This window comes from Ruegeria sp. CK2, from assembly GCF_056536585.1.
Genome location: NZ_JBQFPW010000018.1, coordinates 1 through 82575 on the forward strand (window position 1 = coordinate 1; position 82575 = coordinate 82575).

An 82575-nucleotide genomic window follows, 5' to 3' on the forward strand; every position below is an offset into this window, starting at 1 on the left:
CCAAGAAGGAAAGGCAAATGAAGCACGCGAACGCCATAGACAACACCGGCTTCATGCCAAAGAAGTGCTGTGTGGAATACTTGAAAAACACAGGCTGAACAGTCTGTGAGTTCTCGCTTGTCTCGGCCGTGACGAGGCCTGCAACGCCTCGATCGATGGCGACCGGCAGTCTGTTCCGACCACATCTCAGAACCCCAAAATAGACTAAGGCCCCGGATGTTAACCGGGGCCCCAAGAGTTTCAGCGATGCTTATTCTGCTGGCATCGTCGAGGTTTCGGGATCAATGGTCGAGGCAACACCTGCGGCCTCGCGCCGACCGTCGTTCCAGATGGCCTTGATCAAAGCGATGCACATCAGCGCCATCACAATCGAGAACGGCAACGCCCCGATCACCATCGCGGTTTGAATGGCACCAGTGCCGCCGGAAATCAGCAACCCACCGACAACCAAAGCCAACGCAGCGCCCCAGAACACGATGTGCGGACGCGCCTTGGGACCTTCGTCGCCTGCAGCGTTGATCGTGTTGACGATCAAAACGGCCGAGTCAGCTGACGTTACCAGGAAGGTCATAAGCAAAACGACGATGACCACCGCCATTGCCCAGGCTAGGAACTGTGCAATCGGAGCCAGCATGAATTCTGTCATAGCAAAGATCTTGTCGCCATTTGCCGCATCCAGGATCACGCCATTCGCTTCGCCGTTCAGTTCCAAATCAATCGCTGTACCTCCTGCCCAAGCGAACCAGACAAAGCACATCAGCGAGGGAACAATCATCGCACCCAACACAAACTCGCGTATTGTACGACCCCGAGAGATGCGCGCCAGGAACAGTCCCACAAATGGTGCAAATGCGATCCACCAGGCCCAATAGAACACTGGCCACCAGCCCTGCCATTGAGCAAGCAGGAAGGATTCAGATCCTTCGACGCCATCAGATGCGTAGACGTTGAAGCTCAGCCACGGCAGAGCGACCAGGTAGTCCCAGATCCCTACAAAGAAGGCACTTGCTCCGAAGAACGTCGCACCAAAAATGATGAAGAAGCCTAACAGGAAGATCGACAACACCATGTTGATATTCGACAGCCATTTGATGCCTTTGCCAACGCCGGACAACGCCGACAATGTCGAGGCCCCCATGATGACTAAAAGCGCAACAATGATCCCAAGCGTCGTCGCTGAGCCATCAGCATGTGCCAATCCCCCAATCCCGATTCGCGTTAGACCCGCAACGAACTGCTCGACTCCGAACCCCAGCGTTTGAGCAACGCCTAGGATAGTAGCAACAACGGCCACAATGTCGATCACGTGACCGAGGTTACCGGACAGCGCTTTGCCAAACAGCGGCGTCAGCGACGACCGGATCGTCAATGGCAGCCCGCGCCGATAGCTGAAGAACGCCAGCGAAAGACCAGCAATTGCATAACACGCCCATGCGCCAAGACCCCAATGCAGATAGGACCACACATAGGCAGTTCTAACGTTGTCCGCATCGAGCGCCGTTGTGATACCTTGAATCACCGAGGGGTTGTTCTTGAAGTGCGCGACAGGTTCCGCAACGGCCCACGTCAGCATCCCGACACCGATCCCGGCGCCAAACATCATCGAAAACCAAGAGAAGTTGGAAAATTCTGGTTTTTCCCCTTCCACACCAAGCTTCAGACGCCCTCCGGTCGGCCAGATTGCCAGCCCGATACAAACGATAACAAACGCGGTTACGACCCAGATATACCAAGCGGCAAACTGGGCCAGAATGGCCGCGTTCCAATCGCCTAAGATTCTGCCGGCTTGAGTGGGCCACACAATACACCAGACCACCAGCAAACTGATAATGATCTTACTGATTACCGTCACGTTAACGCTGAACCCCCGATAGAAACCGTTTTCAGCGGTTTTTATCGGAAGTTCCGATAGTGGAGGCTTAACTGCCATATTCTTTTTCTCCCTGTTGCTGATCAAGCGAGTTGCAAGATCAAGTTGCTTCGACTTCAGCACCAAGCCGTGTTTGGATTAGCGGCAAACCATGTTGCCTAACTGAGGCAATAAAAAGCGGCAGACTGAACTGTGCATGCACGATCTGTTGAATGGGGATCGGCCCGCCAATTAAGGAAATCACTACGTCCAACGATGCAGTCAGCCGCCTTGCCTATTTGCATTGCTTTTGCAGTCTGGATTGTCTGATTGCGCCAGCACCCGGTCATGACTCGATCCCGTCTCTTTTTTGTCCGGGCGGCTACAAACACCCTGTGAAAGAGTTTTTGGTACATATTCGTGTAGTTTTGCAGTAGTTCAGTAATTATGGATGACATTAATAAAAATAATACCAACCTCAGCCGCAACCTTGTCGCCCTCTATGCGTTTGAATTGGTCGCGAAGCATGGAAACTTCACAAGCGCCGGAGAAGCGCTTGGCTTGACGCAATCTTCGATATCTCAACGGATCAAGGGTTTGGAGATCGATCTGGGCGTGGTACTTTTTAAACGAGAACACCGTGGCGTTTCACTAACCTATGAAGGGCTAAGGCTTCTCAACGTGGTCAAACCTGCAATGACTCAAATGGGCTATGCAGTTGGTTCATTGCTGGAACGTAAATCCAAACCGAGGGTCCGGATTTCTGCCGACTTCGCCTTCTCTACGTTTTGGCTGCTACCGCGTCTGGCCTATTTACGTGAAGAACTTGGGGACGAGATTGAAATTCAAATTCTGGCATCTACTGTGCCACCGGGCCTGGACGATACGGATTGTGATATACAGATCCATGTAGCACCTATAAGTCAGATTAAGCCTGGTGAAATTCTACTGTTGGAAGAGATCGTCGCAGCAATTTGCAGCCCCCAGCTATTAGAAAAGATAACACCAATTCGATCTTCAACAGACCTACTGGATGTTCAGCTTTTAAGCTTGTCAAAACCAGCCACCGCCGAGTGGCAAACCTGGCAGGGATGGTTTGATAGCCTGGGCATTACAGGTGAAAGAAAGAAAAATTATATCAGCTTCAACAACTACGACATGGTCACACAGGCTGCCTTGGCAGGAGATGGGGTCGCCTTGGGTTGGATCGGCCTAATTGATGGCTTGCTCAGCAATGGTTCGCTTGTGAAAGTCACAAATGACGTAGTCATGAGCGACGCTGGCTACGTCATGTCGCGGGACCCGGCCAATTTAGGTCGCGGTCCTCGTATGGTTTTCGACTGGATCGCGGACCAGGTTTTCTCAACACCTTCGGCATAGTGCTCCGCGTCGATGACGAACTCGCATCTAACCTATTGTTGCCGCCCAATACCCTATAGTGGACTACCAGTTGCTTTTCCCGAGTACTAGCAAGTTCTTCGTAAGTTTCGTGGAATCTCTTGCCAAGTCGGTCTTACAACTAGAGTAAGACCAAGCGGAGGCCCAAACTTGAACTTGAGGAATTTCTAACAGCCACCTTTGAAACGTCACAGACTTTTGACTCAATCGGCGACCAAAACCGCAAGAATCGAATAAATCGCGTCGTTGAATTCTGACCTAAACGTCAAGCATTTCTGACACGAAACGAGGAGCTGCCTGTCATCGAAGCTTCAGATAATCCCCCAAAGGTGCTGTAGGACATCTTCGAACCAGTCTCCGTTATCCGCCCTCAAGCCAAGCTCTTATGAAAAAGCTTAGAAAGACTTTAATACAGACCTGCGACCTTCGCCCTCAGTTTGATCAGTGATGCGACGGTGTCGACTATGGGCGTTGAGGTCCCTGTAAGTTGCCCCAGTTCTTGCACCGAAGAGACCAAGGCATCAATTTCCATCGGTCGGCGCAACTCCAAATCCTGCCACATAGAGGTTTTGTGCGCACCGACCGCCGCTCCCCCGTCGAGGCGTTTTTCAACATCTATCGGGAACTTAACACCAAGTTTTTCACCGACTTCCTGAGCCTCGAGCATCATTCCGCGTGCCACGGAGCGTGTGCCTTCGTCGGCACACAGGACATCAAGTGTTGAGTGGGTAAGAGCGGAAATTGGGTTAAACGACAGATTACCCCATAGCTTCAGCCAAATTTCGTCCCGAATTCTCGGCCTTACCGGCGCACGCAGTCCAGCGGCGGATAGTGCAGCCGAAAGCTTGGCAGCACGGTCTGATTTAGTACCATCGGGCTCGCCCAACGAAAAACGATTGCCTTCGATATGCTTGATTGATCCCGGAGCAATGACCTCGGCGGCAGGATAAACAACACATCCGAGGACACGATCTGGCCCAAAACCGTCCCATTGTACATTATCCGGGTCGACTGAGGCCAACCTCGTCCCCTCGTACGGGCTGCCCAGTTTGTGGAAGTACCACCAGGGCACCCCGTTCACTCCACTAACTACGGTTGTCTCGTCTGCAATCAACGGCTGCATTGAGTCTACGACTGCTGGGACGGAATGCGCTTTCAATGTGATGAAGACATAATCTTGTGGGCCGAGATCGGCAGCATTGTCTGAAGCGCGTATTGGAACGCTAACTGGATCCTGCCCTTCCTCAAACAGGGTCAGTCCTTTTTCCTGCATTGCCGCCAAGTGGGGACCACGCGCGACGACACTGACTTCTGTATCAGTTTGTGCAAGTTTCCCGGCAACGTAACCTCCGATAGCTCCGGCACCAAAGATACAAACTTTCATGTGTCTAAGCCTTTGCCAGTCCCAATTTAGCAGCTAGTCCGATCCTTTGTATCTTGCCAGTCGCGCCTTTTGGAATTTCTTCAAGAACAACCACCGAAGTCGGCACCTTGAATTTTGCGAGACGTGCGCCGACAAAAGCCCTGACCTCCTGACCTTGGATCGTCGCGCCTTCTGAAAGCACCACAGCTGCCGCTATGTCTTCACCCAGTTTTTCGTGGGGAACGGCAAAACAAACTGCCTGAGCAACGTCTGGGTGGCTTAAGAGTACAGCGTCAACCTCAAGTGGACTGATTTTCTCTCCACCGCGATTGATAAGCTCCTTTAGACGACCAGTCAGTCGCAGATAATTCTCTTCGTCGAATGAACCCTGGTCACCAGTGCGAAACCAAGTTTTTCCGTCCACTTCAAAGAAATTGTCGACATTTGCCTGCGGGTTGTTTTCGTATCCCGGCGTCACGTTCGGACCGCTGATAACGATTTCTCCGACGTCCCGCGAAGAGATCAGAACATTTTCGTTCTCGTCAGCAATTCTGACTTTGGGGCCTGCTGCTATTCCAACAGATCCGGGTTTTTGCGTGTGGGGAGTAAGAGGGTTGCAACACATTTGATGTGTCGCCTCAGTCATACCGTAGGCTTCGATGACGGGCGCATCAAAAGTTGCCACCAACTCTTCCATTACCGGGCCCGGCAACGAAGCAGAAGAAGACCGAAGAAAGCGCAACCGCGATTGCTCAATGATCGATTGGTTTCGTGCAGCTCGGGCAAGAATAGCTTGATGCATTGTCGGAACTGCGGTGTACCAGGTCGGATCAACTTCAGCGACCTGTGAGAAAAAACTAAGAGCGTTGAACCCGGGGGCGCAGCTAATTTGAGATCCAGCACCTAAAGACGCGGCAACAGCCGCAATCAACCCGTGGATATGAAACAGCGGCATAATACTCAGACAGCGATCGTCGATTGTCAGTTTCAAAGACGAAGCCACATTTCGCGCGGATGCGTAGATATTAGCCTGCGTCAGAGGGACGATTTTGGGGCGCGACGTTGTTCCCGACGTGTGCAGTATCAGGGCGACATCATCTTCACCCGGTGCGGATGTGTCAGCCGTGCCAATTGGGTCACAGGACAATATGGAGAACTGTCCGGCCGAATGTAAGCTATCGTGAGAGGCCCTCAAGATTGCGATGCCAAGGTCCCCAGCAGCCTTTACGGCAGGTCCATCGTCGTTTTCGTTTACAAATAGGGCCTTGGCCTTCAGATCCTTGAGGTAGAAAACGTATTCTTCGTAAGTGTACGCCGGGTTCAAAGGTGCCGTCGTCGCCACTTGGGCAACGGATATGAAGGCCGTCGCCATTTCCGGGCCATTGGGCAATACAATTGCCACTCGGTCGCCGCGACCTACTCCGATCTGATGGAGATCTTTTTTGACCTTTGCGCAAAGCTCACGCAGCCCGAGGTAGTTCAACCAAGATCGACCTGGGGCACCGATAGCATTTGCAGTGCCCGAATGGGGTGCGATCAATTCGGCGACTAAGTGGGGCATCTGGGATCCGTTTACACAAGCATTGGCCAATTTCGCGGAGAGGGTTCGGTCTGGTTGCTAAGTTACCTTGATAGTTAGGCTACCCAATTTGTCGACCGACAGCACCAATACATCGCCGCGGTTTACTGGACCGACTCCAGAGGGCGTGCCAGACAGGATAACATCGCCGGCAGCAAGTTCGAAGTAATCGCTCAGGTAAGATATCATTTCAGGGACTTTCCAGATCATCTGGTTCAAATCACCTTCCTGCCGAATTTCTCCGTTCACCGATAGGCGAATTGCGCCTTCGTCGAGTGGCCCAACATCTTCTACTTTGTGAACCGTTCCGCATGGAGCAGAGCGCTCAAATGCCTTCCCGATTTCCCAAGGACGACCCATTTTCTTCATTTCGCCCTGTAGATCTCGACGGGTCATATCCAGTGAAAGCCCGTAGCCGTAGACATGATCCAGAGCATCTTCCACAGAAATTTTCGTGCCACCGGATTTAAGCGCCACATACATTTCAGCTTCATGATGTACGTCCGAGCTGTGAGCAGGATATGGGAATTCTCCGGATGGATCGAGATTGTCAGGATTCTTTTGAAAGAAAAATGGGGGTTCACGATTTGGGTCGTGGCCCATTTCTATAGCGTGCGCCGCGTAGTTTCGACCAATGCAATAAACCCGACGTACCGGAAACCGGCCACCGCCTTCTACCGGTATTTCGTGAACCTTCGCCGCGGGAATTACATGATCGTGCATCGCTTTCCTCCTGAACGTTTCGTTGCCAAAGATCGGTTTGCCAATCTGTGGCCTTGTTCCGATCGATGCTGTGCCACGCCCGAAAAGACGTAGCTCTTGTCTCAGTCATCGCCAATGTGACCGTCGATTTGCAAGAGGTTCAGCCGCAGCTTAGCCCAACCATTTCCCAAATTGGTCGGGCTCTAGTTTAGTGGTCGGCCTCAAGACTAGCTGGCAACACACGGGAGTAAACGGATCTCAGATGAGCCAACATGGCCTGCGCCGCCTCTTCTCCGTCTCCACTCGATATCGCCGCCAGGATCAAGTCATGCTCTCGAAAGCTGGAGTAATCGTCGGGCGGCTTATAGGTTTTACGAGGTTGTCCCCACACAATGGACCTTCGAACGGAATTCAGAGTCTCGAAGAAATACAGGAAAAGCTGGTTACGCGTTGCCCGGGCTATCGCGTGATGCAAATTATTGTCCCATGCTTCATATGTGCGCCAGTCTTCTGCGGCTCGGCACCTCTCAACGCAGAGCCTCATTTGCTCGCGATCCGAACGCGTAGAATGAAGCGCGGCAAGGCGGCTAAGCTGCGGCTCGATGGTAAACCGAACACCCACAACCTGTTCTGGCTTGATCTGGTCACCCAGATAGGTCACGTCCGTCAGATTGAGAACCGGTCGGGCACCAACGAAAGTGCCCCGACCCACATGCCGCCAGATAAGCCCCTGCGCCTCAAGTTCAGCTAATACGCGCCTCAGCTGATTTCTGGTTGTGCCCAGCCATTGGCACAGTTCCCTTTCAGGCGGAAGCCTATCGTTGTGCCGGTATCCCGCATTGTCGATCAGGTCCCGGACACGTTGCGAAAGTTCTGTAGGCTCACTCACCTTGCCACCCAATTTGCTGATTGGTTGATTGATTGAAACGCCAAGTCGGCAAAAACTCAAGGGCAAAGGACAACCAAATCTGAGTCGCCTACCAAGATCGGTGACCTAAGTTGGCGCCAGCATGTAGGAGGAGAGCCAAGTGCGTTTAGCGACCGTTTCAGTAGATGGCAACGCCGTTTGTGTCGCAATACTTGCTAACGGAAGCAGGTTGGATGTTTCGCGTGCGATTAAGATGCTCATGCCGGATACGGTTCTTGATGTAAGCACGATGCAGCTGATTATCGAAGGCGGTCAGACCGCGCTTGAGGCGTTGAACGCCGTTGTTGTCGCGGGTGAGGCAGGCGAACTCAAGGACTTGCTCGTCCCCGAAGACGCGCCTCTTCTGTCGCCCATTCCCACGCCACGTAAGAACGTTTTCTGCGTGGGGCGAAACTACGCTGAGCACATCGCAGAAGGCGAACGGGCGCAAAAAGAGAAAATCGGCGTCACCGAACATCCGGTTTTCTTTACCAAGCCGCCGACCTCGGTCGTTGCACCAGACGCCGACATCCTACTTTTCCCTTCGGTGTCGCAGTCCATCGACTACGAAGTCGAGTTGGCAGTCGTGATAGGGAAGCGCGGGCGTAACATCACCAAGGCAGATGCGTTTAATCATGTCTTTGGGTATTCTATTCTGAACGACATAACTGCCCGTGATATACAGCGCCGCCATGGCGGCCAGTACTTCAAAGGCAAAGGGCTTGACGGATCTTGCCCAATTGGTCCCTACATCGTGACCGCCGATGCCATCAGCGATCCGCAAGCTCTGTCGATCGGACTGACCGTTAACGGTGAGCAGCGCCAAAACGGGATGACGTCGGACATGATATTCGACATTCCAACGTTGATCGCATCCTTGTCAGAAGGCCTGACACTGGAACCGGGAGACATCATTGCGACAGGTACGCCATCAGGCGTCGGATACGCAATGGAACCGCCGCAGTTTTTGAAAAACGGGGACGTCGTAGTTTGCGAGGTTTCCGAAATCGGCACGCTAAGGAACACAGTGCGCGCCGTATAATGGCTCCTACGCAGCAATCGCTGTGAGGCGTCAACATTCAAGGGAGGAAGACTACAATGATGAACAGAAGGACTTTCACAGCGTCCCTGCTTACTGCTGTTCCGGTAGCAGGAGCACTAGGAACAATGGGTTTTGCGCAAGACTTGCGTGAAATCACTTTCGTGCAACCCAGCCCTTCGGCAATCAACTCATTTCCTGTGTTTGTCGCCATTGGAGAAGGGTACTTCGCAGATGAAGGATTGAACGTGACAGTCGAGGCAATCAACGGCTCAGGCGCCGTGCTTCAGGCGTTGTCTGCTGGGCAAGCGCATTTCGGTCGCCCTGGACCCGGACCTCTGATTGCAGCGCGGTCGCGCGATGTGGATGCCGTACATATCTACAACGTGGCAGCGCGCAGCAACTTTGGCATCGCAGTGCCAGAAGATTCTGCAGTCCAAAGCGTTGAGGAACTGCGTGGAAAGGTTATCGGAACCGGCACCGCAGACGGTGCCGAAGTGGGTTTTGCACGCAACGTCTTGACCGGTGCAGGTATGAAAGAAGGTGAGGATTTCACATTTCTTACCGTTGGCGACGGCGGTCCTGCGACTGCAGCTTTCCTGAACGGTGAAATCGACGCTTATTCTGCTTCGACGGCAGATACAGCAATCCTGAACCAGCGCGGAATGAAAGTGCGCGACATCACGCCTGCGGAATTCGGGCGTTTCTTCGGAAACGGTATCGCCACAATGGCTGACACAATCGCCAACGATCGCGAATTGGTCGAGGCCTGGAGCCGCGCGTTCGCACGTGGCCATGCCTTTGCTCTCGATGATGCTAACCGTGAAGCTGTGCTGAAGCATCTGGCGGACGGCAATCCGCAGGAAGGCGAAGACAAAGAATTCCAGGCCGCGCTGTTCGATGCCGTACGCTCGAAGACCATAGCAGCGGATCCAAGCAATGGTCTGGGATGGTACCCCGCCGAGGTTTGGCAAGAATGGCAAGACGCACTTGTCGCAGGCGGCGAAATTCCGGGACCGCTTGATGACTTGAGCGCGGCCTGGACCAATGAATTTGCCGCCATTGGCAACGAGGCCGCCAGTAAATGAACGCTGCAGCCGCACAAGAGTTTTCCGGCGCGCCTTTGGGCACGCCGGTCTACGAATTGACCCATTTAAGCAAGACCTATGCCCGCAATCTTGTTGTTGCGCTTGAGGACATAAATCTGACGCTGCGGAAAGGAAGCTTCACCTCTGTCATCGGGTCCAGCGGCTGCGGAAAATCGACTCTGCTCAAGATCATGGCGGGTCTGATCCCTCCCACCAAAGGGCGCGTGATCCTACAAGGACTGCCAGTAACTGGACCCCGTCGGGACATAGGTATGATGTTCCAGCAAGCGACGCTTTTTCCCTGGAAAACAGCAGTGGAAAACATCGTGTTGCCAATCGAAATCCGCGACGGCAAGGCAGCCGCCAAACAAGCAATGGGCAAGGCTCACGAACTTTTGGACATCGTGGGTTTGAAGGGATTCGAAAACGTATACCCGAATGAATTGTCGGGCGGCATGGCTCAGCGCGCCTCAATCTGCCGTATGTTGATCACTGAACCAGCTGTGCTTTTGTTAGACGAACCATTCAGCGCGCTGGACGAGCTGTCACGTGACATGATGAATATGGAACTGCAGCGGATTTGCCATGAACAGGATGCGACTGCTTTTCTTGTAACGCACTCTATCCAGGAAGCCGTGATATTGTCCGACGAAATCGTCGTGTTGAAACCACGCCCAGGCAGGATTGCCGAGATCGTGAAGGTCGACCTGCCACGCCCACGCACGTTGGATATGATGACCACGCCCAAGTTTGGCGCTATTGTGGACTACATTCGCGGCCTCCTGGATAAGGGAGAAGAAATGTGAGCGACGTTCATAACCACTCACCTTCCCTAAAAGATTCTGACACCGCAGAAGACACGGTATGGGAACAGAAAATTCACTTTATCGACTCGGTCCCACGCTGGCTGGCGATGACCTTTGTCTTCGTGGTTTTCGTGGGCACATGGCAAAGTGTCACGAGCCTTGGGCTGGTTTCCCCAATAATTTTGCCGACACCGATGGAAACCCTGAAAGATATGATCTTCGTGGGACAAAACCTATTGACTGGCGGCTACATGCTTGGGGCGCTGTGGATCACAATCAAAGAAGTTATCTATGGTTTTGCGCTGGCAATCGCGATCGGTTTTTCGCTGGGCGTATTGGTGGGGGAAACGGCATTTGGTGAAAAGGCAGTGATGCCTTACCTAGTGGCCATAGATACCATGCCAAAGGTGGCATTTGCCCCACTCTTTGTAGCGTGGTTAGGCTTTGGCATTGAATCAAAGGTCGCGCTCGCTGCTTTTATAGCGACTTTTCCAATCGTGGTGGGTACTGCGGCTGGACTACACGCCGCCGACGAAAACGCGCGTATGCTTTTCAAGACGATGGGCGCAAGTCGGATGCAGACATTGTTCAAGATGAAACTGCCGACTGGCCTGCCGCAAATTTTCACCGGCCTCAAGATCGGAGCAGTCGGCGTAATGGCTGGTGCGATCACAGGGGAATTCCTGGGTGGTGGTAAGGGATTTGGCGAACTTATCCGAGTTGCGGCCTCGCAGCTCAACACGCCGCGCGTCTTCTCGTTGATCCTGTATCTCAGCCTTGTTGGTCTGGTGGTATTTGCGTCGGTGGTTTGGACACAGCGTAAATTGGTGTTCTGGCACAAAGAACAGGTGGGAAGAGATGACTTCTGAGCCTGTGAAAATAGACTGCCACACCCTGCGTGAATTTGTGGCGGCCGCGCTCGAAACTCGAGGTGTGCCAAAAACAGATGCGGACAAGGTGGCCTCGCTGATGGTCGAGGCCGACATTTATGGCTACGGTACGCATGGTGTTTTTCGCCTGCGCCAGTATCTTGCCAGACTGGCAGGGGGCGGCTCTAATCCTACGCCAAAAGTCACTGTAGAACATGAGACTGTCGCAACCGCTTTGATCGACGGAGACGATGGCCTCGGCCATCTGGCTATGTCGGCGGCGCGGGATCTTGCAATTGAAAAGGCTAAAGCGGCCGGTATCGGGTGGGTCGGTGTTCGGCGCGGCAACCATGCAGGACCACTCGCACTTTATGTGCGTCCACAAGCCGAGGCTGGGTTGCTTGGTATGGCAGCAGCAGTGGGCAGCGCGAACCATGTCCCGCCCTATGGCGGAAGCGATTTGCTTCTTGGCACCAATCCCATTGCTTTTTCCGCCCCCGTCGATGGCCCCGACCCGTTTGTGTTTGATATGGCGACGACTGTGGCCGCGATGGGTAAGATCAAAACCCTGTTGCAGCAAGGCAAGCCTATGCCCGAGGGCTGGATGGTTGGGCGTGATGGAAACCCATTGACGGACCCCGCCCTCAAGTCAGAAGGATTTCTTTTGCCGATCGGCGGTCCGAAAGGGTTTGGTCTTTCCGTAGCAATCGGGTTGATGGCCGGGGTCTTGAACGGCGCGGCCTTCGGCTCTGATGTGGTTAACTTCACCTCAGACACAACTTCGTCCACGAACACAGGGCAATTTGTAATGTCGCTTGATCCGGCAGCTTTTGGATTGGACAAAGACTTTGCTTCTAACGCAGCCCGCGTGTTTTCTGAAATGCGTGCATCTCCTCCCCTGCCCGGTCATGATCCCGTGCGCCTGCCGGGCGACGGCAAAACGGCCGCCGCTGAGGGTCGCCGCAAAGACGGTGTTAGGCTTAACCCGGCCCTATGTAGGGACCTCAACAAACTTGCCTTGGACTGTGGGCTGACGCCCCCGTTTCTTGGTCTAAAGACTGACTAGCCGCGTATCCGAGGGAAGCTGGTAGTCGACTTCGGCCAGTCGTTACTTAAGCAACTCATCCTCAGCCTCCAGCGCTTTCACAAGGGCCGAAAGTTTGTTCATCATGTGATGCTTCATGGACTTTCCAAGCCCATCTGTATCGCGAGCCCTGAGTAACTCCATCATGGCTTCATGTTCGTCAATGGCCTGCGCCCAGCGCTCGTCCGACAAGTTGGCCATAAAACGTGCGCGGCGGACCCGTGCGGCCAAGAGCTTGTGGTGGCTTTCGAGGATATCGTTCCGCGCGCCACGTATCAGTGCCTGATGAATGTCCTGATTGGCCTTAAAATATGCCTGTCGGTCATGTGACTTATAGGCTTTCAGCATATCGGCGTGGCGACGTTCGATTAGTTCAATTTCAGCGGAATCCATATGCTGACATGCCAACTCTCCCGCCAGTTGCTCAAGCGTCGCAAGCACTGGAAACGTATTCTCCAATTCCTCTCGCGTGACACTTGCGACGCGGGCCCCCCGGTTGGCTTGAAGTACCACAAAGCCTTCTGATGCAAGCACCTTTAAAGCTTCTCGCAAAGGTGTCCGTGAGACCCCCAACGAGTCGCAAAGCTGTTTCTCGGGCACTTTTTCACCCGGCTTTAGAACATCTTCGACAACCAGGTTACGCAGCCTTTCGACCAGTTCTTCATGAAGGGTCGGGCGTATAATGCTGTCCGTCAGGCTCATTTCCAGTTCCTAAACATCAAGAACCATATCCAACAGGCGCGCGACGTGCATGGGCTTCCGCTGCGTACCTTCGGCGATTTGATGGCGGCAAGATGTCCCGTCTGCCACGATAACTGCATCTATAGGCGCTGCTTCCAACGCCGGGAACAAGTCGAGTTGTGCCATCTTTATCGAAACATCGATAGTGTCAGGCGCATATCCAAACGCCCCGGCCATGCCGCAACAACCGCTTTCTATCATGTGAACTTGTGCCTCCGGAATACGTTTCAAAAGGTTGAGCATCGGTTTGACGGCGTCGTGTGCTTTCTGGTGGCAATGCCCATGCACATAGATCGGGCGATCCAACGAACTCAGGGGCAAATCCGGCTGCTTGGCCAAGAATTCCTCAAAGGTGCGGGCTGCGTTCGACAACATCTCCGTTTCCGGCCCCGGGCAAAGCGCCAAAAACTCATCCCGGAAAGTGAGGATAGAGGACGGTTCGAGCCCGACTACTGGAACACCTTTTGCAACCGCCTCTCGCGTCGCGTCAATCACGCGTTGTGCCTCGTGACGCGCTTCGTCGACGCAGCCCATAGCTAAAAGAGTACGTCCGCAATCCAAGGCCCTGTCGGATTGATCGTCTCGCGCCACGGCCACCCGAAGTCCGTTTGCCCGCAAAACCCGGACAGCGGCGCGTAAATTTTCCGGTTCGAAATACCGGTTGAACACATCGGCAAACAGCAACACCTGCGGATCATTGTCCTGAGCCTCGGCATCACGGAACGGAGCAGAAGACCACACTGGCAGATAACGTCGCGCTGAAATACCAGTCGGTCCCTCCAATAGCTTACGCGAGGGTGCAATTTTGTTTCGTAAATTCACAAGCCACGCGACTTTCGCGGCTTTTGGCGCATATCGGGGCAGGTAAGCTATCAATTTGTCTGCCAACGTCAGCCCATCTTTTTTACGTTTTGCTGACAATACTTCGATTTTCATTCGCGCCATGTCGACGCCGGTCGGACATTCCCGAGCGCAAGCTTTGCAGGACACGCAGTACTTCATTGTGTCCAACATGGCATCGGACGACAAACCGCCTGGCATCTGCCCGCTGATCGCAAACCGCAGTGTATTTGCCCTTCCACGCGTAACATCACGCTCGTTTCGGGTCGCTCGGAAAGATGGGCACATAACCCCACCCCCGAGCTTGCGGCATGCACCATTGTTGTTGCACATCTCGACGGCGCCCTGAAACCCTCCTCCGGAACCCGGCCAAGCGGACCAGTCCAGCGTCGTTTCGAATTCAGGAACCAAATAGTTCTGGCCATAGCGGAACAGTCGGCGGTCATCCATGGCAGGCGCGTTCACGATCTTGCCGGGATTCATCACCCCGTCGGGATCAAACCGGTTCTTAACCTGCTCAAACGCAGAAACGATACGCTGAGCAAACATCTTTTCATGAAATTCTGATCTTACGATCCCGTCACCATGTTCACCTGAATGAGATCCTTTATATTTTTTGACCAGATCAAATGTTTCTTCGGCGATCGCCCTCATTGTTCGGACGTCTTTGTCCTGCCGCATGTTCAGCACAGGGCGCACGTGTAAACACCCCACCGAGGCATGCGCGTACCATGTGCCCTTTGTGCCATGCCGGGCAAATATTTTTGTTAGGCCAGCGGTGTAATCGGCGAGGTCGGGCAAAGGGACGGCGCAATCTTCGACAAAAGAGATCGGTTTGCCTGCCTCCTTCATCGACATCATGACATTCAACCCGGATTTTCGGTACTCGGCGATAGCATTCTGCAAAGAGTTGTCCGTAACAGAGACAACGCCGCCCCATCGGTTTTCCGCACCGCTGAAAGCAAACCCGAGATCTCCCATCAGTTGCGAAAGCTCGACCAGTTTTGCTGCATTGGCCTCGGCGCTGCCCTCGGCGAATTCCACCAGCAGCAGGGCTTCGGGATTGCCTTCAACAAAGGCATTAATCGTTTCGCGAAACAATGGGATTTCACGCCCCAATGCAATCATGGTGTCGTCGACCAACTCTACCGCCTGGGGGTTGAGTGTCACGATGTGCTGGGTGGCTTCCATTGCAGCACGGAATGTCGGGAAATGGCACACACCGGTAACTTTTGCACCCGGCAGCTGTGCCAGACTTAATTCCAGCTCTGTGAAATAGGCCAATGTGCCTTCTGACCCCACCAACAAATGGGACATGTTGATGTCGTTACCGATGAGGGCGTCGATATTGTACCCGCCCACACGGCGCTGAACTTTGGGAAAACGAGCGTCAATTTCAGCAGCCTCGCGACGCCCAAGAGAGCGCATGTCACCAACAAGATCCGCAAAATCGCCTGATGCGGCCGTATCAGCGCTGAACCGCGCTTCCGTGCCGTCAACCATGATTGCGTTTATCGCACGGACGTTGTCTCGCATGATCCCGTATCGCAGAGATTTTCCACCTGAAGAATTGTTTGCCGCCATCCCCCCAAGAGTGCAACGGGACGCTGTTGAAGGATCCACGGGAAACCACAGGCCATGCTTCTTCAAAGCTTCGTTCAATTGATCCAGAACAACACCGGGCTGAACGCGCGCAATTCGCTTCTCAACGTCTACGTCTAGAATACGATTCAAGTGTTTTGTGTTGTCCAGCACAACGCCCTGATTGACCGTTTGCCCGCATTGCGACGTGCCGCCGCCGCGAGGAAGAACCGAACTTCCTTCGTCCCGCGCAATGGACATTACAGCTTGGACATCTTCTGCGGACCGAGGGATCACCACAGCGTCCGGAATCATCTGATAGATTGAAGCATCGGTCGAGTATCGAGCCAGCGATGCCGGATCTGACATCACTTCCCCCCGTACATCAGACAACAGTCGGCGGTACAAAGATCCATTCTCTACCATCAGGTACGTCTTCCCTTCCGTGTAAGCCCAGTTAGACGCTTTACTTCACCGTTGACTGAATAATGAATTCATAATTAACTTTTGCAATAGGTAATAGCGCCACTTTTTTGGCACCAGCGTAAGGATCAGTTCAAATGCGTCAGGCGGGTAGACACTTTTTGCAGATTCCAGGGCCAAGTGCTGTGCCAGATCGAATCCTGAGAGCCATAAGCACGCAGACCATTGATCATCGAGGACCCAATTTTGCAGAAGTCGGGAATAAAGCCCTCAATGGTATGAAGACGATTTTCAAGACAAAACAGAACGTCTTTATCTATCCTTCATCCGGCACCGGTGCGTGGGAAGCCGCACTTGTGAACACGGTTTCGCCGGGCGAAAAAGTTCTGATGTTTGAAACAGGGCATTTCGCTTTCATGTGGTGCAACTTGGCTGGAAAACTAGGATTGCACCCAGAGCTGATCGAAGGGGATTGGCGCGGCGGCGCGGACCCCAATCAGATTGAAGACCGTCTACGTGCGGACGAGCAGCACGACATCAAGGCGGTTTGCGTCGTTCACAACGAAACGTCCACCGGGTCAGTCTCATCAATTGAGGAGGTGCGCAGGGCCATAGACGCAGCAAAACACCCCGCACTTCTAATCGTGGATTCCATCTCCGGCCTTGCGTCGATTGATTTTCGGTTCGATGACTGGGGGGTCGATGTGTGTGTCTCCGGCTCGCAAAAAGGACTGATGTTACCGCCTGGTCTGAGCTTCAACGCCGTGAGCGATCGGGCGCTGAAACACTCGAAATCCGTGAACACGCCGCGAAGTTACTGGGATTGGCAGGATATGGTCGGACCAAATCAGAACGGGTATTTTCCCTACACTCCCGGCACCAATCTTCTCTATGGATTGAATGAGGCCATAGACATGTTGCACGAGGAAGGGTTAGACAACGTTTTTGCCCGTCATGCCCGACACGGAGCCGCGACACGGGCTGCCGTGCGCGCCTGGGGCCTTGAGGTTTTGTGCACACATCAAGGTCAGGAATCGGGCGTCTTGACTGCGGTTAAGGTCCCAGAAGGTCACTCCGCCGATGCGTTTCGTGCTACGGCGCTTGAGCACTATGACATCTCACTAGGAAATGGTCTGTCCAAGGTAGCCGACAAGGTGTTCCGCATTGGTCATTTGGGCGATTTCAACGACCTAATGTTGATGGCCGCCCTTTCTGGCGTAGAAATGGGGCTAACCAAGAGCGGCATGCCTCATAACGGAGGCGGCACTCAGGCTGCCTTGGAGCATCTAAAGGCTGCGTGACGTTGGACAGAATTTTCAAAAAACTCAAACCAACCACGACCCTATGATCTGACGACTTCTCCCTTTCAACTGCCAACTCATCAGGAGATTGACCATGACTCGCATGACGGCAAAAGACTTCGACCAGGAACTTCTGGACCTGTACGACTTTTACGCGCACGGCAAAATCACCAAGCGCCAGTTCCTGGACCGCGCTGGTAAGTTCGCGGTTGGCGGTTTATCTGCGGTCGCGTTGCTGAACATGCTTAGCCCGAATTATGCTTTGGCCGAGCAGGTATCCTTCAACGATCCCGATATTCATGCAGACTACATCACCTTTCCCTCACCAAATGGAACCGGCGACGTTCGGGGCTACCTTGTTCGGCCTGCCGGCGTTGAAGAGCCCCTACCAGCAGTACTGGTCATCCACGAAAATCGCGGCTTGAATCCATACATCGAAGATGTGGCGCGCAGATTGGCGAAAGCCGGGTTCATGGCTCTGGCTCCAGACGGCCTGACGTCGGTGGGCGGGTACCCTGGCAACGACGCCGATGGGCGCGAGCTGCAAAAGACAGTGGACCGGGTCGAGTTGATGAACGATTTCTTCAATGGGTTCGAATACTTGTTGAACCGAGATGATTGCACTGGAAAGGTCGGCGCTGTTGGTTTCTGCTACGGCGGCGGTGTGGTCAGCGCAATTGCCGTGGCCTATCCCGAACTGGCCGCTGGTGTCCCATTCTACGGGCGCCAGCCAGCGGTGGAGGATGTGGCCAAAATCCAAGCGCCTTTGCTTGTTCAGATGGGAGAGTTGGACGAACGCATCAACGCGGGCTGGCCAGATTTTGAGACTGCTCTAAAAGCCAACGATAAGGTTTACGAAGCCTATATCTACGAAAATGCCAACCACGGCTTCCATAATGACAGCACGCCACGCTATGACGAGGAGATGGCCAACTTGGCCTGGGACCGCACAATTGATTGGTTCAAAACCCATCTGGAGTAATGGGGGATAGCTGCGAAACCCACAGTTCACTGAGAACAAATCCCGTGAAGCCCGAGCGTTCTGACTTTTGTAATCAGTGAGGCCGCTAGGGCCCATGGTCTGTAGACAGAGTGGCACCCATTGCGGCATCAACATCGATAGATAACTTCATTGAAAGTTTCCGCATCAAGTGGATGTTTGATGGCGTTATAACGAACCGAGAACGTCGATGTAGGGGTGTTATGTGAACAGATCTCCAGTTGAGTAGGCCCCTCATCTTCACGTCAATCGCACCAATGCGACCGATCACGGCCAATGATCGCGTGTGCAGAAAGCATCTGCGACAAACCCAAAACTACCTACTGGTTAGTTTGCTAGCCCTGTCCAAAAGCAATTCGAACTTTTCCAGATCAATTTGTTCGAGTGGATCGGACAAGATCCCTATATACGCCAAGAGTTCCCGCCTAGCCTTGCTTGGCTTGTCGACAGTCGGAATCCCCTCGTCACTTGCATACATATAGCCGTGATCAATAGTTTTTTGACGAGCATCGCTCAATGAATACCGGCGGTTCGGGCCTCCCAGAACCTCGTCTGCATTGCGATCGTCTTACCCGTCATCTTCCCACCAACATACGGTACAGATTTCATAATCTCCTCACTCGGCTAGCTTCCAGGCTCATTAAACTACAGCCAGAACAAGACGGTAGCTGCGAGTGCAATCGCCGAGAGGAAGACCTTCGGGCACCTGTCATATTGGGCAGCAACCGACCACTAGTCCTTTATACGTCCGAACATGATCTCAATCCGGTTACGGCGTTCGTGGCGGCGCTTGTCGTACTGGACAGGTTAGTCGCGTGATTTTCGACCAAGGATGCAAGGACTTATTCCCTTGTCTATCAGGGTTTCGCGGAACCAGTCCGCATCATAGCCACGATTTCCCAGCAGCCAGCCAGCAGATGGAAGGCCGTTGATCAGGGCCCTAGCTCATGCGTAATCGCTGACCTGTCCGGCAGATATGAAGAAACGTCTCGGACGTCCGAGACTGTCGGTAACGCCGTACAACTTCGTATTCATGCCACGCTTTGTAAGCCCGATCAGTCGACCGCGCCCCCCTTTTTTCAGCCGCAGGCTAGAGGCCACGCGATGAGCTTTGAGGTAGGTTGCATCAATCATGACGGTCTCATGATTGGTTATTTCCACAGCGAACCTAGCCATGATCCGAGCGAACACACCCATGTCGCTCCACCACTTCCACCGGTTGTAGAGTGTTTCGGGCGGCCCATATTCACGAGGCGCATCAGACCACCGCAACCCGTTGCGGTTAATGAAAATAATTCCGCTCAACACACGCCAGTCATCAACCCTCGGCTTGCCATGGCTCTTCGGATAGTAAGGCTAAAGTCGCGCCATCTGTTCGTCAGTCAGCCAGAATAGATTGCTCATGCTAAACCCTTAAAACTCAGGGGCTTGAAACACGCAGCCGACACGGCGGCAACCAAATTAGTGCGTCCATGACCTAGCCCGCACGACGCTCAATCACCTTTGATCGTGGTTTTGAGTTCCACGCGTGGTCCAACTGTTAACGCAGATCGGCACCGAAAGCGATGCTGTGATCCCCGGGCACCTTGGCAGAAAGGATCACTATCATGAGAGCCTGAGCCTCAAAAATTCATAGCCAAAATGTTGCCATGTTGGAAGAATAGCTCAGCAATTGGGTGATCCAATACCCTACTACGACGCTCAGAAAGCTTCGAGGTTTCCCAGGAGGATCGATGTCATGTCTGCTGACACCACGCCGTCAACCACTACGATATCGACGCCGGTCTCATAGTCTACGTTGTTTCGGGTTATGCCCGAAAGATCGGCGTCAGCGTCCATAAATACCCACTCTGCATTATGCGCCGAAGGTTTTCCGACTGCGACTTGCAATATCGCCAGTGCATCCAGAGCGTTGATCGTACCATCTTGCGTGATGTCTGCGGCGATCAGATTTTCGGGCGATGCTGGTCCCCAGGTAGGGTCCAACCCGACAGAGAGACGGAGCACCTGCAGAGCGTCCAAAGCATTTATCTCCTTGCTGGCGGTGGAGTAGGATTTGACAATATCCAACTCACCAGAGAACGACCCGGAAGGCATATCCAGATCAAATCGCCCTTCGTCATCGGCTCTGACGCTGACTGTCCCTCCGCCATTTGGGGTGAATTTGATTTCGGCGTCTGTCAAACCCGGATTGGTAGTCTCAGAGTTCACGGAGATTTCCCCCTGAATTCCTGGTGACCCATTTGACTCCAACCCTTCGAAACCAGCGAAGTCAACCGGGATGTGATCCGGACCACCAAACCCGGTGCCAAATACGTCGGAACTGGACAGGGGACCACCCGAAGCAGAATAAATCTGGATTAGCTCATCCCGATATTCGATCTCGGCCCCTTGTGCGGTGACCCTGAACGTCAGTTGTGAAGGGGTGCGCAACAACAGGTAGTCAAACAAGTCCAACCGGTCTACGCCCACCTCGAAATCCGTAATTGTTGTTGGATCGCTGCCGGACTGCATGACAAAGATATCGGCCCCTGCCCCGCCTGTCATGGTGGTTGCTCCAGCTCCGGCGATCAGAATGTCGTCTCCCGCCCCGCCCAGAAGCGAAGTTTGCAGAATACTGCCACTTAGCATGTCATTCAGTGCGGTGCCGTTTACAGTGCCGAATCCTTCACTCACCACTCCCAGTTCGCTGACAGATGTGGTCAGAAGATTCACGCCAGCGTCTTGTTGCGATGTGACCAGGATCTGCAACTCATCACCAACATGGGCTACGCTCAGGGATTGAATGTTTTGGAGGCCGCTGCCCAATGTATCGGCGAAACTTTCCAGATGGACCAATTGCCCATTAGGTGTGAGGGTGAACAGAGTTATCCCATCATCGCCGCCCCCAGCCACAACAAAAACACGCCCATCTACTTCAATCAGGGAAAGATCCTGAACCGATTCGAACCGCGTATCGAGCGTGTCCAAAACATGATTGGTAGGGATAAGATTGCCAGTATCGCTGAGTTTCATGACGCTGAGCGAGTTGCTGGCGGACCCAGCGACAACAATCCAGGACTGGCCATAGGCCTCGACGACTTCAACAGCCGTCGGCACGGCGATACCCAGCGTTTCGATGGCACTCGTGTTGTCGATTGCCGCCAACATGCCAGTGCCCGCATCCAACTGGAATACAGAGATAGCATTGGTTGCGGCATCAGCCGAAACGACAAACTGCCCTGCCCCAGACTGCAACGCCTGCATCGAATCAGCCTCGCCAACTGCTAGCCCCGCCAGACTGAGCGTGCCGTCGCCGTTTACAAAATATGTGCCAATTTGCCCGGTACCCTCATGCGCGATGGCTAGAAGATCAGTTGAGCCCAGTGACATTTGCACCAGGGCAGAGACGTCGCCACCTCCGGCTAAAGTTCCGGTCTCCTGCAGATCTCCGATTGAGCCGTCGGAGTTCAGATCATACCCAACCAGACCCGTTGATGTATTCACGTCCAGCACCAATTGATCCTGCCCGCCCAAGGTCACCGGAACGCCACTCCGACCAACAACAAACGTGATGGTGCCAGTGTAGTATTCAGTGTCCACAAGCTGCGGAATTGCCCCGTCGACCAACCGCCAAACCGTGACGCCACCGGCAGGTCCGGTCACGGTATAAAGATACGTGTCCCCGTTAAACGTTTTTAAAGCGGTATCGCCGATACCTGAATCGAGCGCTGCGCTCCCCGTTGCAACCATACTTTGGAATTGAAGCATCACATCGATCACCCCCTAAGCCACCCCTGGCACGACAACAGGTTGATCTGATGGCCCGAGCAGAACCAAAGCGAGAATGTGGTGAAAACGAGGAGTTCAGTTTCAGATTAACTCAAATTTTCTGGTCCGAACGCGGCAATAATCAGAGGGCAAGACAGATGAAAAAATCCAAACCTGGACTGACCTGCTCCCCTCGGGACATCGCGGAAACCACATGTGAGGGCAAGATGACCAAGGCACCTGATTCCAACTCCCATTTGTCTGACGATCAACAGCACACCGAACGCAAAGACCACGTGCGGCGGTGGATTGACGGTAAGCTTCGTCGTTGGGCTGGCCGCGGCATCGCTGGCGGGCTTGGCTCTACTCTCATGGCTTTGCCAGCTTTATCTCAGGCAAGCGTCGAAGAGCTTTATGCTTTCCAGTTTGCTGAAACAATTTCAGGTGTGCGGTCCGTCAAATTGCTGGAGAATGGTGATGTTGAACTGCGGATGGCCGATGGCCGCACGCTGATTGTTGCCGCCGAAAACGTCCAGGTCCTGGATAGCGGCGCAATCATGATCGCGGAAGAGGCGGTTGCTGAGATTGCTCAATTCAGTGTTGCGGAAGCTGGTGGCGCCGCCGCCGGAGGCATCGGTGGTGCCGGAGCCGCTTTGGGCGGTGTAGGGCTAGCCGGGGCCGCCGCAGCAGCCGGTGGCGGAGGGAGCGACGGAGACGACGGCGGCCCGGTTGATACACCGACGCCGACACCGGCGCCAGCACCCAGCTTCCCGAGCCTGAACCTGGCCGAATTGCAATCCACTGCATTGAACAGCACCATCACAGGGTCCACCGCGCCAGATGGGACGACCACGGTCGAGGTCACAATTGGCTCGGTGGTCACAACCGTCACACCGGACTCCGATGGCGACTGGAGCATCTCTCTTACCCCGTCGGAGGTCAGCGGACTTCCGCAAGGTGTTACCACAGTGACGATCAGGAATCTGGACGACTCGGGTGAAGAGATTTCAGTCCAACTTGTCCAATTCGATATAGATACGGTTCCGCCCACCATCTCAATTTCCGGGTTCTCGGATGGCGTTGTGCTGAACTCAGCCGAACAGTCCACTGACCTCACCATAACTGGCGCGACGGATGCCGAGAATGGTCAAACGGTGACCTTAACATTGAACGGCCAGTCATATATCGGGACGGTTTCCGGTGGGCATTGGAGTGTGACGGTCCCATCGTCGGACCTGGCCGCTTTGCCCGACGGTGTGACGATTGCTGTTACCGCCGACGTCGCCGATAGTGCAGGCAACCCCGCCGTTCAGATCAGCGGAAGTTTTGACACAGACTTCAGCGCGCCGGTTGTTACACTGGATTCGGTTGCAGGTGGCTCAATCGACCTTGCAGATATTGGTGGCGATTTGTCCGTAACCGGGACAACCACCGCCGAAGATGGTCAAATCGTCACCCTCACGCTTGACGGCGAAGTTTACACCGGGACGGCCACGGGTGGAAGCTGGAGCGTCACGGTTCCCAATGCCGATCTGAGCGGGCTTATCACCGGAGTGCCAGCCTCGATCACCGTGGCCGTAGAAGATGCGGCAGGTAATCAGTCGGCGCCGGTTGCTATGTCGGTCCCGGTCGATCTGGCAGGTCCTTCGATCGCCATTGCGCCCTTGTCTGTTGGTGCAATTTTGAACTCCACAGAAGTTGGATCGGACCTTACCGTAACCGGTACAACAGGTAATGTCGGCGACGGACAGCAAGTCACTGTGACTTTGGATGGCCAGACCTATACTGGAGTTGTATCCGGAGGCAGCTGGAGCGTGACGATCCCGTCTGGTGATCTGGGCGCGCTTGCTGACGATGGAAGCTTTAGCATAACCGCGGATGTAAACGACTCAGACGGCTTGGCTGCACCGCAGGCTGACGTGAGCCTTTCTACAGACATCACCGCGCCAACACTCAGCATCGACAGCTTTTCTACCGGCGCCATCATGAGCGCCGCTGAACAAGGCACTGATTTGGCGATTGCGGGATTAACAACGGCTGAAGACGGCCAAGTTGTGACCGTCATGATGAATGGTCAATCCTATTCCGCTACCGTATCAGGCGGCAGTTGGAGCGTCTCCGTTCCTGCAGCAGACTTGGGTGCCCTGCCCGATGCTACGACTATAAATGTCACTGCAGATGTATCCGATACCGCAGGCAATCACGCAATTCAGGCCAGCAACGGATTCGACACAGATTTCACGGCACCCGCGATCGCCATAACGAACCTTTCAGATGGTGCCGTCATGAATGCGGTCGAGCAAGGCACTGATCTGACCGTATCCGGCACCTCGGACGCTCCGGACGGTAGCATTGTGACGGTCGAAATTGCTCGGGCTGACGGGACTGTTGATGTCACCGGAACCGCAACAGTTTTGGGTGGAAGTTGGACATATACGGCAACAGTCTCGGATCTCAGCGGACTACAGGATGCAGAAAGCTACAACCTCAATGCCTCGACGGCCGATGCGGCAGGAAACACCGGTCAAGCCACAGACAGCTTCACCACCGATTTCACTGCGCCCTCGGTCACCATTGATCCACTGTCCGTTGGTTCGGTTTTGGATGTGACGGAACAAAGCTCAGACTTGACCATATCCGGGACGACAACGGCCGAGGACGGGCAAACCCTTTCGGTCACGCTGGGGGGCCAAACTTATACGGCCATCGCAACGGGAGGGACTTGGTCGACCACTGTCCCCACAGCAGATCTGGCTGCACTTGCAGATGCAACAAACTTTTCAGTATCTGCCAATGTAGACGATGCAGCGGGCAACAGCGCATCTGCAGCTACAACATCCGTCACGACGGATTTTCGACCCTTATTGAGCATGAGCTCGATCGGTACAAACAACGCTTTTTCACTGTCTGACGCACAAAGCTCGGGTTTAAATATCAGCGGCTCATCGATCGGATTGGCAGCAGGCCAGACCGTCGACGTGGTGTTGAACGGCGGTTTAGTCGGGACGGCAACTGTTGCGATGGACGGTTCCTGGTCTTTGAACTTATCGCCTTCAAGCTTTTCTGGCTTCGATGCGGGGGATGACCTAACTTTTGCTGCGCAGGCAACAGTGTCGGGTGGACCGGACCCATTAGCAGTTTCAAGCGAGGCCACGGCGCACGTCCCAGCAGCATACGTTATTTCTGAAGTGGGACAAACCGGGACAACCGTAACATTTGCGATCCACGCCGATAGTGACCGCGACTTGTCAAGCGGACTGGCCATGACAGCAGAGCTTGAATACGACTCATCCGTTGTCACTTTCGACACAGGCTCAGACACCGAAAACGGTGAATTTGATTTGTTCTTGGTCAACCCCGGTGTTGGAGACACGGTGAATTTCGCCGGAGCCGCGACCGCCTTTACCGATCTGTCGCAACCGTTGGTCACGTTCACCATGACGGTTCAGGACCCAAACCAACCGATCATTCTGACAATCACCACACCGGATGGCGGCCCTACAGATTTCCAGCTTGGTACGGATGGAAACGACACTCTCACTGCAACCGGGGTGGATGCCATCATCCGCGGTGGAGATGGCGACGATTCCATTGATCTTAGCGATGCAGGACGGGACATAGTCGTGTTCGAAGCCAACCCTGCCGACAATGGTGCCGACACCGTGACAGGGTTCACGATCGGATCGGCAACTGATGTTACAGATGCCTTGATGTTCAGTGGACTTGACGTCAGTTCCTTGCGGGGCGATGGAACCGATTTTGAAATATTAACTCTTGGTGATGCACTTGGATTGGACACCGGGTTTGTAGGCCTGACAACCATTCTTTCGGATCTGACCGAGGGGACAATTGAAGCCGCAGTAGAGAGCTTTATCGGCGCGGTCTCAGGAGATGAATTGTACCTGCTCGCTACAGACGGGACCGACAGTGTCTTGGTCAAAGTCGACTACTCTGCTTCCGACGCAGCAACGGTCGACACAGTCGCAACATTCGACGGGTTGGGTGACTTGAGCGGTCTGAACTCAGACAACATCCTTCACACTGATCCAACAGGCGCAGGCGCCTAATCCAAGCGTTCAATTGGTGAAGCAATAACAAAAATCGCACGAGGGTGTTATGGCACAGAATGGGTTAACTCCAGTCAGCTACAAAATGCACGGGCACCGATTTTGGCGGCGTTTCAAGTCGTATGACTTCGCCCGTGACCTTACCGATTGCCCCATAGTTGAGGCAGAGGTCCTTCAAGGCGCTGCCGCATTCCCGATTGTGTTCAAGGCCGCCGATGCGGGGGTCGAACCAGTTGCCTTGCTTTCGATGACGCACGGAGCATCGACGCCGTTTGTCTCGGCTGATGGTACATGGTTGGCGACCTATGTACCGTCGGCTTTGCGTTGCCCTCCATTTCACGCATCTCGGATCGAACCCAAAAACGCGATCACAAATCAGTTCCAACTATTTGTGGATGAGACGCTAGGGCTTGTTACCGACGAGCCATCCGATGAAGCTTTTTTTGATGAAAGCGGTGTATTGGCGCCGGAACTGCAAAAGGTAAGTGCGTTCTTTCAGGCGCGCATCGCTGCGGCTGAAGAAACCGCTAGGCTATGCGATGTCATCGCCGAGATGAATCTCTTTGCCCCGGTCGCCAATCATCACGGTATCGAATTTCCTGATGAAACACTGGGCATAAACTCTAAAGCACTCAGAGGTTTGCCACAGGCGCAGAAGACGATGCTGGCAAGCTCCGGCGCCTTGCGATTGATACATGCGCACCAGATTTCGCTTTCACACAGTTCGTGGTTGACGCAGGCGCAGCTGCAGGCAGGGCAGGCTGAAAAACAGCCCAGACTCAACAATATGCCCAGTGTTTCAGATTTCCTCGATGCCATTGCAACAGCCCAACACAGCGAGCAAAGGCTTGAATCTAGAGAGGGGGAAAACCTCCATGCCAGTGTTTGAACAACCTCTACTGCGGCTCGCGGCGTTGATTCTAACCGCCCAGCTTTCCGCCTGCATCGCTCCCCCCGATATGTCGATTGTAGAGGCCTCGTTTTCTGGGGGAACCGCAGGTGCCGGAGCGACGCGATCCTCCAGAAATCTCACCCAAAGTGGCTTTGGAAAGATGATCCAGCTAGCGGTAGAAACAAGCCCCAACCGGGCGCAAAGCGACACCAGAATGGAACTCGCCACCGCAAATCAAAACGCAGCCAAAGGCGCATTCCTGCCACAGGTATCGCTGGGATTAAGCGCAAGATCCGAGCGCATTAAGTCAGATACAGCGGATGTTTCACCCTATTTGCGTGTTTCCCAATTGGTCTACGACGGCGGTGCAGCTGCGGGCGATCTGGCCGCGGCCCAGGCACGTGTGTTGGAAAGCCGGGGCGATCGACTGCAGACCGCAGCTGCCACTGCACTTGCGGCGATTGAAGCCTACGCAATCGTTCTGGATCAGCGTAAAATTCAGGACATTAACGCGCAAAATGTTTCGGTACATGCAGCGTTGGTGCGCCAAATCTCTGATCGGGCGGCGGGTGGTGCGGGTTCGAACGTTGATGTTTTGACTGCCCGCTCCCGTATGGCCGATGCCCGTACAAGTTTCACCGATGCCAAGGCGCGCACTGACCGCGCCGAGGCGCGGTTTCGTGAAGTTTTTGGAACGGTGCCGGGTACGTTACCGGCACCTATTGCCGCCCCAAAGCTGGCTCGCAGCGACACCCAGATTGTAGAAGACAGTCCGCAGGTCCGCCGTGCCAACGCAGGTTTGCTCGCAGCCAAAGCACAATGGACCGCAGCGCAGGCACGCCGACAACCTGATGTACGGGTGGCTGCCTTTGCAAATCAGGACGACAGCCGCGATGCAAACTTTGGCGTGGATCTATCGTTCAACTACGAGTTGGACAGCACTGGTCAACGCCGCGCTGCTATCGCAGCTGCCGAAGCACAGGTAAAAGAAGCTGAATTCGTGCGTGAAACTCTGATCCGCGAGATTACCCGCGAACTCGAAGGCATCCGCTCGGACCAGAAAGCGGGTGCAGAAAGACTACGTGCCGCACGGGTCGCTGTTGCGGCCAATGCAGAAAGTGTCGCCGCCGCGCGCGAGCAGTTCAACATTGGACGACGAAGTTTTATCGAAATTTTGGATGCTCAGCGCGACTACGTAAATGCTCAGGAACGATTGATCTTGGCAGAACTTAGCTTTTTCCTAACCAATTACGCGGTGTTGAGCCTGACCGGGGATATTCTTGATCTGCTTGGAGTTGCCCCCAACACTTGGGACGTGCCCTCTTGAAACACGATAGTTCGGTTGGAAATAGTACCTCACTAAGCCCTTTTGAGGCTTGTCTTTTGAACGTGGCTTCCACGTTAGATCGACCACTGAGTCTTGCCATGCTGCACGCTGCTGAAACTGGGTTGCAGGAAGGCCTAACCATCCAGGATGCAATCTCCGTTGCCCAGAGGATCGGATTGCAAGCTGGGTATGGCGCCAGGCGCCTGAATGCCTTTGACGACACTTTGGTGCCCGCAATACTGCTGTTGGCTGAAAACGAGGCTGTAGTCTATCACGGGCGTTCGCCCGACGGGGCGCTATTGATATTTGACCCGGCGATTGGCGAAGGAATTGGCGAAGTTTCCGAAGACAGATTCCTTAACAAATATACCGGATATGCAATTCTGTTTCGCAGAAACCACAATAGCGAGATGTCCTTAAGCGGCCCTGCCCAACACGGGCACTGGTTCTGGTCGGCTCTGGCTGTCAACCGGTGGTCATACATTCAGGTTGCACTCGCGGCAGCATTGGCAAACCTGTTAGGCCTGTCCACATCAGTTTTTATCATGGTCGTCTACGATCGGGTTTTACCGAATGAAGCCATGGAATCCCTGATTGCTTTGACGGCGGGGGTTGGTCTGGCGCTTGCGTTCGATTTTGTGCTCAAGGTGCTAAGGGCTGGGTTTATAGATAGCGCCGGGCAAAAGGCCGACATGATCATGGGTCGTCGCGTTTTTGACCAATTGCTCAACATCGAAATGAAGTCACGCTCGGGCTCGACCGGGGCAATGACCAGCACTGTTCGGGAATTTGAAACCCTGCGCGAGTTTTTCACGTCGGCAACTTTAGTGGCCGTGGTTGATTTACCTTTCATTGGATTGTTTGTGTTGGTTATCTATCTGGTTGGTGGGCAGCTCGCGCTGATCCCCGCTTTGGCAGTGCCTGTTGTGTTGCTGGCAGGGCTGGCAGCGCAACCAATCTTGTCGCGAATGGCAGAAAAGAGCTTTGCAGATGGGCAGTCCAAACAATCCGTTTTGGTGGAAGCAGTTTCTGGTTTGGAGACCATAAAAACCACATCTGCAGGTCGACAAATGCGTTCGCGCTGGCGCTCTGCAATCGAACGTCAATCCGAGCACGGTGCGCGCAGTCGGGCCGTCACGCAATTTGCCCTGAACTTCACAGGGGTCACCCAACAGGCAGCGCAAGTTCTGATTGTTTTCTATGGTGTTTTTCTGATTTCAGAAGGTCAGGCAAGTATGGGTGCACTGGTTGCGTCTGTGATGCTGACCGGGCGGGCGTTGGCGCCATTGGGCCAACTGGCCCAAACCCTTACCCGAGTTAACCAGGCGCGAAGCGCGTACCGCAATCTCAATGCACTCATGCAAAGCGAGAGCGAACGTCCCGAAGGCCGCAACTGGATCAATCGAGCGGCGTTCAAAGGCGGAGTGTCCTTTAGCAACGTGCATTTTGCCTATCCGGACAAAACTAACGACGCGCTTAGCGGTGTTTCCTTCACAATAAACCCGGGTGAGAAGGTTGCGATTCTTGGGCAGATCGGGTCCGGTAAAAGCACTGTCGCAAGGTTACTGTTGGGCCTCTACAAACCGCGGATCGGGTCTGTGCTGTTGGACGGGCTGGACATTCGCCAGATCGATCCTGGTGACCTGCGCCGCAATATTGGGTCCGTTTTGCAGGACGTATGGCTTTTTTCTGGATCTGTTCGGGACAACATTGCCAGCGGTGCTATCCGGCCTCGGGATGAAGACCTGATCGAAGCGGGGCGCATCGCAGGCGTAGAAGACTTTGTTGCCCGTCAACCCGTTGGATATGACCTGCAACTTGCAGAGCGTGGTGAAGGGCTCTCGGGTGGGCAAAAACAAGCGATTGCTCTTGCACGGGCACTGATCGGGCGGCCGCCGGTGTTACTGCTTGATGAACCTACAAGTGCGATGGACGTCAAGACCGAAGCGGAGGTGATCCAGCGCCTGAAGCACGCGACCAAAGACACGACACTGGTGATCGTGACCCATAGAACGAGCCTGTTGGATCTTGTTGACCGAGTGATCGTGATTGAAGATGGGAAAATAGGTGCGGATGGTCCCAAAAGCATGCTGACGCAGCATGTTCGGCGTTCGGGGAGGCACCTGAATGTCGCGGCATCCTGATTTGGCGGCTTTGGCGCGTGAAATGCGCGGCGGCTCATCGATTAGGGGTTCACTTCTTCTGTTGGTGGTTCTCTCCTGTCTGCTGGCGGCCGGGACTTGGGCGTATTTGACCGAGTTGGATGATGTTACACGCGTGGATGGCCGGATTGTACCTTCGGGCGACGTGCAGCTGATTGAGGCAACCGAACCTGGTGTGTTGCAATCTGTCCATGTTCGGGAAGGGCAAGTGGTCGATAAAGGCGCATTGCTGATGGAGTTGGATACGACACAGATCGACAGTCAGCTAAGCCAGGAACAACAGCGTGCTTTTGGTCTCATGGCACGTGCCCTGCGTTTACGGGCAGAGATTGACAGCATCGAACTCGCGTTCGACGAAAACCTGATCAAAGGTGCACCGGCCGTCGTGCGGTCAGAAACCGCATTGTATCAGGGTCGGCAAGCTGAACTGCAAGCCGAAATCGCCATTCTGGAACGTCAAAGGCAGCAACGGCACCGTGAATACGAAGAAGGTTTGGTGGATCAGGTCACCGCGGATGAAACGCTCAAAGTTTTGGCCGAGGAACGGGCCATCATGGCCCCTTTGGTTGAACGTCACATGGAACCGGCCACAACCCTATTGGCATTGCGCCGCAGCGAAGCCGAATGGAAGGGTCGAAAAGTCAGGGCCAGGGCCGTGGCCAACAGATTGAAAACCGGTTTAGATGAAATCGACGACCGGATTAAGGCCACGCGCAGCCGCTTTCGAAGTGCTGCGCTTACTGACTTGGCTCTTGCGACTGCCGAACTTGCGACGCTGCAACCCGCCCTGCCCGCGTTGCGCGACCGGGCGGCGCGGGCTCAGGTGCGGTCGCCGGTTCGTGGGATCGTCAATCGGATACATCGTACAACTATCGGTGGCCTCGCTCGGAGCGGAGAGGACCTGATCGAAGTTGTGCCCTTGGATGAGACGCTACTGGTAGAGGCCTATGTGCGACCTGAAGACATCGCTTTCTTGCGGGCTGGCCAACCGGTCAAAGTGAAGATCACAGCATATGACTTTGCGCGCTATGGCGGGCTGGACGGAGAAATCATCCGGATCGGAGCTGATACGATCACGAGGTCCGAACGGAATGACGAGGAGGTCTTCGTTGTAGAAATTCGAACCAGTAACACAATGCTCGACGCAAGCGGAATCGCGGTTGAAATCATTCCCGGAATGATCGCTGAAGTCGATATATTGGCCGGTCGGAAATCGGTTCTGGATTACTTGGTGCAACCAGTTGTGAAAATAAAGGATCGTGCGTTGCGTGAGTGAGGCAATGCCCAGCGAGGTTTTCTGAAAAACGCTGCTGAGTGGAACAGTTTTGGCGCAGTCGCGTTTCTCAGCCCGATTTCACCCAACACTCGTATGGACGAACGTATCAACGCTTCCCAGCATAGAAGCCTGAGCTAATCAAAACGCCCTGAAAACCAGAATGGCAATCAAAAACAAAGGTCCTCTCACCGCCACTTCACGTCACCCAAGAAAATGTATCCTGCCCCGTAGATGGTTTTGATTAGCTGTGGGTTTTTGGGGTCTTCACCAAGCTTTGTCCGTAACCTCGAAATGCGCACATCCATTGCACGGTCGAAACTATCGCCCGCGGCGCCACCTAACGATTCTTGCATTTGGCTGCGGCTAATCAACCGCTTTGGGCTTTCCAAAAACAAACGCAGCACTTCTCCTTCTGCGTGACTGAAAGGTGTTTGCGTGCCCCCTTGATCCTCGAGAATGTATCGATTGAAATATGCCGTCCAACCGTTGAAATCCGCTATTTCCGAAAGCGTGGATTGGCCGCGTGGTGAACGCAGTCTGGCTCGGACGCGCGCGACGACCTCTACTGGGTCGAAGGGTTTGGTAATGTAGTCATCAGCGCCCAATTCCAATCCCGTTACGCGATCTTGAACCTGAGCTCGACCGGAAATGATAATCACGGCTGCACCCTGTTCCAAAGCCAGTCTGTGAACCAAGGCCAGCCCATCTGTGTCCGGCAGGGAAAGATCGACCAAGCACACGTCCGGTGTGACACGGTTTAACGCGGCCTCAAACTCCCGCGCCCGAGAGAAACTTTGCGTGCGAAATCCAGCTTCTTCCAATGCGTCCGTCAGGATGCGTCTGATTTCAGGCTCATCATCTAGAATGGTTATCAGTGGTTGTGACATCAGGCGGCTTCAGTTCGGATAAGGGCCGACAATTGAGCCTGCGAAAACGGTTTGCGCAAAACCGGCGCGACGGCCAACGCTTGTCGATGCAGTGGATCCGAAAAGGGCAAAGACGTCATCAATATACAGGGCAATCCAGTTTTCAGCTGCTCCATAAGGTTAAGACCTGTGCCTGTTCCTTCCAATCGAATATCGGATAGAACCAAAGCAATGTCTTCAACGCTTAGTGTAAGGGCTAGCGCCTCATCCACCGAGGTTGCCTCGATCACCGAAAAGCCCAAATCCACCAACATCTTCCGGAACTCACCGCGAAGATCATCATTGTCTTCCACCAAGAGAACAAGCCCTTCTTGCTCGGGTGGTGCTGGGCGATACGGTAGCCGTAGAACAACGGAAGCGCCTGAAGGGGTGTTTCGCAGGTTCAGATCACCGCCCGCCAATTTCACTGTGTCGTAGACCATAGGCAATCCCAATCCGGACCCATCGTTACCTTTCGTTGTAAAAAACGGGTTCAGTGCCTTTTCCAACGCCTCGGAAGAAAATCCGGTGCCGGTATCGGACACTGTGATCTCAACCCAGATTGATCCGACGGCGTGGGCACTTATGGTGATTTGCCCAGATCGACCACATGCATCGCGCGCATTGAGCACGAGGTTAAGCAACGCATCCTGCAGCATACCTGGGTCCAGCATCAGAGCTTGGTCCGGTAGGTTATTCACAACCGACAATCCGACACCTCGTGGCAGTGAGGGCGTTGCCAGAATCCGTAAGTCCTCTAGCAAACCCTGCATATCCGTTGATTTCGGCTGTGGGGTCCGATTGCCCGTCATGTCTGCGATACGGTTCAGCAGCTGGCCGCCTCGGCGCGCGGTTTGTTGAGTAGCAGCGACCAATTCGTGGGCTTCTGCCGGAATGGTCATTTTGTCCAAACGGGCCTGCATGCCGAGGATTATGGTCAGCAAGTTTGAAAAATCATGGGCTAGTCCGCTGGTCATTTGTGCAGCCATCGCCCTGCGTCGCGTCTGTTGCAAGGCAACGCGGGCCTGTGTTTCCTCGGTGATATCCACAGACATCACATAAACGCCCCCTGCCCTGTCCGGCGTAAAAGACACCCTTATACGACGGGAATCCTGATCTTCGGTGAACTCAAAAACGGATGTCTCACCGTCGTAGGCTTTTCGCAAATGGGGTTCAACACGGCCAAAAGCGTTGGCCCCCAGCGCTTCGGAAATATGGAGACCGAGAATCTCGGACGGGCGCCCAGGCATAACCGCGCTGAGGCGGCGGTTCGAGTAGTCATACCTCCCGTCAGCACCCAGATGCGCAATATGAGCGGGCATCATCTCGGTCGTCATCCGAGTCCGCGCTTCGATTTCGGTCAGCTCCCGTTTGGCCTCTTCCAGCGCAGAGATCGTCGCGGCCAGTTTTCGGTTGGTGGCCGACAGTTCTTCGGCATGACTAATAAGTTGATCTGACAGTTCTTCGGACCGGGCGCGCAGCAGGTTTTCTGCCCGCCGAGTCCCGGTAATGTCGGTGTAAACCGCGACCCAACCACCCTGCGGCAGTGGTGCGCCTTCTACGGACAGCACTTGTCCATTGGGGCGAACACGCTCCATATAGTGGGGCTCAAAGGCGAGCGCTTGTTCCACACGCAGTTCGACCATTTCCTCGATACTGCCTTCCTCACCATACTCGCCGCGGTCGGCCAGAAAATAGATGGTGTCGCGAAACAATGCTCCGGGTTTCACCAGGTCATCTGGCAGGCTGAACATTTCTTGAAAGCGTCGATTGCTGAGCACGAGGCGCAACTTACTGTCATAGATGGAAAGCGCCTGGCCGATCAGGTTCAGCCCCGCGGTTGTCATCGCTTTTATACGCTGTTCGGTAACGTCCAATATTGTTCTCCCCGGCACATCCGTAACATCAGAATTCGTGCAGGTGTAGAGGGGTCAAAAACAATCGGTGCGACCCTGAGAAAACGCCAGCGGCGAAAATATAGGCTTCGGCAAGCCAACGGACTCAGAACACTAACGCAATTACTTAGCCAAAGTGGCCCTTCCACAGAGTATCAACCATAAAGACTCGGTGCTTTTCGAAGTTTGGTCCATTGGGCTGGGCAGTGACCAAAAATCACGAACGCGCCACGCTTGTCGGCCAGCTTCATCAATCGGTCTGCGCTGGCAATGGCCGCCGCTCGATTCCAGGACCCAGGAAATTCTTCATTAATTTCAGCCGGTCGCGAAATGGCGTCGCTTGTCAGTAGAAATGGGCCAGACGGCAAATCGACCAACAGTGCGATCTGCCCTGGTGTGTGACCCGGCGCAGCCAGCACATTCAACCCCGGTCCAATCAGAACATCACCTTCGACCTCAAGGTAGTCGCGGTCAGGCCAGTCCAATGGCTGCATGTCGCCCCAATACAATGGCCGAGCCCGCGCGCGTTCTTGCGTTGAAATCAGGATCGGGACACCGGGAAATGAACCCAGCCCGCCCACGTGATCTATGTGGGAGTGGGTGCAGATGTGCAAAGTTACATCCGCTGGTGCCAGACCTAGCTTAGCAAGCTGCGCTACGGGCAGGTTTTCCGGCCCACATTCAAGCACCTCCCCAAATTCATACAGTCGGTCTTCGGTTGAGGCGGCCTCTTTGTCCATCGCATATTTTTCGGGGAAACCTGTATCGATCAAAATGGTTTCACCAGCGTCCGTGCAAATCACGAATCCGCAGATCCCGATGACACGACCGTCGGAATGTACCTTGAACGATCCGTAGTCCAGAACCGACAGCGTCAGTGGACGCCCTTTGATGAACCTTTCTGCCTGCACCCGTATCCTCCGGCAATTTCCAACAAGCATTGTGGACGGGTCACGAATGTCAACAGACTTAGATCGTTATGGTACCGGCCAGCGTTGTTTTGACAAATGACCGCTTTCGGCTGTGCAAATCACACCCATAGAACCCTAGTAAGAAGACCAGTTTCCCATGCGTCGCAAACAGACGTGACCAGCTTGCTGACCCATGTTAGGGGCCGTTGGAAAGGGCATTTCATGACAGCGAATACTAAACTACAAAACCCCACAGCTGGCATTGCCTTTGTTCTGGTTGGTATTGTCGCGATTTCGGTCAACGATATGCTGATCAAATTCCTGTCGGGAAGTTACCCTTTGCATCAGATGGTGTTCACCCGATCCATTATTGGTATCGGCTTCAGCCTCGCCCTGGTGCAACTCGAAGGTGGTTGGCAGATTCTGAAGACAGATCAGCCATGGTTGCATTTGCTGCGGGGTGTGCTGATCGTCGCCGCAAATCTTACTTTTTTCACTGCTTTGGCTGTTATGCCTTTGGCTGAGGCGACGGCAGTTTTCTTTGTCTCTCCTTTGATGATCACATTGCTGAGCATTCCCCTGTTGGGGGAAAAGGTCGGCCCGATGCGGATCGGGGCCGTGATCGTCGGTTTTGCTGGCGTGATCATCATGACACGCCCATGGGAGAGCGGCGATGACCGCTCGGTCAACCTTTTGATGTATATTCTGCCTGTTGTTGCCGCCTTGACCTACGCCCTCAATAACGTATTGACCCGATTTCTTGGCGCTAAATCCAAGGCATCCGCAATGGCGGTCTACATTCAGGCGGCGTTCATCGTTGTCAGCCTGCTATTTTGGTCAATGGCTGGCGACGGACAATTTGCACAAGGCGTTGAAAACGAAAGCCTGATCTTTCTCTTGCGGGCTTGGGTCTGGCCTGACGGTTCAGATGTCTGGTTGTTTGTGGGACTTGGGTTAAACTCCGCAATTATCGGGTATTGCCTGGGACAGGCCTACCGGATGGCCGACGCCGCTACTGTGGCGCCGTTCGAATATGTTGGGTTGCCGCTGGCCATAATTTGGGGCTGGCTGATCTGGGATGAATTGCCAGGCCTGGCAGGGATGGCTGGCATTGCCCTCATTTTGGGATCGGGGCTGTTTGTTTTCTTACGCGAACGGCAAAAGAACCGAGGCATTGTAAGCAGAAAACGCGTTCACCGACGATATTGACGCCGCAATAAACGCGGCGTCAATTTGATTTTCTTACCAGGTCTTTTAGCCCCGCATGTACGGTATGCGCGACAATAGGTCGGTGCCTTGCTGGTTCCAAAAATGCAGCAGGTCGATGAAAATCCAGTTTTCGGTCAGTTTATCACCCGAGCGGCGATACATGTCGATCACACGCATGTCGCTAAGCTTGTCAGTCGCGGGCATGCCCATGAACCCACCAGATGGCCTAAGGGTCAGGTTCGGCCAGCCGAAAAACCCACCAAACTCACCTTCTGCGATACGAGCGATGTGACCATTGAAGGTCCGGTCCGCCAGCCCATCGCGAAAGGGGCCGGAGTGTTGTTTGATGTACCGTTCGATCGTATAGGCCGCCCCAATTCCGGTCGGACCCCACCAGATCATATCATCATTCCAGCTGCGCGGCAGTTCCTCTTCCAAACCCAGCTCTTCACGACCTTTCCAGTCGCGGATATCGTTTATCATGAACTCGATGGCCGCAAGCGTTTTACGCCCTTCTTCCGGGTCCTGTTCGTCGAACATGACACCTGTATGGGTCATCGGTCCGGGCTGCACCAATTGGGCACCGGTTTGCGTGGGAAACAGGTTCAATCCAGCCTGCGCCATCAGGTGTGGGATATCAAAGAACATCGCTGTGTCGGTGATCTTGTCCCCTTCTACAAGGTGGAATTCTGCATAACGCAGCATGGCAATCTTGTTTGTATGAGGGATGTTCAGCCACGGTGCATCGAACAAACCCATCAGATGGCCCATCGAGGCAACCCAGACACCGCCGGCCTCCAGATGGTTTTCTCCGGCCATGAAGATATCCAATCGGCGCTGCATCCGGCGCAGTGCATGTTGCAAAGGCTGCCAGAACTGTTCCGCAACCTCGACCGGGTTGTGAATTTCGTGGAACGGGTGGTAACCGCGCCAAATGGCGTCCGTGGCAAAGTATTTCTTGGCGGCTGCCACCGGATCTTCGTTGAGTGCTTCAAAATAGTCCCGCACCAGGTTTTTTGCAGATTGTAATTCCGACATGTTTCTTCTCATGAGTTGAAAGTGTTCCGCCGGTTGCGCCCGCCGGAGTGGGAATTAGGTCGGATCCTGACGCGCCTTTGCAATCTGCATCATCAGGTCCAGTTCGTTAAACAGCTGCCATTCCTGTTCAACTTGCCCACCTCTGACCCGCCACTGGGTGATGCCCCAAATCTGGCAACTTGCCCCGGTCGCCGAGCGATACATGTCCGTGTCACCCTCATGGGTTCCCTCCGCACTCCACCGGGTTGAAACCAACCACCCTTCATCGTCATTGCCCATCCAGTAAACCTCATCCACCTGAAGCGAGAGGTCGGGAAAGGCGTGGCGTAAGCTATCGACGTAGGTTTTATAGGCCGCGTGGCCGGAAAACTTGCGCTCGGTCGTCCCCTCAAAGGTCAGATCTGGGGCATAGTCGGCATCCACCATGCTCATATCACCATTCCAGATGTTATCGTGCAGGCGCCGCGCAAATGCATCGGGGTCAAACCCTTCAACCGGCTCAGCCACATACAACGCGCGCGCGGGTGCTGCGGACCGCCGCAGGTCATCCCACGTCTGTTGATTGCGCGGCCACCCCGGAGGCGTATCGGCTGCCAACCTGTCCGCCTCTTCCCACAGGTCGATCCCGAACTGTTGCAACATGGCCGACGTGTTATAAAGCACGTGCTCAAGAAAAATATCGTTTTCAAGGGCCACACAATTGGCGATGACCATGACGTCGACCTTTTTACCAGTGGCCGGACCATAACGGCTGCTTCCGGTATTGGTCCCCATGATCCGTGTCAGGTGTGAGGTGTGAAACCCAACTTCGTCGTCGCCAGCCCAAATGATCTCTTCAGCATCCAGAACAATGTCGGGAAAAGCCCCTGTGGTATGATGCGTATCGGCAATGATCTTCTTGTTGCCGGTCTGCAATCCATAGTCGTCGTAGATCAGCGAGGTCGGCGCATAGCAGGCGCTGATGTATTCGACCTGCGGAGGATCGGATTCCCAAATGCGATGCGTGATCCGAACGATATAGTCGACGATGTTGGCGTATTCGGGCTCAAAACCCTGAAGATCTTGCTTCGGTCCAAAATCCGTTGGAATCCGCACAGTTCCGTTCTTTGAATACTCTTTGAATGAGACATCGTAACCCGTAGGCATATGCCGACGCGCAAGTGGCCGCGCCGTCCCGTAATTCCGTGACATTTTTCCTCCTGCTCAGAGCGTCATGGTTAATAGTATTTGCCGGTTACCCTTTTACGGCGCCAGCCGTCAGACCGCTGACAATCTGCCGCTGGAAGAACAGAACGAGGAAGAAAAGCGGGATCATTGCGCTGACAACGGCCGCGACGGCAAACATCACATCCCCGGTTTCACGTACTGTTCCAAGGAAACCGTAGATGCGTGGAACCATCGTCCGATTTTCTGAACTCAGCAACACAGCGGTCACGGCAAAGTCGTTATAGGCCAACAGGAAACTGAACAGACCGGTGGTAATGACCCCTGGCCACATCACCGGAATAATAACGTACCTAAACGCCTGAAACCGCGTGCAGCCATCGACCATTGCACTTTCATCCATGTCTTTAGGGATGTTCAAGAAGAACGAGTGCAGCATCCACAGCGTGAAAGGCTGATTGATCGCCACCAAGACGATGATCGTTGTCGAAAGCTTGCCCCAGACATTCCATTCGAAAAAAGGCAGCAAATAACCCGATACCAGAGTGATATGTGGCATTGCCCGAAACACCAGCCCCGCCATCAGCAACCAGAACGCATAGCGAAAGCCCGACCGCGCGAGCGCATAACCGCCCAGAGTGCCCAGGGTCAGAGAAATCACCACGGTGAAGAACACCACGATCCCGGTGTTGATCGTATTACGCCAGAATTCCTGCTCCACCCACGCGCCGTAATACCCATTGCCAGTGAATGCACTGCCCGTCTGTGCAGTCGTCTTCACCCCATAAAGAGCATTGCGCCAGTCTGTCTTCGAGAAGAAATCAGGCTGAACCTTGAACGAGCCCCAGAGGGTCCACAAGAAGGGTCCGGCGGCGATGAATATCCAGAGAACAACAAAGCTTGTGGTGAACCAGATCAGCCCATTGGAGCGTCTGTCTGCTACAGATGTTGACATGATCAGGCCCTCTTCCGATTAAAGTCGCGCCATGTGCGGATCAGTACGGGTGTCAGCAGTATTGCAACACCAAGAATTGTCAGGATCGACGTGGCCCCGGCAGAGCCAAACAATTGGATGTCACCACCGCGCAGGTCATTGAAAATAATCCAGGATAGCGACGTCGCCTTGGCCGACGCCGAGAAGCTGATGATCGGTTCAAACACCCGGAAATTATCCATCAACTGCATCAGCGTGATGAACACAACCAGTGGCATCATGTAAGGCACAACCACGTATCGAATTGATTGCCACCGTGAGGCGCCGTCGATCTTCGCTGCCTCAAGCGTCTCTTTCGGGACGGTCTGCAACCCGGCATAAAAGACGATAAAACTGAACGGGGTCGAACTCCAGATGCCGTAAACGATCAGCATCATCCATGTCAGAGGCGTTGACGCCTTCAAGGACAGGTTGGGGTCGTTGAAGATTTTCTGCAACGTCGCGCCGATTATGCCATCGGCATCGACCATCCAAAACAGGATCAGCGCGCCTATAAGCGGTGTCACGATCATTGGCAGCAGCGACACAAAGATCGTTGGGCCCTTGATAGCCCGCGGCAAAGTGTTCACCGCCAAAGCGACACCAAGCCCCAAAAAAATAACAAACGGCGTGACTACCGCCGTGTAGGTGAGCGTAAAGAATAGGGCCTTGTAGAACGGCAGGTTGATCAACTCTGACATGAATTCGCCGAATGTTTCGGTCTCGTTCCATGCAACGCCCACTTGTTCGAACGCAAGATGCTTACGGTTCGTATAGGTTCCCAGGCCGTTGAAACGCCCCAGAGGGGCCTCTTCCCGCAGAGCTGCCGTCGCCTCGTTGTCAACCTGCAAGACCGTTTCGCATTTGAAAGGTCCGCAGTTTTCAACCTCGGTCATGATTTGCTCGTGTTCCACGAACAGCGATTGCACAGCAACTGACACAATGGGCAAGGCAATGAAAAAAAACATTGCGGCCAAGGACGGCAGGATAAACCAGAAGAAAGTGCGGTGTTTCATAGCCCAAATCCTACGTCAGCTTAACGTTCTGGGTGGAATGCTCCGAGGCGGCGTGCACGCGGCCTCGGAGTCGACTCTTATAGGTAACCGGCTTCTTTGGCCGCAGCGGTATAGGCGGCTTCGATGTCCGCCAGTGTCTTTTCAGCGCTTTCATTGCCTTGCAGGAAGTCGGGCAGTTCTTCAAAGACTGCCTGATGCAACAACCCCATGTAGGGCAGCATCGGGTAGGGCTCTGCACCTGCCGACGCCGTCGCCGCAACACCAGCTGCCGCTGGTCCCGGTACGTAAGATTCCATCAGCCAGACCGCAGCATCATTGTTTGCTGTGACCATCTTTTCCGACGTACCGTGCATCATTGCCAGAAAAGTCGCCTCGGCATCCTCATCCGAGATGTTTTTTGCGATGGTGAAACCATCCCACCACAGCGAAGAGGCCGGCGTGGAACCGCCAGCAACCGTCGGGGCACCAACAAGCACTGTGTTTTCGGCAACACCCTCTTCCGCGCCTTCACCGCTCAGCAGTTCACCACCGCTTGAGCCCCAAAGCTGCGCGATTGCGATGTCACCCGATTTCCAGATCGGCACCACCGTCGCGGTGTTGTACGTCAGGAAGTCCGGGTTCGACAGCGCAACAAGTTCCTTCAACATGTTCAGCGTCGCGATACCCTGTTCATTGTTAATCGCAGGTTCAGCCGTTCCCGGCTTGAAGAACTCTCCACCGTGACCAAGATACATGTTCACGAATTCTTCACCCAGATTCCAGTCAGACATGCTGAGGAATGCGAACGGGTGATCCATGATGCCCGCGTCCTTGATCGCCTGGGCGGTTTCTACGACCTCTTCCCAGCTTGCAGGGGCCGGTTTGCCGACCTGATCGAGAACATCCTGACGGAGAAACAGATGCTGGGCGTTGGCCATGAAGGCAATCGCCATGATCTTCCCATCAATGGTAATGAGTTGATTTTTGGGAATGTCCTGACCGTGCTTGGCGACCAGATCGTCAAGCGGACGCAAAAGACCTTCGTTTAGCAGAGGAACAATCGAAGAATTCGCGACAATGACCGAGGTGTATTCCGCCGGATTCGGCGTCAGTGCCTGAACTGTGATATTGCGGAAGTCCTTGTTGTGGTTGGCCGAAATCGTTGCACCACCACTTGCACATTCAGCGGCAGTTCCGGTGATGGCTTTGAGCGCCGGGAAGTCGTTTGCCAGAACATTTACGTTCCCGCTGCTGATTTCACATTCCGCATAAGCTGCGGTCGCCATAAGCGCCGCCACGGCTCCGGCCGCAAAACTTTTCATTAAAGTCATATTGAGAACCCTCCGGTTGGACCCTGTTGTGCAGGCCGCTGCCTGCTTCGTTTATGATTCGTGTTTAGTATTATTTTGCATTCGCATTCATCATTATGCCAATAATTATCCATAAGACAAGATATTCCTCATATTGGCAGGTTTTTAATTCTTTTCAGCTAATTACCGTAAATATCGCAGCTTCAGAGCTCCGTTTCACAGATTTTTTCAAAGTACTACTTGCCAAATTTTGCATTCACTGACACATTTTGTGGGCACGCATGCAAAAGGTGGAAGCGGAATGGCGGAAATTCAGCTGAATAACATTTCCAAGCGTTGGGGATCGTTTGTCGGAGTTCAGAATTTTGACCTGACAATCGCCGACAAGGAGTTCCTTGTTTTACTCGGCCCATCGGGCTGCGGGAAAACAACCACCATGCGCATGATCGCGGGCCTGGAAGACGTGACAGAAGGTGAGATCATCATTGACGGTCAGGTGGTCAACGATCTGGATCCAAAAGATCGGGATGTGGCGATGGTGTTCCAAAGCTATGCGCTCTACCCCAATCTGAATGTCTATGAGAATATTCGGTTCCCCCTGAAAGTTCGCAAAGCTGACCCCTCAACCCACGACGCGCGGGTAACGCGTGCAGCCGAAATGGTTGAGTTGACGGAGTTTATGCACCGCCGTCCAGCTGAGCTTTCAGGTGGTCAACGGCAACGCGTGGCACTGGCCCGCGCCATTGTTCGCGAACCCAACGTATTCCTGATGGACGAACCGCTTTCAAACCTTGATGCCAAACTGCGGGTTTCCACGCGCCATCAGATCAAAAACCTCAGCCACGAGCTGCAAGTCACAACGATCTACGTGACCCACGACCAAATAGAAGCCATGACCTTGGCCGACCGTGTGGTCGTCATGAGCAAGGGCGTGGTACAGCAAGTCGGCACCCCGACCGAAATCTATGACCGGCCCGCCAATACGTTCGTTGCAAGTTTTATCGGCAGCCCGGCGATGAATCTGCTTGAAGGGCAGATTTCCAGCGGAACTTTCACGGGCGAAAATGTAACGATAAGCGGGCTATCCAGCACGCATGAGGGCAAGGTCACACTTGGCTTCCGCGCGGAAGATGCCGCGCTGGACCCCAACGGAACGTCGGCGGCACCGCTCTACTCTCTCGAATTGCTGGGGGATGCTACCATTGCGACATTGAAAATCGGCGGCACTATTGCGTCGATACGTGCGGCCAAAGACTACCGCGCTGAAATCGGCGATCAGACCGCTGTGAGCATTCCCCCAGACATCTGTCATCTTTTTGATGCCACAAGCGGTGAGCGGATGGATTAACGCGCCACGGGTCAAATCGCACCCTGATTATCAGGTGCTGGTAGAAACAATGCTGGTCGCAAATGTCAAAGCCATAACATCGATTTGGTTGAGACACACAAATACACGACGGAGGACTCCACGTGAAAGGTTCCCGCCCCGAACAAGCCGTGCTGAGCCGCGACACGGACATGGGCAAAACAGACGAAACCCGGGCAGTCATCGAAGGCATGGTTGATGGCCTTAACGATCACCGGATCGACGATATCGGAGATTTCTTCACCCAAGGGTTCCGATGGATGGGCAATTTTGGGTGCGGCACCAAAACCGGCCTGCAAGAGTTTCAGGACAATTGGCAACGGCCATTCCAAGCCGCATTCTCAGACAAGGTTTGCGTCGACGAAGCGCGCCTCTACATGGGCGAGTGGGCGGCGGCCTTTGGACGTCAGGAGGCCACGCATTCTGGCGAGTTTATGGGGATCGCCCCAACCGGCAGACGGGTCGAGATCCGCTACATGGATTTTTGGAAGGTTGTTGATGGCAAGATCGTCGACAACTGGGTCATGGTCGATTTCCCGCATGTGCTGTTACAGCTCGGCCATGACGTGTTCAACGGCCAGGGTTGGGAAGCTTTTGATCGCGGCGAGGCTAAGCCGCCCATGCCGCAGGAGGTCGCGTGATGGGCGCGGTTCTCGATCTGGTGCAGGACATGGAGCGGGCATTGGGACGATCTGAGCCCGACTTGTTGCCCTGGTTCCACGCGGATTTCATATGGGACGGCAATGAAGGCTGTGGCCGCAAGTCCAGCCTGCGGGATTTCGAAGAAAATTGGCGGCGACCCTTCCACGCCGCCTTTGGCGACTGCCGCTTCGACACAACGCTCTGGCTTGAAGATGGCGAGTGGGCCGCCTGTATAGGCACCTGCTATGCGACCCATACGGGTGACTTCATGGGCATCGCCGCCACCCACCGCCCCCTGCGCGTGCCCTATATCGACTTCTGGCAGATCCGCGACGGGCGGATTGCCTATAATAAGGTGAATGTGGATCTGGCCTCCGTCGCGGCCCAGCTCGGCTGGGACGTCTTCGAAGGCCAGGGCTGGGACCGGCTGGACCCGCCCACGCCCCGATTGTGGCGCGGCAAGCAGGGCCGGGGTGCCGCGGCAGAACCGCTCAAGGTGGTGCAGGACATGGAGGCTGCGTTACAGCGGTCCGACGTGGATGTATCCGAGTTTTTCCACGAAGATTTTGTCTGGGACGCCAACTATGGCTGCGGTCTGAAACACGGGTTGAAGGAGTTTGAAAGTGGCTGGTACCAGCCCTTCCGCGACCACTTTGGCAACCGCGATTTCGTCAGCCCGCATTTCATGCAAACCGGCGATTGGGCCGCCTGTTTCGGCGCGTGCAACGCTACACTTGAACGCGATTTCATGGGAATCAAGGCCACCGGCCAAAAGATACGTGTGCCATACATCGATTTCTGGCGGATCGAAGGCGCCAAGATCGCGGAAAACATCGTGCGGGTCGATTTTGCCAGCATCGTCGAGCAGCTGGGCGGAGACGTTTTTCGCGGCAAAGGATGGGGGCGTGAGATGCCCGTTGATTTCAGCGCACAACCTGCGGCCTAGGAGGCAGACATGACGATCCAATATCTGAAATCCGGTAAGCCAGCAGAAGCCCGCGCCGAGGATGATGCAAAGGTGCGTAGGGTTGTCGAAGACACCTTGGCGGATATCGAAGCGCGGGGCGACGCCGCTGTGCGCGACCTGAGCGCAAAGTTTGATGGCTACAGCCCTGCGGCGTTTCGTCTAAGCGCGTCTGAAATCGAAGCGGCGATGCAAAAGGTGTCGGCGCGCGACATGGAAGACATTCGCTTTGCACAGACGCAGATACGACGTTTTGCAGAAGCTCAGCGCGCCTCGATGACGGATATCGAGGTCGAGACACTTCCCGGTGTTGTTCTGGGCCACAAGAATATACCTGTGCAGTCCGTCGGCTGCTACGTCCCCGGTGGCAAATTTCCGATGGTGGCCTCGGCTCATATGTCCGTTCTGACGGCACAAGTCGCAGGCGTGCCGCGTATCGTTGCCTCGGCACCGCCGGTCGATGGCGCCCCACATCCGGCAATTGTTGCGGCAATGCACATGGGCGGAGCACACGAGATCTACGTTCTAGGTGGCATCCAAGCGGTTGGCGCAATGGCTATCGGTACGGAATCTATTGATCCTGTGCATATGATTGTTGGACCCGGAAACGCCTTCGTCGCCGAAGCCAAACGGCAGCTTTTTGGTCGTGTCGGGATCGACCTGTTCGCCGGTCCAACCGAAACGATGGTAATCGCCGACGACACCGTAGATGCCGAGATGTGCGCCACGGATTTATTGGGACAAGCCGAACACGGTTACAACTCACCTGCATGCCTGATCACGAATTCCCGCAAGCTGGCTAAAGACACACTTTCGGAAATTGACAGGTTGCTGAAAGTTTTACCAACGCACGAAACCGCGTCCGCCTCGTGGAAGGACTATGGAGACGTGATCCTGTGCGAAACGCATGATGAGATGCTCGAAGTTGCTAATGACATGGCGTACGAGCATGTACAGATCATGACCGACCGGGATGACTGGTATCAGGAGAACATGCACTCCTACGGGGCCTTGTTCCTTGGCGCGCGCACCAACGTGGCCAATGGCGACAAGGTCATCGGAACCAATCATACCCTTCCTACCAAAAAGGCCGGGCGGTATACGGGCGGTCTTTGGGTTGGCAAGTTTCTGAAAACACACAGCTATCAAAAGGTCACAACGGATGAGGCAGCGACTTTGATTGGCGAATATGGATCGCGCCTTTGCATGTTGGAAGGCTTTGTTGGCCATGCTGAACAATGCAATATCCGCGTCCGACGCTATGGCGGACGCAATGTTCCTTACGGTGAACCTGCCCTGCCCGTCGAAGCTGCCGAGTAGCCCCAAATGCCCGAACTCCACGACGCCAACCGCGAATTGCTGACCCCATTGCGCCGCGCGCTTTATGACTGGGACGATGCTGCGGTTCGGCGTGCATTGGAGACGTCTTTCTCGCCAGATGCTGTGTTCCATTGCTGCCATCCGTTTGGTGATCAGAACGGCCCGCAATCATTCTTTGAAAACGTGCTGAGCCCGCTGCGCGAGGCTTGGCCGGATGTCGAGCGACGCGACTGGCTTGTTATGTCGGGTGAAGACGAGCATGGCAGCAATTGGGTTGGTTGCGGCGGGCACTATGTTGGCACCTTCGCTGTGCCTTTTTGGGATATACCGCCATCAGGCCACTTCGCGCATATGCGGTTTCATGAGTACTACCGCGTCGCTGACGGCAAGATCGTTGAGATGCAGATGATCTGGGATTTGCCGGAAGTGATGATGCAGGTTGGGGCCTGGCCAATGGCGCCGTCGCTGGGGGCCGAGATATTCATCCCCGGCCCGGCATCAAGCGACGGGCTCTCTCGCCCTGTTCGAGCCGATACTGAGAGCAACGCCAGCCGCAACCTGATCGTCGATATGTTGAACCACATGAAGCGGCACCCATCGCAAGGTGGGCCTGATGTGATGGAGATGTCGCGCTTTTGGCACGAAGACATGAACTGGTATGGCCCCGCCGGTATTGGCACCAGCCGGGGCATTCGGGGGTTCAGAAACTGGCACCAGATTCCTTTTCTGTCGGGCATGCCAGATCGTGGGCAATACCTGGACGAAATCACCTATCACTTCTTCGGAGATGGCCCCTATGTCGGCGTCACCGGATGGCCTGATATGGTTCAAACCGTCACCCATGATGGGTGGATGGGCATTGCACCATCGGGCACAAAAATAACCATGCGCAGCCTGGACTTCTGGCGCATCTCGGATGGGCGTATCCGGGAAAACTGGGTTCTGGTCGATCTGTTGGATGCATACAGGCAGTTAGGGGTGGACGTCTTTCGACGATTGCGCGAGTTCAATAAGGCCCGTGTTCCGGGACGCGTACCGTTCCCTGTTGGAGAAGCCTGATGAACTTGCCCCCTGCCCCGTCCTTCCGTCTTGATGGCAAACGTGCCTTGGTTGCCGGGGCGTCCTCGGGGATAGGTCTCGCCTGCGCAACTGCCTTGGCCAGTCATGGCGCCGAGGTGACTGTGGCCGCCAGATCCGAAGGCAAACTGGTCGAAGTCGTGGAAGCGTTCGCCGATAATGGGTGGAAAAGTCACCCTCTGGCATTGGACGTTGCGGATGTTGCGGCAACCGAAACTGCCCTAGACGCAGCAGGCCCGTTTGACATTTTGATCAATTCCGCCGGCCTCGCCCGCCACACCCCGGCAGTCGAGACGTCCGAGGCTGATTTCGACACTGTCAGTGACCTGAATTTCAAAGGTGCCTATTTCCTGACCCGCGCTGTGGCCCGCAGCCTTATCGCTGCAGGCAAGCCGGGCAGTCTGATCAATATTACCAGCCAGATGGGGCAAGTCGGGGGCATCGACCGGGCGGTTTACTGCGGAACCAAACACGCGGTTGAAGGCTTCACCAAAGCCATGGCGATCGAATGGGGCCCGCTTGGCATACGTGTCAACACCATCGCTCCGACCTTCATCCGCACGCCTTTGGGTGAGCAAACACTGGCCATACCCGAACGGCGGGCCTGGATTGAAGACAAGATAAAGCTCGGGCGCGTTGGCGAACTTAGCGATTTAACGGGCGCTGCTGTGTATTTGGCATCGGATGCGGCAAGCCTTGTGACCGGCACGGCATTGCTGGTGGATGGCGGATGGACGGCAGGCTGATGGTGGATAAGGTCACATCATCTGACGTCGCGCGCCGGGCCGGTGTCAGCCAGTCGGCGGTCAGCCGCGTCTTCACCCCCGGCGCATCGGCGTCAGCAACAACCCGTAACAAAGTCATGAAGGCAGCCGAGGATTTGGGGTATCGCCCAAACACTCTGGCGCGCGCGATGATCACGGGTAAAAGCCGGGTGATCGGTGTGGTCGTCGCCTATCTGGAAAACCAATTCTACCCGATGGCGCTAGAGTATCTGGACCGCGCTCTGAAGGAACGCGGCTATCACATCCTGCTGTTTATGGCCAAGAACGACGATAGCGTCGGCCAGATCGTCGAAGAGCTGATGTCCTATCAGGTTGACGGAATCATCACCGCTTCGGTCGACATGTCGAACGACATTGCCAAACGCTGCGACGACGCTGGTATCCCTGTGATCATGTTCAACCGAGGGCAGGAAACCGGAGATCTGGCGCAGGTGACCTCGGACAATGTCGAAGGCGCGCGTGCCGTCGCTCATTTTTTGGCCTCTGCCGGGCATAAGAAGATAGCGCATATTTCGGGCTGGCAGGACTCCTCAACCGGCCTGGAGCGTATGCGTGGGTTCGTAGAAGGGTTGAAAGAACACGATCTTGCGCCCTTCACTGTCGAGGACGGTAAGTACAATCAGCAAGAGGCGTCGGCGATTGCCCGAAAGCTTTGTAGTGTTGCGGACCGGCCAGACGCAATTTTTGTCGGCAACGATCATATGGCTTTTGCTGTTATGGACACGTTGAGGTTTGAACTGGGGCTGTCGGTTCCCAATGACGTCAGCATTGTCGGCTATGATGATGTCCCGATTGCGGCGTGGCCCGCTTACGACCTGACAACCATTCGCCAACCCATCAACAAGATGGTCACGGCAACAGTTGATGTCTTGCTTGCCAGAATTGAACGGGGCGCTGCCTCGGAACGCATTCAGATACCCGGACCCCTCAAAATCAGGGGTTCGGCCAGAAAGCCAAAAGGTTTCACCACATGACATACGCAACAAAGTGGAAAGACTTTCCGGACTATATCATCGGCATCACCAAAGAGATCTGGGAAGATCGCGGGACCGAGACATTGAACCGCTATTACGCACCCGAAATTCCAGTGCGGACACCCATGGGTCTTAGCCGGGGCAATCAGGGCGTTATCGCGGCCACGATGGCCACATGCCACGAGTTTCCGGACAGGCAGCTGATGGCCGAAGATGTGATATGGTCCAATTCGGAACAGCACGGGTACCTGTCGTCGCACCGTTTGCTGACGACTGCCACGCATTTGCAGGACGGCCAGTTCGGCAAAGCCAGCGGTCGCAAATGGACTGTTCGCGTGATCGCTGATTGTGCCGCAACGGGCGACACCATCTATGATGAATGGCTTGTTCGGGACTATGGTGGCCTGGTGCGCCAGCTAGGGTTTGAGCCGAAAGACTATACCCGCGACCTGATCGCCGCCGAAGGCGGGCCGGAAAAGGCAGCACGACCTTTCACACCAGACATCGATGTGGACGGCGGGTACCACGGAACCGGCAATGATAATGCCTGGGGCGCACAATATGCAGACACATTGACCCGCATTATGAATAAGGATTTCAATCACATCCTCGCGGACTACGATCGGGCAGTGATCGGTGAATATGCCGGGTCCAAACAGGCCATTGGCCGAGAGGCTGCCAGCCGGTTCTGGGTCGGCCTCCGCTCGTCATTCCCCAACGCGACCTTTAAAATCCATCACCAGATTGGCATGGAGGGCGGAATGATGCCCCCTCGGGCGGCGATCCGTTGGTCCTTGGACGGGGCGCATGACGGATGGGGCGCATTTGGTCGACCAACCGGTGCCAACGTTCACATCATGGGCATGTCACATGCCGAATTTGGGCCATGGGGGCTCCGCCGGGAATTCAGCCTGTATGACGACGTTGCCATCTGGAAACAAATCCTTCTGCAAACCGGGGATGTCTGAGTGTCCTATAAGGTTGCATATCTGGATGCCAGCCAGGCCGCGCGACGCTTTCACGCGCATCGTGCCAGTTTGCGGGCGCGGCGGCTGAATAATCGTCCTCCGGGGCGCGGGGTGTGATCCCAACACCCCCAATTCCAAGGAGATTTGACATGAGCACCATTCAACAACGCATCGTCCGCTATGGCGAGTTGAAACCCTGCAAGACAGCGTTCATTGACGCCCACACCCCGGGGTCGGACCAAAAAGAGAACTTTACCATCATCGGAGGCGGCGTCTCCGAAAGCCCCGATCAACATGTCCACATCACGGACAAGATCGGTTTCAATATCGGTGCGGCCGGTCAGCCACCGAACTGCCGGAATTCACTGCACAGTCACACCACGGCCGAGGTGTTCTTCGTCGCCAAAGGTCGCTGGCGGTTCTTCTGGGGCCTGCACGGCACAGCGGGTGAGTTCATTGCCGAAGAAGGCGATATTTTCGACATTCCAACCGGCATCTTTCGCGGCTTCGAAAACGTCGGCCAAGACTATGGGATGATCATGGCAATCCTGGGCGGTGACGATGCCGGTGGCGGTGTCACATGGGCACCTCAGGTGATCGAAGACGCGCAAGCGCACGGGCTGATGCTGGGCGATAATGGCGTTCTGTATGACTCGAAAAAGGGCGAAGAACTGCCGAACAACGTGCACCCGATGCCGTTGTTGACAGAGGAGCAGTTGAAGGCGTTCCCGGAGGTTCCTGTAGAAGAGGTTGTGGACAAATACGTCGCCCGCTACTGGGATCTGATGGCATTGTCTGCCAATAAGCGCGCCGTTGTGATTGGCGAAAATGGGGTGATCAAAGACAAGCCGGGGTTCGAGGTCGATTTCCTTGGGCGCGGGTCCAGCATCACCGCGCCGGTCAAGGCCGACAAACCGGTTGTTCTGATGCCCGCCAGCGGGCACTGGCGCATCGCCGTCGACGGGTATGAGACGACGATATCAAGCGGAGATACCGCACTGGTGCTGCCGGGAGAACGCTACAGCGCCGCGCCATCAATGACCGGCCATGCCGGAATGTACCGCATCACCGCAACCAATGATCCGGCTGGAGCAACTTGGACAGGATGAGCGCCGATCCCCAAGACACCTACGCCGTCTATGAGCGACAGGCCGCTGCATATGATGCAACACGCTCGCGCGCGTTGTTTGAAGCGCGTTGGTTGACGCGCTTCACTGCAAGCCTGAAGCCGGGCGATCATGTTCTGGATTTGGGCTGTGGCACCGGCGAGCCGATTGCACGTTGGTTCAAGGCCGAAGGGTTCACCGTCACCGGCGTCGACTTTTCCGAAGCCATGCTGACGATTGCACGAAAACGTTGGCCAGAAGGCGACTGGGTTCAGGCGGATATGCGCGATTTCCAACTGGGTCAGCTGTTCGACGGCATCATCGCCTGGAACAGTTTTTTCCATCTGACTGCAGATGAACAACAAGACTGTATCGCCCGCATGTCGCGTCATCTGCGCGTTGGCGGCATGTTGATGCTGACCGTCGGTCCCGGTGCGGGTGAGACACACGGCACGGTTGGTACCGAACTGGTGTATCACGCGTCGCTTTCGCCTGCGGGCTATGCCTCTTGTCTCGAAGAAAACGGGCTGCGCATGACGGGGTTCCTGGCCATGGACCCTGAAACGGAACGCCACACCGTATTAATGGCCCGCAAGATTTAAGGAGATTTCCATGCCAGTAAAAACAACACATGTCGGGTCGCTGCCACGCACACAAGAGGTGGTGGATTTCATCTTTGCCCGTGAACGTGAAGAACCCTATGACATGGCGGCGTTTGATGCCTGCATGACATCAGCAGTATCCGACACAGTCAAGCAGCAAAAGTCGGCCGGGATCGACATCGTGTCGGATGGCGAGACCTCCAAGATCAGCTATGCCACTTATGTCAAAGATCGCTACACCGGGTTTTCGGGCGATAGCCCCAGAAACGCACCAGCTGACCTAAAGCTGTTCCCCAGCTTCCTGCAGCGATTGGCGGATCAGGGTGGCACCCCGCAATACGCCAGGCCCATGTGCACCGGCGAGGTCCGCTCGAAAGGGCAGGATGAGCTGAACAAGGACATTGCGAACCTGAAAGCAGCAATGGCCAAGCACGGCGTGTCGCGCGGATTTATGAATGCGGCAAGCCCCGGCGTGATTTCCCTTTTCCTGCAGAATGACTTTTACAAAACGCGCGAAGCCTACCTGACAGCGCTGGCCGACGCGATGAAAGAGGAATACGAGACGATCGTCGCCGCAGGGTTGGACGTGCAACTGGACTGCCCAGATCTTGCTTTGTCGCGCCATATGCTCTTCACCGACTTGTCAGATGACGAATTCGTCAAGGTTGCGCAGACACATGTGGATGCCTTGAATCACGCCCTCGAAAACGTGCCGGCTGATCGTGTTCGGATCCACATCTGCTGGGGCAACTACGAGGGCCCACACTTGTGCGACATCCCGATGTCCAAAATGTTTGATACGCTGATGGCCACGAAATCACGATATGTGCTGTTCGAAACGTCCAACCCCCGCCACGGCCATGAATGGACGGTTTTCCGCGATCGCAAAGATGACATCCCGGATGACAAGGTTTTGGTGCCCGGCGTCGTGGATACGACCACGAATTTCGTGGAACACCCTGAGCTTGTGGCACAGCGTATCCAACGCTTTACTAACATCGTCGGCACCGAGCGGGTTATTGCTGGCAGCGATTGCGGGTTTGGGACCTTCGCAGGCTTTGGCGCGGTCGATCCGTCAATTGCCTATGCCAAGCTTGCGGCTCTCTCGGAAGGAGCCGCATCCGTTTCGGGGGCGTGAATGACACCTCTGGTCTTGTTGCCGGGCATGATGTGTGATGGCCGGCTGTTCACACCGCAGATCGAGGTATTTTCTACCGAGCGCACCGTTCTAGTTCCGGCATTGTCAGGTGACACAACAATGGCCGGGATCGCAGCACGCGTGTTAGAGCAAGCGCCCGTGCGTTTTGCGCTGTGTGGACTTTCTATGGGGGGCATCGTTGCGATGGAAATCGTGCGCCAGGCTCGGGAAAAGGTTGCCGGATTGGCTTTGCTTGACACAAACCCATTGGCCGAGATCAAAGAGGTTCAGGACCGTCGCGCCCCCCAAATCCAGCGCGCGCGCGCGGGCCAGTTGGACAGCGTGATGCGGGATGAAATGAAACCAAACTACCTGAGCCACGGCGACAATCGGGCCGAAATCCTCGACCTGTGTATGGACATGGCATTGGAGCTGGGGCCTCAGGTGTTTTGCGAGCAGTCAATCGCGCTGCGGGATCGCCCGGATCAGACCGAAACTCTGCGCCAGTTCGACAAGCCCGCGTTGGTGCTGTGCGGCCGCGAAGATATGCTTTGCCCGATAGCGCGGCATGAATTGATGCACGATCTTCTGCCCCGGTCCAAACTTGTGATCATTGATGGCGCAGGACATTTGCCGACATTGGAAAACCCCGCTGAGACCACGCAGGCCCTGCGCTGCTGGCTAAAGGATGTTGATGATGAACGATGATCTGTTGACGCTTCTGAGAAAGGTTGACACGCCCACCGTATGCAATGCAATCGAAGTGGCACAAGGTGGACGTGGCTTTGACCGGTTCACAAAAGGCACTGTGCTGTGCAGCGACCTCGACGCCGGCGCGCTTGTCGGCTATGCCCGAACCGCCCGCATCGCCGCCGTAAACCCACCAACGGAACCGGCGGATGTCATCAAAGCCCGCCGCATGGATTATTATCGCCACATGGCAGAAGGACCACGCCCCGGTGTTGCGGTGGTCGAAGACTTGGACGGCGAAAACGCCGTTGGTGCCTTCTGGGGTGAGATCAATACGACCGTGCACAAGGGCTTTGGCCTGTCCGGCGCACTGACAAACGGCGTCATGCGCGATCTTGGGGATTTACCTCCGAACTTTCCGGTCATCGCTGGTTCAATAGGCCCCAGCCACGGCTTTGTTCACGTTCGAGAAATTGGAACGCCTGTTCGTGTCTTTGGCATGGTCGTCAAAGACGGAGATTTGATTCATGCCGACCGCCATGGTGCGTTGATCATCCCTAACGCCGACATTCCCAATTTGGCCGCGGCCATTCACACACTACTAGCAAATGAAAAGCTTGTTCTCGATCCAGCCCGGGTCGAAGGTTTTGACTTTGACGCCTTTGAAAAGGCCTGGACAGAATTCGAAGCGGCTCGCACATAGCCTCCCGCCTCACTACCCTTGAAAGCCAGCCATAACAAAAGGCAAACGTGACCTTTGTTTGATCCACAATTTACCTTGGTATCGGGGCACAGGCCCGGCTGGTCCAGTCATAGGCCTCTGGGGACAGTCGTGATCCGACATATTCCAAGACATTCGCATGATAACTGTTGATCCAGTCGATCTCAGCGCGGGTCAAATGCTCGATCAGCAACATGTCTGTTTGAATTGGAATCCAGGTCATGTTTGAGAACTCAAAAAACCCATCATCCGCCTCGATGATTTCAAACAGGTTTTCGATACGAATACCAAACCTGTCGGCGTCGTAATATCCGGGCTCGATCGATAGGATCATGCCGGGAACCAAATCCACCGGGTTATAGGGTTTTCCAATACGCTGTGGATGTTCGTGAACCGACAGCCGGTGCCCGATGCCATGCCCAGTTCCATGGTCGTAGTCCAAACCCAAATCCCACAGCGGACGCCTGCAAATCGCGTCAATGTGGTGACCTTGCGTGCCAAGCGGGAACCGGAGTGTCGCCAGCGCATGAAACGCTTTGAACACTGCGGTGTAAGCCTGATCAAACCCCTCGGGCCTGGTAATACCGAACGAGAAGCTGCGCGTCGCATCCGTAGTGCCGGTGTCGTATTGACCACCTGAATCCAACAAGTAGGTCCCATCCGGCAGGATGGGCACTGCGTTTCCCGGCTCGGTGGCATAGTGGCACATTGCGGCGTTCCCGCCTGCAGCCGAGATCGTGGTGAAGCTTTCGCCCAAGAACCCAGGCCTTGCGCGACGACATGACAGGATTTTCTCTTCGGCTTCATGCTCGGTCACCCATCCCTGCACGCTTGCGCGCGCGGGAACCTCGGTGGCCAACCAGGCGCAAAACTCGATCCAGGCCACGCCATCTTCGACATGGCAGGCGCGCAGACCTTCACATTCGATCGAATTCTTCTGCGCCTTTGCCGCAGTCAGCGGGCTTCCGGCTGGAACAGGATTGGCCCCTTCCTTTTCCAATACCATCCGCAGGGCTGTCGGAGAGAAATCAGGATCAAATAGAACACCCTGCCCCGGTTCCACGTAGTCGGCCAGCGAGTGCAGAAAAGTTTCGGGCGGGTGAACGGTCACATCTTCTGGCAGGTGATCCATGCCATCGGCATTCAATTTTTGGTCCGACACAAACCAATGGGCCCTGCCAGATCGTTCGACCAAGAGGAAAGACTGAGGAACCGGATTGAACGCCACATCAGACCCGCGAACATTCAATAGCCATGCAATATTGTCTGGCTGAGTTTCGGCAAAAACCTCGACGTCGTGTCTCTGCATTTCGGCGACCAGATCCGCGATCTTGTCCACCGTAGTTTTGCCAGAAAACTGTAATGGGAACGGTTCGATCAACCCCTCAGGCGACTTGGGTTGATCGAGCCAGACAGCGTCAACCGGATTTTCCCGTACGGCCACCAGTTGAGCGTCTGTGCGCGTCAAAGCGTCAGCAAATCGATCATACCAAACCGGCGGTAGATGCATCGCGTCAAAGCCGATTTTCCATCTCCGTTGCGCCACGGAAACCAGCCAGTTCTCGGGCGGTTCATCGTATAAATGATGGTGCGAGAACATCGGATCGGCACATTGGTTGCCAGCCTGAACCACGTAGCGGCCATCAACAAACAAAGCGATCGTTTGTGGCGTAACAATAGCCATGCCCGCCGATCCCGTAAAACCGGTAACATGAGCCAACCGTTCATCATGGGGCGCTACATATTCAGCCTGATGCGCATCGTATCTGGGCAAGATGAACGCATCCAAACCGCGTTGCAACATTTCCTGGCGCAACGCCGAAATGACGGGTCTACGATCCGGGTCGCGGGCATCAAGCATAAGCGTTTATCTCTTTGACATGGTGGCAGGCGACCTCGCCTCGGCCTTCGAAGGGTTGCAAAGCGGGCACGTCCTTCCGGCAAACATCGTTCGCATGGCGACAACGGATATGGAAAGGGCAACCCTTTGGCATGTTCAGAGGCGAAGGAAGTTCACCCTCCAGCCGGGTCACAGCGCCTCGGTTGTCGGGGTTCAACGATGGGGCCGCAGACAAAAGCGCCTGACTATACGGATGGGACGGGGCAGAAAACAACGTTTCACTGTCGCCGATTTCAACGATCCGGCCAAGATAAATTACTGCAACCCGGTTCGACACATGGCGAACCAAACGCAAATCATGGGCGACAAACAGGATTGTCAGACCCAGTTCCTGCTGCAACTCAAGCAACAGATTGACGACCTGAGCCTGCACCGAAACGTCAAGTGCCGAAACCAGCTCATCGGCAATCAGAACCTCGGGTTCGACGGCCAGCGCGCGCGCGATGGCGATGCGCTGGCGTTGGCCGCCCGAAAACTCATGCGGCAGCTTGCCCTGCGCGTCCTGCGGCAGGCGCACAAGATCTAACAGTTCAGCCACACGTGCGGGGATGTCGGCTTCCGGGCGCATATTATGCACTTTCAAAGCCTCGGTCAGTATCTGACCAGTCGTCATCCGAGGATTGAGTGACGAATATGGATCCTGAAACATCATCTGGACACGGCGATTATAGCTGCGATCGTCGCGAGACGCCTTGCCAAAGATGTCCTGACCTTCAAATTCAATCGACCCTTCGCTTGGGGTATGCAGGCGCACGATACACCGCGCGAGCGTGGATTTACCGCAACCTGATTCACCAACGACACCCAATGTCTCGCCACGCTTCAGATCCAGATCGACACCGTTCAAAGCCTTAACCTCACGCCCCGGGCGGCCCGTTACAAAATCGGCAAGGCTTCGACCGGTCGGAAACCTGAGGTGCAGATCGCGAATTTGCATCACAGCAGTCATGCAACGTTTCCTTTGGCGTTGGTAACTGGATTGAAACACGCAACCTGACGTCTATCCGTGATCAGGGTCAGCGCCGGTCGGTCTTGCAAACACGGCTCGATACACGAGCTGCAGCGCGGTGCAAAAGCACAGCCCGTCGGTAAGGCATCCAAGCTGGGTGGCACGCCTGGCACAGAATAGAGCGGTGTGCGTGGTGGCAGGTTTTCTGGCACGGAACGCATCAGACCGACGGTGTAGGGATGGGCCGGCGCGCGCAGAACGTCGCGCACCGGACCCTGCTCGACGATCCGCCCTGCGTACATAACAGCAAGTTTGTCGCAAGTTTGGGCCACAACCCCAAGATCATGCGTCACCAGAACCACACCCATATCCATGTCCTGCGCAAGCCGCAGGATCAGATCAAGAATCTGCGCCTGAATGGTAACATCCAACGCGGTGGTGGGTTCATCCGCCAGCAAAAGCTTAGGGTTCGCCGCCAAAGCAATGGCAATCATCACACGCTGACGCATCCCACCCGAGAACTGATGCGGATAGTCTTTCAGTCGCTGCGCGGCCGACGGTATGCCGACCAAATCCAGCATTTCGACCGCCCTGTCGTGTCGCGCCTTACGCTGCAGATCGGTATGGGCGCGCAGGCTCTCTTCCAGCTGAAGTCCAACGGTCAAAAGCGGGTTGAGCGAGGTCATTGGCTCTTGAAAGATCATTGCGATCTCGCGGCCCTGAATGTGGCGCAGCACGCGATCCGGCCTAGCCACAAGATCACTCCCTTTCCACCGGACCTGTCCCGTCACGTCTCCGTAACGCCGTGCAAGCCCAATGATTGAACGCAGGGTAACACTTTTGCCGGATCCACTTTCGCCAACCAGTCCCAGAACTTCACCACGTGCGACACTAAAACTGACATCCCGCACAGCCGGAAGAGCGCGGCCATTTCTATGAAACGTCGTGTTGAGTTCATTAACTTCAAGGATTGGCTTTTGATCTTCCATGCTCATCCTCGTGGTCTCAGCAAATCAGCCAGCCCGTCACCCAACAATGAAAACCCTAGCCCAGTCAGGACAATCGCAATGCCGGGCATCAGGCTGAGCCACCAGGCGGTGGAGATAAAGTTGCGCCCTTCCGCGATCAGGACCCCCCATTCCGACTGAGGTGGCTGAGCGCCAAGCCCAAGGTACCCCAGCGACGATCCCAACAAGATCGCCAACGCCATATCGGTCATCCAATAGACAATCACCGGCGTAATCGCATTGGGCAGCAGGTGGCGAAAGATGATACGCCGATCCGAGTAACCCATGACGATGCCAGCAGCGGCATAGTCATTGCCCATCTGTGCGATCACCTCGGCCCGCATCAGGCGCGCGTAGTAAACCCATCCCACCAAGGTGATGGCGATGTACATATTGATCAATCCTGGCCCAAGGACCGCAACCACGGCAATAACGAGAACCAGGAATGGGAAAGTGATGACCGCATCAACGACGCGCCCAAAAATCAGATCCGCGATCCCTCGGTAGTAGCCGACAAGCGCTCCGACCACGACACCGATCACAAGTGCAAACACGGTCGCAAGAACCGCCATCTGCATGTTCACCTGATACGCCCAGATCACGCGGGACAGACTGTCCCGCCCCAACAGATCGGTCCCAAACGGATGGGTCCAGGAAGGAGGTTGACGCACGGCCAGATAGTCAATGGCGTTGGGATCATACGGCGCGAAAATCCCGGGAAAAAGGGCCAGCATCACTGAAAACCCTATGATCAGAATTCCGACAACAAATCCCGGTTTGCGCAACGCCAACCGGATACGAGACGGCTGTGCGCGGGTGAAAACGGCGTCACTCATTGCAGACGCATCCTTGGGTCAAGGCGGCTTTGAGCCAGATCGGTCATCAGAAAGACAAACGAGACCAGAATGGCAAATGTCAACGTCAGGCCCTGGATCAGGGGGTAGTCACGGGCAAAGATCGCCTCAAGCATCAACCGGCCCATCCCGGGTACTGCAAACACGGTTTCGGTAACCAAAGTGCCGCTCATCAGATTGCCAATGGACAGGCCCAGCAACGTAACGGTCGAGATCAGCGCGTTTCGCAACACATGGCGCCCAAGAACCAACCGCGACGGCAACCCTTTGGTGCGGGCAAACTGGACGTATTCGGCATCGAGAACCTCGATAACCGCACTACGAAGATTCCGCATGATAATGGCCGATGTGTACAGCGCGACTGTGATAGACGGCAGGAACAGATGATAAAGCCTTTCGCCGAAGGTGTCGCCATAGCCACCTACCGGGAACAGTCGCAACTGTGCTGCCAAAAATGTCAGAAGGACCAGCCCTATATAGAATACCGGCATCGACAACCCGATCTGGAACACGGTGCGGATTACCGCATCTGGCCAGCGCCCACGATTAAGGGCCGCAACAAAGGCCAGCGGTCCGGCAATCAGCAGCGACAGTGCAACCGAGTAAATCGTCAGGAACACGGTGATTGGCAGACGATCTGCGATAACATCGATCACATCCGTGCGCATCAGGATTGATTGACCCAGATCGCCCTGAACCGTGTTGCTGAGAAACAGCCAGAACTGCACAAGCATCGGCTCGGTCAGGCCCAACCGTTCGCGTATTGCCTGAATATCTGCGTCAGACGCACGATCCCCCGCCATGGCAATGGCCGGATCGCCGGGCAAGAGGCGCACCAGAAGGAAAATGATGATCATGACCAGAAAGAAGGTCGGGATCATCATCACGAGTCGTTTGAATATATAGGTCAGGCTGGACACAGCTCGCTCCGCACTAATACCCCGCCGCACCTCTCCGGCGGGGTACGGTCATCCGCTGTTAACGGCTGACGGTTGCTTCGTCGAAGATGTTATTGCCCAGCGGTGTCTGAACATAACCTTCAACCGCTGATCCCAACGCGACTGCAAAGGGAGTCTCATACATGAACAGCAAAGGGGCCGCTTCGGCATAAAGCTCCTGCATCCGAGCGAATTTGGCTTTGCGGGCATCGGCATCCATTTCCCCAGCCGCTTCGTCAAACAGAGTGTTGAATTCGGCGTTTTCCCAGCCGGTTCCAACCGCCTTGGCTGTTGGCGTATGCCCTAACCAGCCGACAACCTGACTTGGATCGTTCACATCATTAACCCAGCCATATGTGTGGATGTCGAATTCACCCGAACGGTTCTTGGCACCGCGCGTTGCACCATCGACTTGCTCAACCACCAGATCAATGCCCAGCGGCGCCCACATCTGCTGCAACGCCGCAAAGATGGTGGCGTCATCGGCTGATCCGGCCAGCGTCGTAAACGTGATCTGCGTACCCTCGCCTACCCCGGCATCAGACATCAGCGCTTTGGCTTTTGCCATATCATAGGCATAAAGCGGGCTCAGATCGTCGGCATATTGTGTTGCCTTTGCCATCAAAGGCGAGCTCATCGGTTGACCCGCACCATGCAGCACCAGCCCGATCAGAGCCTCTTTGTTAGTCCCGTAATTCAGCGCTTGACGCACGCGGGCATCAGCCAGCGGGTTGGGTGAGCCATCGGCGCGGGCTTCACGGGTATTGATCGGCGAATAGATGATCCGTGTGGACGGGTAGAGCTGCATGTCGATGTTCGGGTCGGCCTCAAGCTCGGAAACGCGGCTGAACGGAATGAACTCGGCCGCATCCACTTCGCCAGCCTGAAGGCTCAAAATTCGGGTCGCATCGTCTGGAATGATCTCAAAATGTACGCTGTCCAGATAAGGCAGCGGCTTCCCGTCTGCGCCCATGCGCCAGTAGTTTTCATTGGCACAGAAATCCATCGATGAACCCTGTTCGAAACCGCAAAGATAGAACGGGCCGGATCCGACACCTGCAGTTTTTGCAGCAAAGATTGCAGCGGATTTGTCCTGATCCGTTTCACCGGCCGCTGCTTCAAACGCAGCTTTTGACACGATTGCAGTGTTGAACGTGGCCAGCATCGAAAGGATCGTCGGGTCAGGGCTTTTCAGTGCAATCGTGATTGCAGTGCCATCCGCCGACACAGTGTCGATCGACCCCAAAAGACCAGCCCAAGGGCTTAGATCAGGATTGCGCGCACGGTCGAGGGAAAAAACAACGTCATCACCGGACATAGCCGAACCATCCGCAAACAGGATACCCTCGCGCAATGTCATCGAAACGGTCTTGCCATCTTCTGACACCGAGAAGCTTTCCGCCAAACCCGGTTCGACCGAATTGCCATCGGCAGTGCCGCGCAACAGCGTATCAAACAGGCTGCCGACCATCCAGATATCAGGGTTGCGATCCGCATAGATCGGATCGATCAAACGCGAGCCGTCATAACGCGCAAAGTTCAGTGTCCCGCCCCGTTCCTGTGCCAGTGCTGGCAGTGCCAGAGTGGCGGCAACGGTTGCTCCCAATACCGTTTTCATCTTCATTCTATTCTCCTCCCGCAAACAAAAGATTTGCTTGAGGCGACCATAGATGATTCTTAATTTTACTAAAGCTTTTTTTAGTCACAGGTGAAATTTTGCAACTGCGACCTCCCCGCAAAGCCGCAGACTAGACTTGTGCTTTAACCAGTAGGAGCACCGGAATCGTTTATAGGTGAAGTGGTTACCCAAAGTTCCACGGCTTCTACATCCCCCAGAACAACCGAAAAATGACGAACAGACGTATCGTGGTGAACCACGTCACCCGGAGACATGATAAATACTTTTTTACCCAGATGATATTCCAACCGACCTGAGATCAGATAACAAAACGCCTCGCCGTCGTGACACATCTTTTCTGACACATGACCTGGCGGACGGTGAACTATCTGCGGATTGAACAATGCACCCGCGAAACCCGGTCCAAGTTTTTCATAAAACCGACCTCTTGTGCCCAGCGAATAGGTCTGCCTACTGTCCTGAGCCACGTATTCGGTAAAGACCTCAGGCACACTGAGTAGCTTCTCTATACTTGTCTGAAGCGCAGCTGCAATTGACATCAGCGAACTGAGGGAAGGTGAGCTCAAACCGCGCTCGACTTGCGATAGAAACCCCGTGGTCAGGTCTGTGGTCTGAGCAACCCGGTCAAGCGTCAACCCCATTGCCTTGCGCCGTCGGCGTATCGCCTGACCCAGCTCGGTGGGTTGCCCTTTGGGCTTGGCCTTGTCGCGCGCCGTCGGAGCGTTCATGCCCTGTCTCCTAAGAAATCCAAATTGTCGGGCATTCAACCGGATCAAGGGCAAAAGGTCAAAAATAATTTAGTGGAAGTAAAAAATTTTAGGGAAACACGTCGCGAAGACGCCACCAAGTCATAGCTCAAGTTGACAAACAAAGCACCCCGTCTTCTGCCCGCGTCAATGAATATGCGCATAAGTTTCGCAATTCGCCGAAACTTCACAAAACGAAAGCAGGCACTTTCAAACAGACATACAAACCACTGCACAGGCAACAAGCGTCGCACAAAACCATTTCGCAACCGATCACCGATCTATGGATTGAAGGCGATCGTTTGAAATCAGGTCGCGTATAGTCTGATCGATCTGTTCTGCATGTGGGCTCACCACCTAGTTACCAAGCATTCCTTTTAGGCTTTGACGGGCTTGTAACGACTAAGGCGCCAGAGTTCTGGGGCGGGTGAACCCCGTTTGGAATGGGCCCTTAAGCGATCTTTCAAAACCAGAGGATCAGGTTAAAGTGCGAATGAAGATTAGGCACCATCACGGTCACTTTGCCATCTGAACAGACAGGAAATCCTCATTTGACTATGAACTCAACGCAACTGCTCTCCCTCGCTGAAGTGCGGGCACTGGCCAAATCGATCTTGATGTCTGCAGGCATGGATGACCACGGAAGCAACGTGATCGCTGACATCGTAATGTGCTCGGAACGGGATGGCCCGCGCAGTCATGGCCTGCGGAACCTGCCGTTCTATGTGCAAAGCTTCGCTTCGGGTTACGCCAATGCCAATGCAACCCCGACGATTGAACGCATTGCATCCGGCGTACTTCGTGGAGATGGCGACAATGGCTACTATCAGATCGCGGCCAATAAAGCCCGCGAAGACCTGATCGCACTTGCCCGTCAGAACGGTATTGCGGCCTTTACCTGCGCCAACTGTCATCACCTTGGGGCCCTACGTTTCGACACAGAGCCATTTGCCGAAGCCGGACTTGTTGCACTCGCTGTCGTCAATTCATTGTCACTGGTCGTGCCCCACGGCGGTTTGCGCCCTGTTTTCGGCACCAACCCGATGTCTTTTGCGTGCCCACGCGACGGTGCCGCACCTGTGGTCTGGGACCAGGCCTCATCAACCATTGCCTTGATGGATATCAAGATGGCCGCCGCCGAAGGTCACACACTGCCTCAACCTGCCGGTCTGGACGCGCAAGGGCACCCAACCGCTGATCCCGATGCCATTTTGGAAACCCGCAGCTTGTTACCGTTTGGCGCGCACAAAGGTGCAGCCATCGCCTTTCTCATCGAAGTTCTGGGAGCGGCCTTGGCGGGCGGGGCACTCTCGGTCGATAATGAGCAGCGCGAAGCACACGGCGCACTGAACATCAAAGGCGGCGCGACATTGATTGTGATCGATCCAACCCGTTTTGGCAATATTGCCTTTGACGACTACATTTCTCGGATCTGTTCCGAGATAGAAGGCAATGGTGACGCAAGAGTTCCCGGTGACGGGCGCTTGAAAAACCGTGCCGACGCCGAGGCCAAAGGCGTCGCCGTCAGCAAGGATCTTCTGACGCAGCTCGAAACACTGATGTCCCAAGGGTAACTTGGCCGACGCAAAGGAGCACTTCCCATGAGAATTGAGCCATTTGGCGTCGAAATCTGGATGAACGAATGGGAAACCAGATGCGATTGGAATCTCGCAGAAACATGTGTGGAAAGCCTGACGATCCAGGAACTGCTCACACTGACCGGCCGAAATGCAAACGATCTGTCGGATCTTCTGGACATGAAGATGACCTATGGCGCAATCGAAGGGTCTGACCGTCTGCGCCGGGCCATCGCCGCCTTGTATGACGACCAATCTGTCGAAAACATCATCGTCACCCATGGCACAATTGGTGCAAATATGTTGGTGCACAGAACCCTAGTCTCGACCGGGGATCGAGTGGTGGCCATTGTACCAACTTATCAACAGCATTATTCAATCCCTGCCAGCATCGGCGCAGATGTGCATCAGCTGCAATTGCGCGAAGAGAATGCGTTCCTCCCGAATCTCGACGAGCTGCGCGACTTGGTAACGCCAGACACGCGGTTGATTGCACTCAACAACCCAAACAATCCAACCGGCGCGCTGATGGACCGGGCAATGCTGGAAGACATCGCGGTCATCGCTCGCGCTTCCGGTGCGTGGGTTTTGTGCGATGAAGTCTATCGCGGCACGGACCAGACCGGATCGGGCATGACTGAATCGATTGCAGATATCTATGAAAAGGGCATCAGCACTGCGGGTATGTCCAAGGCCTATTCCCTTGCTGGGTTGCGTTTGGGCTGGATCGCGGCCCCCAAACAGATAATCGAGGCCGTAACGATCCATCGCGACTACGATACGATCTCAGTCGGCATGATCGATGATCACTTTGCAGCGCTAGCGCTGGAAAACGCAGGCAAGGTTTTGGAACGCAGCCAGAGGATAACCCGTGGAAATCTGGCAATCCTGCAGGCCTGGGTGGCGCAAGAGCCCAAGCTATCCTGGGTTAAACCGGACTCAGGAACCACTGCATTGCTGAAATACGACCTACCGATCAGCTCTCGGGACTTTTGTGTGAGGCTGCTACAGGAAACAGGCGTCATGCTCACACCGGGCTCAGCCTTGAACATGGAAGGGTATGTTCGCATCGGCTATGCAAACGGATCTGATATCCTCAGGGAAGGGTTATCCCGCATCTCTGGCTTTCTGTCCAAGCAAGGGCGGGATGATTCAACTTTTGCATAGCGATAGCCTTGGTGTCCGATGACACGGCTTGATGCACAACTTAAAATTGTATTTTGAAACACAACCGATCCCCACCTATTCTGGCAAAGGTCGCGCATTTATTTGGATTTTCCAGCCAAAGCAGCAATACACAACCCTATTTATGATGGACAGGCTGGGCGCAAACGATAGACAGAATCTTGCCTAAAATCAGTTACAATGCGCACGTTTTTGCCGATTCCGGCGCGCCGAAAAGGACTGTCGGAAGCACGAGAAAAAATTAATGCATCATATACGTGCATTTAATCCTCGGGTTGTTATCTACGCTTTTACCGCTCGTAGAACATACAATCTTACGTTGAGGACTAATCACCATGCCCGATGGCACCTTCACTCAATTTCTCTCTGCACTTCTCGCATTCGAATCCGGTTGGGATCGGGACAGATACGACTCTGGCGTTATTCAGGATTGGCAGCTTGACACATGGGCCCAAGGCTCTGTCACCGATTTCTTTCCCGGCTATGGCCGTTGGGGGGATCTGAGCGACAGCGAGTGGGAGGCAATGGCCTATCGCTCGACAAACTCATTGGGGTTCGTCGGCTTTCAATTCGGCGAGGCGTTGTTGATTGACCTGGGCTATTATGACGACGATGAATTCTACGGCAACGGGGCATCGACCAACACCTGGGACGGCACTTGGACTGGGAAAAACGGCGTTAACTCGCTGGACGGTTTCATGACGAAAGAGGCCCAGACGGTCGCCATCCAAGAAGCGTTTGGCTACAATCTGGAAATCATTGAGAACGGCCTTCAGAATGCCGGGCAAAGCCTGAACGATTTCATCGGCCAGACTACAACCTATACCGATGGGACCGGCGCAACAATCACGATCGAATTGACACTGACCGGGATACTGGCCGCCGCCCATTTGCGCGGGGCCTACGGCACACTCAACCTACTGCTGGGCGGCGCGGTTTCGACGGATGAATACGGCACGTCGATCCTGCAATACATCGACCAGTTCGGCGGTTATGACAGCCCGGCGGTCAGCGACATGATCGCGTTTTTTGACGACCGGAAAACTGGCGATGAAGGGTTGGGCGCGCCCAGCGGGACGACCGGAGGCGGAACAAATGTTGACGGAGGAGGCACGGCAAATGTCGACAAGGACAGTGCCGATGTTGTGCTCACATGGTCTTACGGGTCGGACACTCAGATCGACAGTTTTGATCCGGCAGCGGATACAATTTTTGTCGACTGGATATCGGCGGCGGATCTGGTGATCACCGAGACGAACGGTTCTGTTGTGTTTTCAATCCCTTCCAATCAGCAATCGCTGACACTGACCGGAGTGACCCTGACTGACTTGTCGGCAGACAATTTCACTATTCTGGACGGAACGGCCGCAGGAGAAATCCTTGGTTTGATTGGCGACGGCACATCCAGCCCCACGCCGAACCCCGATCCCACACCTGAACCTAAGCCAGCGCCCGATCCTGATCCCGAGCCAACGCCAGGACCAAACGCATCAGGCAACCCCTTCGACAACCCTGAGATAACCAAGCAAAACGCCGATGTGGTGGTAACCTGGGCGTGGGGCTCCAGCGTGGTTGTTGATGATTTTGTTCCGGCAACCGATACGATCTTCTTTGATTGGATTGGCGCTGATGCGCTTGAGATCTCCGAGGTGAACGGCTCGGTCATCATCGCGGTTCCATCCAACAATCAGACGATCACCTTGCAAGGCGTCACGCTCGCCATGCTGGAGGCCGGAAACATCAATGCGCTGGACGCCACAGCCCGGGACGAGCTTGCGACGTTGATTGATGCGGATGGCGGGCACGGTGGCGATCATGGACACACCCATATGCATGTGGTTGTCGGATACGGCACTCCGGGGCAAGTTGTTGATGGTTTCATGCCGAGAATGGGCGATGTCATCGAAATCGCCGCAGATGTCGCTGCAAACGACTTCGAAATATTCGAAGAATCCGGTAACGCACCGGGTCAGACTGTACGCGTAAGCATCACCGTAGATGGCGTGACCACGCAGACCATCTTTACTGGTTTTGGCCTGGAAGACCTGAGCATCGCCAACTTCTCCACGGATGCTCAGCCGGTCCTGAACGAGATCGCGAGTGCAATCGGCCAAGAGATTTCGACCCCAAACAGCGGCGGCTATACCCTGACCTATGATGCTGACGGATCAAACCCCGCCGAAGCCACGGGCAGCACAGAGGCAGGCGGGCGCGTGTTCAAAGCCGACAGTAACGCCGATGACATAACCGACTTCAACTCGGCAGTTGATCAGTTGGATTTCAGCGGCACCTCAGTCCACGGCATGATTGTAACAAAATCGCCCACAGGCGAAATCGTGATCGACAGCCCTTGGTCGGAAGCCGCCCAGATTGTGCAGGGCGTGACCTACCAGGACGTGACCATCGACAGCTTTGGTGTTGTCGGCAATGAACATTTTCGGCAGGACATGGGCGGCGTGATCTCGTGGGAAAAAGGTGTGGGCCCGCGTGAAACGGATACTGTCTATGTCCGCAGCCACGAATATGGTCGAACGGAAGTGATCGACAATTTCGACCCCAAGTCGATGAAAATCAGCTTCCTTTATTTTGGCACGCGAGAACGTCTGTCGGTTGAAGACACGGCAGATGGCCTGGTGATCTCGACCCTGCCCAGCGGTCAGAGCTTTACCCTGACCGGCGTGTCCAAAGCAGACCTGATCCCGGGTTTGGTGGAGTTTCACTTCGACCAGGTGATGGAGGATAACCTAGAGTCGCCCTTCGGCTTTGACCAAAACGATGTGACGCTAGTGGACCGAACGGAGCTGTTAACCCCGGAAGCCCCTGCTGGAGCGACCATCGACGGGTTCCAGACACGCACCGGCGACCTGACGGGCAGCATCTATGACGACGGAGCCGGTCCTGACGACAACGGCGGCACACCACCTGACAACGGGTCGGGCGGTGCAGGCGCTGGTGTCGTCGTTACACTGGGCGTTGGGGTTGATGTGGTTGGAATTGATTGGAACTGGGGTGTTCAAACCCGTGTCGAAGGGTTCGATCCGTCAGAAGACAGCTTTGATTTCAATGCGCTGTCTGGTGACCATCTTGCACTGCGTGAAGTCGGTGGGAACCTTGAGATAGAAGTGCTTGGAAACGGGGGAAACATCACCACCTTGGTGGGCATTCAGGCCGAAGATCTGACCCGCAGCAACCTGCTGGCGGACCCCAACAACTCTATCCTGGATGACAGCAGCCCGCTGTTCGCACAACTGACCGATCTTGGCTTCGATCCCCTGGCCTAAAGGTAAGTGCGGGGGCGGTATGCGCCGTTCCCGCTTCTTCATGTGGGCCTTGGCAACAACAGGATTGATGTGGCCAGAAGATGCCGCCTTCTGGCCTTATTACCTGCGGTTTTTTGCTCGAAACGAATTACATTCTTGGCATTGCTGAACCAGCCTTCTAAACGCGGTACGGCGCAAAGCCTGTGCTGATTGGTATGGAATAAAACATTGAGACCAGAAACCGGTATGTCCACGGCCCCGCGCCATGAGCTGCGCAAAGTGCGCAATCAAGGCGTCACCTTTCTGGCCCTGGCGTTTCTGTTCAGCGTTTTTGTCAACCTGCTGATGCTGACGGGTCCTTTGTTCATGCTACAGGTGTATGACCGGGTCCTCGGGTCGCGCGCGGTCGAGACATTGACCGCCCTATTCCTGCTGGTTGCGCTGCTTTATGCATTGATGGCGATGCTCGATTTTGCCCGCGGCCGTATCGTCGCGCGGTTTGGCGCGCGTTTTCAGTCGCAACTGGACGAGCGCGTTTTTGACGCGACACTGCGCCGCTCATTGTTTCCGCAGGCACGATCTGCCCCGGCAACCGCGCTACGTGATCTTGAATCGATTCAGAACCTGTGTTCGTCGCCAGTCTTGCTAGCAGTGATGGACATCCCCTGGACACCGGTTTTTCTGGCCGCCATTTTTCTGTTCCACCCGCTGTTGGGGTGGCTTGCCGTGACAGGCGGCGCCTTGCTGGTCATCATTGCCTTGTTGAACCAGGCTCTGACCCATCGCAAAGTGGCCGCGGCTCAGGCCGCATCAGCCAAGGCCAACGCGTTCTCCGAACACGCGAGACAAGCGGCCGAGGTCGTACGCTCGCAAGGCATGCAAGAGGACGTCACGCTGCGCTGGCTGAGCCAAAGGTCCAATGCCTTGAGCCAGACTATCGCGGCCAGCGACTGGACAGGCAGCTTCACCTCATTGACCAAGTCGCTGCGGTTGTTTTTGCAATCTGCAATGCTGGCGCTGGGGGCATGGCTGGTCTTGCAGAACGAGATGACACCGGGCGCAATGATCGCCGGGTCTATCTTGCTGGGTCGCGCTTTGGCGCCGGTCGAACAAGCTGTCGGGCAATGGGGGGTGATTGAACGTGCCCGATCTGCTTGGACCTCGTTGAACAAATTCCTGGACCAAACCCCGCCTGAGGTTGCACGAACCAAACTGCCAGTTCCTGCCGCGAACCTCAAAGCCAAGTCCCTGACAGTTATCCCACCTGGTTCAAACACTCCAACGCTGCGCAACGTGACCCTAAGCCTGGAACCTGGCAAAGCGCTGGGTGTGATTGGCAAAAGCGGATCTGGAAAGACGACGCTGGCTAAAGCCCTGTTGGGATTGTGGCCTCCGGCGGCCGGTGAAATTCGGTTGGGTGGCGCGACGCTGGACCAGTATGATGCAACCGATCTAGGACGTCACATTGGCTATCTTCCCCAACAAGTGACCCTGTTCAACGGCACCGTTGCCGAAAACATTGCGCGTATGTCCGAAAACCCGGATCCAGAAGCAGTGGTTGCCGCGGCCAAGAAAGCCAATGCGCACGAGCTGATCCTGACTTTGGAAAAAGGCTACGATACTTTTCTCGAAGGCAATGACAGTCAATTGTCCGGTGGTCAAAAGCAGCGCATAGCGTTGGCCCGGGCGCTTTATGGCGATCCGGTTCTGCTGATCTTGGATGAGCCGAACTCGGCACTGGATGCAGATGGCACCGAAGCCCTGAATGCTGCGGTGCGTGGGCTCAAGGCTGCAGGAAAATCAGCGATTATCATGACGCACCGACCTCAGGCAATTTCGGAATGCGACGACTTGGCGGTTGTAGAAAAAGGCCAGCTTGTAAAATCAGGTAGCCGTGACGAGGTTCTAAACGCCATGGTGCAGAATGCTGGCGCCATCAAGCGCAAGCTGAGCCCGGTAGTAGGTGAGTGATGGCAAATCAGTCACAGAAAATGACGCGCCCTGTTTGGCGCATCAGGGTGCCGGCCATGGTCGGCTTTGCCGCGCTTGCTATTCTGGTTGGTGGCTTGGGTGCCTGGGCCGTCAAAACACGATTGGCCGGGGCCATTGTGTCCTCTGGTGTGATCGAAGTGCAAAGCAATCGGCAGGTGGTTGAACACCCCGATGGCGGCGTCGTGGGCGAAATCTTTGTTCGTGACGGTGACGTGGTAACCAGTGGCGACTTGCTGCTACGGCTTGATGATACGTTCCTGTTTTCAGAACAGACCATTGTTGTGTCACAGCTTTTTGAACTTTTGGCGCGCCGGGCGCGGCTGGAGGCCGAGCGCGACGGCACGTCTTCGGAAGATCTGGGCATACGCCTGCTTGAAGTCCAGCAAGAGAACAATATTGGTCCCGACCTGATCGCCGGTCAGCAACGACTGTTTGATGCGCGGCTTGAATCCATGGCAAAGCAAACCGAACAACTCAACGAACAGCGCGCCCAGATCGAAAGCGAGATCGAAGGAACCAAGGCGCAACTTGTTTCCTTGCGACGTCAGGTCGAGCTGATTCAGGACGAACTGGAAGACCAACAAAGCCTGTTGAGCCGTGGTTTGACGCAGGCCAGCCGTGTTCTTTCGCTACAGCGCGAAGAAGCGAGCCTAAGCGGTGAGATTGGTAGCCTCGAGGCATCCGTAGCCCGGCTGAGAGGCCAGATTGCGGCGACAGAAATTCAGATCCTGGAACTGACGGCGACCCGCCGCGAAGAAGCAATTACCACCCTGCGGGACGTGCAAACACAGGTCTCGGAACTGTCAGAACGACGCCTGTCCCTCGCAGAACGGCTGTCGCGTCTGGATATCCGCGCGCCGGTTTCCGGAACAGTTTACGACAGTCAGGTTTTTGCACTTCAGTCTGTCATCCAGCCCGCCGAACCCATGATGTATGTGGTACCACAGGATACCCCGTTGCTGGTTGCTGCCCGCGTCGATGCCATTCACGTCGATCAGCTGCATGTTGGTCAACCCGTTGCACTCAGGTTCCCGGCATTCAACCAGCGGGAAACCCCAGAGATTGACGGCCAGGTTCTTAACGTGTCGGCCGATACATTCACCGATGAACAGACCGGGTTTACGTTCTACCGGGCCGAGCTGGCCCCGATTGATGGTCAGATCGAGCGTCTGAACGGCCAGGCTTTGTTACCCGGAATGCCTGTTGAGGCGATGATCAAAACCGACGAGCGCACGCCCTTGTCTTATCTAATCAAACCGATGGCCGACTATTTCAATCGCGCGTTCCGGGAATAGGCACGAACGCGGGTCGAAGTGACAAGGGGCACAAAATAGCAGCCCTATCGCTGAATAACGGCATTTTCCCACTCTGACAGAAACTTCTTCCTCTTCAATTTGTCCAGGAACGTCAACAAGGCCGGGTCCAAAGCGATCGTTGCCCTTTCATCTACGCTATCATCAGTCCCCAACAACGGAAGCGATGGCGCGTTGGTGGAAGACCGGGTCTTCTTCGCAGTTAGCTGGCGAACAAATGCCTCTGCCGCATCGGGCTCGGGCGTCCCGTTCAGCACCATTGCGGTGCGCATCATGGTCGTCTGAAAATCGGAGGGCAGCACGATCTCAAATGCGTCCTTTCCTTCCGTGCGCGCTGCGGCATAGCTGCCCAGTACGTTGTAAGCGACTGCAATCGTCCCATCTGTCAGATCGTTGATCATCTCGCCGGAACAGCAATACAGACGTACATCCAGGCTGCCCAAGACCTCCATCAGTCGCCAGTATGTCTCAGAGGCGCGGGCGTCCTGAGTGGCAAACAAATATCCCAATCCTGATTGACGAATGTCGTATGTGCCCACTTTTCCGCGAAAATCATCGGGTCTGGCGCGAAGTATCTCGATCAACTCTTGCCGCGTTTGCGGCGTCGCCCCCTCAGCAAAAGCAGCGCTATTTATGACGATTGTTGCAGGCTCGGACGTGAAAGCAAAAAGACTGTCATGCCACTGCGCCCAATCCGGGTTTGCAATGCTGTCTATTGCTAATGCATATCCGTCATTTGCCAGTTTAAGCTGCAAATCCATTGCGCTGGATATCGCAATGTCAAAGGCATCGGGCGTTGCCCGGACCTGACGGTCAATGTCAGCCGTTCCCGTAACCAGATACTCGACCGAAATCGATGGATTGCCCAGAATGAAATCTTCGATCAAAGGCGCAAACAATGCAGTGTCAGTACTGGATATTATGCGCAGTTGAGGCCCTTGCGCTGCTTCATTAAAGACCCGTTGATCTTCCCATTCCAGCGCCAGTGCGAAGCAAGGAAACAACCACAGAATTAAAGAGATAAGATAACGCATGCGCCGCCCTCGGGTTGGTTCATCAGAACAAGCGTTCCGCCATGCGCGGTTGCCACATCCTGCGCAATGGTGAGCCCCAAACCTGATCCAATGGTTCCGGTGGCATTCTGACCACGCTCAAATCGCCGGGTCAGTGTTTCGATCTCATCAGGTGGAAACCCCGGACCTTGATCACTGACTTTGACCTGAACACAAGGGCTCGCGGCAACTTCGATTGTCACCGTGCTGTCCGCCGGGGCGTATTTCAGTGCATTGTCAATCATATTGCGCGCGGCATTCTGGATCAGGATCGGGTCACCGGAATACTGAACTGCGGAATCGCCCACCAAAGACAAGGAAAGATCTTTCATTTCGGCGATCGGCGTCAAACGCTGAACCAGTTCCGCCATAAGATCGACAAGGTCAAGATCTTCGCGCTCAAGGTGGTCCGCCCTAAACGTGATCATGGCGTGGTCCAAAAGTTGACCCGCCGCGCGCGAGCTTTCGTCGATTGCGCGGACCATGGATCGCAATGCTTCGCGGTTTTCTTCTTTTTCGACCCTTTGCAGCGTCGCGTCCGCGTAGGACCGGACTGTTGCCAGGGGCGTGCGGACCCTATGCGCTGCCTCGGCAATGAAGTCTTCCGATTGGCTGAGTGATTGGTCCAATCGACCCATAAGAGAATTCAGGGATGTGACCAAAGGCGCCATTTCCCGGGGCACAGGTTTTCTGAATGGGCTTAAATCTTGTGGTCCGCGGCGCGTGACCGAGGTTGTCAGCTTGTTGAGTTGCCCAATCGTTGCCGATGTCGCCCAAACGGACAGTACTGTCGCAAGGGCAAAGAAACCCATCCCCAGATAAGCCGCATTGCGGGAAATCTGGTCCATTGTTTCAGACAACGCGTCCTGGGTCTGCCCTAGCGCCACTTCGATTTCGGTCTGTTTTCCAAGACCTACAAGTGTTCGGCTAGTGTTTACCTGCCGAACATTTTCGCCGCGAATGGCACCCGATCTGAAAGCCCATTTACCGTTAATGGGAGCGTCGGCCAAGGGCAGGTCATCGTATCCGGACAGAAATTCGCCGTCCTGAAAAATCGCATAAAAGACCCGGTCATCGGACGGCGTCGTCAGCATCGAAAATGCCGCATAAGGAATATCAACCTCAAGCTCACCGTCCCTCAGCGCAGCTGCATCCAGGATTGAGGTCACCGAGGCCTCGAGAATACTGTCCTGACCTTGCTGAGCCACCCGGGCCGCATAGTTGCGCACCGCAAAGAACAGAAGAAGCGCCAGGATCGCTGCGCCGCCAATCAGTGTAAGAACAAGCCGGTTCCTGAGTGACCCTGAAACCGTGAGATCAGCTGACATGATCCAACCTGTATCCCAGTCCGCGCAGTGTGGTGATTTTCAGATCCGAGTTTTCCAGATGCCTGCGCAGACGTCCAACATAGACTTCGATGGCATTGTCCGAGACATTGTCATCATAGGAAAACAACCTGTCCGCCAGCTTTTGTTTCGAAAACACCTGTCCGGGCGCGTTGAAAAACAGCTCCAGCAAGCGCAACTCGCGATTCCGCAGCGACACCGTGTCGGACCCGACCAGCAAATGACCCGCGACCGGGTCAAAAACGATCCCGCCGATCTCGATCGTCGATTTCACGATCCCTGACTTACGCCGCAGGACAGCCCGGCATCGGGCTTCAAGTTCGGCATGGTCGAAAGGTTTGGTGACATAGTCATCAGCCCCCAAATCCAGCGAACCGATTCGATCCGAAACCTGACTGCGCGCAGTCAGAACGATCACAGGCGTGTCCAAATGACTTGCGCGATGCTGTTTCAAAAAGTCACGACCATCCCCGTCAGGCAGCATGATGTCCAACAGGATAAGATCATAATCTTCGGTTTCTACAAAAGCGGATGCATCCCCCAAATTCGCTGCATGATCAACGACATGCCCGTCTAATCGCATGCGCGAACTGATCGCGTTTGCGAGGTCCAGATTATCTTCGACCAGTAAAAATTTCATGGGGCTCAAGCAGTTTTTCTGCGCATGACAGGTTGATGTCAGGTTGATGTGTTTTGGTTCTGATTAATCTGAGCCGTCAATCGGCCGATTGTCAAATGGGAGGACATCATGACGAATTTCACACTGGGCCGTCGGGCCCTAATCGCAGCTGTGGCTGCTTTTGGTCTGACTGGGCCAGCATTGGCCGACGGTCATCAGGTTGTGGACAGCATCCACTTTCTGATCCCAGGCGGCGCAGGCGGCGGCTGGGATGGTACCGCACGTGGCACCGGTGAAGCGCTGACCAATGCAGGCATCGTGGGCACCGCGTCATACGAAAACATGTCGGGCGGCGGCGGCGGCAAAGCAATCGGGTTCCTGATCGAGAACGCCGACAGCAACCACGGCACCCTGATGGTCAACTCGACGCCAATCGTTATCCGTTCGCTGACCGGTGTCTTTCCACACAACTTCCGTGATCTGACGCTGGTTTCCGGTACTATCGGGGATTACGCCGCGATTGTTGTGGGCAAAGACAGCCCAATCAATTCGATGGATGATCTGCTTGCCGCGTATGACGCCGATCCGTCGGCGACAGCCATTGGTGGCGGTTCTGTACCAGGCGGCATGGACCACCTGGTCGCGGCCATGGTCATGGAGGCAGCGGGAAAAGACGCGCTTGGCGTCAAATACATCCCCTACGATGCTGGCGGCAAAGCCATGGCAGCTCTTCTTTCGGGTGAGATTGCGGCGCTGTCGACCGGATTCTCGGAAGCCGTTGACCTGTCAAATGCAGGTGAAGTCAAAATCATCGGCGTTACTTCGGATGAGCGTGTCGATGCGGCGCCCGAAGCCATGACAATGAAAGAACAGGGTATCGACACAACCTTCGTAAACTGGCGCGGGTTCTTCGGAGCGCCCGGGCTACCCGAGGACAAGCTGGTCGCGTATCAGGAAGCCATCACTGAAATGTATGCCACGCCCGAGTGGGAAGAGGTTCGCGCACGGAATGGCTGGGTCAACATCCACAATTCCGGCGACGACTTCAAAGCTTTCCTGGAACAGCAGGAACAGCAGATCGGCGATCTGATGAAGAAGCTGGGCTTCCTCTAAAGACACAACTGGCAGAGCGGACCGCCGCTCTGCCATACGAATACTAAACAAAACGAAGGGAGGAGTTATGGCGCTGGACCGTTGGATCGCGCTTGTTCTGCTGGGAATATGCTTGACCTATGGCTACGCGGCCTGGTTCACCATGGACAGCGGCTTGCCCCCCTTCATGCAACGAAACCCCATCTGGCCAAGCACCTTCCCCAAGGTTCTGTCAGTTTTGGGTATCGTCGCAACAACCATTATTCTCTTGGGCTTTGAAAAAGCTGAGCCAAAAGAAGCAGATATCGACTATCGAAAGCTGGGTGAGTATCATCTTGGTCAGGCGCTGCTGCTGCTGGCATTGATGGTTGTCTACGCGCTATGCCTGCGGCCGGTAGGCTTTTTGATCTCGACTTCAGCCTTCCTGTTCTTCGGGTCCTACATTCTTGGTGAACGCAAGTGGCACGTCATGCTGATTGTTGCTTTTGTAGCAACCGGTTCTGTCTGGTATCTTGTCCAGGAAGTTCTTGGCATCTACATGCGCCCCCTGCCGGGCCTATTCGGAGGCTGACATGCTTGAAGGACTTCTAATTGGCCTGCAAACGGCATTCTCTCTGCAAAATCTTCTGATGGTCGTTGCCGGGTGCCTGATCGGTACATTCATCGGTATGCTCCCAGGTCTTGGCCCGATGTCGATCATTGCCATTATGATCCCGGTCGCCATCTCGATGGGCGACCCATCTGCTGCACTGATCTTGCTCGCAGGTGTGTATTATGGCGCGATTTTTGGCGGATCAACCTCGTCCATCCTATTGAATGCGCCGGGGGTCGCGGGCACCGTCGCCTCCAGTTTCGATGGATATCCTATGGCGCGTCAGGGCAAAGCGGGCAAAGCGTTGACCATTGCCGCCATTGCCAGTTTCGCAGGCGGCACCCTGGGGGCGATATTGCTGATGGTTTTTGCACCGGCGCTGTCGTCAGTCGCGTTGTTGTTCCATTCGGCCGAATACTTCGCTCTGATGGTCGTTGGCCTGTCTGCAATTGCGGCATTTGCAGGGACGGGCCAAGTGGCCAAGGCGCTTATCATGACCATATTGGGTTTGATCATGGCCACGGTGGGTGAAGGCGCGTTGTTCAACCTGCCACGCTTCACAATGGGTATCATGGACCTGCAGTCCGGCTTTGGCTTTATCACGCTCGCAATGGCGATGTTTGCACTGCCCGAGGCCCTGTTTCTTGTTCTCAAGCCCAAGAACCTTCAGGGGGACGACGGCGAAATCAAAGACCTGCGTATCACCAAAGCCGAGGCTCGGGCGATCTCGCCCGTTATTGGCCGGCAATCTGTCCAAGGGTTCTTCATAGGCGTTTTACCGGGTGCGGGCGCAACAATTGCCAGCTTCCTGGGCTACGCGGTCGAACGTAACATCGCCCCAAAGGCCGAACAGGAAGAATTCGGAAAGGGTTCGATCAAGGGGCTGGCCGCTCCGGAGGCTGCCAACAACGCAGCCTGCACAGGCTCGTTTGTGCCGCTTCTAACACTTGGCATACCGGGATCGGGGACAACAGCCATACTTCTCGGCGCGTTGATCGCATTGAACGTCACACCGGGCCCGCGCCTGATGATCGACGAGCCGCAGATCTTCTGGGCCGTAATCATGTCGATGTTCATCGGCAATCTGGTGCTGTTGATCCTGAACCTTCCGCTGATCCCATATATCGCAAAGGTACTGGCGGTGCCGCGTAACTATTTGATCCCATTTATTTTGTTCTTTACCTTGATGGGTGCCTATATTGGGCAAAACAACGCTACCGAGTTGCTGATACTGGTTGGCTTCGGTGTGTGCGCCACGGCGCTGAAGTTTGCCGATTATCCGTTGGCACCGTTGCTGATCGGGTTCATCCTTGGCGGCATGATGGAGGACAATTTTGCGCGCTCAATGCAGCTGTACGATGGGGTTTCCTTTATTTGGGAACGACCCATGACGCTAGGTCTTTTGGTGATTGCAGCGCTGCTCGTCCTTCTCCCAAGCTATCGTGCGCGACGCGCTAGGGCGCGGGCGGCAGGTGTGGCTGATGGCGATTGATCCACTCTAAGGCATGCGGGTCTTGATCTAACAAACGTTCTGACTAACCCGCATTGCCAACTAGAGCTGATGGGCGCAGGTGTCATCAAGGTTGAACGCCACGAGAGCGGGGACCCTGCGTATGACCAGATCGCTCAAGGGATCAGCAGCGCCATGCATTCAAACTCTAACACACAAACTCGACCTACTATCTGCGGCGATCGGTCCCGCCGTCCTTGCGCATAGTCAGCCCGATACGTTTGCGAGGCACATCAACCTCGACAACACGCACTTTCACGACCTGACCGGCCTTCACCACATCATGCGGATCTTTCACAAACCGGTCCGCCAGCTGGCTGACATGAACCAAACCGTCCTGATGCACGCCGACATCGACAAAGGCACCAAAGGCGGCGACGTTTGTGACGGTCCCTTCCAAAACCATTCCGGGTTTGAGGTCAGTGATCGCTTCGACCCCGTCCGTAAAGGAAGCTGTCACAAAAGTCGGCCTTGGATCTCGGCCTGGTTTTTCAAGCTCGGAAAAGATGTCCTTTACTGTAGGCAATCCGAATGTGTCGTCCACGAACTGGTCTGCCCTCAGCCCGTTCAAAGCCCCGTCATCGCCCATGATCTGACGGATATCGCGTCCGCAGGCCGCGACCACCCGGCGGGCAACATCATATGCCTCTGGGTGGACCGACGACGCATCCAGAGGCTCTGCCCCATCACGAATACGTAAAAACCCTGCACATTGCTCAAAAGCTCGGGGGCCAAGCTGGGCGACGTTCAGAAGATCTTTGCGCGATTGAAACGGACCGTTGATATCCCGGTGCGCAACGATGGCTTCGGCCTGCGCCGGGCCAAGACCTGAGACATGCGACAGTAGTGGTGCAGATGCCATATTCAAATCAACGCCAACGGCATTTACCACATCTTCTATTACAGTTTCCAAAGACTGGGACAGGCGGTGTTGGTCAACGTCATGCTGGTACTGTCCGACACCGATGGATTTCGGTTCAATTTTGACCAATTCGGCCAACGGGTCCTGCAGCCGCCGCGCGATAGACACCGCACCGCGCAAAGAAACATCAAGGTCAGGGAACTCGCGCGCAGCCAACTCCGAAGCCGAATAAACCGACGCGCCAGCCTCGGAAACAACAACCTTGGTCGGAGCCTTCACGGAATTGGGAAGCATGCTAAGCGTGTCCGCCACCATCCGTTCAGTTTCACGGCTGGCAGTGCCATTGCCGATGGCAATCAACTCGATCTGATGCGAGGAGATCAGGTTCAGGATCGCAACTTGCGCCCCGCGCAAATCCTTTTTGGGCTGAAACGGGTAAAGAGTGTCCGTGGCCACAACTTTCCCCGTGGCATCAACCACGGCGGCCTTCACTCCCGTTCGAATACCGGGATCCAATCCAAGTGTCGGTCGCGCGCCTGCGGGGGCCGCAAACAGCACGTCTTTCAGGTTCCGTGAAAACACCTGAATCGCTTCATCCTGGGCCCGGCTTCGCAAATCCGCCATAAGCTCGACCATCATGGACAGCGACAGCTTAACCCTCCAGGTCCACCCCGCCACTTTGCGCAGCCATTTGTCGCCTAGGCCATCGCCCCGCGTCTGCAAGTGGGCCGCCACAATCGTTTCTGCCCGCGCTGCGCCGGTTTCAGGTTCAGGTGCGATATCCAGCGTGACGACACCTTCTTTTGACGCCCGCAACATCGCCAGCGCCCGATGCGAAGGTACTTTGGACCACAGCTCAGAATGATCAAAATAGTCGCTGAACTTGGCCCCTTCTTGTTCTTTGCCTTCAATGACCTTCGCGCTCAGGAATGCTTCCCGCTGCATGAAACTGCGAAGCTCACCCAACAGGGCCGCGTTTTCCACCATTCGTTCGGTCAGAATATCGCGCGCACCGTTCAAGGCGTCCTTGGTCGTCGCCACAGCCTCGGTCACAAATGACTGCGCCAAAATCTCCGGGTCCGCGTTGCGATCTGCAAGAACTGCGTCAACCAAAGGTTCAAGCCCGTTTTCCCTGGCAATCATTGCCTTGGTACGGCGCTTGGGCTTGTAAGGAAGGTAGATGTCCTCCAACCGCGCTTTGGTGTCAGCTTGCGCGATGGCTTTGGTCAGATCTTCAGTGATCTTGCCCTGATCTCGGATCGATTTCAGGATCGCGTCACGCCGCGCTTCCAATTCGCGCAGATAGATCAGCCGCTCGGACAACGTGCGCAATTGTGTATCGTCCAATCCGCCTGTCATTTCCTTCCGGTATCGGGCGACAAAGGGCACGGTAGCGCCTTCGTCCAACAGTTTTACCGCTGCATCTACCTGATTAGGTCGCGCGTTGATCTCACTGGCGATGGTGCGGGATATGCGGTCCAATGCGACCTCCTGAAACGTGGTTGGAGGCACTCCTTAGCCACCCGGATCAGAGAGGGAAAGGGTGTCCCGGCTGCAATTTAGAACTTTGGTGATATGAACCGGAAACTACTTTCGGTAATGTCCGGTTTGACAGCCCAAATCCATCTGGGATCTAACCGCAGGCCCGAGTGATCCACCGTGTCTTGCACCTGATTACTCCTGTTTGGCGCAGTCACGGATCACAAAGTGCTTTGTTGTCGTCTCAACAACCTCCCAAAATCCGCGAAACCCATTGGGAATCAAAAAGCTGTCGCCCGTCCGGAAGTCCTGCCGTGTTCCGTCTTCATGGATCAGCGCGCAATGACCCGTGATGATGTAGCAATACTCATCCTTGTCCGTGAACGCATGCCATTTGCCGGGCGTCGACGTCCAGGTACCGGCTGACATGGCCCCGTCTGGGCTTGTAAAATGAAGACCAACTTTGTGATAGGGATCACCTTCGACCACACGATCTGGAAGATCGGCAAGTCGCCGTTCGCTTTTGCGTGCCGGTTCATCAAACAGGTTAATGGCATGTATGTTCATAGCTTCACCAATCCATCAGAGTTCAGTTTCGTTTTCTTCACCACAAGCTGCCTTCGGCAGATGTTGCCAGCTCACATATGGAGGTAGTAGACACCCGCTAGCACAAACAATGCGATAAAGATGGTTTCGGCCACGATCAGAGCGATGGCCTGACCCCCAACATCCAGAATCCGCTTGAGCGAGGTTTTCATTCCAACCGCAGCAATCGAGATAAGCAATGCCCAACGGCTCAGGCTCGCCATGGCTTCTGAAACCACCGCCGGGATCACCCCGAACGAGTTGAGAGCCGCAAAAATCAGAAATCCGACAACAAACATGGGCAAAATCGGCGGGCGCTTACCTTCTTCTTCTGCGAAGTCAGCGTGGCGTCGAACAAGGGCAGAAATAACCAGTACCACCGGCGCAAGCATTGCAACCCGGATCAGTTTGACCATCGTTGCGACTTCACCGGTCTGGTCAGAGACCGAAAAGCCCGCACCAACAACCTGGGCGACGTCGTGGATTGTGCCCCCCAGAAATACACCTGAAATCTCGTCGTCAAACGCAAATGTCTCCGTCAGGATCGGATAGGCAATCATCGCTACGGTCGATAATACTGTAACCGAAAGAACGGTGAAAATCAGGTTGCGTTCCGAGTGTTCGTTCTTCGGCAGAATAGCCGACAACGCCATGGCGGCTGAAGCACCGCAAATTGCCACAGAACCGCCCGTCAGAATACCAAACCGCCAGCCGCGCCCCAGCAGCCGAGCCCCCAGAAGCCCGAACAATATGGTCAGGATGACACCTGCAATCACAACCGCGATCAACTGTGGCCCTAAGCCGATCATCAATTCGATCGAAATGCGCGCGCCTAATAAAGCGACACCGAACCGCAAAACAGTGCGTGCCGTAAAATCAATTCCAGCTTTGCATGGACCTGACTCATCTTCCGCCAGAAAATGAAACGCGATACCCAGCAACAGCGCCATAAGCATGGCTGGCGCTCCGTAATGTTCCGACAAAAACTGTGAAGCGACGGCAACGACGACGGATACCAGAAACCCGCGGCCATTTTTGCGCATGAATGATTGCACCCAAGATGTGGGCGAGTGAGATGCATTTGACGCCTGCATCGTATTTCCTTTGTGAATTTTGTGCTGTCCTGATCGAAAAAGCACAGGCCATCCCGGGCCGCAAGCCGGCCCGGGTAAGTGTTGGATTACCCCTTACTACGCTTGTATTTGAGGTGTCATGTCGTTTGCGTTGACGCCTGCGACTGCGACGGGTTTTTTCATGGCGTCGCGGCGGAAGGGTTCGCCC

General features: G+C 55.0%; 64 protein-coding genes and 2 pseudogenes. 36 read left to right on the forward strand and 30 right to left on the reverse strand.

Annotated elements, in window-relative coordinates; translation table 11 throughout:
• Window positions 1-250: 250 nt before the first annotated feature.
• Window positions 251-1930, reverse strand: a complete 1680-nt coding sequence (locus ACR0BU_RS21320; protein WP_300074392.1) for a BCCT family transporter — start codon at window positions 1928-1930, stop codon at window positions 251-253.
• Between the two features lie 366 nt (window positions 1931-2296).
• Here ACR0BU_RS21320 and ACR0BU_RS21325 point away from each other — a divergent pair, with 366 nt between their 5' ends.
• A complete protein-coding gene (locus tag ACR0BU_RS21325) occupies window positions 2297-3229 on the forward strand; it encodes a LysR family transcriptional regulator (protein WP_299084528.1) in 933 nt (310 codons plus the stop codon).
• A 424-nt stretch (window positions 3230-3653) separates the two neighbouring features.
• Here the strand turns inward: ACR0BU_RS21325 and ACR0BU_RS21330 are convergent, their stop codons facing one another.
• The 4 genes from ACR0BU_RS21330 to ACR0BU_RS21345 all read right to left on the reverse strand — a co-directional run bounded on the left by ACR0BU_RS21330 (window position 3654) and on the right by ACR0BU_RS21345 (window position 7780).
• On the reverse strand, window positions 3654-4631 hold the full coding sequence (locus ACR0BU_RS21330) for a 2-dehydropantoate 2-reductase (RefSeq protein WP_480738897.1): 978 nt from the start codon (window positions 4629-4631) through the stop codon (window positions 3654-3656).
• Window positions 4632-4635: 4 nt separating this feature from the next.
• Window positions 4636-6171, reverse strand: coding sequence for an acyl--CoA ligase (locus ACR0BU_RS21335; protein ID WP_480738896.1), 1536 nt, complete (start codon window positions 6169-6171; stop codon window positions 4636-4638).
• Window positions 6172-6228: 57 nt separating this feature from the next.
• Window positions 6229-6912, reverse strand: coding sequence for a fumarylacetoacetate hydrolase family protein (locus tag ACR0BU_RS21340; protein ID WP_480738895.1), 684 nt, complete (start codon window positions 6910-6912; stop codon window positions 6229-6231).
• A 187-nt stretch (window positions 6913-7099) separates the two neighbouring features.
• The gene (locus ACR0BU_RS21345) at window positions 7100-7780 is read right to left on the reverse strand and encodes a FadR/GntR family transcriptional regulator (RefSeq protein ID WP_299084540.1); all 681 of its coding nucleotides are present in this window, start codon (window positions 7778-7780) and stop codon (window positions 7100-7102) included.
• Window positions 7781-7919: 139 nt separating this feature from the next.
• Here ACR0BU_RS21345 and ACR0BU_RS21350 point away from each other — a divergent pair, with 139 nt between their 5' ends.
• From ACR0BU_RS21350 to ACR0BU_RS21370, 5 genes are all read left to right on the forward strand, one after another.
• Window positions 7920-8840: a fumarylacetoacetate hydrolase family protein gene (locus tag ACR0BU_RS21350; RefSeq protein WP_480738893.1), complete on the forward strand. Its 921-nt coding sequence runs from the start codon at window positions 7920-7922 to the stop codon at window positions 8838-8840.
• Window positions 8841-8965: 125 nt separating this feature from the next.
• Window positions 8966-9925 carry an ABC transporter substrate-binding protein gene (locus ACR0BU_RS21355; RefSeq protein ID WP_282120629.1) on the forward strand — a complete coding sequence of 320 codons (960 nt, stop codon included), beginning with the start codon at window positions 8966-8968 and terminating at the stop codon, window positions 9923-9925.
• Window positions 9922-10731, forward strand: a complete 810-nt coding sequence (locus tag ACR0BU_RS21360; protein WP_108859902.1) for an ABC transporter ATP-binding protein — start codon at window positions 9922-9924, stop codon at window positions 10729-10731. The genes ACR0BU_RS21355 and ACR0BU_RS21360 overlap by 4 nt, the downstream gene beginning before the upstream one ends.
• Window positions 10728-11600 carry an ABC transporter permease gene (locus tag ACR0BU_RS21365; RefSeq protein ID WP_109312708.1) on the forward strand — a complete coding sequence of 291 codons (873 nt, stop codon included), beginning with the start codon at window positions 10728-10730 and terminating at the stop codon, window positions 11598-11600. The genes ACR0BU_RS21360 and ACR0BU_RS21365 overlap by 4 nt, the downstream gene beginning before the upstream one ends.
• Window positions 11590-12666, forward strand: coding sequence for an Ldh family oxidoreductase (locus tag ACR0BU_RS21370; protein WP_480738891.1), 1077 nt, complete (start codon window positions 11590-11592; stop codon window positions 12664-12666). The genes ACR0BU_RS21365 and ACR0BU_RS21370 overlap by 11 nt, the downstream gene beginning before the upstream one ends.
• Window positions 12667-12708: 42 nt before the next feature.
• Here ACR0BU_RS21370 and ACR0BU_RS21375 read toward each other — a convergent pair whose 3' ends face one another.
• Window positions 12709-13386, reverse strand: a complete 678-nt coding sequence (locus tag ACR0BU_RS21375; protein WP_480738890.1) for a GntR family transcriptional regulator — start codon at window positions 13384-13386, stop codon at window positions 12709-12711.
• A 9-nt stretch (window positions 13387-13395) separates the two neighbouring features.
• Window positions 13396-16215 carry an FAD-binding and (Fe-S)-binding domain-containing protein gene (locus ACR0BU_RS21380; RefSeq protein ID WP_480738888.1) on the reverse strand — a complete coding sequence of 940 codons (2820 nt, stop codon included), beginning with the start codon at window positions 16213-16215 and terminating at the stop codon, window positions 13396-13398.
• A gap of 191 nt (window positions 16216-16406) precedes the next feature.
• On the opposite strand from ACR0BU_RS21380, the gene ACR0BU_RS21385 reads away from it, so the two are divergent.
• Together ACR0BU_RS21385 and yghX are read left to right on the forward strand one after the other, a co-directional pair.
• Window positions 16407-17570 (forward strand): pyridoxal-phosphate-dependent aminotransferase family protein, encoded by a 1164-nt coding sequence (locus ACR0BU_RS21385; protein ID WP_480738887.1) that lies wholly within the window; start codon window positions 16407-16409, stop codon window positions 17568-17570.
• A 94-nt stretch (window positions 17571-17664) separates the two neighbouring features.
• Window positions 17665-18552 carry a YghX family hydrolase gene (gene yghX / locus ACR0BU_RS21390; protein WP_480738886.1) on the forward strand — a complete coding sequence of 296 codons (888 nt, stop codon included), beginning with the start codon at window positions 17665-17667 and terminating at the stop codon, window positions 18550-18552.
• A 663-nt stretch (window positions 18553-19215) separates the two neighbouring features.
• Here yghX and ACR0BU_RS21395 read toward each other — a convergent pair.
• Window positions 19216-19974: pseudogene (locus ACR0BU_RS21395) on the reverse strand (IS5 family transposase).
• A 77-nt stretch (window positions 19975-20051) separates the two neighbouring features.
• Here ACR0BU_RS21395 and ACR0BU_RS21400 point away from each other — a divergent pair.
• A pseudogene (locus tag ACR0BU_RS21400) lies at window positions 20052-20175 on the forward strand (IS30 family transposase); the annotation flags it as partial.
• Between the two features lie 96 nt (window positions 20176-20271).
• Here ACR0BU_RS21400 and ACR0BU_RS21405 read toward each other — a convergent pair.
• Complete coding sequence (locus tag ACR0BU_RS21405) at window positions 20272-22320, reverse strand: dockerin type I domain-containing protein (RefSeq protein ID WP_480738884.1); 2049 nt, start codon at window positions 22318-22320, stop codon at window positions 20272-20274.
• Window positions 22321-22478: 158 nt separating this feature from the next.
• On the opposite strand from ACR0BU_RS21405, the gene ACR0BU_RS21410 reads away from it, so the two are divergent.
• Genes ACR0BU_RS21410 through ACR0BU_RS21430 form a run of 5 tightly spaced genes read left to right on the forward strand, consistent with a single transcriptional unit; the run spans window position 22479 to window position 32044 of the window.
• Entirely contained in the window at window positions 22479-26387 is a 3909-nt protein-coding gene (locus ACR0BU_RS21410) for a beta strand repeat-containing protein (RefSeq protein ID WP_480738883.1), read from the forward strand.
• Window positions 26388-26436: 49 nt separating this feature from the next.
• Window positions 26437-27276, forward strand: coding sequence for a SapC family protein (locus tag ACR0BU_RS21415; RefSeq protein WP_480738881.1), 840 nt, complete (start codon window positions 26437-26439; stop codon window positions 27274-27276).
• Window positions 27263-28606: a TolC family protein gene (locus tag ACR0BU_RS21420; RefSeq protein WP_480738879.1), complete on the forward strand. Its 1344-nt coding sequence runs from the start codon at window positions 27263-27265 to the stop codon at window positions 28604-28606. Before ACR0BU_RS21415 ends, ACR0BU_RS21420 begins: the two co-directional genes overlap by 14 nt.
• Window positions 28603-30750, forward strand: coding sequence for a type I secretion system permease/ATPase (locus ACR0BU_RS21425; RefSeq protein WP_480755760.1), 2148 nt, complete (start codon window positions 28603-28605; stop codon window positions 30748-30750). The genes ACR0BU_RS21420 and ACR0BU_RS21425 overlap by 4 nt, the downstream gene beginning before the upstream one ends.
• Window positions 30734-32044 carry an HlyD family type I secretion periplasmic adaptor subunit gene (locus ACR0BU_RS21430; RefSeq protein ID WP_480738876.1) on the forward strand — a complete coding sequence of 437 codons (1311 nt, stop codon included), beginning with the start codon at window positions 30734-30736 and terminating at the stop codon, window positions 32042-32044. Before ACR0BU_RS21425 ends, ACR0BU_RS21430 begins: the two co-directional genes overlap by 17 nt.
• Before the next feature lie 185 nt (window positions 32045-32229).
• On the opposite strand, the gene ACR0BU_RS21435 is transcribed toward ACR0BU_RS21430, so the two are convergent.
• The 3 genes from ACR0BU_RS21435 to ACR0BU_RS21445 form a co-directional block, all read right to left on the reverse strand.
• A complete protein-coding gene (locus ACR0BU_RS21435; RefSeq protein WP_480738874.1) occupies window positions 32230-32931 on the reverse strand; it encodes a response regulator transcription factor in 702 nt (233 codons plus the stop codon).
• Entirely contained in the window at window positions 32931-34826 is a 1896-nt protein-coding gene (locus ACR0BU_RS21440; RefSeq protein ID WP_480738873.1) for a hybrid sensor histidine kinase/response regulator, read from the reverse strand. Before ACR0BU_RS21440 ends, ACR0BU_RS21435 begins: the two co-directional genes overlap by 1 nt.
• Before the next feature lie 173 nt (window positions 34827-34999).
• Complete coding sequence (locus tag ACR0BU_RS21445; protein ID WP_480738872.1) at window positions 35000-35755, reverse strand: N-acyl homoserine lactonase family protein; 756 nt, start codon at window positions 35753-35755, stop codon at window positions 35000-35002.
• Window positions 35756-35977: 222 nt separating this feature from the next.
• Between ACR0BU_RS21445 and ACR0BU_RS21450 the strand changes: the two genes are divergently transcribed.
• Window positions 35978-36964 (forward strand): DMT family transporter, encoded by a 987-nt coding sequence (locus ACR0BU_RS21450; RefSeq protein ID WP_480738870.1) that lies wholly within the window; start codon window positions 35978-35980, stop codon window positions 36962-36964.
• A gap of 45 nt (window positions 36965-37009) precedes the next feature.
• Here the strand turns inward: ACR0BU_RS21450 and ACR0BU_RS21455 are convergent, their stop codons facing one another.
• The 5 genes from ACR0BU_RS21455 to ACR0BU_RS21475 form a co-directional block, all read right to left on the reverse strand.
• Window positions 37010-38002 carry a nuclear transport factor 2 family protein gene (locus ACR0BU_RS21455; RefSeq protein WP_480738869.1) on the reverse strand — a complete coding sequence of 331 codons (993 nt, stop codon included), beginning with the start codon at window positions 38000-38002 and terminating at the stop codon, window positions 37010-37012.
• 54 nt (window positions 38003-38056) lie between these two features.
• Window positions 38057-39193 (reverse strand): nuclear transport factor 2 family protein, encoded by a 1137-nt coding sequence (locus ACR0BU_RS21460; RefSeq protein ID WP_480738868.1) that lies wholly within the window; start codon window positions 39191-39193, stop codon window positions 38057-38059.
• Between the two features lie 43 nt (window positions 39194-39236).
• On the reverse strand, window positions 39237-40121 hold the full coding sequence (locus ACR0BU_RS21465) for a carbohydrate ABC transporter permease (protein WP_480738867.1): 885 nt from the start codon (window positions 40119-40121) through the stop codon (window positions 39237-39239).
• Between the two features lie 2 nt (window positions 40122-40123).
• The gene (locus ACR0BU_RS21470; RefSeq protein WP_480738865.1) at window positions 40124-41155 is read right to left on the reverse strand and encodes a carbohydrate ABC transporter permease; all 1032 of its coding nucleotides are present in this window, start codon (window positions 41153-41155) and stop codon (window positions 40124-40126) included.
• A gap of 77 nt (window positions 41156-41232) precedes the next feature.
• On the reverse strand, window positions 41233-42465 hold the full coding sequence (locus ACR0BU_RS21475; protein ID WP_298937512.1) for an ABC transporter substrate-binding protein: 1233 nt from the start codon (window positions 42463-42465) through the stop codon (window positions 41233-41235).
• Window positions 42466-42745: 280 nt separating this feature from the next.
• On the opposite strand from ACR0BU_RS21475, the gene ACR0BU_RS21480 reads away from it, so the two are divergent.
• The 13 genes from ACR0BU_RS21480 to ACR0BU_RS21540 all read left to right on the forward strand — a co-directional run bounded on the left by ACR0BU_RS21480 (window position 42746) and on the right by ACR0BU_RS21540 (window position 54779).
• Entirely contained in the window at window positions 42746-43792 is a 1047-nt protein-coding gene (locus ACR0BU_RS21480) for an ABC transporter ATP-binding protein (RefSeq protein WP_298937511.1), read from the forward strand.
• A gap of 122 nt (window positions 43793-43914) precedes the next feature.
• A complete protein-coding gene (locus ACR0BU_RS21485; RefSeq protein WP_480738863.1) occupies window positions 43915-44451 on the forward strand; it encodes an ester cyclase in 537 nt (178 codons plus the stop codon).
• On the forward strand, window positions 44451-45398 hold the full coding sequence (locus ACR0BU_RS21490; RefSeq protein ID WP_480738862.1) for an ester cyclase: 948 nt from the start codon (window positions 44451-44453) through the stop codon (window positions 45396-45398). The genes ACR0BU_RS21485 and ACR0BU_RS21490 overlap by 1 nt, the downstream gene beginning before the upstream one ends.
• Window positions 45399-45407: 9 nt before the next feature.
• A complete protein-coding gene (gene hisD / locus ACR0BU_RS21495) occupies window positions 45408-46736 on the forward strand; it encodes a histidinol dehydrogenase (protein ID WP_480738860.1) in 1329 nt (442 codons plus the stop codon).
• Between the two features lie 6 nt (window positions 46737-46742).
• A complete protein-coding gene (locus tag ACR0BU_RS21500; RefSeq protein WP_480738858.1) occupies window positions 46743-47795 on the forward strand; it encodes an ester cyclase in 1053 nt (350 codons plus the stop codon).
• Window positions 47795-48559 carry an SDR family NAD(P)-dependent oxidoreductase gene (locus tag ACR0BU_RS21505; protein WP_480738857.1) on the forward strand — a complete coding sequence of 255 codons (765 nt, stop codon included), beginning with the start codon at window positions 47795-47797 and terminating at the stop codon, window positions 48557-48559. Before ACR0BU_RS21500 ends, ACR0BU_RS21505 begins: the two co-directional genes overlap by 1 nt.
• Window positions 48544-49572, forward strand: coding sequence for a LacI family DNA-binding transcriptional regulator (locus ACR0BU_RS21510; protein ID WP_298937505.1), 1029 nt, complete (start codon window positions 48544-48546; stop codon window positions 49570-49572). Before ACR0BU_RS21505 ends, ACR0BU_RS21510 begins: the two co-directional genes overlap by 16 nt.
• The gene (locus tag ACR0BU_RS21515) at window positions 49569-50540 is read left to right on the forward strand and encodes a nuclear transport factor 2 family protein (protein ID WP_480738856.1); all 972 of its coding nucleotides are present in this window, start codon (window positions 49569-49571) and stop codon (window positions 50538-50540) included. The genes ACR0BU_RS21510 and ACR0BU_RS21515 overlap by 4 nt, the downstream gene beginning before the upstream one ends.
• A gap of 149 nt (window positions 50541-50689) precedes the next feature.
• Entirely contained in the window at window positions 50690-51649 is a 960-nt protein-coding gene (locus ACR0BU_RS21520; RefSeq protein WP_480738855.1) for a cupin domain-containing protein, read from the forward strand.
• On the forward strand, window positions 51646-52248 hold the full coding sequence (locus ACR0BU_RS21525; RefSeq protein ID WP_298937501.1) for a class I SAM-dependent methyltransferase: 603 nt from the start codon (window positions 51646-51648) through the stop codon (window positions 52246-52248). The genes ACR0BU_RS21520 and ACR0BU_RS21525 overlap by 4 nt, the downstream gene beginning before the upstream one ends.
• 10 nt (window positions 52249-52258) lie before the next feature.
• Complete coding sequence (locus ACR0BU_RS21530; protein ID WP_299084619.1) at window positions 52259-53386, forward strand: cobalamin-independent methionine synthase II family protein; 1128 nt, start codon at window positions 52259-52261, stop codon at window positions 53384-53386.
• Window positions 53387-54094: an alpha/beta fold hydrolase gene (locus tag ACR0BU_RS21535; RefSeq protein ID WP_299084622.1), complete on the forward strand. Its 708-nt coding sequence runs from the start codon at window positions 53387-53389 to the stop codon at window positions 54092-54094.
• Window positions 54084-54779, forward strand: a complete 696-nt coding sequence (locus tag ACR0BU_RS21540) for an RraA family protein (protein WP_299084625.1) — start codon at window positions 54084-54086, stop codon at window positions 54777-54779. The genes ACR0BU_RS21535 and ACR0BU_RS21540 overlap by 11 nt, the downstream gene beginning before the upstream one ends.
• A gap of 70 nt (window positions 54780-54849) precedes the next feature.
• Here ACR0BU_RS21540 and ACR0BU_RS21545 read toward each other — a convergent pair whose 3' ends face one another.
• The 7 genes from ACR0BU_RS21545 to ACR0BU_RS21575 all read right to left on the reverse strand — a co-directional run bounded on the left by ACR0BU_RS21545 (window position 54850) and on the right by ACR0BU_RS21575 (window position 62812).
• Window positions 54850-56658, reverse strand: coding sequence for an aminopeptidase P family protein (locus ACR0BU_RS21545; RefSeq protein WP_298937497.1), 1809 nt, complete (start codon window positions 56656-56658; stop codon window positions 54850-54852).
• Window positions 56651-57646 carry an ABC transporter ATP-binding protein gene (locus ACR0BU_RS21550; protein ID WP_298937496.1) on the reverse strand — a complete coding sequence of 332 codons (996 nt, stop codon included), beginning with the start codon at window positions 57644-57646 and terminating at the stop codon, window positions 56651-56653. The genes ACR0BU_RS21545 and ACR0BU_RS21550 overlap by 8 nt, the downstream gene beginning before the upstream one ends.
• Entirely contained in the window at window positions 57643-58635 is a 993-nt protein-coding gene (locus ACR0BU_RS21555) for an ABC transporter ATP-binding protein (RefSeq protein WP_480738852.1), read from the reverse strand. Before ACR0BU_RS21555 ends, ACR0BU_RS21550 begins: the two co-directional genes overlap by 4 nt.
• A 2-nt stretch (window positions 58636-58637) precedes the next feature.
• A complete protein-coding gene (locus ACR0BU_RS21560) occupies window positions 58638-59489 on the reverse strand; it encodes an ABC transporter permease (RefSeq protein ID WP_480738851.1) in 852 nt (283 codons plus the stop codon).
• Window positions 59486-60427 carry an ABC transporter permease gene (locus ACR0BU_RS21565; RefSeq protein WP_480738850.1) on the reverse strand — a complete coding sequence of 314 codons (942 nt, stop codon included), beginning with the start codon at window positions 60425-60427 and terminating at the stop codon, window positions 59486-59488. Before ACR0BU_RS21565 ends, ACR0BU_RS21560 begins: the two co-directional genes overlap by 4 nt.
• A 58-nt stretch (window positions 60428-60485) precedes the next feature.
• Window positions 60486-62069 carry an ABC transporter substrate-binding protein gene (locus tag ACR0BU_RS21570; protein WP_480738849.1) on the reverse strand — a complete coding sequence of 528 codons (1584 nt, stop codon included), beginning with the start codon at window positions 62067-62069 and terminating at the stop codon, window positions 60486-60488.
• A gap of 137 nt (window positions 62070-62206) precedes the next feature.
• Window positions 62207-62812 carry a helix-turn-helix domain-containing protein gene (locus ACR0BU_RS21575; protein ID WP_480738847.1) on the reverse strand — a complete coding sequence of 202 codons (606 nt, stop codon included), beginning with the start codon at window positions 62810-62812 and terminating at the stop codon, window positions 62207-62209.
• A gap of 575 nt (window positions 62813-63387) precedes the next feature.
• Between ACR0BU_RS21575 and ACR0BU_RS21580 the strand changes: the two genes are divergently transcribed.
• The 5 genes from ACR0BU_RS21580 to ACR0BU_RS21600 all read left to right on the forward strand — a co-directional run bounded on the left by ACR0BU_RS21580 (window position 63388) and on the right by ACR0BU_RS21600 (window position 72139).
• A complete protein-coding gene (locus ACR0BU_RS21580; RefSeq protein WP_480738846.1) occupies window positions 63388-64404 on the forward strand; it encodes an Ldh family oxidoreductase in 1017 nt (338 codons plus the stop codon).
• A 27-nt stretch (window positions 64405-64431) separates the two neighbouring features.
• Window positions 64432-65574: an aminotransferase gene (locus ACR0BU_RS21585; protein ID WP_480738845.1), complete on the forward strand. Its 1143-nt coding sequence runs from the start codon at window positions 64432-64434 to the stop codon at window positions 65572-65574.
• A 353-nt stretch (window positions 65575-65927) separates the two neighbouring features.
• Window positions 65928-68873 carry a hypothetical protein gene (locus ACR0BU_RS21590; RefSeq protein ID WP_480738843.1) on the forward strand — a complete coding sequence of 982 codons (2946 nt, stop codon included), beginning with the start codon at window positions 65928-65930 and terminating at the stop codon, window positions 68871-68873.
• Between the two features lie 225 nt (window positions 68874-69098).
• Window positions 69099-70823, forward strand: coding sequence for a type I secretion system permease/ATPase (locus ACR0BU_RS21595; RefSeq protein ID WP_480738842.1), 1725 nt, complete (start codon window positions 69099-69101; stop codon window positions 70821-70823).
• Window positions 70823-72139 (forward strand): HlyD family type I secretion periplasmic adaptor subunit, encoded by a 1317-nt coding sequence (locus ACR0BU_RS21600; RefSeq protein ID WP_480738841.1) that lies wholly within the window; start codon window positions 70823-70825, stop codon window positions 72137-72139. Before ACR0BU_RS21595 ends, ACR0BU_RS21600 begins: the two co-directional genes overlap by 1 nt.
• A 44-nt stretch (window positions 72140-72183) precedes the next feature.
• On the opposite strand, the gene ACR0BU_RS21605 is transcribed toward ACR0BU_RS21600, so the two are convergent.
• The 3 genes from ACR0BU_RS21605 to ACR0BU_RS21615 are packed head-to-tail and all read right to left on the reverse strand — an operon-like array spanning window position 72184 to window position 75195.
• Window positions 72184-73191 carry an ABC transporter substrate-binding protein gene (locus tag ACR0BU_RS21605; protein ID WP_300072885.1) on the reverse strand — a complete coding sequence of 336 codons (1008 nt, stop codon included), beginning with the start codon at window positions 73189-73191 and terminating at the stop codon, window positions 72184-72186.
• On the reverse strand, window positions 73170-74537 hold the full coding sequence (locus ACR0BU_RS21610; protein ID WP_298937483.1) for a sensor histidine kinase: 1368 nt from the start codon (window positions 74535-74537) through the stop codon (window positions 73170-73172). The genes ACR0BU_RS21605 and ACR0BU_RS21610 overlap by 22 nt, the downstream gene beginning before the upstream one ends.
• A complete protein-coding gene (locus tag ACR0BU_RS21615) occupies window positions 74527-75195 on the reverse strand; it encodes a response regulator transcription factor (RefSeq protein ID WP_480738839.1) in 669 nt (222 codons plus the stop codon). Before ACR0BU_RS21615 ends, ACR0BU_RS21610 begins: the two co-directional genes overlap by 11 nt.
• A 108-nt stretch (window positions 75196-75303) precedes the next feature.
• Between ACR0BU_RS21615 and ACR0BU_RS21620 the strand changes: the two genes are divergently transcribed.
• The 3 genes from ACR0BU_RS21620 (at window position 75304) to ACR0BU_RS21630 (ending at window position 78350) form a co-directional block, all read left to right on the forward strand.
• Window positions 75304-76287 carry a Bug family tripartite tricarboxylate transporter substrate binding protein gene (locus tag ACR0BU_RS21620; protein WP_298937481.1) on the forward strand — a complete coding sequence of 328 codons (984 nt, stop codon included), beginning with the start codon at window positions 75304-75306 and terminating at the stop codon, window positions 76285-76287.
• A 67-nt stretch (window positions 76288-76354) separates the two neighbouring features.
• Entirely contained in the window at window positions 76355-76837 is a 483-nt protein-coding gene (locus ACR0BU_RS21625; protein WP_480738837.1) for a tripartite tricarboxylate transporter TctB family protein, read from the forward strand.
• Window position 76838: 1 nt separating this feature from the next.
• Window positions 76839-78350, forward strand: coding sequence for a tripartite tricarboxylate transporter permease (locus ACR0BU_RS21630; protein ID WP_299084661.1), 1512 nt, complete (start codon window positions 76839-76841; stop codon window positions 78348-78350).
• Between the two features lie 187 nt (window positions 78351-78537).
• Here the strand turns inward: ACR0BU_RS21630 and ACR0BU_RS21635 are convergent, their stop codons facing one another.
• The 3 genes from ACR0BU_RS21635 to ACR0BU_RS21645 form a co-directional block, all read right to left on the reverse strand.
• Entirely contained in the window at window positions 78538-80712 is a 2175-nt protein-coding gene (locus ACR0BU_RS21635) for a Tex family protein (protein ID WP_480738835.1), read from the reverse strand.
• Window positions 80713-80904: 192 nt separating this feature from the next.
• Window positions 80905-81276: a cupin domain-containing protein gene (locus ACR0BU_RS21640; protein WP_480738834.1), complete on the reverse strand. Its 372-nt coding sequence runs from the start codon at window positions 81274-81276 to the stop codon at window positions 80905-80907.
• A 71-nt stretch (window positions 81277-81347) separates the two neighbouring features.
• Window positions 81348-82337: a YeiH family protein gene (locus ACR0BU_RS21645; protein ID WP_480738832.1), complete on the reverse strand. Its 990-nt coding sequence runs from the start codon at window positions 82335-82337 to the stop codon at window positions 81348-81350.
• Window positions 82338-82575: the final 238 nt, after the last annotated feature.

Coding starts and splice junctions, on each gene's coding strand:
- ACR0BU_RS21375 (WP_480738890.1), bottom strand. CDS start 13,386: ATGAGCCTGACGGACAGCATTATACGCCCGACCCTTCATGAAGAACTG.
- ACR0BU_RS21545 (WP_298937497.1), bottom strand. CDS start 56,658: ATGCTTGATGCCCGCGACCCGGATCGTAGACCCGTCATTTCGGCGTTG.
- ACR0BU_RS21475 (WP_298937512.1), bottom strand. CDS start 42,465: ATGACTTTAATGAAAAGTTTTGCGGCCGGAGCCGTGGCGGCGCTTATG.
- ACR0BU_RS21360 (WP_108859902.1), top strand. CDS start 9,922: ATGAACGCTGCAGCCGCACAAGAGTTTTCCGGCGCGCCTTTGGGCACG.
- ACR0BU_RS21460 (WP_480738868.1), bottom strand. CDS start 39,193: ATGTCACGGAATTACGGGACGGCGCGGCCACTTGCGCGTCGGCATATG.
- ACR0BU_RS21455 (WP_480738869.1), bottom strand. CDS start 38,002: ATGTCGGAATTACAATCTGCAAAAAACCTGGTGCGGGACTATTTTGAA.
- ACR0BU_RS21605 (WP_300072885.1), bottom strand. CDS start 73,191: ATGCGTTATCTTATCTCTTTAATTCTGTGGTTGTTTCCTTGCTTCGCA.
- hisD (WP_480738860.1), top strand. CDS start 45,408: ATGACGATCCAATATCTGAAATCCGGTAAGCCAGCAGAAGCCCGCGCC.
- ACR0BU_RS21330 (WP_480738897.1), bottom strand. CDS start 4,631: ATGAAAGTTTGTATCTTTGGTGCCGGAGCTATCGGAGGTTACGTTGCC.
- ACR0BU_RS21355 (WP_282120629.1), top strand. CDS start 8,966: ATGGGTTTTGCGCAAGACTTGCGTGAAATCACTTTCGTGCAACCCAGC.
- ACR0BU_RS21410 (WP_480738883.1), top strand. CDS start 22,479: ATGAAAAAATCCAAACCTGGACTGACCTGCTCCCCTCGGGACATCGCG.
- ACR0BU_RS21530 (WP_299084619.1), top strand. CDS start 52,259: ATGCCAGTAAAAACAACACATGTCGGGTCGCTGCCACGCACACAAGAG.
- ACR0BU_RS21645 (WP_480738832.1), bottom strand. CDS start 82,337: ATGCGCAAAAATGGCCGCGGGTTTCTGGTATCCGTCGTCGTTGCCGTC.
- ACR0BU_RS21640 (WP_480738834.1), bottom strand. CDS start 81,276: ATGAACATACATGCCATTAACCTGTTTGATGAACCGGCACGCAAAAGC.
- ACR0BU_RS21510 (WP_298937505.1), top strand. CDS start 48,544: ATGGACGGCAGGCTGATGGTGGATAAGGTCACATCATCTGACGTCGCG.
- ACR0BU_RS21515 (WP_480738856.1), top strand. CDS start 49,569: ATGACATACGCAACAAAGTGGAAAGACTTTCCGGACTATATCATCGGC.
- ACR0BU_RS21560 (WP_480738851.1), bottom strand. CDS start 59,489: ATGAGTGACGCCGTTTTCACCCGCGCACAGCCGTCTCGTATCCGGTTG.
- ACR0BU_RS21525 (WP_298937501.1), top strand. CDS start 51,646: ATGAGCGCCGATCCCCAAGACACCTACGCCGTCTATGAGCGACAGGCC.
- ACR0BU_RS21420 (WP_480738879.1), top strand. CDS start 27,263: ATGCCAGTGTTTGAACAACCTCTACTGCGGCTCGCGGCGTTGATTCTA.
- ACR0BU_RS21585 (WP_480738845.1), top strand. CDS start 64,432: ATGAGAATTGAGCCATTTGGCGTCGAAATCTGGATGAACGAATGGGAA.
- yghX (WP_480738886.1), top strand. CDS start 17,665: ATGACTCGCATGACGGCAAAAGACTTCGACCAGGAACTTCTGGACCTG.
- ACR0BU_RS21575 (WP_480738847.1), bottom strand. CDS start 62,812: ATGAACGCTCCGACGGCGCGCGACAAGGCCAAGCCCAAAGGGCAACCC.
- ACR0BU_RS21615 (WP_480738839.1), bottom strand. CDS start 75,195: ATGAAATTTTTACTGGTCGAAGATAATCTGGACCTCGCAAACGCGATC.
- ACR0BU_RS21595 (WP_480738842.1), top strand. CDS start 69,099: ATGTCCACGGCCCCGCGCCATGAGCTGCGCAAAGTGCGCAATCAAGGC.
- ACR0BU_RS21625 (WP_480738837.1), top strand. CDS start 76,355: ATGGCGCTGGACCGTTGGATCGCGCTTGTTCTGCTGGGAATATGCTTG.
- ACR0BU_RS21540 (WP_299084625.1), top strand. CDS start 54,084: ATGAACGATGATCTGTTGACGCTTCTGAGAAAGGTTGACACGCCCACC.
- ACR0BU_RS21555 (WP_480738852.1), bottom strand. CDS start 58,635: ATGGAAGATCAAAAGCCAATCCTTGAAGTTAATGAACTCAACACGACG.
- ACR0BU_RS21600 (WP_480738841.1), top strand. CDS start 70,823: ATGGCAAATCAGTCACAGAAAATGACGCGCCCTGTTTGGCGCATCAGG.
- ACR0BU_RS21335 (WP_480738896.1), bottom strand. CDS start 6,171: ATGCCCCACTTAGTCGCCGAATTGATCGCACCCCATTCGGGCACTGCA.
- ACR0BU_RS21415 (WP_480738881.1), top strand. CDS start 26,437: ATGGCACAGAATGGGTTAACTCCAGTCAGCTACAAAATGCACGGGCAC.
- ACR0BU_RS21630 (WP_299084661.1), top strand. CDS start 76,839: ATGCTTGAAGGACTTCTAATTGGCCTGCAAACGGCATTCTCTCTGCAA.
- ACR0BU_RS21480 (WP_298937511.1), top strand. CDS start 42,746: ATGGCGGAAATTCAGCTGAATAACATTTCCAAGCGTTGGGGATCGTTT.
- ACR0BU_RS21435 (WP_480738874.1), bottom strand. CDS start 32,931: ATGTCACAACCACTGATAACCATTCTAGATGATGAGCCTGAAATCAGA.
- ACR0BU_RS21430 (WP_480738876.1), top strand. CDS start 30,734: ATGTCGCGGCATCCTGATTTGGCGGCTTTGGCGCGTGAAATGCGCGGC.
- ACR0BU_RS21380 (WP_480738888.1), bottom strand. CDS start 16,215: ATGTCAGATCCGGCATCGCTGGCTCGATACTCGACCGATGCTTCAATC.
- ACR0BU_RS21620 (WP_298937481.1), top strand. CDS start 75,304: ATGACGAATTTCACACTGGGCCGTCGGGCCCTAATCGCAGCTGTGGCT.
- ACR0BU_RS21405 (WP_480738884.1), bottom strand. CDS start 22,320: ATGCTTCAATTCCAAAGTATGGTTGCAACGGGGAGCGCAGCGCTCGAT.
- ACR0BU_RS21570 (WP_480738849.1), bottom strand. CDS start 62,069: ATGAAGATGAAAACGGTATTGGGAGCAACCGTTGCCGCCACTCTGGCA.
- ACR0BU_RS21490 (WP_480738862.1), top strand. CDS start 44,451: ATGGGCGCGGTTCTCGATCTGGTGCAGGACATGGAGCGGGCATTGGGA.
- ACR0BU_RS21505 (WP_480738857.1), top strand. CDS start 47,795: ATGAACTTGCCCCCTGCCCCGTCCTTCCGTCTTGATGGCAAACGTGCC.
- ACR0BU_RS21465 (WP_480738867.1), bottom strand. CDS start 40,121: ATGTCAACATCTGTAGCAGACAGACGCTCCAATGGGCTGATCTGGTTC.
- ACR0BU_RS21550 (WP_298937496.1), bottom strand. CDS start 57,646: ATGACTGCTGTGATGCAAATTCGCGATCTGCACCTCAGGTTTCCGACC.
- ACR0BU_RS21370 (WP_480738891.1), top strand. CDS start 11,590: ATGACTTCTGAGCCTGTGAAAATAGACTGCCACACCCTGCGTGAATTT.
- ACR0BU_RS21500 (WP_480738858.1), top strand. CDS start 46,743: ATGCCCGAACTCCACGACGCCAACCGCGAATTGCTGACCCCATTGCGC.
- ACR0BU_RS21340 (WP_480738895.1), bottom strand. CDS start 6,912: ATGCACGATCATGTAATTCCCGCGGCGAAGGTTCACGAAATACCGGTA.
- ACR0BU_RS21590 (WP_480738843.1), top strand. CDS start 65,928: ATGCCCGATGGCACCTTCACTCAATTTCTCTCTGCACTTCTCGCATTC.
- ACR0BU_RS21320 (WP_300074392.1), bottom strand. CDS start 1,930: ATGGCAGTTAAGCCTCCACTATCGGAACTTCCGATAAAAACCGCTGAA.
- ACR0BU_RS21610 (WP_298937483.1), bottom strand. CDS start 74,537: ATGTCAGCTGATCTCACGGTTTCAGGGTCACTCAGGAACCGGCTTGTT.
- ACR0BU_RS21580 (WP_480738846.1), top strand. CDS start 63,388: ATGAACTCAACGCAACTGCTCTCCCTCGCTGAAGTGCGGGCACTGGCC.
- ACR0BU_RS21535 (WP_299084622.1), top strand. CDS start 53,387: ATGACACCTCTGGTCTTGTTGCCGGGCATGATGTGTGATGGCCGGCTG.
- ACR0BU_RS21470 (WP_480738865.1), bottom strand. CDS start 41,155: ATGAAACACCGCACTTTCTTCTGGTTTATCCTGCCGTCCTTGGCCGCA.
- ACR0BU_RS21325 (WP_299084528.1), top strand. CDS start 2,297: ATGGATGACATTAATAAAAATAATACCAACCTCAGCCGCAACCTTGTC.
- ACR0BU_RS21520 (WP_480738855.1), top strand. CDS start 50,690: ATGAGCACCATTCAACAACGCATCGTCCGCTATGGCGAGTTGAAACCC.
- ACR0BU_RS21450 (WP_480738870.1), top strand. CDS start 35,978: ATGACAGCGAATACTAAACTACAAAACCCCACAGCTGGCATTGCCTTT.
- ACR0BU_RS21385 (WP_480738887.1), top strand. CDS start 16,407: ATGCGTCAGGCGGGTAGACACTTTTTGCAGATTCCAGGGCCAAGTGCT.